Origin of the sequence: Pseudomonas sp. ICBG1301, from assembly GCF_016918385.1 — a bacterium.
In the GTDB taxonomy this organism is placed as follows: Bacteria; Pseudomonadota; Gammaproteobacteria; order Pseudomonadales; family Pseudomonadaceae; genus Aquipseudomonas; species Aquipseudomonas palleroniana.
In genome coordinates this window covers 57,672-173,014 of record NZ_JAEKGB010000003.1, presented here as the reverse complement: position 1 = coordinate 173,014, position 115,343 = coordinate 57,672, and the positions used below count along the sequence as shown (strand labels likewise).

General features: G+C 59.7%; 104 protein-coding genes, 1 tRNA gene and 1 pseudogene (2 of these 106 cut by a window edge). 48 read left to right on the top strand and 58 right to left on the bottom strand.

The features are described 5' to 3' along the window. The 7 genes from JBE38_RS08010 to tauD all read left to right on the top strand — a co-directional run. On the top strand, positions 1–1,511 hold the 3' portion of the coding sequence (locus tag JBE38_RS08010) for a Tex family protein (RefSeq protein WP_060754667.1). 814 nt of this gene lie to the left of the window's left edge; 1,511 of the gene's 2,325 nt are visible here — the last part of the coding sequence; its start codon lies beyond the left edge, outside the window; it ends in the stop codon at positions 1,509–1,511. Continuing rightward, positions 1,511–1,894 carry a PaaI family thioesterase gene (locus JBE38_RS08005; RefSeq protein WP_060754668.1) on the top strand — a complete coding sequence of 128 codons (384 nt, stop codon included), beginning with the start codon at positions 1,511–1,513 and terminating at the stop codon, positions 1,892–1,894. Before JBE38_RS08010 ends, JBE38_RS08005 begins: the two co-directional genes overlap by 1 nt. A 214-nt stretch (positions 1,895–2,108) precedes the next feature. After that, positions 2,109–3,692, top strand: a complete 1,584-nt coding sequence (gene gshA, locus JBE38_RS08000; protein WP_205344092.1) for a glutamate--cysteine ligase — start codon at positions 2,109–2,111, stop codon at positions 3,690–3,692. Between the two features lie 257 nt (positions 3,693–3,949). Continuing rightward, entirely contained in the window at positions 3,950–4,927 is a 978-nt protein-coding gene (tauA, locus tag JBE38_RS07995; RefSeq protein ID WP_090367505.1) for a taurine ABC transporter substrate-binding protein, read from the top strand. Positions 4,928–4,943: 16 nt separating this feature from the next. Continuing rightward, a complete protein-coding gene (gene tauB, locus JBE38_RS07990; protein ID WP_060754671.1) occupies positions 4,944–5,723 on the top strand; it encodes a taurine ABC transporter ATP-binding subunit in 780 nt (259 codons plus the stop codon). Continuing rightward, positions 5,720–6,559, top strand: coding sequence for a taurine ABC transporter permease TauC (gene tauC, locus JBE38_RS07985; RefSeq protein ID WP_205344091.1), 840 nt, complete (start codon positions 5,720–5,722; stop codon positions 6,557–6,559). The genes tauB and tauC overlap by 4 nt, the downstream gene beginning before the upstream one ends. Positions 6,560–6,562: 3 nt before the next feature. After that, complete coding sequence (tauD, locus tag JBE38_RS07980; RefSeq protein ID WP_090367509.1) at positions 6,563–7,411, top strand: taurine dioxygenase; 849 nt, start codon at positions 6,563–6,565, stop codon at positions 7,409–7,411. Positions 7,412–7,533: 122 nt separating this feature from the next. Here tauD and mgrA read toward each other — a convergent pair whose 3' ends face one another. From mgrA to JBE38_RS07965, 3 genes are all read right to left on the bottom strand, one after another. Beyond that, positions 7,534–8,571 carry an L-glyceraldehyde 3-phosphate reductase gene (mgrA, locus tag JBE38_RS07975; RefSeq protein ID WP_090367510.1) on the bottom strand — a complete coding sequence of 346 codons (1,038 nt, stop codon included), beginning with the start codon at positions 8,569–8,571 and terminating at the stop codon, positions 7,534–7,536. Positions 8,572–8,679: 108 nt separating this feature from the next. Further along, a complete protein-coding gene (locus tag JBE38_RS07970) occupies positions 8,680–10,008 on the bottom strand; it encodes an OprD family outer membrane porin (RefSeq protein WP_090367511.1) in 1,329 nt (442 codons plus the stop codon). Between the two features lie 161 nt (positions 10,009–10,169). Further along, positions 10,170–11,060: a LysR substrate-binding domain-containing protein gene (locus tag JBE38_RS07965; protein WP_205344090.1), complete on the bottom strand. Its 891-nt coding sequence runs from the start codon at positions 11,058–11,060 to the stop codon at positions 10,170–10,172. 122 nt (positions 11,061–11,182) lie between these two features. On the opposite strand from JBE38_RS07965, the gene JBE38_RS07960 reads away from it, so the two are divergent. Both JBE38_RS07960 and JBE38_RS07955 read left to right on the top strand, forming a co-directional pair. Further along, on the top strand, positions 11,183–11,914 hold the full coding sequence (locus tag JBE38_RS07960; protein WP_198760769.1) for an SDR family oxidoreductase: 732 nt from the start codon (positions 11,183–11,185) through the stop codon (positions 11,912–11,914). Between the two features lie 33 nt (positions 11,915–11,947). Continuing rightward, positions 11,948–12,403 (top strand): DoxX family protein, encoded by a 456-nt coding sequence (locus JBE38_RS07955; RefSeq protein WP_205344089.1) that lies wholly within the window; start codon positions 11,948–11,950, stop codon positions 12,401–12,403. Between the two features lie 96 nt (positions 12,404–12,499). Here the strand turns inward: JBE38_RS07955 and betT are convergent, their stop codons facing one another. Next, positions 12,500–14,461, bottom strand: coding sequence for a choline transporter BetT (betT, locus tag JBE38_RS07950; protein ID WP_205344232.1), 1,962 nt, complete (start codon positions 14,459–14,461; stop codon positions 12,500–12,502). A gap of 415 nt (positions 14,462–14,876) precedes the next feature. Continuing rightward, the gene (epsC, locus tag JBE38_RS07945; protein WP_060754677.1) at positions 14,877–15,803 is read right to left on the bottom strand and encodes a serine O-acetyltransferase EpsC; all 927 of its coding nucleotides are present in this window, start codon (positions 15,801–15,803) and stop codon (positions 14,877–14,879) included. A 166-nt stretch (positions 15,804–15,969) separates the two neighbouring features. Between epsC and JBE38_RS07940 the strand changes: the two genes are divergently transcribed. The 12 genes from JBE38_RS07940 to JBE38_RS07885 all read left to right on the top strand — a co-directional run bounded on the left by JBE38_RS07940 (position 15,970) and on the right by JBE38_RS07885 (position 28,041). Continuing rightward, positions 15,970–16,965: a D-cysteine desulfhydrase gene (locus JBE38_RS07940; protein ID WP_205344088.1), complete on the top strand. Its 996-nt coding sequence runs from the start codon at positions 15,970–15,972 to the stop codon at positions 16,963–16,965. Between the two features lie 291 nt (positions 16,966–17,256). Continuing rightward, entirely contained in the window at positions 17,257–18,051 is a 795-nt protein-coding gene (tcyJ, locus tag JBE38_RS07935) for a cystine ABC transporter substrate-binding protein (protein WP_205344087.1), read from the top strand. After that, complete coding sequence (gene tcyL, locus JBE38_RS07930) at positions 18,051–18,716, top strand: cystine ABC transporter permease (protein WP_060754680.1); 666 nt, start codon at positions 18,051–18,053, stop codon at positions 18,714–18,716. Before tcyJ ends, tcyL begins: the two co-directional genes overlap by 1 nt. A gap of 3 nt (positions 18,717–18,719) precedes the next feature. Continuing rightward, positions 18,720–19,466: an L-cystine ABC transporter ATP-binding protein TcyN gene (tcyN, locus tag JBE38_RS07925; protein WP_205344086.1), complete on the top strand. Its 747-nt coding sequence runs from the start codon at positions 18,720–18,722 to the stop codon at positions 19,464–19,466. A gap of 387 nt (positions 19,467–19,853) precedes the next feature. Beyond that, a complete protein-coding gene (locus JBE38_RS07920; protein WP_205344085.1) occupies positions 19,854–20,639 on the top strand; it encodes a hypothetical protein in 786 nt (261 codons plus the stop codon). Between the two features lie 187 nt (positions 20,640–20,826). Further along, on the top strand, positions 20,827–22,068 hold the full coding sequence (locus JBE38_RS07915) for an SfnB family sulfur acquisition oxidoreductase (RefSeq protein WP_090367525.1): 1,242 nt from the start codon (positions 20,827–20,829) through the stop codon (positions 22,066–22,068). 41 nt (positions 22,069–22,109) lie between these two features. Further along, entirely contained in the window at positions 22,110–23,303 is a 1,194-nt protein-coding gene (locus tag JBE38_RS07910) for an SfnB family sulfur acquisition oxidoreductase (RefSeq protein WP_205344084.1), read from the top strand. Further along, the gene (locus JBE38_RS07905) at positions 23,303–24,670 is read left to right on the top strand and encodes an LLM class flavin-dependent oxidoreductase (protein WP_205344083.1); all 1,368 of its coding nucleotides are present in this window, start codon (positions 23,303–23,305) and stop codon (positions 24,668–24,670) included. The genes JBE38_RS07910 and JBE38_RS07905 overlap by 1 nt, the downstream gene beginning before the upstream one ends. Before the next feature lie 144 nt (positions 24,671–24,814). Next, a complete protein-coding gene (locus JBE38_RS07900) occupies positions 24,815–25,624 on the top strand; it encodes a MetQ/NlpA family ABC transporter substrate-binding protein (RefSeq protein ID WP_090367531.1) in 810 nt (269 codons plus the stop codon). Between the two features lie 2 nt (positions 25,625–25,626). Then, positions 25,627–26,742, top strand: a complete 1,116-nt coding sequence (locus tag JBE38_RS07895; RefSeq protein ID WP_205344082.1) for a methionine ABC transporter ATP-binding protein — start codon at positions 25,627–25,629, stop codon at positions 26,740–26,742. Next, on the top strand, positions 26,732–27,376 hold the full coding sequence (locus JBE38_RS07890; RefSeq protein ID WP_056858169.1) for a methionine ABC transporter permease: 645 nt from the start codon (positions 26,732–26,734) through the stop codon (positions 27,374–27,376). The genes JBE38_RS07895 and JBE38_RS07890 overlap by 11 nt, the downstream gene beginning before the upstream one ends. A 38-nt stretch (positions 27,377–27,414) precedes the next feature. Further along, positions 27,415–28,041 carry a class I SAM-dependent methyltransferase gene (locus JBE38_RS07885; RefSeq protein WP_205344231.1) on the top strand — a complete coding sequence of 209 codons (627 nt, stop codon included), beginning with the start codon at positions 27,415–27,417 and terminating at the stop codon, positions 28,039–28,041. 100 nt (positions 28,042–28,141) lie between these two features. Here the strand turns inward: JBE38_RS07885 and JBE38_RS07880 are convergent, their stop codons facing one another. Genes JBE38_RS07880 through JBE38_RS07865 form a run of 4 tightly spaced genes read right to left on the bottom strand, consistent with a single transcriptional unit; the run spans position 28,142 to position 35,539 of the window. Further along, on the bottom strand, positions 28,142–30,337 hold the full coding sequence (locus JBE38_RS07880; protein ID WP_205344081.1) for a glycoside hydrolase: 2,196 nt from the start codon (positions 30,335–30,337) through the stop codon (positions 28,142–28,144). Positions 30,338–30,339: 2 nt separating this feature from the next. Continuing rightward, positions 30,340–33,393 (bottom strand): efflux RND transporter permease subunit, encoded by a 3,054-nt coding sequence (locus JBE38_RS07875; RefSeq protein ID WP_205344080.1) that lies wholly within the window; start codon positions 33,391–33,393, stop codon positions 30,340–30,342. Beyond that, positions 33,390–34,460: an efflux RND transporter periplasmic adaptor subunit gene (locus tag JBE38_RS07870; protein ID WP_205344079.1), complete on the bottom strand. Its 1,071-nt coding sequence runs from the start codon at positions 34,458–34,460 to the stop codon at positions 33,390–33,392. Before JBE38_RS07870 ends, JBE38_RS07875 begins: the two co-directional genes overlap by 4 nt. Then, entirely contained in the window at positions 34,457–35,539 is a 1,083-nt protein-coding gene (locus JBE38_RS07865) for an efflux RND transporter periplasmic adaptor subunit (protein ID WP_205344078.1), read from the bottom strand. The genes JBE38_RS07870 and JBE38_RS07865 overlap by 4 nt, the downstream gene beginning before the upstream one ends. Positions 35,540–35,660: 121 nt before the next feature. Between JBE38_RS07865 and JBE38_RS07860 the strand changes: the two genes are divergently transcribed. Continuing rightward, positions 35,661–36,821 carry an AAA family ATPase gene (locus JBE38_RS07860; RefSeq protein ID WP_090367546.1) on the top strand — a complete coding sequence of 387 codons (1,161 nt, stop codon included), beginning with the start codon at positions 35,661–35,663 and terminating at the stop codon, positions 36,819–36,821. A 59-nt stretch (positions 36,822–36,880) separates the two neighbouring features. Here the strand turns inward: JBE38_RS07860 and JBE38_RS07855 are convergent, their stop codons facing one another. The 11 genes from JBE38_RS07855 to JBE38_RS07805 form a co-directional block, all read right to left on the bottom strand. Continuing rightward, a complete protein-coding gene (locus JBE38_RS07855; protein WP_060755565.1) occupies positions 36,881–37,735 on the bottom strand; it encodes a transporter substrate-binding domain-containing protein in 855 nt (284 codons plus the stop codon). Next, the gene (locus JBE38_RS07850) at positions 37,732–38,508 is read right to left on the bottom strand and encodes an amino acid ABC transporter ATP-binding protein (protein ID WP_060755564.1); all 777 of its coding nucleotides are present in this window, start codon (positions 38,506–38,508) and stop codon (positions 37,732–37,734) included. Before JBE38_RS07850 ends, JBE38_RS07855 begins: the two co-directional genes overlap by 4 nt. Continuing rightward, entirely contained in the window at positions 38,505–39,164 is a 660-nt protein-coding gene (locus JBE38_RS07845; protein ID WP_205344077.1) for an amino acid ABC transporter permease, read from the bottom strand. The genes JBE38_RS07850 and JBE38_RS07845 overlap by 4 nt, the downstream gene beginning before the upstream one ends. Beyond that, the gene (locus JBE38_RS07840) at positions 39,145–39,810 is read right to left on the bottom strand and encodes an amino acid ABC transporter permease (protein WP_060755562.1); all 666 of its coding nucleotides are present in this window, start codon (positions 39,808–39,810) and stop codon (positions 39,145–39,147) included. The genes JBE38_RS07845 and JBE38_RS07840 overlap by 20 nt, the downstream gene beginning before the upstream one ends. 506 nt (positions 39,811–40,316) lie before the next feature. Continuing rightward, a complete protein-coding gene (locus JBE38_RS07835; RefSeq protein ID WP_060755561.1) occupies positions 40,317–41,099 on the bottom strand; it encodes a MetQ/NlpA family ABC transporter substrate-binding protein in 783 nt (260 codons plus the stop codon). Positions 41,100–41,225: 126 nt separating this feature from the next. Further along, positions 41,226–42,149 (bottom strand): sigma 54-interacting transcriptional regulator, encoded by a 924-nt coding sequence (locus tag JBE38_RS07830; protein ID WP_205344076.1) that lies wholly within the window; start codon positions 42,147–42,149, stop codon positions 41,226–41,228. A gap of 50 nt (positions 42,150–42,199) precedes the next feature. Continuing rightward, positions 42,200–42,781 carry an alpha/beta hydrolase gene (locus JBE38_RS07825; RefSeq protein WP_060755559.1) on the bottom strand — a complete coding sequence of 194 codons (582 nt, stop codon included), beginning with the start codon at positions 42,779–42,781 and terminating at the stop codon, positions 42,200–42,202. A gap of 314 nt (positions 42,782–43,095) precedes the next feature. After that, complete coding sequence (locus JBE38_RS07820) at positions 43,096–43,497, bottom strand: ExbD/TolR family protein (RefSeq protein ID WP_060755558.1); 402 nt, start codon at positions 43,495–43,497, stop codon at positions 43,096–43,098. A gap of 1 nt (position 43,498) precedes the next feature. Further along, complete coding sequence (locus tag JBE38_RS07815; RefSeq protein WP_205344230.1) at positions 43,499–44,221, bottom strand: MotA/TolQ/ExbB proton channel family protein; 723 nt, start codon at positions 44,219–44,221, stop codon at positions 43,499–43,501. Between the two features lie 51 nt (positions 44,222–44,272). After that, the gene (locus tag JBE38_RS07810; protein ID WP_205344075.1) at positions 44,273–45,094 is read right to left on the bottom strand and encodes an energy transducer TonB; all 822 of its coding nucleotides are present in this window, start codon (positions 45,092–45,094) and stop codon (positions 44,273–44,275) included. 240 nt (positions 45,095–45,334) lie between these two features. Beyond that, on the bottom strand, positions 45,335–46,186 hold the full coding sequence (locus JBE38_RS07805) for a LysR family transcriptional regulator (protein WP_205344074.1): 852 nt from the start codon (positions 46,184–46,186) through the stop codon (positions 45,335–45,337). Between the two features lie 108 nt (positions 46,187–46,294). On the opposite strand from JBE38_RS07805, the gene JBE38_RS07800 reads away from it, so the two are divergent. Further along, positions 46,295–47,482: a CynX/NimT family MFS transporter gene (locus JBE38_RS07800; RefSeq protein ID WP_205344073.1), complete on the top strand. Its 1,188-nt coding sequence runs from the start codon at positions 46,295–46,297 to the stop codon at positions 47,480–47,482. Here the strand turns inward: JBE38_RS07800 and JBE38_RS07795 are convergent. Further along, positions 47,453–49,768, bottom strand: coding sequence for a TonB-dependent receptor (locus JBE38_RS07795; RefSeq protein WP_205344072.1), 2,316 nt, complete (start codon positions 49,766–49,768; stop codon positions 47,453–47,455). The two genes, JBE38_RS07800 and JBE38_RS07795, sit on opposite strands and share 30 nt — an antisense overlap. 154 nt (positions 49,769–49,922) lie before the next feature. Between JBE38_RS07795 and JBE38_RS07790 the strand changes: the two genes are divergently transcribed. Further along, positions 49,923–50,867, top strand: coding sequence for a LysR family transcriptional regulator (locus tag JBE38_RS07790; RefSeq protein WP_205344071.1), 945 nt, complete (start codon positions 49,923–49,925; stop codon positions 50,865–50,867). 190 nt (positions 50,868–51,057) lie between these two features. Beyond that, positions 51,058–52,665 (top strand): alkaline phosphatase family protein, encoded by a 1,608-nt coding sequence (locus JBE38_RS07785; protein ID WP_205344070.1) that lies wholly within the window; start codon positions 51,058–51,060, stop codon positions 52,663–52,665. A gap of 70 nt (positions 52,666–52,735) precedes the next feature. Here the strand turns inward: JBE38_RS07785 and JBE38_RS07780 are convergent, their stop codons facing one another. Further along, positions 52,736–53,641 (bottom strand): TauD/TfdA dioxygenase family protein, encoded by a 906-nt coding sequence (locus tag JBE38_RS07780; protein WP_205344069.1) that lies wholly within the window; start codon positions 53,639–53,641, stop codon positions 52,736–52,738. A gap of 152 nt (positions 53,642–53,793) precedes the next feature. Between JBE38_RS07780 and JBE38_RS07775 the strand changes: the two genes are divergently transcribed. Continuing rightward, the gene (locus tag JBE38_RS07775) at positions 53,794–54,714 is read left to right on the top strand and encodes a LysR family transcriptional regulator (RefSeq protein ID WP_205344068.1); all 921 of its coding nucleotides are present in this window, start codon (positions 53,794–53,796) and stop codon (positions 54,712–54,714) included. A gap of 103 nt (positions 54,715–54,817) precedes the next feature. Here the strand turns inward: JBE38_RS07775 and JBE38_RS07770 are convergent, their stop codons facing one another. Beyond that, positions 54,818–55,819 (bottom strand): ABC transporter substrate-binding protein, encoded by a 1,002-nt coding sequence (locus JBE38_RS07770; protein WP_060755547.1) that lies wholly within the window; start codon positions 55,817–55,819, stop codon positions 54,818–54,820. Between the two features lie 287 nt (positions 55,820–56,106). Here JBE38_RS07770 and JBE38_RS07765 point away from each other — a divergent pair, with 287 nt between their 5' ends. Next, entirely contained in the window at positions 56,107–57,702 is a 1,596-nt protein-coding gene (locus tag JBE38_RS07765; RefSeq protein WP_205344067.1) for an ABC transporter permease, read from the top strand. After that, entirely contained in the window at positions 57,699–58,514 is an 816-nt protein-coding gene (locus JBE38_RS07760; protein ID WP_205344066.1) for an ABC transporter ATP-binding protein, read from the top strand. Before JBE38_RS07765 ends, JBE38_RS07760 begins: the two co-directional genes overlap by 4 nt. Here JBE38_RS07760 and JBE38_RS07755 read toward each other — a convergent pair. Next, positions 58,501–59,571, bottom strand: coding sequence for a fatty acid desaturase (locus tag JBE38_RS07755; protein ID WP_205344065.1), 1,071 nt, complete (start codon positions 59,569–59,571; stop codon positions 58,501–58,503). The two genes, JBE38_RS07760 and JBE38_RS07755, sit on opposite strands and share 14 nt — an antisense overlap. Before the next feature lie 101 nt (positions 59,572–59,672). Between JBE38_RS07755 and JBE38_RS07750 the strand changes: the two genes are divergently transcribed. From JBE38_RS07750 to uraH, 3 genes are all read left to right on the top strand, one after another. Then, complete coding sequence (locus JBE38_RS07750) at positions 59,673–60,677, top strand: AraC family transcriptional regulator (RefSeq protein ID WP_090367573.1); 1,005 nt, start codon at positions 59,673–59,675, stop codon at positions 60,675–60,677. A 112-nt stretch (positions 60,678–60,789) separates the two neighbouring features. Then, positions 60,790–61,263, top strand: a complete 474-nt coding sequence (locus tag JBE38_RS07745) for a GlcG/HbpS family heme-binding protein (RefSeq protein WP_090367575.1) — start codon at positions 60,790–60,792, stop codon at positions 61,261–61,263. Between the two features lie 25 nt (positions 61,264–61,288). Continuing rightward, entirely contained in the window at positions 61,289–61,699 is a 411-nt protein-coding gene (gene uraH / locus JBE38_RS07740; RefSeq protein ID WP_090367577.1) for a hydroxyisourate hydrolase, read from the top strand. A gap of 8 nt (positions 61,700–61,707) precedes the next feature. Here uraH and JBE38_RS07735 read toward each other — a convergent pair whose 3' ends face one another. Continuing rightward, positions 61,708–62,394, bottom strand: coding sequence for a Crp/Fnr family transcriptional regulator (locus JBE38_RS07735; protein WP_090367579.1), 687 nt, complete (start codon positions 62,392–62,394; stop codon positions 61,708–61,710). Between the two features lie 83 nt (positions 62,395–62,477). Between JBE38_RS07735 and JBE38_RS07730 the strand changes: the two genes are divergently transcribed. Beyond that, positions 62,478–63,005 (top strand): Mpo1 family 2-hydroxy fatty acid dioxygenase, encoded by a 528-nt coding sequence (locus tag JBE38_RS07730; RefSeq protein WP_205344064.1) that lies wholly within the window; start codon positions 62,478–62,480, stop codon positions 63,003–63,005. Between the two features lie 154 nt (positions 63,006–63,159). Here JBE38_RS07730 and JBE38_RS07725 read toward each other — a convergent pair whose 3' ends face one another. The 6 genes from JBE38_RS07725 to dibA all read right to left on the bottom strand — a co-directional run bounded on the left by JBE38_RS07725 (position 63,160) and on the right by dibA (position 69,509). After that, the gene (locus JBE38_RS07725; protein ID WP_090367583.1) at positions 63,160–64,140 is read right to left on the bottom strand and encodes a sulfate/molybdate ABC transporter ATP-binding protein; all 981 of its coding nucleotides are present in this window, start codon (positions 64,138–64,140) and stop codon (positions 63,160–63,162) included. 3 nt (positions 64,141–64,143) lie between these two features. After that, complete coding sequence (cysW, locus tag JBE38_RS07720) at positions 64,144–65,016, bottom strand: sulfate ABC transporter permease subunit CysW (protein ID WP_090367585.1); 873 nt, start codon at positions 65,014–65,016, stop codon at positions 64,144–64,146. A gap of 13 nt (positions 65,017–65,029) precedes the next feature. Further along, entirely contained in the window at positions 65,030–65,848 is an 819-nt protein-coding gene (cysT, locus tag JBE38_RS07715) for a sulfate ABC transporter permease subunit CysT (RefSeq protein ID WP_090367587.1), read from the bottom strand. A 188-nt stretch (positions 65,849–66,036) separates the two neighbouring features. Then, entirely contained in the window at positions 66,037–67,047 is a 1,011-nt protein-coding gene (locus JBE38_RS07710; protein ID WP_060755535.1) for a sulfate ABC transporter substrate-binding protein, read from the bottom strand. A 66-nt stretch (positions 67,048–67,113) separates the two neighbouring features. Continuing rightward, positions 67,114–67,296, bottom strand: coding sequence for a sulfur starvation response protein OscA (gene oscA / locus JBE38_RS07705; protein WP_060755534.1), 183 nt, complete (start codon positions 67,294–67,296; stop codon positions 67,114–67,116). Between the two features lie 299 nt (positions 67,297–67,595). Next, entirely contained in the window at positions 67,596–69,509 is a 1,914-nt protein-coding gene (gene dibA / locus JBE38_RS07700; protein WP_205344063.1) for a phosphodiesterase DibA, read from the bottom strand. A 166-nt stretch (positions 69,510–69,675) separates the two neighbouring features. Between dibA and desA the strand changes: the two genes are divergently transcribed. Beyond that, complete coding sequence (desA, locus tag JBE38_RS07695) at positions 69,676–70,860, top strand: delta-9 fatty acid desaturase DesA (protein WP_060755532.1); 1,185 nt, start codon at positions 69,676–69,678, stop codon at positions 70,858–70,860. A gap of 313 nt (positions 70,861–71,173) precedes the next feature. Continuing rightward, complete coding sequence (locus JBE38_RS07690; RefSeq protein ID WP_090367590.1) at positions 71,174–72,175, top strand: sensor domain-containing diguanylate cyclase; 1,002 nt, start codon at positions 71,174–71,176, stop codon at positions 72,173–72,175. A 317-nt stretch (positions 72,176–72,492) separates the two neighbouring features. Here JBE38_RS07690 and gabT read toward each other — a convergent pair whose 3' ends face one another. From gabT to JBE38_RS07640, 10 genes are all read right to left on the bottom strand, one after another. After that, entirely contained in the window at positions 72,493–73,770 is a 1,278-nt protein-coding gene (gabT, locus tag JBE38_RS07685; protein WP_090367592.1) for a 4-aminobutyrate--2-oxoglutarate transaminase, read from the bottom strand. 179 nt (positions 73,771–73,949) lie between these two features. After that, positions 73,950–75,392: an NADP-dependent succinate-semialdehyde dehydrogenase gene (gene gabD / locus JBE38_RS07680; protein ID WP_060755529.1), complete on the bottom strand. Its 1,443-nt coding sequence runs from the start codon at positions 75,390–75,392 to the stop codon at positions 73,950–73,952. Positions 75,393–75,688: 296 nt separating this feature from the next. Then, positions 75,689–76,003 carry a RebB family R body protein gene (locus JBE38_RS07675; protein WP_090367596.1) on the bottom strand — a complete coding sequence of 105 codons (315 nt, stop codon included), beginning with the start codon at positions 76,001–76,003 and terminating at the stop codon, positions 75,689–75,691. A gap of 50 nt (positions 76,004–76,053) precedes the next feature. Beyond that, positions 76,054–76,368: a RebB family R body protein gene (locus JBE38_RS07670; RefSeq protein WP_060755527.1), complete on the bottom strand. Its 315-nt coding sequence runs from the start codon at positions 76,366–76,368 to the stop codon at positions 76,054–76,056. Between the two features lie 82 nt (positions 76,369–76,450). Continuing rightward, the gene (locus tag JBE38_RS07665; protein ID WP_090367598.1) at positions 76,451–76,783 is read right to left on the bottom strand and encodes a hypothetical protein; all 333 of its coding nucleotides are present in this window, start codon (positions 76,781–76,783) and stop codon (positions 76,451–76,453) included. 40 nt (positions 76,784–76,823) lie between these two features. Next, positions 76,824–77,450, bottom strand: coding sequence for a hypothetical protein (locus tag JBE38_RS07660; RefSeq protein ID WP_205344062.1), 627 nt, complete (start codon positions 77,448–77,450; stop codon positions 76,824–76,826). 82 nt (positions 77,451–77,532) lie between these two features. Then, complete coding sequence (locus JBE38_RS07655) at positions 77,533–78,105, bottom strand: hypothetical protein (protein WP_205344061.1); 573 nt, start codon at positions 78,103–78,105, stop codon at positions 77,533–77,535. 18 nt (positions 78,106–78,123) lie between these two features. Beyond that, positions 78,124–78,351: a RebB family R body protein gene (locus tag JBE38_RS07650; protein WP_003187543.1), complete on the bottom strand. Its 228-nt coding sequence runs from the start codon at positions 78,349–78,351 to the stop codon at positions 78,124–78,126. A 95-nt stretch (positions 78,352–78,446) separates the two neighbouring features. Next, a complete protein-coding gene (locus tag JBE38_RS07645) occupies positions 78,447–78,989 on the bottom strand; it encodes an RNA polymerase sigma factor (protein ID WP_060755523.1) in 543 nt (180 codons plus the stop codon). An 87-nt stretch (positions 78,990–79,076) separates the two neighbouring features. Continuing rightward, entirely contained in the window at positions 79,077–79,793 is a 717-nt protein-coding gene (locus JBE38_RS07640) for a Crp/Fnr family transcriptional regulator (RefSeq protein WP_205344060.1), read from the bottom strand. Between the two features lie 207 nt (positions 79,794–80,000). Between JBE38_RS07640 and JBE38_RS07635 the strand changes: the two genes are divergently transcribed. From JBE38_RS07635 to JBE38_RS07585, 11 genes are all read left to right on the top strand, one after another. After that, positions 80,001–80,077: transfer RNA gene (locus tag JBE38_RS07635), tRNA-Arg, on the top strand. A 167-nt stretch (positions 80,078–80,244) separates the two neighbouring features. Next, positions 80,245–81,480: a tyrosine-type recombinase/integrase gene (locus JBE38_RS07630; RefSeq protein WP_205344059.1), complete on the top strand. Its 1,236-nt coding sequence runs from the start codon at positions 80,245–80,247 to the stop codon at positions 81,478–81,480. 282 nt (positions 81,481–81,762) lie between these two features. Beyond that, positions 81,763–82,620 (top strand): hypothetical protein, encoded by an 858-nt coding sequence (locus JBE38_RS27640; RefSeq protein WP_240202461.1) that lies wholly within the window; start codon positions 81,763–81,765, stop codon positions 82,618–82,620. 100 nt (positions 82,621–82,720) lie between these two features. After that, entirely contained in the window at positions 82,721–83,002 is a 282-nt protein-coding gene (locus tag JBE38_RS07620) for a helix-turn-helix transcriptional regulator (RefSeq protein WP_205344058.1), read from the top strand. After that, positions 82,999–83,304 (top strand): hypothetical protein, encoded by a 306-nt coding sequence (locus JBE38_RS07615; protein ID WP_205344057.1) that lies wholly within the window; start codon positions 82,999–83,001, stop codon positions 83,302–83,304. Before JBE38_RS07620 ends, JBE38_RS07615 begins: the two co-directional genes overlap by 4 nt. Positions 83,305–83,679: 375 nt before the next feature. Then, the gene (locus JBE38_RS07610; RefSeq protein WP_205344056.1) at positions 83,680–83,838 is read left to right on the top strand and encodes a hypothetical protein; all 159 of its coding nucleotides are present in this window, start codon (positions 83,680–83,682) and stop codon (positions 83,836–83,838) included. Then, positions 83,835–84,119: a hypothetical protein gene (locus tag JBE38_RS07605; RefSeq protein WP_205344055.1), complete on the top strand. Its 285-nt coding sequence runs from the start codon at positions 83,835–83,837 to the stop codon at positions 84,117–84,119. The genes JBE38_RS07610 and JBE38_RS07605 overlap by 4 nt, the downstream gene beginning before the upstream one ends. Continuing rightward, complete coding sequence (locus JBE38_RS07600) at positions 84,116–84,388, top strand: DUF3077 domain-containing protein (RefSeq protein ID WP_205344054.1); 273 nt, start codon at positions 84,116–84,118, stop codon at positions 84,386–84,388. Before JBE38_RS07605 ends, JBE38_RS07600 begins: the two co-directional genes overlap by 4 nt. Then, positions 84,385–87,273, top strand: a complete 2,889-nt coding sequence (locus tag JBE38_RS07595; protein WP_205344053.1) for a DUF927 domain-containing protein — start codon at positions 84,385–84,387, stop codon at positions 87,271–87,273. Before JBE38_RS07600 ends, JBE38_RS07595 begins: the two co-directional genes overlap by 4 nt. A gap of 228 nt (positions 87,274–87,501) precedes the next feature. Next, on the top strand, positions 87,502–88,347 hold the full coding sequence (locus JBE38_RS07590) for a chromosome segregation protein SMC (protein ID WP_446731245.1): 846 nt from the start codon (positions 87,502–87,504) through the stop codon (positions 88,345–88,347). 63 nt (positions 88,348–88,410) lie between these two features. Further along, positions 88,411–88,599 (top strand): hypothetical protein, encoded by a 189-nt coding sequence (locus tag JBE38_RS07585; protein WP_205344052.1) that lies wholly within the window; start codon positions 88,411–88,413, stop codon positions 88,597–88,599. 210 nt (positions 88,600–88,809) lie between these two features. On the opposite strand, the gene JBE38_RS07580 is transcribed toward JBE38_RS07585, so the two are convergent. The 12 genes from JBE38_RS07580 to JBE38_RS07525 all read right to left on the bottom strand — a co-directional run bounded on the left by JBE38_RS07580 (position 88,810) and on the right by JBE38_RS07525 (position 103,663). Further along, entirely contained in the window at positions 88,810–90,483 is a 1,674-nt protein-coding gene (locus tag JBE38_RS07580; protein WP_205344051.1) for a response regulator receiver domain, read from the bottom strand. Between the two features lies 1 nt (position 90,484). Further along, positions 90,485–93,463 (bottom strand): ATP-binding protein, encoded by a 2,979-nt coding sequence (locus tag JBE38_RS07575; RefSeq protein WP_205344050.1) that lies wholly within the window; start codon positions 93,461–93,463, stop codon positions 90,485–90,487. Next, positions 93,464–94,516 carry a DNA cytosine methyltransferase gene (locus JBE38_RS07570; RefSeq protein ID WP_205344227.1) on the bottom strand — a complete coding sequence of 351 codons (1,053 nt, stop codon included), beginning with the start codon at positions 94,514–94,516 and terminating at the stop codon, positions 93,464–93,466. A 968-nt stretch (positions 94,517–95,484) separates the two neighbouring features. Continuing rightward, positions 95,485–96,093: a hypothetical protein gene (locus JBE38_RS07565; protein ID WP_205344049.1), complete on the bottom strand. Its 609-nt coding sequence runs from the start codon at positions 96,091–96,093 to the stop codon at positions 95,485–95,487. A 218-nt stretch (positions 96,094–96,311) separates the two neighbouring features. Further along, positions 96,312–96,605 carry a hypothetical protein gene (locus JBE38_RS07560; RefSeq protein WP_205344048.1) on the bottom strand — a complete coding sequence of 98 codons (294 nt, stop codon included), beginning with the start codon at positions 96,603–96,605 and terminating at the stop codon, positions 96,312–96,314. Between the two features lie 9 nt (positions 96,606–96,614). Next, entirely contained in the window at positions 96,615–97,238 is a 624-nt protein-coding gene (locus JBE38_RS07555; RefSeq protein ID WP_060755521.1) for a LysE family translocator, read from the bottom strand. A gap of 51 nt (positions 97,239–97,289) precedes the next feature. After that, entirely contained in the window at positions 97,290–98,594 is a 1,305-nt protein-coding gene (locus JBE38_RS07550) for a SidA/IucD/PvdA family monooxygenase (RefSeq protein ID WP_205344047.1), read from the bottom strand. 9 nt (positions 98,595–98,603) lie between these two features. Beyond that, positions 98,604–99,071 carry a GNAT family N-acetyltransferase gene (locus JBE38_RS07545; protein ID WP_161547626.1) on the bottom strand — a complete coding sequence of 156 codons (468 nt, stop codon included), beginning with the start codon at positions 99,069–99,071 and terminating at the stop codon, positions 98,604–98,606. Next, a complete protein-coding gene (gene ectB, locus JBE38_RS07540) occupies positions 99,068–100,321 on the bottom strand; it encodes a diaminobutyrate--2-oxoglutarate transaminase (protein ID WP_205344226.1) in 1,254 nt (417 codons plus the stop codon). Before ectB ends, JBE38_RS07545 begins: the two co-directional genes overlap by 4 nt. A 344-nt stretch (positions 100,322–100,665) precedes the next feature. Then, positions 100,666–101,232 (bottom strand): hypothetical protein, encoded by a 567-nt coding sequence (locus JBE38_RS07535; protein ID WP_205344046.1) that lies wholly within the window; start codon positions 101,230–101,232, stop codon positions 100,666–100,668. Further along, on the bottom strand, positions 101,229–101,801 hold the full coding sequence (locus JBE38_RS07530) for an RNA polymerase sigma factor (protein ID WP_090367611.1): 573 nt from the start codon (positions 101,799–101,801) through the stop codon (positions 101,229–101,231). Before JBE38_RS07530 ends, JBE38_RS07535 begins: the two co-directional genes overlap by 4 nt. Positions 101,802–102,022: 221 nt before the next feature. Continuing rightward, complete coding sequence (locus JBE38_RS07525; RefSeq protein WP_205344045.1) at positions 102,023–103,663, bottom strand: vWA domain-containing protein; 1,641 nt, start codon at positions 103,661–103,663, stop codon at positions 102,023–102,025. A 296-nt stretch (positions 103,664–103,959) separates the two neighbouring features. On the opposite strand from JBE38_RS07525, the gene JBE38_RS07520 reads away from it, so the two are divergent. Together JBE38_RS07520 and JBE38_RS07515 are read left to right on the top strand one after the other, a co-directional pair. Further along, entirely contained in the window at positions 103,960–104,571 is a 612-nt protein-coding gene (locus JBE38_RS07520; protein ID WP_060755517.1) for a hypothetical protein, read from the top strand. Positions 104,572–104,586: 15 nt separating this feature from the next. Continuing rightward, positions 104,587–105,174 carry a hypothetical protein gene (locus JBE38_RS07515; RefSeq protein WP_205344044.1) on the top strand — a complete coding sequence of 196 codons (588 nt, stop codon included), beginning with the start codon at positions 104,587–104,589 and terminating at the stop codon, positions 105,172–105,174. 136 nt (positions 105,175–105,310) lie between these two features. On the opposite strand, the gene JBE38_RS07510 is transcribed toward JBE38_RS07515, so the two are convergent. Further along, on the bottom strand, positions 105,311–107,899 hold the full coding sequence (locus JBE38_RS07510; RefSeq protein WP_205344043.1) for an autotransporter family protein: 2,589 nt from the start codon (positions 107,897–107,899) through the stop codon (positions 105,311–105,313). Between the two features lie 315 nt (positions 107,900–108,214). Continuing rightward, positions 108,215–108,472: pseudogene (locus JBE38_RS07505) on the bottom strand (hypothetical protein); the annotation flags it as partial. A 151-nt stretch (positions 108,473–108,623) separates the two neighbouring features. Here JBE38_RS07505 and JBE38_RS07500 point away from each other — a divergent pair. Beyond that, positions 108,624–108,881, top strand: a complete 258-nt coding sequence (locus JBE38_RS07500; RefSeq protein ID WP_205344225.1) for a hypothetical protein — start codon at positions 108,624–108,626, stop codon at positions 108,879–108,881. Positions 108,882–109,007: 126 nt separating this feature from the next. Here the strand turns inward: JBE38_RS07500 and JBE38_RS07495 are convergent, their stop codons facing one another. The 3 genes from JBE38_RS07495 to JBE38_RS07485 form a co-directional block, all read right to left on the bottom strand. Then, positions 109,008–109,451, bottom strand: coding sequence for a hypothetical protein (locus JBE38_RS07495; RefSeq protein ID WP_205344042.1), 444 nt, complete (start codon positions 109,449–109,451; stop codon positions 109,008–109,010). Positions 109,452–109,966: 515 nt separating this feature from the next. Then, a complete protein-coding gene (locus JBE38_RS07490) occupies positions 109,967–110,365 on the bottom strand; it encodes a hypothetical protein (protein WP_240202458.1) in 399 nt (132 codons plus the stop codon). A gap of 21 nt (positions 110,366–110,386) precedes the next feature. Then, positions 110,387–115,343: the 3' portion of a two-partner secretion domain-containing protein gene (locus JBE38_RS07485; protein WP_240202457.1), read on the bottom strand. Its footprint extends 3,257 nt past the window's final position; 4,957 of the gene's 8,214 nt are visible here — the last part of the coding sequence; the start codon falls outside the window, past its right edge — the gene reads right to left on this strand; the stop codon is at positions 110,387–110,389.

Here is a 115,343-nt window from a genome sequence, read left to right as displayed (position 1 = left end):
GTGAAGTCGTGCGCTGGACCTGGAAGGTCAAGCTCTACACCCACCTGGAAACCGATCTGCTGGGCGAGCTGCGCGACGGCGCTGAAACCGAGGCGATCAACGTGTTCGCCCACAACCTGCACGACCTGTTGCTGGCCGCCCCGGCAGGCCCGCGCGCGACCCTGGGCCTGGACCCGGGCCTGCGCACCGGTTGCAAGGTCGCCGTGGTCGACGCCACCGGCAAGCTGCTCGACCACGCCACCGTGTACCCCCACGTACCGCACAACAAGTGGGACCAGACCCTGGCGATCCTGGCCGCCCTGTGCGCCAAGCACTCCGTGGACCTGATCGCCATCGGCAACGGCACCGCCAGCCGCGAAACCGACAAGCTGGCTGCCGAACTGATCAAAAAATACCCAGCCATGAAGATGACCAAAGTCATGGTCTCCGAGGCCGGTGCTTCGGTGTACTCGGCGTCGGAATTGGCCTCCAAGGAATTCCCGGACCTCGACGTGTCGATCCGTGGCGCGGTGTCCATCGCCCGTCGCTTGCAGGACCCGCTGGCCGAACTGGTGAAGATCGACCCTAAATCCATTGGCGTCGGCCAGTACCAGCACGACGTGTCGCAGCTGAAACTGGCACGTGGCCTGGACGCGGTGGTAGAAGACTGTGTGAACGCCGTGGGCGTGGACGTAAACACCGCATCCGTAGCGTTGCTGGCGCGTATTTCCGGCCTCAACGCCACCCTGGCGCAGAACATCGTCACCCACCGCGATGAAAACGGTGCCTTCAAAACCCGCGCCGCGTTGAAAAAAGTCGCACGCCTGGGTGAAAAAACCTTCGAACAGGCCGCCGGCTTCCTGCGCGTGATGAACGGTGATAACCCGTTGGACGCCTCCGCAGTCCACCCGGAAGCCTACCCGCTGGTACAGCGCATCGCCGCCGAGACCGACCGCGACATCCGTTCGCTGATCGGCGACGCCGCCTTCCTCAAGCGCCTGGACCCGAAGAAGTACACCGATGAAACCTTCGGCGTGCCCACCATCACCGATATCCTGCAAGAACTGGAAAAACCTGGCCGCGACCCGCGCCCCGAGTTCAAGACTGCCGAGTTCCAGGAGGGCGTCGAAGACCTCAAGGACCTGCAGCCGGGCATGATCCTCGAAGGCGTAGTCACCAACGTGACCAATTTCGGTGCCTTTGTGGATATCGGCGTGCATCAGGACGGTTTGGTGCATATTTCCGCGCTTTCGGAGAAGTTCATCAAAGACCCACGCGAAGCGGTGAAAGCCGGTGACGTGGTCAAGGTCAAGGTCATGGAGGTCGACATCCCACGCAAGCGCGTCGGCCTGTCGATGCGCATGAGCGACACCCCAGGCGAGAAAATCGACGGCGCCCGTGGTGCCCGCCCGGGCTCGGCACCGCGCCAGTCGCAAAACAACGCGCCACGCAAGGAAACCGCGACTGCCGCACCGAGCAACAACGCCATGGCCTCACTGTTCGCCAATGCCAAACAGTTGAAGAAACGCTGATGGAAATCCCGGCCGGCTTAACCCAAAGCGCGTTCAGCGAGCTGATCGGCTGCCGCCTGCAACGCCTGGACGAGGGCGTTGCGGAGGTGGCCCTGACCCTGGAGCCGCAACTGCGCAACCGCGCGGGCAAGCTCCATGGCGGGGCGATTTTCAGCCTGGTGGACATTACGATGGGGCTGGCCTGCTCCAGCTCCCATGGGTTTGACCAGCAGAGCGCAACCATCGAGTGCAAGATCAACTACATCCGTGCCGTGTCTGACGGTGACGTGCTGTGTACCGCCCGGGTGCTCCACGCGGGTCGACGCACATTGGTGGTCGAAGCCGATGTGTATCAGGACGAACGATTAGTCGCAAAAGCACAAGGCACGTTCGCTGCCCTATAGCTCCCCACCCTCGATTTGAGTTAATTTCGGCGCTGCGATAACAGCGTCGGAATTTTCTTGCTGCGCTATAGCCCAATTCATGGAGTGAAGTCGGCTTTTACTGATCGGGTCATATCGACTCTAAACCAGGCGATCACGCCAGTTTTAACTTCACCCTTGTAGACCGTCCTGCCCACCCCCATATTGGGGCGACTGACGCGTGAAGGAATCCAACTTGAGCGAACTTCTCAACCGCCGCCTGGCCTTGCTCGGCAAGCGCGAACACCTCTCCCTGCTAGAGCAGTGCTTGCACGGCATCGAGCGCGAATGCCTACGTGTCACAGCTGAAGGTCGTCTGGCGCAAACACCGCATCCTGAAGCCCTGGGCGCCGCGTTGACCCACGAACAGATCACCACCGACTACTCGGAGTCGCTGCTGGAGTTCATTACTCCCGCCCTGCCCGACCCGGCCGACACCCTGAGCAGCCTGGACAAGATCCACAGGTTTGCCTACACCAAGCTCGGCAGCGAATACCTGTGGAGCCCCTCGATGCCGTGCCCGTTGCCGGCCGAGGAAGACATTCCGATTGCCTACTACGGCACCTCCAATATCGGACAGCTCAAGTACGTTTACCGCAAGGGCCTGGCCCTGCGTTACGGCAAAACCATGCAGTGCATTGCCGGCATCCACTACAATTTTTCCCTGCCGGAAGCGTTGTGGCCGTTGCTCAAGGAGACCGAAGGTTTCGTCGGCACCGACCGTGACTACCAGTCCGATGCCTACATCGCGCTGATCCGCAACTTCCGCCGCTACAGCTGGCTGCTGATGTACCTGTTCGGTGCCTCGCCGGCCCTGGACGCCGGTTTCCTGCGCGGTCGCTCGCACCAGTTGGAAGTGCTGGACGCCGACACCCTGTACCTGCCTTACGCCACCAGCCTGCGCATGAGCGACCTGGGTTACCAGAGCAACGCCCAGGCCGGCCTCACGCCTTGCTACAACGACCTGGCCAGCTACACCGATAGCCTGCGCACGGCGGTGGCAACGCCCTACCCGCCGTATGTCGAAGTCGGCACGCATAAGGACGGTGAGTGGGTTCAGCTCAACACCAACATCCTGCAGATCGAAAACGAGTACTACTCCAACATTCGCCCCAAGCGGGTGACCTACACCGGCGAGCGGCCGATCCAGGCGCTGATGGCCCGTGGTATCCAGTACATCGAAGTGCGCTGCCTGGACATCAACCCGTTCCTGCCGATGGGTATCGACCTGCCGGAGTCGCGTTTCCTCGACGCCTTCCTGCTGTACTGCGCCCTGAACGACAGCCCGCTGTTCGCCAACAACGCGTGCGGCAACGCCACGTCCAACTTCCTCAGTGTGGTCAAGGAAGGTCGCCGTCCTGGCTTGCAATTGCAACGTGACGGGGTGGCGGTGGACATGAAGCAATGGGCCACCGAATTGCTGGAAAAGATCGCACCCTTGGCCGCGCTGCTGGATGAGAGCCACGGCATCACCGAGCACAGCCAGGCGCTGGACGCCCAGTTGGCGAAGGTCAAGGATTCGTCCCTGACGCCGTCGGCCCAAGTGTTGGCGGCAATGGCCGAACGTAAAGAGAGTTTTGCGCAGTTCTCCCTGCACCAGAGCCAACTGCACGCTGAACACTTCCGCAAAGAACCGCTGCCGGCGCAAGAACAGGCGCGCTTTGAGGAGCTGGCACGCACATCGCTGGCACAGCAGGCGGAGCTGGAACAGAACGAAGTGGGCGACTTCGATGTGTTTGTTGGCTCGTACCAGGCCAGCATCCTCGCCATCAGCAACTAAAGAGACTTCAGTAGTGAGCGGGCTTGCCCCGCGCTGGGGGGCGAAGCCGCCCCAAACCCAGGCACCTCGGTCCCGCTGACACACCGCGGCGTCCGTATTTGGGGCGGCTGCGCCACCCAGCGCGGGGCAAGCCCGCTCACTACAGGTCAGCGTTCTTCTCATAAGCTAATTCTAATAAGTTATTTATTTTAGAGTTCTTAGATCATTTAGTCTCCTCACACGCCGACCCTCGGCCGCCTGATTGAGGAGCATCCCCTTTGAAACGTTTAATCCCACTGCGCCTTCTGGCGGCGTTGTCCCTGGCCGGTGCCAGCCTGTTTGCCCAGGCGGCGGATGTGACGATCGCTTACCAGACCACCGTAGACCCGGCCAAAGTCGCCCAGGCCGACGGTGCTTATGAGAAAGCCACCCAGGCCAAGATCAACTGGCGCAAATTCGACAACGGCGCCGACATCATCGCCGCCATTGCCTCCGGTGACGTGCAGATCGGCTACCTCGGTTCGAGCCCGCTGACCGCAGCCATTACCCGCAAAGTGCCGGTGCAAACCTTCCTCGTCGCCACCCAGATCGGCGGCGCCGAAGCCCTGGTGGCGCGCGATGGTTCAGGGATCAACAGCCCGCAGGACCTGATCGGTAAAAAGGTCGCCGTGCCGTTTGTCTCCACCGGGCACTACAGCCTGCTGGCGGCGCTGAAACACTGGAATATCGACCCGTCCAAAGTGACCATCCTCAACCTCGCGCCACCGGCAATCATCGCCGCCTGGAAGCGCGGCGACATTGACGCGACCTATGTCTGGGACCCGGCCCTGGGCGTAGCCAAGGAAAACGGCAAGGTGCTGATCACATCCGGTGAACTGGCCAAGCTCGGCGCACCGACCTTCGATGCGTGGATCGTGCGCAAAGACTTCGCCGAAAAGCACCCGGAAATCGTCAGTGCGTTCGCCAAAGTCACCCTGGATGCCTACGCCGCCTACCGCAAAGACCCACAAGCCTGGCTGGCCGATAAAGGTAACGTCGACAAGCTGGTGAAGCTCTCCGGCGCCAAGGCCAGTGATATCCCCCTGCTGCTGCAAGGCAATGTCTACCCGCTGGCCGCTGACCAGGTGACCCTGCTGGGCGCACCGACCACCCAGGCCGTGACCGACACGGCAGCGTTCCTCAAGGAACAAGGCAAGGTCGACGCCGTATTGCCGGACTACGCACCTTACGTCAGCGCCAAATTCATCACCCACTGATCGGGAGTCCATCGCGATGGCCTTGCTACAACTGGAGCGCATCAGCGCACAGTACCCAGGCGCCACATCACCGGTACTGGCTGACATTTCACTGGACCTGGGGCCCCAGCAGTTGCTGGTCGCTCTCGGCCCGTCCGGCAGTGGCAAGACCTCGCTGTTGAACCTGATAGCCGGTTTCGTCGAACCCAGCGCCGGGCGCATCACCCTGGACGGCGTGCCGGTCAAAGGCCCCAGCGCCGAACGTGGCGTGGTATTCCAGGATGACGCCCTGCTGCCCTGGCAGGACGTGCTGGCCAATGTCGGCTTCGGTCTCGAACTGGCCGGTGTGCCCAAGGCGCAACGTGAAGTGCGCGCCCGGGAAATGCTGGCCCTGGTGGACCTGGCGGGTTTCGACAAGCGTCGTATCTGGCAACTCTCCGGCGGCCAGAAACAACGCGTGGGCCTGGCCCGTGCCCTGGCGGCCGACCCTCGTGTGTTGCTGATGGACGAACCCTTCGGCGCCCTCGATGCCTTCACCCGCGAACAGATGCAGGAACTGCTGCTGCAGGTCTGGCGGCGCACGGCCAAGCCGGTGTTCCTGATTACCCACGACATCGAAGAGGCGGTGTTCCTCGCCACTGATTTGATCCTGCTGGCCCCCAACCCTGGCCAGATCGTCGAACGCCTGCACCTGGACTTTGGCCAGCGTTACGCCGCCGGCGAATCGGCGCGAGCCATCAAGTCCGACCCACGCTTTATCGAAACCCGTGAGCACGTGCTGGGCAAAGTGTTCTCGCAACGGCAGGTGCGCGCATGAGCAGTTACGAACTTTCCTCCACCACCACCGCCAAGCGTCCGGCGCATGCGGTTATCGCGGTGCGTCGCAGCCTGAGCACGCGCTGGATCAGTGTGCTGACCGTGGTAGCGCTGCTGACGCTCTGGTGGGCCGTCACCGCCACTGGCCTGATTGAACCGCTGTTCCTGCCGCCACCGTCTGCGGTGCTGCAAAAAGGCTGGCTGCTGGCGACCACGGGCTACATGGACTCCACCTTGTGGCAGCACTTGGCCTCGAGCTTGAGCCGTATCGGCCTGGGCCTGGGCTTTGCGGTGCTGACCGCCGTGCCGGTGGGCATCGCCATCGGTGCCAACCGTATCGCTCGCGGCATTCTCGACCCGCTGATCGAGTTCTACCGGCCTATCCCGCCATTGGCCTACCTGCCGTTGATCGTGATCTGGTGCGGCATCGGCGAGTTGTCCAAGGTACTGCTGATTTACCTGGCGATCTTTGCGCCGATCGCCATCGCCACGGCGACCGGCGTACGCACCGTCGACCCCGCCAAACTACGCGCCGCGCAATCGCTGGGCGCTACCCGTGCCCAGTTGATTCGCCACGTGATCCTGCCGAGCGCACTACCCGACATCCTCACCGGTGTGCGCATCGGCCTGGGCGTGGGCTGGTCGACCCTGGTCGCCGCCGAACTGATCGCCGCCACCAGCGGCCTGGGTTTCATGGTGCAGTCGGCGGCGCAGTTCCTGGTCACCGATGTGGTGGTGCTGGGGATTCTGGTGATTGCCCTGATCGCCTTCGCCATGGAAATGGGCCTGCGTGCCCTGCAGCGTAAATTAGTGCCTTGGCATGGCCAGGCACACTGAGTGATGAGAACTGAATTGAGCAGCCTGACCGTTACCCCACTAAGCACTGCCCTGGGCGCACAGATCAGCGGCGTGGATATTACCCAGCCGCTGAGCACCGAACACCGCGATGCCATCGAGCAGGCGTTACTCAGCCACTCGGTGCTGTTCTTCCGTGGCCAGCCGATCACCCCACAGCAACAAGCACGCTTCGCGGCGAACTTTGGCGACCTGCACATTCACCCGATCTACCCCAATGTGCCGGAACAGCCCGAAGTGCTGATCCTCGATACCGCCGTCACCGATGTGCGCGACAACGCCGTCTGGCATACCGACGTGACATTCCTGCCCACCCCGGCACTCGGTGCGGTACTCAGCGCCAAGCAGTTGCCGGCGTTTGGCGGCGATACGTTGTGGGCCAGTGGCATTGCCGCCTATGAGGCGCTCTCCGAACCGCTGAAGCGATTACTCAACGGCCTGACCGCCACCCACGACTTCACCAAGTCTTTCCCGCTGGAGCGCTTTGGCAACAGCGCCGAAGACCTGCTGCGCTGGGAAGAAACCCGCAAGAAAAACCCGCCACTGTCGCACCCGGTCGTGCGTACGCACCCGGTGAGCGGGCGCAAATCACTGTTTGTCAGCGAAGGGTTCACCACCCGAATCAATGAACTGGAACCGGCGGAAAGCGAGGCGATTCTCAAGCTGCTGTTTGCCCACGCCACACGCCCGGAATTCACCATCCGCTGGCGCTGGCAGGAGAATGACGTGGCGTTCTGGGACAACCGTGTGACGCAGCATTACGCGGTGGACGATTACCGGCCGCAGCGGCGGGTGATGCACCGGGCGACAATCCTGGGCGACGTTCCTTTCTAAAGCCCGACAAAGAACATATGTGGGAGGGGGCTTGCTCCCGATAGCGGTGAATCAGTCAACTTATGCATTGGCTGACTCACCGCCATCGGGAGCAAGCCCCACATTGACCCTGTGCTGCCAGGTTATTCAGCAGTGGATGGTTTTTCCCACAGGTTGATCCCGCCTTCCTGCGCAAACCGATCGATCTCCGCCAGCTCCTGCGCGCTGAAGCTCAAGTTCTTCAACGCCCCGACGTTTTCGATGATCTGCTCCGGCCGGCTGGCGCCGATCAGCGCACTGGTCACTCGAGGGTCGCGCAAGGTCCAGGCCAGCGCCAATTGCGCCAGGCTCTGGCCGCGGCGCTGAGCGATTTCGTTCAGTGCACGCACATGGGCGATGTTGGTTTCCGACAAGTGTTTGGCTTGCAACGAACCACCACCCGGACGGTTGACCCGCGCGTCCGCCGGCACGCCGTTGAGGTACTTGTCGGTGAGCAGCCCTTGGGCCAGCGGCGTGAAGGCAATCACACCGGCGCCAAGCTCTTCGGTGGTCTCCAACAGGTCTTTTTCCACCCAGCGGTTGAGCAGGTTGTACGCCGGCTGGTGAATCAGCAACGGCACTTTCCACTCTTTGAGCAGGGCAGCCATTTCGCGGGTTTTCACGCCGGAATACGACGAGATGCCGATGTACAACGCCTTGCCCTGTTGCACGGCAGTAGCGAGGGCGCCGGCGGTTTCTTCAAGTGGGGTGTCGGCATCAAAACGGTGGGAATAGAAGATATCCACGTAGTCGACGCCCAGGCGTTGCAGGCTCTGGTCCAGGCTCGCCAGGACGTATTTGCGCGAACCGCCACCCTGGCCGTAAGGGCCGGGCCACATGTCCCAGCCGGCCTTGCTGGAGATGATCAGCTCGTCGCGGTAGTGCTTGAAATCTTCACGCAGCAGACGGCCGAAATTGATCTCGGCGCTGCCATAGGGCGGGCCATAGTTGTTGGCCAGGTCGAAGTGGTTGATGCCCAGGTCGAACGCGGTGCGCAGCAGGGCGCGCTGGGTGTCGATCGGGGTGCTGTCGCCAAAGTTGTGCCACAGGCCCAGGGACAGTGCCGGTAGCACCAGTCCACTGCGGCCTACGCGGCGGTACGGGATAGATTCATAGCGGTTTTCGGCAGCAATGTAAGTCATCGAATCCTCTCTTGGACGTAGGCAAATAAGGCCCGGAAATAAGCTTATTCCCAGGCCTTTTAACCAGCTGAATCGCTTAAGTCTGCCTGTCCGTTTTACAGCAATTTCCTACCAGAGGGGAACGACATAGCTGACATAGAAACGGTTTTCATCTTGCACGGTCGCACCGCTGATGTCCGGGCTGGCGTGGGCGTTTTTCCAGGTCACGCCGAGGCCCTTCAGGGTACCGGTGGGGACTTGATAAGCCACGGCGACGTTACGTTCCCATTCGCTGGTCGTGCCTTGCGCCGTGCGGATGTCATCACCGTGGGCGTAGGCGGCGGAGAACGTCAGGCCGGTGAGACCGAGTTTGCCGAAGTCATATTTGTACTGCGCAAGCCAAGTGCGCTCGCCGGCGTGCTGGAATTTGTTCAACTGCATGTTGGTGAGTGCCGGGGTGTCGGCGCCTGAGCCTGGGCCCTGGCGGTTGTCACCGCTGTTCAGGCCGGAATCCAGGTAGGGAAAGTCGCTGTCACCACTGTTCTTCTGAATACCCAAGCCGACGGTATGCCCGTCAAGGCTGTAGCTCTCAAGCAAGCTGGCGGTGGTCTGGTTGATGCGCCCCTTGTTCACGCCATCGCCATAGAGACCGCTCGCGGCGTAGTCCTTGTCGCCATCGGCATTGCCGCCCACACCCAAGCTGCGGAACACGCGCACATCGGTATCGATGGCGCCCACCGACAACGCGTCATGGCGCTTGGCACCGAGGAAGAACTGCTGATAGTAGTCCTCAAGGTTGGAGTACCACAGGCTGACCGTGGTGTTCTGGATACCGGTGTAGTCCGCACCGCCAAACAGGAAGCGATCGCTCTCTTTGGTACCGCCGGCGGTGATCATGCCCTGGTCGCCGGTTTCATTGCGGATCTTGGTCTTGAAGATATCGCCGCCGGTGAAGGTAAAGTCGCTGAGGTCCTTGGACACCAGTTGCACGCCGGTATTGGTCTGCTGGTACAGGCGCCCGTCGGTGTTGGCCAGTATCGGGTTGTTGCCGTAGAGCGTGCCGACGCGCAGTTCATCCTTGGCGAAACGCATCTTGAACGTCGGGCTCAACACGCCGAACTGGTCGGCGGACTTGCCGTTGTCCAGCGGGAACATACTGCCGGGGTATCGGCCCTGGTGATCCTTGTCGTTGAGGTCACCACCGGAGTCCAGCTTCAAACCGTAGAACGCCTGCAGGTCCAGGCCAAAACCCACCGGGCCTTCGGTGTAGCCGGACTTGAAGTTGAACTCGAACCCCTGGCCCCAATCGCGAATGCTGTGAGCCTTGGCATTGCTGTTCACCACATCACGCCCCTGCTGGTTGAGATAGCGGTTGAGCAGGGTCACATCGGCGTGGCTGTCATCGACAAAATCGGCATGGGCGGACAGCATAAAGCTCGCCACGGCGACACCCACCATGGGGCTTAATAACGTCTTCATCGGTACCTGTCTCCGTCACTGTTCTGAAATGAAAGCGTCAAACGCTTCACACAATTACGCAGTGGCGAGATGACAGTTCGGAGTCAAAATGCAGCTTTGACGGATGAAATTAAGTTTAAGAAAGCCCTCTATTACGCGGCTTAGCAGGCGATTTCGAAGATTTCCGCGAGCCAGTCGACAAACACCCGCACTCTCGGCGACATGTGTCGATTCTGCGGATAAAGCACAGACACCGGCATCAAGGGAGGCGGTGTTTCGCGAAGGATTTCACGCATCACGCCCTGCTCGATCAGGTCGGCCATGCGGTAGTGCGGACACTGGATAATCCCCAATCCGGCCACCGCGCTGGCGGAGTAAATCTCCGCGCCGAACACCGACAGCGCGCCCTCGATACTCACTTCCCGCAGCTCGCCATTGACCATGAACTCGAACGGAAAAAGCTTGGCCGTGGTACGCGAAACGTAGTTCACCGCGCGGTGCCCACTCAACTCGGCCAGGCTCTTGGGTTCGCCGTATTTGCGCAGGTATGCAGGGCTCGCGCAGGTCACTTGGCGCAGGTTGGCCACACGCCGACCAATCAATGCGGAATCGCCCAGGTTGCCCGCACGCAGCACGCAATCCACGCCTTCGGCGATCAGGTCGACAAACCGGTCCGCCTCACTGATGGACAGCTCGATATCCGGGTAACGCGCCATGAATTGCGGCAACGCCGGCACCACAAAATACTTGGCCAACGTGCCGTGCAAGTCCACGCGCAAACGGCCCTTGGGTGCCACGCTGCGAAACGCCAGCTCGGCTTCTTCCAGTTCCGCCAGCAACTGCACACAGCGCTGGTAATACGCCTCGCCATCCAGGGTCGGACGCACGCGGCGAGTGCTGCGCTCCAGCAGCCGCGTACCGAGCCAGGCTTCGAATTGGTTGAGCGTGTGGGTCAGGGTCGCACGGGGCAGGTTCAGATCATCGGCCGCCAGCGTGAAGCTGGATCGCTCGTAGATACGCACGAAGACCTTCATGGCTTTCACTTGATCCACATTGACTCCTGCTACGCACTGATTGTTGGTGTTTATTGAACAGTCAAGGCAACTCTGGCGCATTTATCGGCCTGGGTAAACATGTGAACCTGCGTCCATACCCCGTTCAAGGAACCCAGACCATGACGACTCAAGTTGCAATCATCACCGGCGCTTCCCGTGGCATCGGCGCTACCATCGCCCAACAACTCGCAGCCGACGGTTACGCCGTGGCGATCAACTACGCCAGCAGCGCCACCGAGGCGTCGAAACTGGTGGTGCAACTGCGTCAGGCCGGCCACCAAGCCATAGCGATTCGAGGCGACGTCGCCAAACCCGCCGACATCAAGCGGCTGTTCGATGAAACCGAAGCGCAATTGGGCAAGGTCGATGTGCTGATCAACAACGCCGGCATCCTCAAGACGCTGCCCCTGGCCCAGCACAGCGATGAACTCTACGACCGGAACTTCGATATCCACACCCGTGGCACTTTCAACGCCCTGCGTGAAGCCGCCACGCGCTTGAACGACGGCGGGCGCATCGTCAACTTTTCCAGCAGCACCGTCGGCCTTAATTTGCCCGGCTACGCGGTGTACATCGCCAGCAAGGCAGCGGTGGAGTCCCTGACCCAGGTGTTTGCCAAGGAGATGCGCGGGCGCCGGATTACCGTCAACGCCGTGGCTCCCGGCCCGGTCGCCACCGAGTTGTTCCTGCACGGCAAGAGCGAAGAGCAGATCCAGGGCATGGCCAAGATGCCGCCGCTGGAGCGCCTTGGCCAACCGGAAGATATCGCCCGTGTGGTGGCGTTTCTGGTGAGCCCTGCTGGCGGCTGGATCAATGGGCAAATCCTGCGTGCCAACGGTGGGCTCGTATAAACCACTCAATCATTGAAAACACGGAGGTGCGCCATGCTCCTGTTGATCCCCGCGCTCGCCCCGCTTTACCGCTTCGCCGAGCCCCTGGCCTACGCACTCCTGCGCGCAGGCTTCGGGGTGATCATGGTCACCCACGGCCTGCCCAAATTACTGGGGAATGCCCATGGTTCGATGGCCGACCCGATGGCAGCGTCCATCAACCTGATCCAGAACCGCCTGCACCTGCCGCAGCCAGAGCTGATCGGCCTGTTGGTCGCCGTGCTGGAAGCTGTCGGTGGATTGCTGTTGATCCTCGGCCTGGGCACACGGCTGATCGCAGCCATGCTGACCGTGCAGATGCTGACTATTGCTTACTTGCTGGGGCCGACGTGGCCATGGATCGACCGGGGCATCGAGTACCCGGTGCTGATGGCGCTACTAGCGTTGTACCTGATGTTTCGCGGTGCAGGTCGCTATTCCGTGGACAATGCGCTGGGCAAGGCATTTTGAATGCTGCACTTCCCGGGAGTACCCGCTGCCGACCACCAGCCCCTCGGAGCAGGTGATCGGCAGCAGGTATCGTGGTAGCAGCCCAAGGCCTGAACCTCAGCGCACCAGATGCAGGAACTGCAGGTGTCGCTCGTACTGGTCGAGGATGTCGTTGATGATCTGCTCCTTGGTATAGCCCACCAGGTCGTAGTCCTGGCTGCCTTCGCTCAAGTGCACTTCGGCGCGGTAATAGCGGCGGTTGTTGATCTCTTTCTTGCCCATGCCACCGCGGGCAAACGACGGCGTGAAGTAGCCGCGCATCTGCACCTGGTAAACAAACGGGCGCTCCTCGCCATGACCGATCTCCAGGCTGACACTGTCATTGGCCGGGTCCGGCTGCGTGACCACGTTCAAGCCCTTCTCGACAAATACCGCCGTCACTTCTTCAATGGCCGGGCGCACGGTGGTGTCGAGGAAGCGGTATACCTCATCTCGTGATGGGAAGTGCACCGCCTGGCTCAAGCGCTGGCGCCAACCCCCCCGGCCTTTACGCGCCGCCGACACCGGCGCCAGCGAATGCAACTGGGCGATCTGCTTCTGCGACTCCAGGTAAAAGGCCTTGTGCAGCCCCCACATCATCAGCAGCAGGATCAACGAGAACGGCAACGAGGTCAGCACAACCGCCGATTTGAGCGAGTCGATACTGCCGGCAAACAGCAAGGCACTGGTGACCAGCGCGGTCATCGCGCCCCAGAACACCCGCAGCCATTTCGGCCCGTCTTCATCGGCGCTGCCGCCCTTGGACGACAAGGTCGACAGCACCACGGTGCCGGAGTCGGCCGAGGTCACGAAGAACACGAAGCTGATAAACACCGTGACGGCGATGACGGTTTTGCTCCACGGGTAGGTTTCCAGCAGCAGGTAGAGGCTCATCGAGGGCTCATCAATGGCCGACTGACCGAGCGCCGCCATACCGTGGTTGAGCACTTGATCGATGGCGCTGTTGCCGAAAATCGACATCCACGCCAGGGTGAATCCCAACGGGATCAGCAGCACACCGAACACAAATTCACGAATGGTCCGGCCACGGGAAATCCGTGCGATAAACAGGCCCACGAAGGGCGACCATGCAATCCACCAGGCCCAGTAGAACACCGTCCAACCGCCCAGCCAGTCGCTGGGCTTGTCGTAGGCATACACGTCGAAACTCTTGGTCGGCAACGCGCCGAGGTAGTCACCGACGTTCTGGATCAGCGTATTGAGCAGGTGCTGGGTAGGCCCGGCGAACAGTACAAACAGCAGCAGCGCACAGGCCAGCAGCATGTTGATGTCGGACATCACGCGCACGCCCTTGTCCACACCGGCCACGGCCACGATGATCGCCGCGCCCATCATCAGCGTGATCAGGCCGACCTGAATCCACTGGGTGTGAGCGATGCCGAACAGGTAGTCCAGGCCCGAGTTGAGGTGCAGCACTCCGAAGCCCATGTCGGCCCCCAGGCCGAACACCGTTGCGATGATGCCGAAGCCATCCACCGAGTAGCCGATGGGGCCGTTGATGCGCTTGCCGATCAGCGGATACAGCGCCGAACGCAACGCCAGCGGCAGGTTATGCCGGTAGGCGAAATACGCCAGGGCCATGCCGACAAAGGCGAACACGCCCCAGCCATGCAGGCCCCAGTGCAGAAACAGGATCTGCATGGCCTGGCGCGCGGCATCGGCGTTCATCGGCGCGCCTTGCGGCGGTTGCACCAGGTGCGTCAAGGGTTCCGACACGCAGAAGAAGAACAACGTGATGCTGATCCCGGCGGCGAACAGCATGCCGGCCCAGGACAGGTAGCTGAACTCGGGCTCGTCGTGGTCGGCACCGAGTTTTATCTTGCCGTAGCCCGATAGCGCGGTGACCACCACGAAGACCAGATAAAGCGTCATCGCCAGCATGTAGTACCAGCCGACCGTGTTGGCCGCCCAGTTTTGCGCCGCCAGCAGCCAGGCACCGGCCTGTTGCGGGATAGCGATGACAGTGACACCAAACAGCAGAATGGCGGTTGCGGCAAAGTAGAAAACGGGCGCATTCATGCGCACCAGGCCACTGGATGGGGTGGACGATGCACTCATGAACGATGCACCCCGACGACACGGGTTGTGGCTGGAAATAACGGACTCAGCAAAGGTAAGCCTCCTGTTGTGAGCGGGCAGCGAACCACCGGTTTTAACTTGAACGAGCGTTCAAGTTAAACATGAATCGGCGGTCCGGGACTAATCGCAGGGCTGAGTGGTAGGTAATTCCTACACTATCTCAGGGATCGGTATGACGCTCAGGCGAGACAATTCGTTCAGCGACTGCAGAGTGAATTGGAATGTTATTCCCCATGTGGGAGGGGGCTTGCTCCCGATAGCGCTGGGTCAGCCAACACATGCACTGACTACAGACCGCTATCGGGAGCAAGTCGAATCGTCGCACCGCCCCTCCCACATTCAGTCCAAGTGCGGCTTATTTCTGCGAGCCGTCATCATGTTGCAGATTGGCCTGGGTGATGTTCGCCCCGGCCGGTACGTTGCGGGTCAGCCACACATTGCCGCCAATGGTCGAGCCCTTGCCGATGGTGATACGCCCCAGGATCGTCGCCCCGGCATAGATCACCACATCGTCCTCGACGATCGGATGACGCGGATGGCCCTTCTGCAATTGCCCATCCTCATCCGCCGGGAAGCGCTTGGCCCCCAGCGTCACCGCCTGGTAGATGCGCACACGCTCGCCAATGATCGCGGTCTCGCCGATCACCACCCCGGTCCCATGGTCGATAAAGAAACTCGGGCCGATCTGCGCGCCAGGGTGGATATCGATGCCGGTGGCCGAGTGGGCAATCTCGGCGCTGATGCGCGCCAGCAAAGGCAGGCCGGCGCGGTACAGATGGTGCGCCAGGCGGTGGTGAATCACCGCCAGGATGCCGGGGTAGCACAGCAGCACTTCGTCCACACTGCGTGCGGCCGGATCGCCGTGGTAAGCGGCCAGCACATCGGTGTCCAACAGGCTGCGCAGGGACGGCAAGGCCAGCGCGAAATCCTGGATCAACCGGATGGCCAGGGCGTCGACCTGGCTGTCATCCTGGCCGCCTTGGCGCGCGGCATAGCGCAGCTCCAGGCGGGCCTGGGCAAGCAAGGCATTGAGCGCGACGTCCAGGGTATGCCCGACGTAAAAGTCTTCACTTTCCTCACGCAAATCCACCGGCCCCAGGCGCATGGGAAACAGCGCACCGCACAACGCTTCGAGGATCTGCGCCACGGCGTCGCGGGAAGGTAATTCGCGGCCGCCATGCTCGCCGCTCAGCCGGCCATTGCGGGTGCGCCACTGGTCCCGGGCGCTGCGCAGCTGGCTGACGATGGTCTGCAATTGCCAATGACTGGAACGCTCACTCACGGTATTCACTCCTGACGTAATGGCGCTCACTTTACGGTATGCACCCTGGCCGCCCTTAAGAACCAATGGTGCGATGCTAAGAACCATCCGGCATAAGCGATTGACGGTTGCCCGTTGAAAAGTGCCTGCCTATAGTCGCCTCATTACTTAGCCACCGTGCGTAGCCATGATCAAACAACAGCTCGACCGCTTTAACCGTCTGGAACTGCTGGGCGGCGCCACTGCCCTGGAAAAACTCGAGCGGCTGTCGGCCTGGCTGGGCAGGGATATCTACGTCAAACGCGACGACACGACGCCCCTGGCCATGGGCGGCAACAAGCTGCGCAAGCTTGAATACCTCGCCGCCGATGCCATCGACCAAGGCGCCGACACCCTGGTGACCGCCGGCGCCATCCAGTCCAACCACGTACGCCAGACCGCCGCTCTCGCCGCCAAACTGGGCCTGGGTTGCGTGGCCTTGCTGGAAAACCCGACCGGCACCGAAGACCCCAACTACCTGGGCAACGGCAACCGGCTATTGCTGGACCTGTTCGACGCCAAAGTCGAATTGGTGGAGAACCTCGACCACGCCGACGAACAGCTCGACGCCCTCGCCGAGCGCCTGCGCAGCAACGGCAAGAAGCCGTACCTGGTGCCCATTGGCGGCTCCAATGCCCTCGGCGCCCTGGGCTATGTACGCGCCGGGCTGGAACTGGCCGCGCAGATTGAAGACAGCGGCCTCCAGTTCGCCGCCGTGGTGCTGGCCTCCGGCAGCGCAGGCACCCACAGCGGCCTGGCCTTGGCGCTGAGTGAAGCCCTGCCGGAGTTGCCGGTAGTTGGCGTCACCGTGTCGCGCACCGACGAAGCCCAGCGCCCCAAAGTCCAGGGCTTGGCCGAACGCACTGCCGAGTTGCTCGGTGTGAGCCTTCCCGAAGCGTTCAAGGTCATTTTGTGGGACGAATACTTCGGCCCCCGTTATGGCGAACCGAACGCCGGCACCCTTTCAGCGGTCAAGCTATTGGCGAGCCAGGAAGGCTTGCTGCTGGACCCGGTCTACACTGGCAAGGCCATGGCAGGTTTGCTGGACGGCATCGGGCGTCAGCGCTTCGAGGACGGGCCGATCATTTTCCTGCATACCGGTGGGGCGCCGGCGTTGTTCGCCTATGACGCGGTGTTCAACTGAATAAACGCGGACCGAATGTGGGCTAAATGTGGGAGGGGGCTTGCTCCCGATAGCAATCTGTCAGACCGATATGTGCTGACTGACACACTGGTATCGGAAGCAAGCCCCCTCCCACATTTTAAAACAGCCTCATATTCAAAAAAAGAATATCAAATTAAATTTATATTATTTTCAAGTCTTAAAAACAGACTTTATAGTCGCGCCGCAGGCGAAGACGCGCACTGCGCTTTAAGGCACGATACGCCTACTGCGTCACCTGCTTCGCTCAACATAAAAACACAGGGGCTCTTCATGACTATTTCCGTATTGCGTCGCACGTTGCTGGTTGGCACTTTGGGTCTGGCGCTGGGCGCCGCTTGGATGGGCCAGGCGGTTGCCGGCGAGCAGTTGAACACCATCAAGAAAGCGGGCGAGATCAAGATCGGCCTGGAAGGCACCTACCCGCCGTTCAGCTTTGTCGATGAAAGCGGCAAGCTCAGCGGCTTCGAAGTCGAGCTGTCCGAAGCGCTGGCCAAGGAGCTGGGCGTCAAGGTCAAGCTGCAAGCCACCCCATGGGACGGCATCCTCGCCGCCCTGGAATCCAAGCGCCTTGACGCTGTGGTCAACCAAGTGACCATCTCCGAAGAGCGCAAGAAGAAGTACGACTTCTCCAAGCCCTACACCGTCTCCGGTATCCAGGCGCTGACCCTGAAGAAAAATGTCGACACCATCAAGAGCGCCGACGACCTGGCCGGCAAGAAAGTCGGTGTGGGCCTGGGCACCAACTACGAGCAATGGCTCAAGGACAACCAACCCAAAGCCATCATCAAGACCTACAACGATGACCCGACCAAGTTCCAGGACCTGCGCATCGGCCGTACCGATGCCATCCTGATCGACCGTCTGGCCGCTTTGGAATACGCCAAGAAAGCCACGGACACCGCCGCTGCCGGCCCTGCTTTCTCCCGTCAGGAAGCCGGTATCGCACTGCGCAAAGGTGAGCCTGAATTGCTCGACGCCGTGAACAAGGCCCTCGACAAGCTGCGCGCTGACGGCACCTTGAAGAAGCTGTCCGAGAAGTACTTCAACGCTGACGTCACCGAATAATGGAAGCAGGTTTCCAACTCGCGCTGGACTCCGCGCCCTTTCTGCTCAAGGGCGCGTACTACACGGTGATTCTCAGCCTCGGCGGGATGTTTTTCGGCTTGCTGCTGGGCTTCGGCCTGGCCTTGATGCGCCTGTCGCGCTTCAAGCTGTTGAGCTGGACCGCCCGGGTGTATGTCTCGTTCTTTCGCGGCACGCCCTTGCTGGTGCAACTGTTCCTGATCTACTACGGCTTGCCGCAAGTGGGCATCGAGCTGGACCCGATCCCGGCGGCGCTGATCGGCTTTTCGCTGAACATGGCCGCGTATGCCTGTGAAATCCTGCGTGCCGCCATCGCCTCCATCGAGCGCGGCCAATGGGAAGCGGCCGCCAGTATCGGCATGACCCGTGCACAGACCCTGCGCCGGGCCATCCTGCCGCAGGCCATGCGCACGGCGCTACCGCCGTTGGGCAACAGCTTTATTTCGCTGGTCAAGGACACGGCGCTGGCCGCCACCATCCAGGTGCCCGAGCTGTTTCGCCAGGCACAACTGGTGTCGGCGCGCACCTTCGAAATTTTCACCATGTACCTGTCCGCTGCCCTGATCTACTGGATACTGGCAAGCATCCTGGCGCATTTTCAAAATCGCCTGGAAGACCGGGTCAACCGGCATGACCTGGAGTCTTGAAGCATGATCGTGGTTGAAAAACTGACCAAACAATTCAACGCTCAGGTGGTGCTCAACGGCATCGACCTTGAGGTCAAGGAAGGCGAAGTCGTCGCCATCATCGGCCCTAGCGGTTCCGGCAAGACCACCTTCCTGCGCTGCCTGAACTTCCTCGAAGAACCCACCAGCGGCCGCATCAAGGTGGGTGATATCGAGATCGACGGCAGCAAGCCGCCCAACCAGCAACAGGGCCTGGTGCGACGTTTGCGCCAGCACGTGGGTTTTGTGTTCCAGAACTTCAACCTGTTCCCCCACCGCACGGCACTGGAAAACGTCATCGAAGGACCGATTGTGGTCAAGAAGATGCCACGCGAAGCGGCGATCAAGTTGGGTCGCAAGCTATTGGCCAGGGTTGGCCTGGCGGGCAAGGAAGCGTCGTACCCCAGGCGTTTGTCCGGTGGCCAGCAGCAGCGCGTGGCGATTGCCCGTGCGCTGGCCATGGAGCCGGAGGTGATCCTGTTCGATGAACCCACCTCGGCCCTCGACCCGGAACTGGTGGGCGAAGTACTGGCGACTATCCGCAGCCTCGCCGAAGAAAACCGCACCATGGTGATCGTCACCCACGAAATGAGTTTTGCCCGGGACGTGGCCAATCGAGTGATCTTCTTCGACAAGGGCGTGATCGTGGAACAAGGTGAAGCCAAAGCGCTGTTTGCCAACCCCAAGGAAGAACGGACCAAACAGTTCCTGAGCAAGTTTCTCGCCCACTGACCCTGCAACACCTGTAGTGAGGGGGCTTGCCCCCCGCTGGAGTGCGCAGCGCTCCCAAAAATTTGGGGCCGCTACGCAGCCCAGCGCGGGGCAAGCCCGCTCACTACAGGTCAGCGGAGCCTACAAAGGCGGCTCGCATACAACGGCAAAACACCCCGCCGTCCGCCTCTTAAAATCCCTCCCCCGGTCAGCCCTTTCTGAATCTGCTCCAACCCGCCGTTTAGCCCTGTGCCGCCATTGACGCCTCCTGGCCAACCCTCTTATCTAGCGCCCAGAGGATTGGATCCTATCCCGGCTATTCACTGAATCGTTCCTTTCGGCACCCTGCGCGCAACCGCGTCATCGGTGCTGGAACGATTGCTGCTGGCTGCATCAAGGAGATTACTTATGACGCGCACTGCAACCCCGGCCATGCTCACCGCTCCGACCCTGCCCCAGGCGCAACGGCATGGCATCAATGCCCTCGCCGCCGCCCAATTGCAGGTGGACATCGCGCCCTACCCCGGGATGGAGGAAGGCGACCTGATCGAATTGTTCTGGAACAACTGCTTTACCGCCTCACGGCGCATCACCGCCTGCAAGGTGGGTACGCCGACACACCTGCGTGTTCCGGAAAGCTTTGTGCTGGATGGCCAGGCCCAGGTTCATTACCAAGTCATGCAAGTCGGCTACGGCCCGGCACGCTCTGCGATCACCCATGTACGGGTCAAGACCAACTACCCGGGCGGCCTGCCTTCGGCGCTGTTCAGCGACGAGAACCAAAACCTCGCCCCCGTCGGGCTGCCCGATACCATCCGCCGCTACGGCGTCAACCCAAACCAGGTCCGGCGTGGCATCCCGCTGACCATCGAGCCTTACCTGAACATGGCCTGCGGCGACGCCATTACCCTGCGCTGGGGCGACGTACGGATGGACCTGCCGAAAATCCAGGCCAAAGGCATCGGCCTGGCGGTGCAAGTCTGGGTGCCTTCAACCGTGATTGTCGAAGCGGGCGATGACAGCCGACTGGAGGTGACCTACTGCATTCTCGACCGCGTCGGCAATAATTCACGCTGGGCCCCGAGCCGCACCTTGAACATTGCCGCCTGTGCCGCACCGGCGCCGGCCCGCCCGGCCAGGGCTGCGACGATCTATCAACCGCGTCACCCCGGCTCACCCTGCGAGCCTGGGTGACAGCCCTTCTATGCATATTCCTAAAAGTTAGTTTATTTAAAAAATAAAGGCGCTTAGGGTATATGCACCGGACCACCGGACATCTCTGATTTTTCTGTTTTTATTTCATTGAATGCGAGGTCGGTATGGTCAGAATTACCCCGGTGCATAACGCCAGGGCATTACGTGCAGCCAAGGAGCGGCGCTGATGTCTAATTTGGCTCTAACACCCCTCCAGAGTGATCTGGACGTAGCCCCACTGTTGTTGCCGGCCACCGTGCTGCGCAGCGACGCCCAGGCGCTGGAGGCAGCCCACGAGTTGGCCGAGGCCGCACGCCTGCAGGCCGCCAAGCGCGACCGGCAGCGCCAGTTGCCATGGGCGCAGATCGAACAGTTCACCCGCAGTGGGCTGGGCAGTATTTCCATTCCCCGTGAATACGGCGGCCCGCAGGTGTCATTCGTGACCCTGGCCGAGGTGTTCGCGATCATCAGCGCGGCGGACCCGGCCCTCGGGCAGATCCCGCAAAACCACTTCGGCATCCTGTATCTGTTGCAGGGCACCGCCACCGAGCGCCAGAAGAAGCAGCTGTTCCAAAGCGTGCTCGACGGCTGGCGCATCGGTAATGGCGGCCCGGAACGTGGCACCCGAAACACCCTGGAACTCAAGGCGCGCATCACCGCCGAGGGCGAGGGTTACGTCATCAGCGGCCAAAAGTTCTATTCCACCGGCGCATTGTTTGCCCATTGGGTCGCGATCAAAGCCCTGAACGAAGACGGCAAACAGGTCATGGCATTCGTGCGCCGTGGCACCGAAGGGCTGCGTATCGTTGATGATTGGTCGGGCTTCGGCCAACGCACCACCGCCAGCGGCACGGTGCTGCTGGACCGAGTGCCGGTGGACGCAGAGCTGGTGGTCGACAACTGGCGCATCGGCGAGAAGCCGAATATCCAGGGCGCTGTTTCACAGTTGATCCAGGCCGCCATCGACGCCGGCATTGCCCGGGGTGCACTCGACGACACCCTGGCTTTCGTGCGCGAACGCTCACGCCCGTGGATCGATGCCAAGGTCGAGCGCGCCAGCGATGACCTGTACGTGATCGCCGATATCGGCAAGCTGAAAATCGAACTGCACGCCGCCGAAGCGCTGCTGCGCAAGGCCGGCAAGGTGCTGGATGAAGTGAGTGCCGCGCCGATCACCGCGCAATCGGCTGCCCGGGCTTCGATTGCCGTGGCCGAGGCGAAAGTGCTGACCACCGAAGTGTCGCTGCTGGTCAGCGAAAAACTCTTCGAACTGGCCGGCAGCCGCGCCACCCTCGCCGAATTCAACCTCGATCGCCACTGGCGCAATGCCCGGGTGCACACCCTGCATGACCCGGTGCGCTGGAAATATCACGCGATCGGCGCCTATCGATTGAACGGCACCTTGCCTGCTCGTCACTCCTGGATTTGACCGACCAGAACACTTTTTCCACGAGCTTCTGGAGAACACACATGACTGTCTCTACAAACGTCGCGGTTATCACCAGCGATGAACAAGCCCTTATTGTCGCCAGCGACCTGGCCGAAGACTTTCGCCGCGACAGCGCCCAGCGCGACCGTGAACGCCGCCTGCCCTTGCCCGAACTGGACGTGTTTTCCCGCTCCGGCCTGTGGGGCATCAGCGTACCCAAGGCCTATGGCGGCGCGGGTGTGTCCAACGTCACCCTGGCCAAGGTCATCGCGCTGATAGCCCAGGCGGACGCGTCATTGGGCCAGATTCCGCAGAACCATTTCTATGCGCTGGAAGTGCTGCGTGTGAACGGCAGCCCGACCCAGCAAAAACGCCTGTACGCCGAGGTGCTGGCCGGCCGGCGGTTTGGCAACGCCTTGGCGGAATTGGGCACCAAGACCGCGCATGACCGCGTGACGAGCCTCACCCGCGATGGTGAAGGTTTTCGCATCAACGGACGCAAGTTCTACTCGACCGGCGCGATCTACGCCCAGCGCATTCCCACCTCGGTCGTGGATGAACACGGCGTACAGCAACTGGCGTTTGTCCCACGCGACAGCGAAGGCCTGAGCGTGATTGATGACTGGAGCGGCTTCGGCCAGCGCACCACCGGCAGCGGTTCGGTGGTATTCGATAACGTGTGGGTCGCGGCGCAAGATGTGGTCGCGTTCCAGAGCGCCTTCGAACGCCCGACCACCGTCGGCCCGCTCGCGCAGATCCTGCATGCGGCCATCGACACCGGCATCGCCCGCGCCGCCTTCGAAGATGCGTTGCACTTCGTGCGCACCAAGACCCGGCCGTGGATCGATTCCGGCAACGACAAGGCCAGCGAAGACCCGCTGACCCTGAAAAGCTTCGGCCACCTGAGCACCCGCCTGCACGCCGCCGAGGCCCTGCTGGAGCGCTCGGGCGAATTTCTCGACCGCGCCCAGGCCGACAGCAATGCCCAGAGCGTTGCCGCCGCCTCCATCGCCGTCGCCGAAGTGCGGGCCTTGAGCACCGAGATTTCCCTGGCCGCCGGCAGCACCCTGTTCGAACTGGCCGGCAGCCAGGCCACACTGGCCGAGCATGGCCTCGACCGGCACTGGCGCAACGCCCGGGTGCACACCCTGCACGACCCGGTGCGCTGGAAGTATCACGCGGTGGGCAATTACTACCTCAATGATCAAAACCCGCCATTGCGGGGGACGATCTGATGCCCGCGCCTGAAACAGTGAAAAAGAAAATCCTGCTCAATGCCTTCAACATGAACTGCATCGGGCATATCAACCACGGCCTGTGGACGCATCCACGGGACACCTCGACGCAGTACAAAACCCTCGAGTACTGGACCGAACTGGCCAAGACCCTGGAGCGCGGTCTGTTCGACGGTTTGTTCATCGCCGACATCGTCGGCGTGTACGACGTCTACCAGAACTCCATCGATGTGCCGCTCAAAGAGTCGATTCAGCTACCGGTCAACGACCCTCTGTTGCTGGTGTCGGCCATGGCCGCCGTGACGCACCATCTCGGCTTCGGCCTGACGGCCAACCTGACCTACGAGCCGCCGTACCTGTTCGCCCGACGCATGTCCACCCTCGACCACCTGAGCCGCGGCCGGGTGGGCTGGAACATCGTCACCGGCTACCTCGACAGCGCCGCCAAGGCCATGGGCCTCACCGAGCAGGCCGAGCATGACCGGCGCTACGACCAGGCCGACGAATACCTGGAGGTGCTCTACAAGCTCTGGGAAGGCAGTTGGGAGGATGACGCCGTGCTTAACAATCCGCAGGCGCGGGTGTATGCGCAGCCGGGCAAGGTGCACAAGGTCGAGCACCACGGCGAGTTTTATCAGGTAGAGGGTTATCACTTGTGCGAACCCTCGCCGCAGCGCACGCCGGTGCTGTTTCAGGCCGGCAGCTCCGAGCGTGGTTTGCTGTTCGCCGGGCGGCACGCCGAGTGTGTGTTCATCAGCGGGCAGAACAAGCCGGCGACCAAGGCCCAGGTGGACAAGGTGCGCGCCAGCGCGGTCGAGGCCGGGCGCAACCCGGATGACATCAAGGTTTTCATGGGCCTGAACGTGATCGTTGGCGCCACCGAAGCGCAGGCCTGGGCCAAGCACGCCGAATACCTGAGCTACGCCAGCGCGGAAGCCGGCGTGGCGCATTTCTCGGCGTCCACCGCGATTGATTTTGCCCAATACGAACTGGACGAACCGATCCAGTACGTGAAGAGCAATGCCATCCAGTCGGCGACCAAGAACCTGCAGAACAACGATTGGACCCGGCGCAGATTGCTCGAGCAACACGCCCTGGGTGGCCGCTACATCACCCTGGTCGGCTCGCCGGAACAGGTCGCCGATGAACTGGAGTCCTGGATCAGCGAGACCGGGCTGGATGGCTTCAACCTGACGCGCATTGTGACGCCGGAAAGCTATGTGGATTTCATTGATCTGGTGGTGCCGGAGTTACAAAGGCGTGGGTCGTACAAAACCGCGTACGAGGCTGGAACGCTAAGAGAAAAGGTCTTCCACGCCACGCCACGCTTACCCGAACAACACACAGGATCCACCTACCGACGTTGATCAGAAATGTGGGTGGGGGCTTGCCCCCGATAGCGGTGTGTCAGCCACCAGATTTATCAACCGAGCGACCGCAATCGGGAGCAAGCCCCCTCCCACACTGAGTCTCCATGGTTTGCACCCATACCTTATGACTGGAAACATCTTATGAAAAAAACACTGCTCACCCACCCAGTCAAAGCACTGGCCCTGGCCTTCGGCCTGTTCAGCGCGACGGTGTTCGCCGCCGATGCACCGCTGAAAATCGGCACCACCGCCGCCTTCGCGATTCCCCTCGAGGCCGCCGTGGCCGAAGCCGGCAAGCAGGGGCTGAAAGTCGAACTGGTCGAGTTCACCGATTGGATCGCGCCCAACGTCAGCCTGGCTGCCGGTGATATCGACGTGAATTACTTCCAGCACATCCCGTTCCTGGAAAATGCCAAGGCCGCCGCCGGTTTTGACCTGGTGCCCTATGCGCCGGGCATCATCAACAACGTCGGCCTGTACTCGAAAAAGTACAAACGCTTCGATGACCTGCCCCAGGGCGCCAGCGTGGCCATCGCCAACGACCCGATCAACAGCGGACGGGGCCTGCAGTTGCTGGCCAAGGCCGGGTTGATCACCCTCAAGCCGGGCGTGGGCTACAAGGCCACCGAAGAAGACATCATCGCCAACCCGAAAAAGATCAAGATCCTGCAAGTGGAAGCCGTGCAACTGGTGCGCGCCTATGACGACGCCGATCTGGTGCAGGGCTACCCGGCGTATATCCGCCTGTCCAAGACCTTCGATGCCGAATCGGCCTTGCTGTTCGACGGCCTCGACCACCCGGAATACGTGATCCAGTTTGTGATCCAGCCGAAAAGCAAAACCGATCCACGGGTGATCAAATTCGTCGATATCTACCAACATTCGCCGGTCGTGCGCGCCGCCCTGGATAAATCCCTCGGCAAGCTCTACCAAGTCGGCTGGGAAGGCTGAAGATGACCGCCGCCAACCGCCAGCTGCGCGACCTGGGCACACCGCCCAGGGATGCCAGCCAGACCGTACTGCACCCCGACCTGAACCGCGCCCATGTGCGTTTTATCAACCTGGGCAAAACCTATGACGGCAGCGTGCATGCCCTGCAAGGTATCGACCTGGCCATCCAGCGCGGCGAAGTGTTCGGCATCATCGGCCGCAGCGGCGCCGGTAAATCTTCGTTGATCCGCACCATCAACCGCCTGGAGCAACCCAGCAGCGGGCGCGTGCTGATCGATCAGGTGGACATCGGCGGGTACGACGAGGACCAACTGGTGGCGCTGCGGCGGCGCATCGGCATGATCTTCCAGCACTTCAATTTGATGTCGGCCAAGACCGTCTGGCAGAACGTCGAGTTGCCGCTCAAGGTGGCCGGCATTCCCAAGCCGCAGCGTGAGCAAAAGGTCCGCGAGCTGCTGGAACTGGTGGGCCTCAAGGACAAACACCACAGCTACCCGGCGCAACTGTCCGGTGGGCAAAAACAGCGCGTGGGCATCGCCCGCTCCTTGGTGCACGACCCCGAGATTCTGCTGTGCGACGAAGCCACCTCGGCCCTCGACCCGGAGACCACCCAATCGATTCTCGGTCTGCTGCGCGAGATCAACCAGCGCCTGGGCCTGACCATTGTGTTGATCACCCATGAGATGGCGGTGATCCGCGAGATCTGCGACCGCGTGGTCGTGCTGGAACACGGGCGCATCGTCGAACAAGGCCCGGTGTGGCAAGTGTTCGGCAACCCGCAGCACGAGGTCAGCAAAACCCTGTTGGCGCCGCTGCAACACGGGCTGCCGCAAGAACTGCAGGATCGTTTGCAAGCCACCCAGGCCTCGGCTGACGCTGCACTGGTGTTGCGCTTGCAGTTCACCGGCAGCGCCCACGATGAACCCGACCTGGCCGCGCTGTTTGGCGCTCTCGGCGGGCGTGTGCGCTTGCTGCAAGGCGGCGTGGAACGTATTCAAGGACATGCCCTGGGGCAACTGCTGCTGGCGGTGAGTGGCTCGCCCCACAACGCTGCGGAGCTGCGCCAGCGTGCCGGGAATTGGGCGCAACAGGTGGAGGTGCTGGGTTATGTGGTTTGATCGTTTGTTGCAGGGCGCCATCGACACCTTGTTGATGGTGGGAGTGTCATCGTTGATCGCATTGCTGGTGGGGATTCCGCTGGCGGTATTCCTGGTCACCAGCGACAAGGGCGGAATCTACCAGGCACCGGCGTTGAACCGCGTGCTGGGCGCGTTCGTCAATCTGTTCCGCTCTATTCCATTTCTGATTCTGATGGTGGCGTTGATCCCGTTCACCCGGCTGATTGTCGGCACCACCTATGGCGTGTGGGCGGCCGTGGTGCCACTGACCATCGCCGCCACGCCGTTCTTTGCGCGCATCGCCGAGGTGAGCCTGCGCGAGGTCGACCACGGCTTGATCGAAGCCGCCCAGGCCATGGGCTGCCGGCGCTGGCACATCATCTGGCACGTGCTGTTGCCCGAGGCACTGCCGGGGATTGTCGGCGGGTTCACCATCACCCTGGTGACCATGATCAACTCGTCCGCCATGGCCGGGGCAATTGGCGCAGGCGGCTTGGGGGATATTGCGTACCGCTATGGCTATCAGCGCTTTGACACGCAGATCATGCTGACGGTGATCGTGTTGCTGGTAGTGCTGGTGGCAGTGATTCAATTGGGTGGAGATCGACTGGCGCGGGTACTCAACAAACGGTGAGGTATAGTCGGCATATCCCAGCATTCGGTATGCCTGTCATGATCCTCAAGCCCGACGACCTCGACCAGATCACCTCCACCACACTCGGCCACTACAACAAGGTGGCCGAAGACTTCCGTGAAGGCACCCGCGATCACGATGTCAGCCAGAACATCGATGCCTTGCTACGGCATATCCAGGGCACGGCGCCGTTTACCGTACTGGATTTCGGCTGCGGGCCGGGGCGGGATCTGCAGACCTTCACGCGCTTGGGCCATATCGCCGTAGGGCTCGATGGCTCCGAGCGGTTTGCGCAGATGGCGCGGCAAGACAGCGGCTGTGAGGTATTGCAGCAGGACTTCCTCAAGCTGGATCTGCCCGCCGAACGCTTCGATGGGATCTTTGCCAATGCCGTGCTGTTCCATATTCCCAAGCAGGAACTGCCCCGTGTGCTCAAGCAGCTGCATGCCGCGCTGAAGCCGGCGGGCGTGCTGTTCAGCTCCAACCCTCGGGGTGAAAACCAGGAGGGCTGGAATGGGCCACGGTATGGGTCTTATCACGACCTGGAGGCATGGCAGGCATTGCTGGCGGCGGCGGGTTTTGTGGAGCTGGAGCATTACTACCGGCCGACGGGGTTGCCTCGGGAGCAGCAGCCTTGGTTGGCGAGTGTGTGGCGCAAGCGATAGATTTTTGTTGCCGGATCTGACGCTATCGGGAGCAAGCCCCCTCCCACATTTAGATTTGTGAACACAGCCAAGTGTGGGAGGGGGCTTGCTCCCGATGGCCTCACAGGCGGCCCTGATCCACCTGATACACCACCGGTTTTTCGCCCGCCACCAGCGCCGTCACACTGCGCCCCGCATACCCGTCCTTTTCCTCGGCGGCAAAGTTGGCCACCAACCGTGTCCCATCCGCAAAGGTGGTCTGCTGCACCTGCCGGTCCGCCGTCAGCCAGCGGAAATCCGTCAGGGCCTGAGTCGCCAGGCGCTGATGCAATGGCCGAAAAAACCGATCCTGACGCACCATCACCGGCAACCGCTGTTTAACCGTCGAGGCGCTCAGGTGATACAGCGGCGGCACGTTGTAGAGCAGTTGGGTGAGCGCGTTCTCAGCCCTGACATTGCTCAGCTTCAGGCTGTCGAACAGCCAGTGATGGGTGGTGATCACCGAGCCGTGGAATACCGCCTGATACAACGGCAGGCGCATGCTCGGCGCGAAATATACGGTGCGCAACGGCTCGTTGAGCGGCACTGGTTTAAAGAACACCGTCGGTTCTTCCGGTGGATACCAGTTGCCCACGTAATAGGGCGACTGTTTGTCCTGGGTCATCTGGCGGTCCCCCCAACCGATCACCGGCGTCTGCATGCCATGGGCGAACAGGATGCCCTGTGCGGTAATGGCATTGCCGTCTTCGGAGCCGGCAGGCAGTTTGAGCACCGTGTTGAGCCAGCGTGAGGCGTCGATATTGCCTTCGGCATTTTGCGCCTGGGTCATCGTGGCGCCATCGCGGTAGCTGTCGAAGACCATGCTGGTGGCATAGGCGTCGAGGAACCAGGCATTGAACCCGGCCTTGGCCTGGATGGCCTTCATGCGGGCTTCCAGCAAAGGCCGTACGCAGCGCGGGTCGGTGTAATGGCCGGATTGCTGAAAGCCGGTTTTCAGTTTGCCGCTTTTCAACACAATCGCGCAGTCGCGGTAGGCCTTGCTGCCCAAATGGGCGGTGGTCCAGTCCGGGTTTTCCGTGGCTGACAAGGCGGTTTCATAGGAGTCGTACGGCGCCATCAGGTAACCGGCGTCGACGCCGGCACGCATCGTTTCAGGATGCCAGAGCCCGCCTTCCCAGCCTTCGCCGAGGGTCAGCAACACGCGTTGCAGCCCGGCGTCGCGCAGCGCACGGACGGTCTGGTTGCCCCAGGTTTCAGGGTGGTCGCGCAAGGCGCCGGCAAACGCCACGGCCAGCTCGTTGCGCAGCTCGCCATAGCGGGCGGCGAGTCGGGTCATATCGGGTGCATCCACCTGCCAGCTCTGCCGGGCTTTTCTGTTGATTGCCGCATTGAGGCCGCGCAACAGCACGGTTTGCTCATAGCGATTCAATGCCGTGGTTCGCGCCAGCACCTGGGTGGATTCCTTGTCCAACAGACCCTTGAGCTCATGAGCGCGCAGGCGCTTGAGCAACAGCAGCCAGTCGCGCACATCCTGCGCGGCCAACAGGTCGTTGCCCCACAGGTAGACATGGCTGGCGCCCAGCAGCTTTTGCGCCTCGGGCGTGTGCCGCAGTTTGTCCGCAAACGGCTCATAGCGCCCCTGCTCCACCAGCCATTGGCGGTAGCGCTTGGCACCGGCCAGGGGGTCGGCGTCGCCCAGGTGCAATAACAGGGTCATCGGTGCCGAGGGCTCGAGCGCAGTGAATTCATGGGCCAGGGACAATGCCATGCCCTGCTGCCATTGCAGGCGGTTGTTATAGGGGTTGGTCAGCAGCCAGTTCAAGGTGAAGCCGCCGTGATCCGTGCCCCACAGCGGCAAGCTCAAGTCCTGGGTGGTATTGATCTCACCCTGTTGCAGCAGGAAAGCACTCCATACGGGATCGGCGGCGGGTACGTAGTGCCCTTCAGCCAATGGCCATATCAAGCCCTTGCCGAGGGCACTGGACGGTTGTTGAAGGATCGGCAAGAGACCGGCGTCCCGTGCCCGGATGGACAACGCCAGGTCGCGTTGTTCGAGCGTGGCGCTCACCTGAAAGGCGCCCGCATCCCACTGCCAACTGGCTTGCTGGCCATTGTGTGAAAGTTGACTGACGGCGTGGGCGGCCACGCCGCTGGAGGCCTGCACCGGCGGCTGGCCGCTGGGTGTGACGCGGATGGCCAGGGTGGCCGGGTCGAGTTCGACCCGCCACAGGGAATTTTCCAATACCGTGCCGGCAAAGGCGACGGGGGCCAGCAACAGGGTGCACATCAACAGCACGTGGCGCAGGGCATGACTCATGTTCAGGTCTGTTCTGGTTTGGGCTCCCGGATCTTGTACCAAGCCACATACAGCGCAGGCAAAAACAAAAGTGTTAATAATGTTGCGATGATGATCCCGCCGATCATCGCGTAGGCCATCGGCCCCCAGAACACTTCACGCGCAATCGGGATCATGCCCAGGCTCGCCGCCGCCGCCGTGAGCAAGATCGGCCGGCGTCGATGTTCGGTGGCTTCCACCACGGCATCCCAGGGCGTATAGCCCGCCAGTTCATACTCGTCGATCTGGGTCACCAGAATCACCGAGTTGCGGATGATGATGCCGATCAGCGCCAGGATCCCCAGGATCGCCACGAACCCCATGGGCGTACCCGTAGGAATCAACGCCAGCACCACGCCGATCAACCCCAGCGGCGCGACACTGGCCACCAGGAACATCTTCTGCACGCTGTGCAGCTGGATCATCAGGAAAGTCGCCATCAGGAACAGCATCAGCGGCACCACCTTGGCGATCGGGCCTTGGGCCTTGCCGCTTTCTTCGACGGTGCCGCCGGTGGCGACCTTGTAGCCCACCGGCAACCCGGCGCTGAATTTCTCGATGGTCGGCGCCAACTGTTTGACCAGGTCGGTGGGTTGTATCTCATCGCGCACCGAAGCCTTGACGGTAATGGTCGGTTTGCGGTCGCGGCGCCACACCAGCGGCTGCTCCAGCTCATAGCGCACGGTGGCGAACGCCAGCAGCGGAATCGAGGTGCCGTTGGGTGTGACGATCTGCAGGTTCTGCAGGGTTTCCGGCGTGCCACGCTCGGCATCTTCGGCGCGGCCGACCACGTTGATCAGGTAGATATCATCGTGCACCTGAGTCACCGAGGCGCCGCTGACCACGCTGTTCATCAACTGCGCCACGTCTTCCGACGACAGCCCGAGTTGCCGCGCCTTGTCCTGGGCGATGTCCACGCGCAACACTTTGCCCGGCTCGTTCCAGTCGTAGATGATCTCGCCCAGGTGGCTGTTCTGGTCGAGCAAAGTGGCCAGTTCGATAGCGTGCTTGCGCACCTGGTCGGTGTCTTTGCCGGACACGCGATACTGAATCGGCCGCCCTACCGGCGGGCCCATTTCCAGCGGCTGCACATAGCTGCCGATGCCGACGAAGTCATCGCGCAGACGCTTTTGCAGGCGCGCAATCAAGGCGCCACGCTCTTCCAGGCCTTTGCTCACGATCACCAACTGCGCGTAGTAGGGGTTTTCCAGTTGCTGGTCGAGGGGCAGGTAGAAACGAATCGCGCCCTGGCCGATATAGGTGCTCCAGCGTTGGATGTCCGGGTCATCCTTGATGACCGCTTCAAGGCGGTCGACGGCCTTGCGGGTCTCATTGATCGAGGCGTTCTGCGGCAGGTTGAGGTCGACGAGAATTTCCGGGCGGTCCGACGACGGAAAAAACTGGTTCTGCACAAACTGCATCGAGAACACCGCCGCCACAAACAGCGCCACCGTGATACCGATCGCCCACCAGCGGTTGCGCATGGCCCACAACATGCCGCCATTGAAGGCGCGGCCGATCCGTCCTGGCTCGGCGTTGTGCGGCTTCACATTGGCACTGAGGATATGCACGCCGATCACCGGCGCAAACAGCACCGCCACCACCCATGACACCAGCATGGCCACGGCGATTACCGCGAACAGGGTAAAGGTGTACTCGCCCGCCGAACTGGCGTTAAGGCCAATCGGCACGAAGCCTGCGACGGTCACCAGCGTGCCCGTGAGCATCGGGAACGCGGTGGAGGTGTAGGCGTAGGTGGCCGCCTGCTCCTTGGTTTCACCTTTTTCCAGGCGCGTGATCATCATTTCCACGGTGATCATCGCATCGTCCACCAACAGCCCGAGCGCGATGATCAAGGCACCCAACGACACCCGTTGCATGGTGATACCGCTGTATTCCATAAACACGAACACCAGCGCCAGCACTAACGGGATCGAGCACGCCACCACCAGCCCGGCGCGCATGCCGAGGCTGATAAAGCTCACCACCAGGACGATGACCACCGCCTCGAACAGCGCACTGGTGAAACCGCCCACGGCCTCCTCCACCACTTCGGCCTGATCGGAGACCTTATGCACGCCGACGCCCACCGGCAGGTCGGCAGTCAGCTCATCCATGCGCTCATGCAGCGCCTTGCCAAAGGACTGGATATTGCCGCCCTTCTGCATGGCAATCGCCAAGCCGATGGCCGGCTTGCCATTGAACCGGAACATCGGCCGCGCCGGGTCGACGTAGCCACGGCTGATGTCGGCGATATCCGCCAGGCGATAGAAGCGGTCATTGAGCCGCAGGTTGACGTTGGCCAGATCTTTTTCCGAGGCGAACTGCCCCGAGGTGCGCACGGAAATCCGCTCCGGCCCGGCCTCGATCACCCCGGCGGGCGTCACCGCGTTCTGTGATTGCAGGCTTTGCACCACTTGGCGTTGGTCGATACCCAGCGCTGCGAGTTTGCGCGTGGAGAAGTTCAGGTAAATCACTTCGTCCTGCTGGCCGATCATCTCGACCTTGCCCAGGCCCGGCACCGAACGAATCTCGGCACGCACCTGTTCGACGTAGTCGCGCAACTGGCGCATCGACAGGCCGTCGCCGGTAAAGGCATACACCGAACCGAACACATCGCCGAACTCATCGTTGAACGATGGGCCTTGCAACCCCTGGGGGAAGGTGCCGCGAATGTCGTCGATCTTCTTGCGCACCTGATACCAGATATCGGGGATGGCGTTGGCGCTGGTAGTGTCCTTGAGGAACACGAACACCGTGGATTCACCCGGGCGCGTGTAGCTTTTCACGTAGTCGAGGGAATCGAGTTCTTCGAGCTTCTTCTCAATGCGGTCGGTGACCTGCTTGAGCGTTTCTTCCTGGGTCGCCCCCGGCCAACGGGTCTGGATCACCATGGTCTTGATGGTGAACGAGGGGTCTTCCTCGCGGCCCAGATTCATGTACGAGAACACGCCCATCAGCAGTGCGACGAACATCAGGTACCAGACGAAGGACTGATGCTTGAGGGCCCAGTCGGATAAGTTGAAGCTCCCTTTCATCGCGGGCTGTCCTCATCGATTTTGACTTTCTGCCCGGGTTTCAGGCTGTTCACGCCAGCGGTGACAATGCGTTCACCGGGTTTGACCCCGCCATTGAGCAAGGCGCTGTCGGCGTCACGGCTGAGCACCGTGACGTCACGCGGCTGCACCGTCTGGCTCTGGGTATCGAGCAGCCAGAGGCGGGTCTTGCCGTCGACCTCCTGCAAGGCACTCAGCGGTACTTCGATACGCGGCGCAATGGCGGTGCTCAGGGTCACGCTGATTGCCGTACCGAGGCGAAACGCGGGCGGGGTCTCGGCCAATGTCAGGCGCGCACGCCGGGTGCGCGTGGCGCTTTGGGCCTGAGGTTCGATCTCACGCACAGTGGCGGTGGTCTGTACGCTAGGGTCAAGCTGCCCGGCAACCACGAACACGCCATCGGCGGGCAGCCGCTCGGCAAGGCCGGCAGGCAGATCGATCACGGCTTCCTTGATATCCGGGCGGGCCAGGGTCACCACCTGCTGGCCGGCACTCACCACCTGGCCGGCTTCGGCATTCCAGGCGGTGACAATACCGGCATGATCGGTGCGCAGCTCAGCATAGTTGAGCTGATCCTTGGCCTGGTTGACCGACGCCCGCGCCTGGTCGAGGGACGCCTGGGTGGTTTTCAGGTCGGTCTGGGCCGCGTCGAGCTGGGCCTGGGCACCCACCCCACGGTTGAACAACTCTTGCTGGCGACGCGCATTGGCCTGCGCGTTGATGAACTGCGCCTGCACCCGAGCCAGGTCACCCTGGGCCGCACGCAGTTGGTTTTGTTGATCGGTGGGGTCGAGCAAGGCAAGCAGAGCGCCCTGCTCCACCTCGGCGCCCACATCCACCGCACGCCGTGCGATACGCCCGGGCACACGGAACCCCAGGTTGCTCTCATAGCGAGCCTGGATGGTGCCGGCAAAGCGGCCGAGGTTTTCCTGGTCTTCGGCCTTCACTTGCATGGACAGCACCGGGCGTACAGGCTCGGGCGGCGCCTCTTCCTTGGAGCAGGCCGCCAGCAACAGGCCGGCGGCGAGTAATGCCGTCAGGCGCTTCATGGCTGGGCTCCTTGCTGGGCGATCTCGACCAGCATGCCGGGGTGCAGCAATTGCCCACCGGCTACCACGACTTTTTCGCCGCCTTTGAGGCCGTCGCCGATGATCACTTTGCCGGTGAGGTAACGCGCCACGCTGACTTTATGCAGTTGCGCCTTGCCGTCAGCGTCGATCAGCCAAACAGCAGGTTCGTTGAGGTCTTTGGTCAACGCAGACCACGGCAATTCGATGCTGGCCTTGGCCGGGCCATTGGCGGTGGCGCTCACCACCGAGCCCAACTCCATGCCCTTGGGCAGGTTCTGCAGGGCAATCTTGACCTGCACGGTGCCGGTATTCGCGGCCACGGCCGGGGTCACTTCACGCACCTTGCCTACGGCCTTGATGCTGGGGTTATCCAACAGGCTGACGGTGATCGGAGCCTCCGGCGGCGGTTCCACCAGCAGAGATTCGTAAACGTTGAACACGGCGTCGCGCTCGCCGTCCCGGGCCAGGCTGAAGATCGGTACGGTGGCCTGTACCACTTGGCCGACTTCGGCCTGGCGCGCGGTGATCACGCCAGGGGCGTCGGCGACCAACGCGGTGTAGCCGAGTTGTTCGCGGGCATTGGCCAATTGAGCCTGGGCCGCGGTCAGCGCGCTTTGGCTGCTGCGCAGCGCGGCCTGGGCGGCGTCGTATTCACTGCGGCTGGTGTAGCCCTTGGGCAGCAGCTTTTCCTGACGCACAAAGGCGGCGGCCGTCTGCTTGACCCGGGCCTGCTCCGCCACGACCTGGGCCTGGGCGGAGTCGACGTTGGTCTGCAAGTCTTTGGGGTCGAGCTTGGCCAACACTTGCCTGGCGCTCACGCGGTCACCCACATCCACCATCCGCTGGATGATCTTGCCCCCCACGCGAAAGGACAGGTCGGTTTGCACCCGGGCCTGGATATCGCCGGTGAGCGTGACGGCTGCGGCAAAATCCGCCGGCTGCACGGTCTGCACGAAGACCCTGGAATGTTGCTTGGGTTCGGCCTTTTCCTCGCCGCAGCCGCTTAATAGCGTCAGTAGGCTCAAGCCGATGATACAGGTGGAAATACGACCGCCCATGCAGGCTCCTTTTGCGTGATGCCGACTTGCCAGAGTGTATGCGACTGTGAGCTTAGTTGAGGGTTCCTTATCTGCATGGAGGCTCCCATACTCCAATGGTTCCCCTACCGGTTACTGACCCATGCTGAAAACCCTCGCCGTCGCCAATTACCGTTCGATCAATAAATTGGTGGTGCCCCTGGACCGGCTCAACCTGATCACCGGCCCCAATGGCAGCGGCAAGTCCAACCTGTACCGCGCCCTGCGCCTGCTGGCGGAAACCGCTCAGGGCGGGGTGATCAACGCACTGGCTCGCGAGGGCGGGTTGGACTCGACGTTCTGGGCCGGGCCGGAAAACATCAGCCGGCGCATGCGCAACGGCGAGGTGCCGATTGAATCCACCGTGCGCCAAGGCGTGAAACGCTTGCGCCTGGGCTTTGCCGGGGAGGACTTCAGTTACGCCATCTCGCTGGGGCTGCCTGAGCCGACAACGTCGTTATTTTCCCTCGACCCGCAGGTCAAGAAGGAATGCATCTGGGCCGGCCCTCTCTATCGCCCGGCCAGCCTGCTGGTACAGCGTTCCGGCCCCATGGTGCGCGCGCGGGACGGCCGCTCCTGGGACGTACTGGCCCAACATACGCCCAACTACCACAGCCTGTTCGATCAGGTCGGCAGCCTGCGTGGCTCGCCGGAGGTGCTGTTGCTGCGCGAGAGCATTCGTGGCTGGCGCTTCTATGATCACTTTCGCAGCGACGTGGACGCCCCCGTGCGCCAACCGCAATTAGGCACCCGCACGCCCGTGCTGCACCACGATGGTCGGGACTTGGCGGCGGCCTTGCAGACCATCCGCGAAATTGGCGACCCCGAGGCGTTGCAGCGTGCTGTCAGCGATGCCTTCCCCGGTGCACGCTTGAATATCCAGCCGTTGCAGGGCGGGCGCTTTGCCATCGAGTTTTATCAGGAAGGGTTGCTGCGGCCGTTGTCGGCGGCGGAGCTGTCGGACGGGACCTTGCGTTACCTGCTGCTGATCGCGGCGCTGCTGACGCCACGGCCGCCGATCATGATGGTGCTCAACGAACCGGAAACCAGCCTGCACCCGGATTTGTTGCCGGCGTTGGCCCGCTTGATCATCCAGGCGTCCCGGCAGTGTCAGGTGTGGGTGGTGTCCCATGCCAGCCGCTTGATTGCAGCGTTGCAGCAGGATGAGGGGTGCAACTCGATTGTGCTGGAGAAGGTGTTGGGGGAAACCCAGATCGTCGGGCAGGGGATGCTGGATGCGCCGGCCTGGCATTGGCCGGAGTAGGTATATCCCCTGTAGGAGCTCCCTCGCCACACAAGCTCGCTCCTACAGGGGTAAGGCTATCAGCCCTGCCACTTCCCGCCTTCGACAATCACGCTCTCAGGCGAGGTGTCATCGCTCAGTTCCTTACGCACATACTGGTCATACAGCTTGAGCAAAAACTTCTCTTCGCCCAGCTTCGCCAACTCGGCATTCACCCAATCGCGCAGTTCGGTATTGCCCTTCTTCACCGCCGGTGCAATCGGCGCTTCGTCACCGAGTTTTTCTTGCAGCACACGATAGCCAGGGTTCTGCTTGGCCCAGCTGAACAACACCAGATTGTCCTGGGCATACGCATCGCCCCGGCCGGCCGACAGCGCTTGCAGCGACTCGGAGTTTTTCTCGAACTTGAGCAGTTTCCAATCCGGATGGTTCTTGGTCAGCCAGATATCGGCGGTCGTGCCGGTGGTCACGATGGTGGTGCGGGTCGCCAGGTCATCCAGGCTCTTCACCGCGCTGTCGTTGGGCACCAGGGCCTGTACCGCGACTTTGAGGTTGGGGTTGGTGAAATCCACGGCTTCCTTGCGTTCCGGGGTGACGGTCATGTTGGCGAGGATCAGGTCGACCTTGTCGCTTTGCAGGAACGGAATACGGCTGGCCGGCTCGACGGCAACGAACTCGACCTTGTTCTCGTCGCCCAGCAGGTCCTTGGCAAATTGACGGCCGATGTCGGTATCGAAGCCGACGTAGCGACCCGCCTCATTCACAAAGCCGAACGGCGGCTTGTCGGTAAATACGCCAACAATCAGCTTGTCGCGCGCTTTGATTTTGTCGATGTAGCTCGCGGCGGCGGCCGCAGGTTTGGCAGGCTCTTCGGCCTTTTTATCGCAGCCGGCCAGCAACGCGACGGCAAACAGTGGCAGCAGTAACTTTTTCATATCAGCTCCAGTTCCTTGGTCTTTTTGGGCAGTGTTGAAACAAAGGAGAACTTCTCCAGGAACTGCTGCGCGCGTGCGGTTTGCGGGTTCGTAAAGAATTCTTCGGGGGTGTTGTGTTCGAGGATGCGACCGGCCTCCATGAACACCACGCGGTCGGCGACGGCGCGGGCGAAGGCCATTTCGTGGGTGACGATCAGCAAGGTCATGCCATCGCGGGCCAGGTCCTGGATCACCTCCAGCACTTCCTTGACCATTTCCGGGTCGAGGGCTGCGGTGACCTCATCAAAGAGCATGACCTGTGGGTTCATGCACAACGAACGCACGATGGCGATGCGTTGCTGCTGGCCGCCGGAGAGCTGGCGCGGGAAGGCATCCCGCTTGTCGGCAAGGCCCACGCGTTGCAGTAGTTTTTCCGCCTGCTCGCGAGCTTCACGGGGGTCGCGTTTTTGTACTTTCAATGGGCCGAGCAGGATGTTGTCGAGCACGCTCATATGCGGGAACAGGTGGTAGCTCTGGAACACCATGCCGATGTCCTGGCGTACCTGGCGCCAGTCCGTGGATTTATCCAACAGCTCCCTGCCGGCAAAACGCAGGCTGCCGCTATGCGCAACTTCCAGCCCGTTGAGGCAGCGCAGCAAGGTGCTCTTGCCGCAGCCGCTGGGGCCGAGGATCACCACCACTTCGCTGCTTTGCACACAGAGGTCGATGCCCTTGAGCACCTGCGCCTCGCCAAAGTATTTGTTGAAACCCTGGAACTCGATCAATGCACTCATGCTTGGGCCCAGCGCCGTTCCAGCACCTTGGAGGCGGCCGACAACGGGTAGCAGATAAAGAAGAAAAACAGGAACAGCACGCCGTAGATCAATACCGACTCATAGGTGCGTTCAATGATTTGCTGGCCGACCTTGATCACATCCACGACACCGATCAGCACGGCCAGGGAACTGGTCTTGATGATCCGCGTGTAGACGTTGATGGTCGGCGGCGTCATGCGCTTGAGGGCCTGGGGCAGCAGCACGTAGCCATACAGTTGAGGCGTGGACAGGCCAATCGACAAGCCCGCTTCGCGCTGGCCCCGGGGCAACGAATGCAACGCGCCGCGCACCACTTCGCCCACTTCACTGGCGCCCCACAGCGACAGCACCAACACCGCACACCAGAAGCTGGGAATGCTCAGGCCAAAGAAAATCGGCAGGCCGAAAAACAGCAGGTACAGCCACACCAGCACCGGAATCGCCCGGAACAGCTCCAGGTAGACCCGCAGCACCCGGTTGACCGCCCGGTTGTTCAGCATGCGCAACACGCCATACACCACGCCGCCGACGGTGCTGAAGGCGATGCTCAACAAAGATATCGACAGGGTTTGCGCAGCGCCCTTGCCCAGTTGCGGCAACGACACCCACAACAACTCAAGACCCGAACTGGCCATGCTGGAGCCTCCTTTCCAGGCGGCTGAGCAGCAACGACAGCGGCAAGAACAGCAACACACAAATCAGCGTCAGCACGGCAAGCATTTCGTAGGTCTTGTAGTAGAGCGCGATGTAGCTCTTGGTCGTGTAGAGAATCTCCGGCACCGCCACGGCGGACACCACCGTGGTCTCCTTGAGCAGGAAAATGAAATTGGCGAACAGCGCCGGCAGGCTGAGAATGCCGGCCTGAGGCAGGATCACATGGCGCAACAGTTGCCAGTCGGACAGGCCGATGGACTTGCCCGACTCGATCTGCGCCAGTGGCACCGCTTCTACACCGGCGCGCAGCACTTCAGTGAGGTAGGCTCCGCCGAGGAACGTCATGGTGATGATCGCTGCCCAGAACCCGGAGATATTGAAACCCAGGGCCGGCAAGGCGAAGTACACGAAGAACAGCTGGATCAGCAGCGGCGTGTTACGCGCCAACTCCACATAGAGCGCCACCAGGCGCGACAAATACGGCGTGCGAAACACCAGCAGCGCTGCGTTGACCAGCGCCACCAGCAGTGAGGTGGCGATGGCGATCAGGCCCACTTGCAGCGTCACCCCCACAGCGCGGAGAAACGCCGGCAAGGTGCTGAGGATAAATGCGAAATCGAAGGTCATCGTGAGTCCGTGACGCCGCAGGGTAAGGCGGCGAGTGCAATCCATATCGACGTGGGTAACGCCGGGTAGCACGAACTTTAAAGGTATAAAAAATAAAATTTAAATACCAAAATAGCATATTGATATCACCCAAAAAGATAACCCTCGAACTCGCGGGTTTGGCCAGTGGCAACTATGGTTTTGGGGTCGAAAGATTCGAGGGATCGAACAATGAATGAAGCGAAACCGATGGATCCGCAGGAGCTGGTGAAGTGGTTGGTGGCGTTGCGCCGGGCGATCAACAGCCGCGCTCTCTAAAACACTGAAGAGTCACAGTGAGAGGCAGAAACAAGTTGTGGGAGGGGGCTTGCTCCCGATAGCGGTGAATCAGCCAATAAATCTGGTGACTGACACACTGCTATCGGGAGCAAGCCCCCTCCCACAGTGACAGCGTTAAGCCTTAACTGACTGGCATTAAGGCTTGCCCCCCTCCCACAATTCAAACCTTGAAGGGGGTCTGGCTTAGATCAGAACGCAGGCACGACCGCGCCGTTGTACTTCTTCTCGATGAAGGCTTTGACTTCAGGGCTGGTCAGGGCCTTGGACAGTTTCTGGATAGCATCGCTGTCCTTGTTGTCCGGGCGAGCCACCAGGAAGTTCACATATGGCGACTTGGCGTCTTCGATGATCAGCGCGTCCTTGGCTGGGTTCAGGCCAGCTTCCAGGGCGTAGTTGGTGTTGATCAGGTCCAGATCAACCTGGTCCAGCACGCGTGGCAACAGCGCCGACTCCAGCTCTTTGAATTTCAGGTGCTTGGGGTTGCTGGCGATGTCTTTCGGCGTGGCCAGGGCGTTGCTTGGGTCTTTCAGGGTGATCACACCGGCCTTCTGCAGCAGCAACAGGGCACGGCCGCTGTTGGAGCCTTCGTTTGGAATGGCAACGGTGGCGCCATCTTTGAGCTCGGAAATGTTCTTGATCTTCTTCGAGTAGCCGCCGAAAGGTTCAACGTGCACACCGACCACGGTGACCAGGTTGGTGCCCTTGCCCTTGTTGAAGTTTTCCAGGTACGGCAGGGTCTGGAAGTAGTTGGCGTCCAGACGCTTCTCGGCCACCTGCACGTTTGGCTGCACGTAGTCGGTGAAGACTTTGATATCCAGGTCCACACCTTCCTTGGCCAGGGTCGGCTTGACCAGCTCAAGGATCTCGGCGTGCGGGATCGGGGTCGCGGCGACCACCAGCTTCTCGTTGGCCTGGGCCAGGCTTGCAGTCAGGGCAGCCGCCAGTGCGGTAAACAACAGAACCTTTTTCATGCAGTGTCCTTATCGAAATTCCGGGGCGTCTCTGACGACCGTTTTTATGTGATGTGCCAGCGAAGTGCTATCGCGGCGTGGAAGGGACAATACCTAGATTTTTTATTCCCGAACAATATCTTTTATTCACGTTGATATTCCATTTTGTTCATGTAGCCATTTGCGCAAGGTTTCCTGCTCCGCCGGCGTGGCAGTGCTGAACAGGCGCTGCACCTGTTCCAGCGGTGAGCCGGCCACCGGCAGGTTCAAATGCTCGGGCAAAATCTCATCGCCACTGCTGACCAGCAGCGCAAAATGGATCACGTTCTCCAGCTCACGGGTATTGCCCGGCCAACTGTGGCGCTCCAGCACACGCTGGGCGGCTTCGCTGATCAGCGGTACCGGCAGGTCCAGGCGCTGACTGTAGATGCCGAGGAAATATTCGGCCAGGGACAGGATATCGCCGACGCGTTCGCGCAAGGCCGGCAGCTCGAGTTGGCCCTCGCTCAGGTAATGGAACAGGCGCTCATGGAACTTGCCGGCCGCCACGGCCTGGGCCAGGTCGATGCTCGTCGCGGCCACCAGGCGCACATCCACCGGGCTTGGCTGATGGGCGCCGACGCGGGTGACCTCATGGTTTTCCAGGGCGGCGAGCAGTTTCACCTGGATCGGCAGGGGCAAGTCACCGATCTCGTCCAGGTACAACGTGCCGCCATTGGCCGAGCCAAACCACCCGGCGCGGCTACTGGCCGCACCACTGTGGCTGCCGGCGGCGTATCCGAACAACTCGGCATCGGCATAGGTGGGGCTGATCGCACCGCAATTGACTGACACGAACAGCCCGGTGCGATCACTGCCACGGTGGATCTGCCGCGCCAGCAGCTCTTTACCCGTACCGGTCTCGCCGCGAATCAACACGGGCAGGGCCAGCGGGGCGAGGTTTTCCAGGTCTTCGCGCAGTTGCCGCGAACGCGGGTCGACAAACACCAACGCCTTGGCACGGATGCTCAGCGGGCTTTTTTCCGAATCGGGGAAGGTCAGCAGTGGCTGGCCGTAGGTTTCATGACTCATGGCAGGCTCCCGCCCCCAATCCGCTCAAGGGACGGGGCGTTGAAAAAATATCAGGCAGTGCGCCGGGCGTGATGTTCGAGACGGCTTTGCAAGCGATAAAGGTAGGCGAAGCCCTGCTCCCATCGCTGGTGGCCGGACTTCACATTGATATGACCGGCCCCTGACAAAATGCCGGCTTCGGCGCCCCAATGGCGCGCAAGCTCCAAGGCTCTCGCAGCGCTGACGGCGCTGTCGTTGTCGGAGCTGACCACTTGGCTGGGAAACGGCAGCAAGTCGGTGGGGATGGGTGCAAAGTTGCGCAGGGCGGGGGCACAGGCCGGGCGCTCGACATCGGCCGGAGCCACCAGCAAAGCGCCGCGCACCTGACGCAAAAACGCCAACGGTGCCGTGGCCGCCCAATGCGCGACCGTGATGCAGCCCAGGCTGTGGGCGATGAGGATCACCGGCGTACTGTCGGCGGCAATCGCCTCGGCCAGCGCAGCCACCCAGTCTTCGCGACGGGGAGTCAGCCAATCGGCCTGCTCCACGCGCGTACTGTTGGGCAGGCTGTTCTGCCAATGGCTCTGCCAATGATCTTCTGGCGATCCTTGCCAGCCCGGCACGATCAGGTAACGAATCAACTCGCTGTGCATGGGTGTGCCCTCCTGCAGCGTCTAACGTTGCTGAGCAGTATAAGGACAGGGTTTATATTCGTTAAGGAATAAGAAGCTATTTATTAATAACCAAAATCATATAGTCACCAAATATCAAAAATGGGAGGGGGCTTGCTCCCGATAGCGATCTGTCAGCCACCGATTTATTGGCTGAACCACTGCCATCGGGAGCAAGCCCCCTCCCACCCTGATCGTTTTCCAAACTGAGATTTTTGGTGATGTGTGAATTTCAGGCAAAAAAAAAGGCCGCACCCTGCCAAGGAAACGGCCAAAAAATCGTCGAGGCTTTGCAACTAACGAGCGGTTATCACCGACAGTTTGGTAATCCCCGCGCGCTCGATAGACGCCATGGCTCGCGCCACTTCGCCGTAGTTCACACCATCATCAGCCTGCAGTTGCACCCGCACATCGGGGTCCTTGGCCTTGGCCGCCTGCAGGTTGAACTCCAGCAGGTCCGGCTGGATTTCGTCCTTGTTGATAAACAGTTTGCCGGCACCGTCGATGCTCACCACCAGCGGATCTTTTTGCTCCACCGGCGCCACGGCCTGGGTCTTGGGCAGGTTGATCGGAATCGCGTTGGTCAACAGCGGCGCAGTGACGATAAACACCACCAGCAGCACCAGCATCACGTCCACCAACGGTGTGACGTTGATCTCGCTCAGCACCTCATCGCTGTCTTGCGTGGAGAAGGCCATCTCAGGACGCCTCCTTCACTTTCTGCGGGTTGCCGGCCGCGCTCTTGGTCAGCGAGGGGTGGAGCAGCACGCGGAAGGAATGCTTCTGCGCCAGGCTGTAGAAGTCGTGGGCAAAATCATCCAGATCGGCCGCCGTCAGCTTCAGGCGGCGCAGGAAATAGTTGTAGACCAACACCGCCGGCACGGCCACGGCAATCCCCACGCCCGTGGCGACCAGCGCCGCACCAATCGGGCCGGCCACGGTTTCCAGGCTGGCGGAGCCGGCAGCGCTGATGCCCTTGAGCGCTTCCATGATCCCCCACACGGTGCCGAACAGGCCGATGAACGGCGAGGTGCTGCCGATGCTGGCGACCACGGCCAGGCCGGTTTCCAGGGAGCGACGCTCACGCACGATCTGCTGGCGCAGGGCACGTTCGAGGCGGTCCTGATGGTTGATGGCCTGGCTCAAATCGGCCGCATGGGCAGAATCACCCACCTGGATCGCCGCATAACCGGCCTGGGCCACTCGGGCTGCGGCACCCGGCTGGGTTTCGGCCAGCTCGGCGGCAGAGTCGAGACTCGACGCCGCCCAGAACTGCTGGTGGAACTTGCGGTCCTGGGCCTTGAGACGACCGAATTGCACGCCCTTCAACAACGCCAGACCCCAGGTGGCGACCGAAAAGGCCACCAACAGCCAGATCACCGCGCTTTCGATGGATTCAAGTGGAGATGCCAATGCCATGATGTTTTTCCTCTTTACAGGTCGCGGCGCGCACGACACACCGCAGCGCAATAGTTAGTGAATCTTGAAATCGATCGGTACGCTGACCCAACCGTCCTGGGCGACATCGCCCTGTTTGGCCGGTACAAAACTCCAGCGCTTTACAGCAGCCAGTGCGGCATCATCGAGTTGCTGGCGGCCGCTGCTTTTCTGCACCTGGATCTCGCCCGGCTTGCCGCTGGCCAAGACATGTACCCGCAGCAGTACCGTGCCTTCCCAACCACGACGCTGGGCCAATGACGGGTATTCGGGCGCCGGGTTCTTCAAGTAAGCGGCGTTGGCCGAAGCCGGTGTAACCGGTGCAGGCGCTGCGACGGGCGCTGCCGGAACGGGCGGCGCAGGCACAGGTGGCGCGGGCGGCTGCTCGACCGCCTTCGGGGCCGGCTCAGGTTTCGGCTTGGGCTTGGGCTGCGGCTTGGGCACAGGTTTCGGGATTGGCTTTGGCGGCGCAGGCTTGGCTGCCAACTCATCCACCACCGGTGGCGGCGGCTCAACCACGGGCGGCGGTGGAGGCGGCGGCACAGGCGGTGGCGGCTCGACCACCGGCGGTGCCGGCTGGGAAAACTCGATGGTCATCGGTGGTATTTCCGGCGGCACAATCGGCAGCACCGGCGTGGGTTTCTGGCTCACCCAATAAACCACCGCACCGTGCAAGGCCAACACCAGCAGCCCCAGCAGAACCCCTTCGCGGCGACTCGAAAAACGCTTGGGAGCCTTCTGCAGCCGCAGTTGCCCCAATGGCGCACGGTGCGGCCGGCCAAGGTCGACCAACTCACCACCCGGTGCCTGGCGCCATTGCGCCTCGTGTGCACTGGCGGCGGTCTGGACATTGCCCATGGATTCACTCCCTACGGTTTTCACACAAAAAAACCGACAGGCCTGCCGAAGCGGCCGTCGAGGGCTGAATCATCGGGGCTGGACGCTTATCTCTTAAAGTAATCTTTAAAGTTATAGATAGATTAAAAACGCATAACAGGTACCTTCTCTTCCGCCCAGGCCACGCCCGCCGTGGCCTGGACCGAAGGCTTTGTTTTTCAATGCTTTTCAGGCATACAAAATATTCAGAAAAGGTATGGCTCAGCCTGGGCTGTTTGCACACAAATCGAGCAATTGACGCTGCAGCGTCTGCCCTGGCGCCCCCAAGCCACTACGGCCGTATACAGCCAGCCGCACGCCCTGCACCGTCGGCAAACCACTCTCCTCGCCGAGTACCACATGCCCAGGCTGCAGCACCCGTCGCGGCAACAGGCTGATCCCCAACCCCGCCGACACTGCCGAACACACGCTGGCCAAACTCGCGCTGGAATAACCGATACGCCAGCGCCAGCCGCCCACTTCCAAGTGATGCAACATTTCATTGCGATACAACCCACCCACCGGAAAAGCCACCAGCGGCAGCGGGTCGCGCCCCAGGCACGGGGTGCTGCGGCTGTCGACCCAGCACAACGGTTCCGGCCAGGAAGCCAGGCAGTCATCGCTGTGGCACATCTGCTTGACCAGCAGCACGTCAAATTCACCGCTGCGGTACTGGCGCTGCAATTCGGGACCGAGGCCGCTGGTGACCTCCAGCCTCACTCGGGGATGGCTCACCACAAAGGCCGACAGCAATGGCATCAGGCGCTCGGCGGCAAAATCCTCCGGCACCCCAAGGCGCAGCACACCGTCGTTTTGCTGGTTGACCAACACATCGGCGGCTTCTTCATGCAGCGCGAGGATGCGCCGTGCATAGGCCAGCAACCGTTCACCTTCGGCGGTAGCGACCACCCGGCGCTGGTCGCGGTCGAGCAACTGGCACGCTACCGCGTCTTCCAGGCGCCGGATCTGCTGGCTCACGGTGGATTGGGTCAGGTGCAGGCGCTCGGCGGCGCGGGTGAAATTGGCGCAATCCACCACGGTCACAAAACTGCGCAATAACACGGGATCGAACATGGGCGTCACCATTGCATTTGCCACTGGTTGGCATGGTTATATTTAATTTCAGAATACCTGCGACGCTCGCCATACTCACGCCTCGTCGATTGAGCGTAAGGGCACTGCATGACCCGCCAAACATCCCTCGCCGGCTGGGGCCTGCTGGTCGCGCTGGGCCTGAACCTGCGACCGATCCTCAGCTCCATCAGCCCGTTGCTCGCGGACATTCGCCAGGCTACCGGCTTGAGCTTCCAGAGCAGCGCCCTGCTCACCAGCCTGCCGGTGATTTGCATGGGCCTGGTGGCACTGGTGGGTGTGCGTCTGGAGGCCCGCCTGGGTGAACGACGCGGCATCGCCCTGGGCTTGATAATGATCCTGTTGGCCTGCCTGGCACGCTGGTTGATGGGCCAGGCTTCGGCACTGTTGGCCACGGCGTTGCTGGGCGGTGCCGGCGTGGCGCTGATCCAGGCGTTGGTGCCGGCGATGATCAAGCGCGAATTCCACCGCCGCGTGCCGGTGGCGATGGGCGTGTATTCGGCGTCATTGATGGCCGGTGGCGGGCTGGCGGCCCTGCTGAGCCCGGTAGTCGCCACGCATTTTCAGCAATGGCAGGCGGGCCTTGGGGTCTGGCTGCTGCCCGCAATCGCTGCACTGTTGTTGTGGGGGTTTGTACCGCTGGGTGCGGCGAGAAGCGCAACCGTGATCCCCATCTTCAAGGGCCTGCGCAATCGTCGGGCGTGGCTGCTGGCCGTGTATTTCGGCCTGGTCAATTGCGGCTACATGAGCATGGTGGCGTGGCTGCCTGCGTACTATCAGCAACTGGGCTGGGGCGTACTGCCCAGCGGTTCGCTGCTGGCCTTCATGACCCTCTTCCAAGTGAGCGCCGCGCTGCTGATGCCGGTGCTGGCCCAGCGCGGCATCGACCGACGCCCCCTGCTCGGCATCAGTCTGCTGGCGCAGACCGTGGGCTACCTCGGCCTGTTGATGGCACCGCAGCAGTTCCCCCATGTGTGGGTGGCGCTGATCGGCTTCGGCCTGGGCGCCTGCTTCGCCTTGAGTTTGCTGTTGACCCTCGACCACCACCGCGACCCGCGCCAGGCCGGGCAACTGGCGGCCTTCGTGCAAGGCGTGGGCTTTTTGATCAACGCCATTTCGCCATGGCTGACGGGCTGGCTACGTGAACTCACCGGCACTTTTGTCAGCGCCTGGTGGGTACTGGCCGTTACCGTGGTGGCGATGCTGGTGGTGACGCGGGTGTTCAGCCCGGCCACCTATCGCAGCGGCTCAGAAGTCGTAGCGGCCAGTCACGCCTAGGGTACGAGGCGTCCCCAGCAAGCCTTCATAGCCGCCGTTACCGCCTGTCCACAACGTGGTGTAGTAGGTTTTATCGAAGGCATTTTTCAGCCACAACGACACGTCCCACTGCCCCTGCTGGTAGTTGCCGCGCAGGCCGGTAGACAGGTTGACCACGGCATAGGCGGGAATCTGTCCGTAATCGGAGTCTTCCACGGTGCCCACCGCTTTCGAGCGGAACGCATAGCTGGCGGTCACGTAGGGCTCGAAGCCGTTATCCAGGTTCCACTTGTATTCGCCATTGGCGTTGGCGATCCACTTCGACGCGCCGACCACTTGATGCCCCGTGAGGTCGCACGACGCCGGCGCACCGGGGCGCAAGCTGACTTCCGGTGGGCATGGCGCATCCTTGTAAGACAGGTAGCTCACATCATTGAACGAGCCGTTGAGGTTCAGCGTCAGGCCCCTGACCGGCACCAGGGTGCTTTCCACTTCCACACCACGCGAGCGTACGGACCCGGCATTGGTCAGGTACTGCACGCGGTTGTCTTGATCGTAGGCGTTGGTCTGGTAGCCGTTGACCTGGGTCCAGAACAGGTTGGCGTTAAGCTGCAGGCGGCGATCCCACAGCGTGCTCTTGAAGCCCAACTCGGCGTTGTTGGCACGCTCGGTGCCGATCAGCAAGGAGTCGGCCCCGGCGGTCGGCGCGGAACCCACGGCCAAATTGACCCCACCGGATTTTTCGCCATGGGACAGCGTCGCGTACCCCAACAGGTTTTCATTGAAGTGATAGGTGAGGTTGAGCAGCCCAGAGGGCGTGGCGCTGTACTGATTAAGGTCGCCCGAGTCATACGCTCCCGTGCGCCCGCGTCGCGCCGTGGCAGCGGCGCCGGCCACCGCAGCACCACCCAGCGGCGCATTACGCGTGACCCAGGCGCTTTTCTCTTCATAGGTGCCGCGCAGACCGGCGGTGAAATCCAGACGCTCCGTCAAGTGCCAGGTGCCTTGGGCGAATAACGCAAAACTGTCGGTGCGGATATGCCCGTTGCCGACACTGCTGACATTGTTCAACGCACCAGCAGGTGTGCCGTTCCAGATATCTGCCTTGGGCCCGTAGTAGGCGAAGGACTTGTTATCCAGGTCGGAGCCGAAGTAATACGCGCCCAGCACGTAGTCGAAGAAGCCACCGGTGGGTGAGGCCAGCCGGAACTCCTGGGACCACTGTTTATCTTCCACCGATACGCCGGCGTTGTACGACGCGGGCACGTTGAGTCCGTCATCGTTGCGCGGGGTGAAATTCCACCAGCGATAGGCACTGACCGACGTCAGCGTGAAGTCACTCGGCAACGTCCAGTTGGCCTCCAGCGATGTGCCGCCCTGGAACACCGTGACATGCTGGTCGCTGTCCAGGTTGACCTTGCGATGCGTGCCGTCCACCAGCGTTGCCCCCGCGGCAGCGGCCCGCGACTCATACAGGTTGGTGCCATTGATGGTCGGCCCGGTGCTGTACAGCACACGGGTGCCGGCGCTGGAATCTTCCTCGTTGTAATCGCCGATCCAACGCAGGTTAAACGTCTCGCTGGGCTTGTACAGCAGTTGCCCGCGAAAGCCCTGGCGTGAACCGCCATTGAGGTCGTGGCCGTCGTATTGGTTCTTGATGTCACCGTCGCTGCGCGTGCGGTAAGCCGAGAAACGCCCCGCCAAGTCATCGCTGAGCGGGCCGGAAATCGTGCCCTTGGTCTGGAAGTAACCGTCCTCGCCCAACGACGTCTCGATACTGCGCTCGGGGGTGAAACTCGGTGCGCGGGTGCTGATGTTGATCACCCCCGCCGTGGTGTTCTTGCCGAACAGTGTGCCTTGCGGGCCGCGCAAGACTTCAAGCTGCTCGATGTCCATCAAGTCGAACACCGCCATGCCCGGCCGCCCAAGGTACACGTTGTCGATATACAGCCCCACGCTGCCTTCCAGGCCGTCACTGGCCGGGTTGTTGCCCAGCCCGCGGATCGACACGCTGGACTGGCGTGCATGCATATAGGCGACATTGACGCTGGGCACCAGTTGCTGCAGATCCTGGATCCGATACACCCGCTGACTTTCCAGGGCCTGGCCACCAATCACGCTCATCGGCGTCGGCACGTCCTGGGCGCTTTCGGTACGCCGCCTGGAGGTGACCGTGACGGTCTCCAGTTGGCCGCTGGCGTTCTCGCCCTTGCTTGCCGGCGCGGGTACTTCGGCGGCCTGGCTTGGCGACCAACTGCTGCTACCGGCCACTAATACGGCCATGGGCAAGGACTTCAACAGACTCATAAGCGGCTCCCCAAGCGGAAATATCCAACAACACATATTCCCTAAAGTTATTTATTTATGGTTTAACGAACATTTACTGCATAAGAGATTGCCTTTATAAGGAGTCGACCTGATGCATAGCCAATGCATTTCCCGGATATTTTTGATGTGAAAAATGCATATCGACCTGCGCCAGCTTCGCCACTTCATCGCCCTTGCCGAACACCGCAGTTTTGTCGCCGCGGCGTTGGCCGTGAGCCTGTCGCAGTCAGCGTTCAGCCGTAGCATCCAGGCGCTGGAACACAGCGCCGGGTGCCAACTGGTCGATCGTGGGCGCAAGGACCTGGCGCCCACCAAACAGGGCCAGGTCCTGCTGGAACATGCACGCCGCCTGGTCAGCGGCGCACAGCAATTGGCCAACGAGATCAGCCAATTCAATGGCCTGGAGGCCGGTGAACTGCGCTTCGGTTGCGGGCCGGCACCGGCCGGCGGGTTGGTCCCCCGCGCCATCGGCAGTTTTATCGGGCGCTACCCCAAGGCCCGCGTGCAATTCCAGGTGGATGACTGGCAAAGCCTGAGCAAACGCCTGCTCAGCGAAGAATTCGAGTTCTTCGTCGCCGACACCCGCCACTTCGAAGCCAACCCGGACTACCACACCCACCGCTTGCGCCCACGCCGCTGGTACTTCTGCTGCCGCGCCGGGCACCCGCTGGCCCAGCGCGAGAGCGTGAGCGCCGCCGAGCTGATGAGTTACCCCCTGGCCGTGACCATCCGCCCGCCGAACCTGCGCAAAGTCATCGTCGACCTCAGCGGCCGCCCGGATTACCTGCCCAATGTGGAATGTGAAAACGGCTACAGCCTGATGGGTGTGGTACTGCGCTCGGACGCCATCGGTATCGTCAGTGCCAACAGCGACGTGCTGCACATGGCCCGGGGCGAATTGGTGTGCCTGACCATCGATGGGCTGGCGGAGGACCTGGAGGAGCGTTACACCCGCTACGGAATTGTCAGCCGGGCGGGCTATCGGCTGTCGCCGCTGGCGGAGGCGATGATCGAGCAGATCAAGCAGATTGACGAACTGGATGAGGATGTGTGTGCCTTGGAAAACCTCGCAGTCTGAACCGACGCTTTCGCGAGCAAGCCCGCTCCCACAGGGGACTGCATTCCAAATGTGAGAGCGGGTTTGCTCGCGAAAACGCCAGGAGCAGCACCCATGCATTCACTGCATCAAACCCAGTCCCCAAATGCACTTGCCAGTCCCCCACCCGAACGGCGAAAAAACCCGCCTGTCCTCTGTTCGGTGAACCTCAATGTCTCAAGCCAAACCCCTGCGCAACGTGCTGTACATCATGTGCGACCAACTGCGTCGCGATTACCTGTCGTGCTACGGCCATGCTCACTTGCACACGCCGAATATCGACCGTCTCGCCGCAGCCGGCGTGCGTTTCAGCCGGGCCTATACCCAGGGCACCATCTGTGGGCCGTCGCGGATGTCGGCGTATACCGGGCGCTATGTCAGCAGCCATCAAGTGGCGTGGAACGCCGTGCCGCTGCCCCTGGAAGAACTGACCATCGGCGATTACCTGCGCCCCCACGGCATCCGCACCGCGCTGGTGGGCAAGACCCACGCCACGCCAAACCTGGAAGCCTTGCAGCGCTTGCATATCGACCCCGACAGCGCACAGGCCGAGCCGCTGAATGAGGTCGGCTTCGACGCTTACCTCCGGCACGACGGTATCTACCCCGATAGCCCATTGTTCGAAGACAAGCGGGAGTCCGCGCCTTACACCCACTACCTGCGCGAAAAAGGCTACGACGGCACCAACCCTTGGCATGAATGGGCCAATGCCGCCGCCGGTGAAAACGGTGAGGTGCTCAGCGGCTGGAAGATGCGCAACGCCGGGCTGCCTGCGCGCGTCGCCGAAGCGCATTCGGAAACGGTCTACACCACCGGCCGCGCCATCGACTTCATTCGCGAGCAAGCCGAGCAACCGTGGTGCCTGCACCTGTCCTACATCAAGCCGCACTGGCCCTATATCGCCCCGGCGCCGTATCACGCGTTGTACGGCGCCGAGCATATCCAGGCACCGATCCAGCCGGAGCACACCAGCGATCACCCGGTATACCAGGCGTTCCGTCAGCACCAGGAGAGCGTGAATTTTTCCCGTGACGAAGTGCGGCTCACAGTCATTCCAACGTACATGGGCCTGATCAAACAGATCGACGATCAACTCGGCCGGCTGTTCGATTATTTGCAAAGCAACGGCCGCTGGGACGACACCTTGATCGTCTTCACCAGTGACCATGGCGATTTTCTGGGCGATCACTTCCTCGGGGAAAAAGAGTTCCTGCTGGAGCCGGCGGTGGGCGTGCCCTTGATCGTGCGCGACCCACGCGCAAGCGCCGATATCACCCGTGGTTCAGTGGACGAACGCCTGGTGGAGACCATCGACGCACTCCCCACTTTCCTCGACGCCCTGGGCTTGCCTGCGGCCGACCATCGCCTCGAAGGCCGCTCGCTGATCCCGCTGTTGCACGGCGCCCCCGTGAGCTGGCGCAACTACGCCATCGCCGAATACGACTACGCGTTCCAGGCCCCCGCCCGCGAACGCCTGGCGCAGCCTATCGACCGCTGCCGCATGACCATGGTGCGCAGCGAACGCTGGAAATACCTGGCGTATGACGGCTTTCGCGCACAACTGTTCGACCTGGAAAACGACCCGCAGGAAGTGCACGACCTGGGTGCCGACCCCGCCTATGCGGCGGTGCGCGAAACGCACCTGGCTTATCTGTTCGAGTGGCTGCGCGGCTTGAAGCGGCGCACCACCATCAGCCACACGGAGATCGACGTGCGTGGCCGGCAGTTCAGATACGGTGAGCCGGAGGCGGAAAAAGTGGTTCAAATCGGGGTTTGGTAGGCCTTCGGGAGCAGCTACAAGTAAGAGCCAGGTGGCTTTTACTTGTAGCTTGTCGCTGAAGACTTGCCGCTCAAAGTCCCTTTGTCGTCTGACTGCGCTGCCCCTGCACACTCACCGGTACGTCGCCCTTGAGTGTCACCCGGCGCACGATGCGCTCCTGGGTACCGTAGTCATCCACCGCGTAATGCTGGGTGGCGCGGTTGTCCCAGATCGCCACGTCGCCGGTGTTCCAACGCCAGCGCACGGTGTTCTCCAGGCGGGTGACATGGCTTTGCAGCAGGTTGAACAGCTGTGTCGAGTCGGCCTGGGAATACCCCTTCAGGCGTTTGACGAAGTGCCCCAACAGCAGGGTTTTCTCACCACTGACCGGATGCACACGTACCACCGGGTGTTCGGTTTCGTACACCGTGGAGGTGAACACCTTGCGGTATTCCTCAAGCTTTTCCACCGACACATCCGGCTTGCGCCCGGCGTAGTCGTATTCGTTGCTGTGCACCGCCCACAGGTTGTCGGCCAGGGCCCGCAGTTCGACGCTGAGGTCGTTGTAGGCGCTGGCCGTATTGGCCCAGACCGTATCGCCACCCGCCTTGGGTGCCAGCACCGAACGCAGGATCGAGGCTTTGGGGTAGGCGTCGACGAAGGTCACATCGGTGTGCCAGGAGTTGGCGCGCTGGCCGCGCGTGCCGTCCAGCTCCAACAGAAAGCGCGTGCCGTCACGGACCGGCACCGTCGGGTGCGCGATCGGTTCGCCGAGCAAGTGGGCGAAGGCTTCCTGGCTCTGGTCATCCAGGTGGGTCTGCTCGCGGAAGAAGATCACCTTGTACTGCACCAGGGCCTGCTGGATGGCCTCGACCGTCGCGGCGTCCAGCTCCCCAGACAGTTTGATGCCACGGATCTCGGCCCCTATACGCCCGGCGACCGGGTGGATGTCCAGTGCCTGGGGCACGTGTTGAACAGCTAATGCGGCGTTGCTCATGGTGACGACCCTCTTGTGCGCTCTATTGATATGCAATTTAGATCTAGCAAATCAACATGTGCTTCGTTGACGGAATAAGAGCTTGCATTTAAAACCTCAGCTCCCAGGGTCGCAAATGCCTTCGACCTATTTTTCAGATGCCGGGAAAGCATATGGATCTTCGCCAACTTCGGTACTTCATCGCCCTCAACGAACACCGCAGTTTCGTGCGCGCAGCAGACGCCATGGGCATCACCCAACCGGCGTTCAGCCGCAGCATCCAGGGGCTGGAGCAAGAGTTCGGCTGTGTGCTGGTAGACCGTGGCCACAAAGACTTGCGCCCCACGCCGGAAGGCCAGGTGGTGCTGCAACATGCCCTGAGCCTGGTGCATGGCGCTGCCTTGTTGAGCAGTGAAGTGACGCGCATGACCAAGCTTGACGCCGGCGACCTGCGCTTCGGTTGCGGCCCGGCCCCGGCCGTGAAACTGGTACCCGATGCGGTGGCGCGCTTTATCACCGACCACCCGAAAATCCGCACGCATTTCCAGGTGGATAACTGGGAAAAACTCAGCCGCGCCCTGAGCCGTGAAGAGATCGAATTTTTCATTGCCGACATTCGTCAGTTCGAAGCCGACCCGAACTTCCAGACCCGCGCACTGACGCCCAAGCGCGGCGTATTTTTCTGCCGTCCGGGCCACCCGCTGCTGGCCAAGGACAGCCTGTCGACCAACGACATGTTCGACTACCCGCTCGCCTCCCCACTGATCTCCCAAGGCATCCGCAAGCTGCTGGCGAACCTCAGTGGGCGCATGGACTTTTCACCGAGTATCCAGACCGAGCATTTCCCGGCGCTGGTGAAGATCGTGCTGCAGTCCAATGCCATAGGGGTGGGCACCGAGGAAGCGTTTGCCGAAGACATCGCCCGGGGCACCCTGGTGCTGCTGCACTGGCGCAATCTGCCGCAGAACATGGAAACCATGAGTGCGCGATGCGGCGTGGTCAGCCGCACCGGCTCGCGGTTATCACCGGCGGCGAAGGCGATGATCGAGACATTGGTGGAAGTGGACAGCCAGGCCGTTCGTGTCGCGGTTTGAGGGCCTCATCGGGAGCAAGCCCCCTCCCACAGTTGATCTGTGAATACCTTCAACTGTGGGAGGGGGCTTGCTCCCGATGGCGATAGCCCAGACCCCCAAAACCTCAAAGCCCCGCCGCCGCCAGATTCGGCACCACCCAATCACTAACCTGGAATGGCTTGCGAATCAGCCGCTCCTTCGACGCCAAGTCCACCGCATTCTGTAATTTGCCAAGGAACACCGGGTCCAGGGTCGAAGGGAAAATCTCGCTGAGTTTCTGGTCCTTCAAATCGTTGGTCAGGATCACGGCGGGGTAACTGGCGCGTTCCGACACCAGCTCGATGTAAGCCTGCTTGTGGTTGTCATCGGTCAACCACTGCACGGCCTGCTGCTGGGCCTTGAGCAACTTCGCCACGACCTGCGGGTGCTCGTCGACAAATTTGCCGCTGCCCACCAGCACCGCCTGGACACTGCCCGCGCCGCCCAGGTCCTTGGTGGTCAAGGGGATCTCAGCCAGGCCCTTGGCCTGCAGCGCGCTCAGGCCCGAGCTGCCCCAGGTGGCGTCGATCTGCTTGGCCGCCAGCGCCGCCACGGCGGCATTGAAGTCCAGGTTGATGACCTTCAGGTCTTTCTCGCTCAAGCCTTGGCTGGCCAAGGCAGCGTCGAACGACAACTGGCTGGCCGTGCCCCGGAACACTGCAACGCGCTTGCCCTTGAGGTCTTGCAGGGTCTTGATGCCCGAACCCGGCACCACGCCGAGGTAGTGCTTCACACCTCGCGCCGAGGCACTGAGCAGGCGGGTATCCAGGCCATTGGAACGTCCGATGATCGCTGCAAGGTCGCCCAGGTAAGCCAGATCCACCTGGCCATTGGCAAACGCTTCATTGATCACGGGGCCGGCGCCCTTGAAGTAATTCCACTGGATCGTGATGCCTTGGTCGGCAAAAGCCTTTTCAAAAATCTGCTGGCTGTGCAGCACGTCGGTAATGCCACCGCCACTGTGCTGGCTGCCGGCACTCAGGTCAGGCACGGCGATGCGGATTTCCTTGAGGTCGGCGGCGTGCACCAGGCCGGCCAACGCGGTGCCCGCGAACAGCGTGATCAGTCGTTTGAAAGGCAGTTTCATAAGCTCAGCTCCTGGTGGGCGTAGGTCGCCTGGGGAGCAGAAAGTAGGCATAGGCCGATCAAAACTTTAAATACTATAAATTCACAATTTAATAGCTTTTAGCACTATGCAAGCTAAACCGCCGGCTCCAGAGGGCTATGCATCAACAGCATCGAAAATATTCTTCGAATGCATTGGATGCGTGTCGGGCGGAAGCTTTAAATGATTTTCTTATCCCCCAATCATCTTGATTGAGTTTTTGTAAGATCAAAATCACATAAAGCCCTCGGCAACAACGGAGGTCCTCCATGGCCCGGATTTCACTTTTGAGCCTACCGCTCGCGGCCCCCTCCACCGCGGCGCGGCGCTGGCCGAACCTTGGCGAACGTCTGTTGCCTTGGCTGCTGCCCCTGACGTTATTCACACTGTGGTGGTTGGCCAGCCGCAATCACTGGATGAGCGAGCAGATCCTGCCGCCGCCTGCGCTGGTGTGGAGCAGCGCAGTGGAACTGGCTGGAGGCGAGCTGTGGAGCCACCTGGCGATCAGTTTGCAACGCCTGTTCTGGGGGTTGCTGGCCGGTATTGGCATCGGGGCTTTACTGGGCGCGTTGCTGGGGTTCAGTGCCCGCGCCGAGCGCCTGGTATTCCCCACCTTCAGTGCGCTGTCACAAGTGCCGACCCTGGCCTGGATTCCGTTGTTCATGGTGTTTTTCGGCATCGGCGAAACCCTGAAACTGGTGGTGCTGGTAAAGGCGATCGTGGTGCCCGTCACCCTGCACACCCTGGTCGGCGTACGCGACGCCCAGCCCACGTTGCGCGAAGCGGCCCGCGTGCTGCGCCTGCCCGCTCACCTGCTGATCCGCCGACTGATCCTGCCCGCCGCGCTGCCGGCGTTCATGGCTGGGGTGCGCCTGGCGCTGGCAGCCGGCTGGACATCGTTGCTGGCGGTGGAACTGCTGGCCTCCAGCGAAGGCATCGGCTACCTGATGGTCTGGGCGCGCCAGTTGTTCATGCTCGATATTGTCTTCGTATGCATCGTGGTCATCGGCGTGCTGGGTGTGGTGATGGATCGTGGCGTCGGCTGGCTGGATCGCCTCTGGGTGCACTGGCCCCACCCGGCCACCGCGCAGATCCGGCGCGGGCCACGCTATACCGGCTGGCAGCGCCTGCAACCGTGGCTGTTGCCGCTCCTGTTATTGGCGTTGTGGCAAGTCGCGACGCAACAGGCGTGGGTAGACCCGAACATTCTGGTCAGCCCGTGGACCGTGCTGCACAGCGCGATCGCCGGCGTGCTGGATGGCAGCTTGAGCAGTGCGTTGGGCAAAAGCCTGGGGCGCACGCTCGCCGGCCTGCTGCTGGGCGGCGGCCTGGGTTTTGCCGTGGGCCTGTGGCTGGGCTTGTCGCGACGTAGTGAGCGAGTGCTCGGCCCGACATTGGCCGCGTTGCGCCAGATCGCGATTTTCGCCTGGGTGCCGCTGTTGACCGCCTGGTTCGGCCTGGGTGAAGGGGCCAAGTCGGTGTTTATCGCGCTGGCGGCATTTTTCCCGCTGTTTATTGCCACCCAACGCAGCGTCTTGAACCTGTCACCGCAGCTGCGCGAAGCCACGCAGGTGCTGCGCCTGAACCTGTTCCAGCGCCTGCGCCACCTGGTACTGCCGGGGGCGGCGGCGGGCATTTTCGCCGGCCTGCGCCTGAGCCTGATTTACGCCTGGCTGGGCACCATCGGCGCGGAATACTTCATGCCTTCCAACGGCGGTATCGGCAGCCTGATGATCGGCGCCCAGCAGCTGTTGCGCATGGACCTGATCATGAGCGGCATGCTGTTGGTCGGCCTCACGGGCGCCACTCTCAACCTGATCGGCCAACGCATCGAAACCCGCGCCACCCGCTGGAGACACGTATGAACACAGCTATCGTCAGCTTCAACCATGTGGGCAAAACCTTTGATGTGGACGGCTTCCCGCTGGAAGCCATCCGCGAATTCAACCTGGACATCGCCGAAGGCGAGTTTGTGGCGATTGTGGGTTCCAGCGGCTGTGGCAAATCCACCCTGCTGCGCCTGCTGGTGGGGCTCGACACGCAGTTTCGCGGCGAGATCCAGGTCGACGGCAAAGCCGTGCGCGGCATCGGCGGGGAGCGCGGCATCGTGTTCCAGGAGCACCGCTTGTTCCCCTGGCTGACGGTGGCGCAAAACATCGGCCTGGGCCTGGTCAACGAAGCGCTGAGCGACGCTGAGCGCGACCGGCGCATCAGCGACTTTATCGCGCTGGTCGGCCTGACCGACTTTACCCGCGCCTATCCTCACCAATTGTCCGGCGGCATGGCGCAACGGGTCGCCATCGCCCGTGGCCTGGTGGCCAGCCCGCGCATCCTGTTGCTGGACGAACCGTTCGGTGCCTTGGATGCGCTGACCCGCCAACAGATGCAGGACGAGTTATTGGCCATCCGCACCCGCGCCAGGATCACCACGGTGCTGGTGACCCACGATGTGGAAGAAGCGATTTTCCTCGCCGACCGCGTAGTGGTGATGGAGCCCCGGCCAGGGCGGATCAAGCAGGTGGTGGACATCGCCTTGCCGCATCCGCGCCAGCGCAGCAGCTTCGAGTTCCACCAGTTGCGCGAAGAGCTGTTGCACGAACTGACCAGTGATGGCCATTACCAGCCGCCCGTGCGCGAGCAGATCCGCGATCTGCCCCTGGCCTTTATTGCTTGCTGAAAGACAGCGCGGCGTCGGGGCGCTCCTGGCGCTCAAAGCGATTGGCACGGGCAAACGTGCCGAAGTCATTGAAGCGCACGCCCATCTCGGCCATGACCTTGTGGGCCACCTTGGCCGTCATCTGGCGAATGTAAAACGGCTCCTTCACCACAAAATGGTGGATGCCATGGGTGCTGCCGAAGTTGAAGCAGAACGCCTGCAACGGCCACAACCACCAGGGGTTCAACACCTGGGTCTGCTGGATCACATTGCCCAGCTCCACATCACCGTAGTAATGCATGTTGGAGCTGACGAAGTGCAGGCAGAAGGTGCGCAGCACGTTGGGGCCGATGATCACCACGGCGGCGATGTCGATCACCTGCATCATCTGCAAAGTACCGTCGGACCAGCCAATCGGTGTGCCCATCAGGCCGGCAATGCCGTTGGCGGCATGGAAGCCCAGAAACACATACCACGCCCCCCAATGCAGTAGCGCCAGCGGTGCGTAGACCAGCAGCGAACGTTTCAGAATCTTCAATTTGTGGTTCCAGGTCTTGGCGCGCAGCATGCGGATAGACGCCGACATCACGTTGTCGCCCACCATCAGCAATCGCGCAAACCCCCAGGGTTCACCATTGGTGATGGCGCGCTCTTCCATATCGCTTTCGGTACCGGAGACCTTGTGGTGATTGAGGTGCAGGTGCCGGCGTATCCAGGGGTTGATCGTGCTCGGCCGCGCCAGCCACACCAGGCCCATCATCAGGTTGTGGGGCAGGCGCTGCTTGCGAAAGTACATGCTGTGGATCAGGTCGTGCTCCAACTCATGGGTCAATGAGGCCAGAAAAGCATTGAGCAGCAGGCACACCCACCAGGCTATGTGCCCGCTGATGTAGAGCGCCGCCGAACCCAGCATGCCGACCAGTGCAAACGCCAGGATGCCCGCGCCCAGTGCATCCTGATGCAGCAACCAGGGGTGGCGCCGGCGCAGCCGCAGCCCTTCGGCCAGCACCACGTCACGGATGTGCGCCGAGCGTTGTTGTGCGTTCATCTGTTGGGGACTTGCAGAAGTACCGTCCATGCTTCCATCCTCTTGTCTATGGATAGGTGCATCCTGGCCCAAGCGGTGCGCCAGGGCATCAGCCCCACACGCCAACCTGTTGACCGCAAGCGCCAATCGCCATGACTGAACCCACCTCCCTCGCCAGCTGGACCCGCGCCTTGCGCAAACAGCTCGACGCCCTGGACCTCGACAGTGCCGCGTTGTGCGCGGAGGCCGGCCTCGACCCACAGCAGATGGACGACCCGAATGCGCGCTATCCACTGTCGGCGACCACGCGCCTGTGGCAACTGGCGGTACAGGCCAGCGGCGATCCGGCGATTGGCCTGCGGGTGTCGCGGTTCGTCAGTCCCACCACCTTTCATGCACTGGGTTATGCCTTGGTGGCCAGCGGCAGCTTGCGCGAGGTGTTCGAGCGCATCGTGCGTTATCACCAGGTGGTCAGCGATGCCTTGACCCTGGAGTTGAGCGGCGATGGCGAGCGCTACCGCTTCCGTCTGTTACAACCGCCAGGCAGCCCGGCACCGGCGCTCGAAGCCATTGACGCGTTTGCGGCGATTTATGTGCGCACCTGCCGCAATCGCCTGGGCCGTGACTACGCTCCCTTGGCGGTGTACTTGCGGCGGCCCGAACCGGCCGACCCCAAGCCGTGGCACACGGTGTTTCGCGCGCCGCTGTTTTTCGGCGCCGCAGAAGACCGCCTGGAATTCGCCGCCCACGATTTCGATAGCCACTTGGACGATGCCAACCCCGAATTGGCCGAACACAACGAAACCGTGCTCAAACGCACCCTCGCCCAATTGCAACCGCTGACCTGGGAGCGCAAGGTGCGGGCCTCTATCGAGGCACAGTTGCCCGACGGTGAGCCGAGTGCCGAACGGATCGCCCAGGCACTGCACTTGAGCCTGCGCAGCTTGCAACGCCATCTAGCGGATGAAGGCTGCCGCTTCGATACCTTGCTCAACGACTGCCGGGAAAACCTGGCGTTGTTGCACCTGCGCGACCCGCACTCTTCACTGGCTGAAATCAGCCACCTGCTGGGGTTTGCCGATACCAGCAGTTTCAACCGGGCGTTCAAACGCTGGACGGGGATGACACCGGGGCAGTTTCGCGAGGGGTTGCGCTAGAGGATGCCGTGCTGGTTGCGGCCGGGTTTGATTACAAACCTGTCATTAAATTGTGCGGTTTCTGACCCTGTTCACCGCCTAGAGTGGCGACCTGTTTTCCGGAGTCGTCCTTATGCCTCGCCATGCCTTGTTCTTGAGCCTTGCCGTCTGCACCGGGGTGTTGGCCGCCCCGCCGTTGCCCCGCCATGCCGATCTTGATCTGCATACTGCACGCCAACTGGCCGACGCCGGCCTTGAGCACTGCAACGCCGCGCTGACCATAGTGGACCGCGGCGGCAACCTGCTGCTGAGCCTGCGCGCCGACGGCGTCGGCCCGCATAATAGCCTCGCCAGCCAGCGCAAAGCGTACACGGCGCTCTCGACCAAAACCCCGACCCGGTTGTTCGCCGAACGGGCGCGCAACAACCCCGAGGCCGCCAACCTCAATAGCTTGCCCGAGCTGCTGTTGCTCGGTGGTGGCGTGCCGCTGTTTGCCGATGCACAACTGGTCGGTGCGCTGGGCGTTGCCGGGGCCGGTGGCGCAGCGCAAGACGAAACCTGCGCCGTGCAGGCCGCCCAACAACTGGGCTTGAGCATTTCCCTCTGATTTTTCCCCTGACAAGGAGTTCTCGATGAAAACCCTCAGCATCACCCTCGCCGCCCTCAGCCTCAGTGGCTTGTGCAACCTGGCCCTGGCCGATGGCAACCCGTTGAGCGTGCATGTACTCAACCTGGAAAATGGGCTGCCATCCGCCGGCGTCAGCGTGACCCTGGAGCAGCAGGTCGGCAATCAGTGGCAGCCACTGTCCGAAGGTGTCACCAACCAGCAGGGCCGTATCGCCGAACTATTCCCCGCCAACCGCAGCATGACGCCGGGTGAGTATCGCGTGGTGTTCAAGACCGGCGACTATTACAAGAAGGCCAACCGCGAGACATTCTTCCCCGAGGTACCGGTGATTTTCCAGGTCAAGCAGGCCGACCAGCATTACCACATCCCGCTGCTGCTCAGCCCTTACGGGTTCTCCACCTATCGCGGCTCGTAGTTCCTCACTCAGGTGCCTGCGGCGCGCCGCAGGCCCTGCAAATCCAGGACTTCAATCGCGCCGTAACTCAGGCCGATGGTCCCCTGCTGTTCCAGGGCCTTGAGCAGACTGTTGGTGGTCTGGCGTGACAGGCCCAGCATCGCCGCAAGATCCTCCTGGGGCAGTTGCAGGGTGCGCCGCACCTGGTCGGTTTCACCGTAGCCCTCGGCGATCATCAGCAGCCGGTGGGCCAGGCGTGCGGACGCGGGCATCAGGCTCATCTGTTCGATATTGATCAACGACAGGCGCAGCTTGTGGCTCATCAACAAGGCCAGGTCGCGCCAATACGCCGGATGGTGTTCGAGGACGCCAAGCAGCGCCACCTGTGGCACCTGCAACAGCGTGCAGGCGCCCATGGCCAGGGCATCGTGGGTGCGCGGCAGGTTATCGAACAGGCAGATTTCGCCGAACCAGTAAGGCGTTTCAACCAGGCTCAATACCGCTTCCTTGCCTTGGGCATTCACCGCGCTGATGCGTACCGCGCCGTCCAGCACCGCATACAGGCCGCAAGGCGGGTCGCCACGCTTGAACAGGTATTGCCCGGCCTCCAGCTGCCGCAACCGGGCATGGGCCAGCAGGCTATGCTGAAAAGGCTCAGGCAAATGGCTGAACCAATGCCCGGCGGCCAGCCGTGAGTGCCATTGCTCTGTGTCCATGAGAACTCCGAAGATTGTCGGCCAGTTGACAGTCAGTCGCTGGCTGACAGGGCATGATCAAACATCCTACAGGAGGAACAACAATGAAAAGCCTCGTCGACCACCTCAGTCAATATGCCGCCTACCATCGCGACCCGCGCAATATCGCCAGCCACTTTATCGGCATCCCACTCATCGTAGTGGCAGTTGCCGTGCTGCTGTCACGCCCCGAGTGGGCGGTAGGCGGGCTGTGGTTATCACCCGCGGTGTTGCTGGCGTTGTTTTCGGCGTGGTTTTACCTGCGCCTGGAGCTGGCGCTGGGCGTGTTGATGACGGTATTGATGGGCTTGTCGGTGTGGGCCGGGCACGCACTCGCAGCGCAGAGCACGACGGTGTGGCTGAGCAGTGGCATCGGTCTGTTTGTGGTGGGCTGGGTGATTCAGTTTGTCGGGCATTACTACGAAGGCCGCAAGCCTGCGTTTGTGGATGATGTGTCGGGGCTGATCGTCGGGCCGTTGTTTGTGGTGGCGGAGTTGGCGTTTTTGCTGGGGTTGCGCCATGGCCTGAAAGAGCAGATCGAACAGCGCTCAGGCCCTGTGGCACGCCGCGATCTGAAACCGAGAGAAGTCTAAAAGTGGGAGGGGGCTTGCTCCCGATGGCGGTGGATCAGCCAGCTTATCTGCCGCTGCCCCACCGCTATCGGGAGCAAGCCCCCTCCCACATTGGCCCCATTTCAGATTGGTCCTATCTCAGATTGGCCCCATTCAGATTGGGTTTGCGAGGTTGTCAGGCTTTTTGCCAGACCTTGGGTTTGAAGAACAGCGTTTCGCCCCGCGCCAGGCCGATCAGGCTGTCGTGATCCTTCACCACTTCGGCCTCGATCAGCTCGCTCTGGCCTTCGACCTTCAGGGTTACCCGTGTGGTGGCCCCCAATGGACGGATATCGCGCACCTCAGCCGCGTGGTGGTCTTCCAGCTCATGCCGTGACAGCGACACTTCGTGCGGCCGGAACAGCACGTGCTGGTCCTCGCCCAGATGCAGACGGTTGGAGTCACCGAGGAAGTGGTACACAAAGTCGCTGGCCGGGTTTTCATAGACGTCGCCCGGTGAGCCGATCTGCTCGATCACGCCTTTGTTCATCACCACGATACGGTCGGCGACTTCCATGGCCTCTTCCTGGTCATGGGTCACGAATACCGAGGTCAGGTTGATGTCTTCGTGCAGGCGCGCCAGCCAGCGGCGCAGCTCCTTGCGCACCTTGGCGTCAAGGGCACCGAACGGCTCATCCAGCAGCAGCACCTTGGGCTCCACCGCCAAGGCACGGGCCAGGGCGATACGCTGGCGCTGGCCACCGGAGAGTTGTTCCGGGTAGCGATCGGACAGCCAATCGAGCTGCACCATGTTCAGCAGTTCGTGCACCTTGCCGGCGATCTGGCTTTCGCTCGGGCGTTGGTTTTTCGGCTTCATGCGCAGGCCGAAGGCAACGTTATCGAACACGGTCATGTGGCGAAACAACGCGTAGTGCTGGAACACGAAGCCGACGTTGCGATCACGCACGTCGTGGCCGGACACGTCTTCACCGTGGAACACGATATTGCCGGCGTCCGGGGTCTCAAGGCCCGCGATGATGCGCAACAAGGTGGTCTTGCCGCAGCCGGACGGGCCGAGCAACGCCACCAGCTCGCCACTCTGGATGTCCAGATTGATGCTGTTCAGGGCCTTGAAGGCGTTGAAGTTCTTGCTGACATTACGGACTTCGATCGACATGACTTATTCCTCACCGGCGCTTTTGCGCAGGCGGTTGATACGGTTCTCGCTCCACTGCTTGAGCAGCAGGATGAAGAGCGCCAAGATCAGCAACAGGCTGGCCACCGCAAACGCGGCAACGTGGTTGTATTCGTTGTAGAGAATCTCGACATGCAGCGGCAGGGTGTTGGTCACGCCACGAATGTGGCCAGACACGACCGACACCGCGCCGAACTCGCCCATGGCCCGGGCGGTGCACAGCACCACGCCGTAGATCAGGCCCCATTTGATGTTCGGCACGGTCACATGCCAGAACATCTGCCAGCCATTGGCGCCGAGCAGGCGCGCTGCCTCTTCTTCCTGGGTGCCCTGTTCCTGCATCAGCGGGATCAACTCACGCGCCACGAAAGGCACGGTGACGAAGATGGTGGCAAGCACAATGCCGGGCAAGGCGAATACGATCTGGATGTCATGCGCTTGCAGCCATGGGCCAAAAAAACCCTGGGCACCAAACATCAGTACATAGACCAGGCCCGCGATCACCGGTGAAACCGAAAACGGCAGGTCGATCAGCGTCACCAGGATGCTTTTGCCACGAAACGAATATTTGCTTACGCACCATGCCGCGCTGACGCCGAACACCAGGTTGAGCGGCACCGAAATCACTACCGCGATCACCGTGAGCTTCAGCGCCGACAGCGCGTCGGGTTCGAGGATCGCGGTGAAGAACGCACCGAGACCGTTCTTCAAGCCCTGGGACACCACGATAAACAGCGGCAGCAGCAGGAACAGTGCAAACACCAGCCAGCCGAGGCCGATCAGGATACGTCGCGATACGGCACTGCCACGCCGGGCAGCGTTGGCCGAGGACGCAGCGGAAATAGACGATTGGGACATGTTCCGCGCCTCCTTATGGACGTTCGATGCGCCGCTGCAACAAGTTGATCAGCAGCAGCAAGACAAAGGAAACCACCAGCATCAACACGCCGATGGAAGTGGCGCCGCGGTAGTCGTACTGATCGAGCTTGACCATGATCAGCAACGGCAGGATCTCGGTTTTCATCGGCATGTTGCCGGCGATGAAAATCACCGAACCGTATTCACCCACGCCTCGGGCAAATGCCAGAGCGAAGCCGGTCAGCCAGGCAGGCAACAACGCAGGCACCAGGATGTAGCGGAAAACCTGCAGCGGCTTGGCGCCCAGGCAGGCGGCAGCCTCTTCAACTTCCCGGGGGATATCGGCGAGCACCGGTTGCACCGTACGCACCACGAATGGCAACGTGACGAAGGTCAGCGCCAGGGTGATACCCAACGGGGTGTAGGCGATCTTGAAGCCCAGGTCCGCAGCGAACTGGCCAACCAGGCCATTAGGCGTGTACAGCGCAGTCAGCGCGATACCGGCCACGGCGGTGGGCAGGGCAAACGGCAGGTCGATCATCGCATCGATGATCTTGCGTCCGGGGAAGGTGTAGCGCACCAGCACCCAGGCCAGCAGCGTGCCGATCACGCCGTTGATCAGGGCGGCATACAGCGCGGTGCTGAAGCTGAGTTTCAACGCCGCCACCACCCGTGGTGCGCTGATGATGTTCCAGAACTGATCCCAGGTGAGTTGAGCGGCGTGTACAAACATCGCCGCCAGGGGGATGAGTACGATCAGGCTGAGGTACACCACGGTGTAGCCCAGCGTCAGCCCGAAGCCGGGTATGACGGGGGAAATACGACGCGACATAAGAGTCCTTGGTTAGCGGTGACATACCACTGCGGTAGCGAACCTATCGTGGCGAGGGAGCTTGCTCCCGCTGGGATGCGCAGCGGCCCCAAAACCAGGCGACTGAGTTGCCGGTTTGGGAGCGCTTCGCGCTCCAGCGGGAGCAAGCTCCCTCGCCACGGAAAGCGGGCTCCAACAGATAATTTGGCTTATTGCGCCGTGTAGATCTGGTCGAACACACCACCGTCATTGAAGAATTTCGGTTGGGCAGTTTTCCAGCCGCCGAAGTCTTTGTCGATAGTCACCAGATCCAGTTTCGGGAACTGCTGGGCGTATTTTGCAGCGACTTTCTCATCGCGTGGGCGGTAGAAGTTCTTCGCCGCAATCTCCTGGCCAGCCGGGCTGTACAGGTGTTTGAGGTATTCGGTGGCGATCTCGGTGTTGCCCTTTTTCTCGGCGTTCTTGTCGACTACGGCCACCGGCGGCTCCGCGAGGATCGACAGGGACGGTACGACGATATCGAACTTATCGGCGCCGCCGTCTTCTTTCAACGCCAGGAACGCCTCGTTTTCCCAGGCCAGCAACACGTCACCCTGACCGTTGTTGACGAAGGTGATGGTCGAGCCGCGGGCGCCGGTGTCCAGCACAGGGACGTGCTTGAATAGCTCTTTCACGTATTCCTGGGCCTTGGCTTCGCTACCACCAGCCTTCAGGCCGTAGGCCCAGGCGGCGAGGAAGTTCCAGCGAGCACCGCCGGAGGTTTTCGGGTTCGGGGTAATCACCGAAACGTCTTTCTTGATCAGGTCGCCCCAGTCCTTGATGCCCTTGGGGTTGCCCTTGCGCACCAGGAACACGATGGTCGAGGTGTACGGGGTGCTGGCGTCCGGCAGGCGGGTTTGCCAGTTTTCCGGCAGGGTCTTGCCCAGCTTGGCGATTTCGTCGATGTCGCCGGCCAGCGCCAGCGTCACAACGTCAGCGCGCAGGCCGTCGATCACCGCCCGGCCCTGCTTGCCCGAACCGCCATGGGATTGCTGGATCTTGACGTTGTCATCCGGGTGGGACTGTTTCCAGAATTGGGTGAACTCAGCGTTGTAGTCCTGGTACAGCTCACGAGTCGGGTCGTACGAGACGTTGAGCAACTCGTAGTCCTTGGCAACGGCGGAACCGGCAAACACGGCACTGGCCAGGGCGGCCAGGGCATAACGGCGAATCGACGACATAGAAGGCTCCTGAAATTCGGGGTGTTGGCTTTTTCTTATAGTTGCGGGGTCTATCGCCGTAGTTGCTTAGTTCGGTTTGTTACCCGGGTTCTGCAAACGGAATTTTTCCTTGCGTTCGATCTGTACCACTTGAGCGTTGTGCACAGTGATTTCCACCGCGCCAAACCGCAGATCGCGCAAGGCGCTCTGGATCTCACGCAAAATGGCTGCTTCGTCCTGGCCGTCGACGCTACGTAGAGATGCGCTCATGGTCTCGCTCCTGAAATGAATAGTGCCTCGCAGTGGCGGCACTGCTTGCGGCGTGAGAGCGATAGTAGATAAGCGCGGATATTCTTAAAAATACTATTTAAGAATGTTTATATAACCAGAAAGAATTTTCTGGCAAGACTTGGAGTTGCAAAGGTTTTTTATCTTCATTCGCTGAAATCAAGCCCAGTGACGTTCCACATGTGGGAGGGGGCTTGCTCCCGATAGCGGTGCGTCAGGTTGGAAACTCTTGGCTGACCCACCGCTATCGGGAGCAAGCCCCCTCCCACACTTGGCCATCTTCAAGGGCGGATCGCAGGCGCCCGGGACCAGTCGATTTCCGCCGCCGGCATGGGCCGCCCAAACCAATACCCCTGGCCCATATCGCATTCCTGCTCCAACAGAAACCTTGCCTGCTCCACCTGCTCAATCCCTTCGGCATGCACTTGCATGCCCATGCTTTTCGCCAGGGCGATCACCACGCGCACAATGGCCGCATCGTCTTCATCCCACGGCAACCCGGCGACAAAGCCCTGGTCGATCTTGAGCTTCTGCACCGGCAGGCGCTTGAGGCGCAGAAGCGAAGAATAGCCGGTGCCAAAATCATCGATGGCCAGGCGCAAGCCCAGTTCACGCAGGCGGTGCAGTTGCTCCAGGGCGACTTCAGGGTCATCCATCACCGCACTTTCCGTGACTTCCAGCTCCAGGAACGCCGGCGCCAGGCCAGTACTGTGCAGGACCTGGGCAACTTGTTCGTACAGTTCGCGTCGGGCAAACAAACGGCTGGACACGTTGACCGCAATAAAATTCAGCGGCGCGCCTTCAGCCAGCCATTGGCACATCTGGCGACAGGCTTCGTGCATCACCCAGGCATCAATGTCGGCAATCAGCCCGGTGCGCTCGGCGATCGGGATAAATTCGCCCGGCGGCACCAGGCCACGCTCCGGATGCTGCCAGCGCACCAAGGCTTCGACGCCGATCAGGCGGCTGTCTTGCAGGTCATGCACGGGTTGGTAGTAGACACGCAGCTCTTGCTGCTCAAGGGCGCGGCGCAATTCACCGGCGATTTCCACCCGATGCTGGGCATGGGCGGTGAGTTCTTCGGTATACAGCGCGTAACCTTCGCGCCCGGCGCTCTTGGCCTTGAACAAGGCCGAGTCGGCATTGCGCAGCAGCTGTTCGGCGCTGAGGGCGTCGCTGGGAAACAGGCTGATGCCGATGCTGGCACTGATAAACAGCTGGTTGCCGTCAAACACGAACGGCTCTTGCATCGCATCGAGCATTCTCTGGGCCAATGCGGCCGCCTGAACCACCTGTGGACAACTTTCCACCAGCACGGCGAACTCATCCCCACCCAGGCGCGCCAGCGTGACGCCGGGGCCGAACAGACCTTTCAGGCGCTCCCCCACCGCCTTGAGCAACTGGTCGCCGGTGGTGTGGCCGAGGCTGTCGTTGATGATCTTGAAGTGGTCCAGGTCCATCAACAGCAGCGCACAGCCACGTTTGTGCACTTGCGCCGAGGCCAATGCCTGGTGGGCACGGTCGCTGAAGAGCAGGCGGTTGGGCAGGTCGGTCAGCGGGTCATGATGGGCCAGGCGGGCCAGTTCGTGCTCGGAATCCTTGATGGCGCTGATATCGGAAAAGACCGCGACGTAGTGAGTGGCCTTGCCTTGGTCATCGCGGATCACGCGGATGGTTTGCCACTGTGGATAAATCTCGCCGCTTTTACGCCGGTTCCAGATTTCACCGCTCCATTCGTCGGTGCGCTCCAGGGTCTGGAACATCTGCTGGTAGAAATTCGACGAGTGGCGCCCCGATTTGAACAGGCTCGGCCGCTTGCCCATGACGTCTTCGCCGCTGTAGCCGGTGATCGCCATGAAGGCGCGGTTGACGTGCACGATCAACCCCCGAGCGTCGGTAACCAGCACCCCTTCGCGGGTGCAATCGAACACTGCGGCAGCCTGTTGCAGGCGCTCGCGATTCTCCTTCAAGGGCTGCTGCACCTGGTGTGTACGCGCAAAGCGCGCACAGATCAGGTAGATCACCAGCGCACTGAGGCCCACCCACACGTAGCCGCGCGCCTGCAGCCAGCGTCCCAACTCCCATGGGTTATCGAGAAAGTTGATCAATAGGTGGTTGCTGAGCTGGAGCCACACAACGGAAACCAGCAGGTACACCAGCCCTACGCGTAGGGCTCCTCGGTATGAATACAGCATATCTTCAGTAATCCTTACCAAAAAAACAGAATCGCCCTACAAAGGCTGAGGATTATAGAATAAGAAACATCCAGTCACTCCTATCTGAAACGGTGGCTGGTTTTCTCTGTTGGCTTAGTGATAATGCGTGAGCTGTCTTTTTCTTTATCTGAGGGCCATACAGCCTATGTGGTACAACGGTTTTCTTGACCTGTCAGCCTGGCAACTGGTGGCAGTCACGCTGTTGATGACCCACGTGACCATTGTCGGGGTCACCGTCTATCTGCACCGTTATTCGGCCCATCGCTCCCTGGAGCTCAATGCCGGCCTGAAACACTTCTTCCGCTTCTGGCTGTGGCTGACCACGGCGCAGAACACCCGCGAGTGGACGGCCATCCACCGTAAACACCACGCCAAATGCGAAACCGTCGACGACCCGCACAGCCCGGTCATCAAAGGTTTGTCCACAGTGCTGCGCAAAGGTGCCGAGCTGTATCGGGCCGAGGCGGAAAACCCCGAGACCCTGCGCATCTACGGCAAGAACTGCCCGGACGACTGGATCGAACGCAAGATCTACACGCCCTACCCGTTGCTGGGCGTGGCGATCATGGGCGTGATCGACCTGCTGCTGTTCGGTACTATCGGCATCACCATCTGGGCGATCCAGATGATGTGGATTCCGTTCTGGGCCGCCGGTGTGATCAACGGCCTGGGGCATGCCGTGGGCTACCGCAATTTCGAATGCCGTGACGCGGCCACCAACCTGGTGCCCTGGGGCATCATCGTCGGCGGCGAAGAGCTGCACAACAACCACCATACCTACCCCAACTCGGCCAAGCTGTCGGTCAAGAAGTGGGAGTTCGACCTGGGCTGGGCGTGGATCAAGGTATTCAGCTTCCTGCGCTTGGCCAAGGTGCAGCGCGTTGCGCCTATCGCGCACCGCGTCGAGGGCAAGGGCCACCTGGACATGGACACCGCCATGGCGATCCTCAACAACCGCTTCCAGATCATGGCGCAGTACCGCAAGCTGGTGATCGGGCCGCTGGTCAAGCAGGAGCTGGAGAAAGTCGATCACTCGGTGCGTCACCAGTTCCACCGTGCCAAGCGCCTGCTCTCGCGGGAAACCAGCCTGCTGGATGACCGTCACCACCTGCGTATCCAGAACATGCTGGAGCACAGCCACGCGCTGACCGTGATCTACGAGAAGCGCCTGGCGTTGCAGCAGATCTGGGTGAAGACCAGTTCCAATGGCCACGACATGCTGGCGGCGATCAAGGAATGGGTGCACGAGGCCGAGGCCAGCGGCATTCAATCCCTGCGCGATTTTGCTCACCAGCTCAAGACCTATTCGCTGCGCCCTGCAGCGGCCTGACCAGCTCTCAAAGCCCTCCTATGGTGAGGGCGCTTGCTCCCGCTGGGCCGCAAAGCGGCCCCAGCCTTTGGTTTGGCTGGGACTGCTGCGCAGTCCAACCCGAGCAAGCTCGATCGCCCAAGGTAGAGCGCTCGCCTTGACTTGACAGCACGCTGAGTTTGGCTTGCCACCGGTTTCTGACGTCATTTCTTAGTCAACCGGATCATGGAACTTCACCGCAAATCCCCTCTCTCAATCAACACTTCGCCATCATGGTGGCCCTTGTAGTGACCGCTGCCCGATGCCGGCAGCGTGCCCAGAGAGAGTTGTGCCGATGGTTCACGAAAAGCCCTTTGCACCCAATACCCCGACGGCCGAACACCCCCGCCCGGCTGCGGCATCAACCCTGTTGGCGTTGATGCATGCCCAAGGAGAGGTCGAGCGGCTGAGTGAGCGCGAACAGCTGCTCAGCTCGCTGCTGGTCAGCGTGAATGCCGTGCTGTGGTCCATCGATTGGGAAACCCGCCGCGTGCTGTACGTGAGCCCGGCCTATGAACGGATATTTGGTCGCTCCGCCAGCCTGCTGCTGGCCGACCACCGTGAATGGCGCAACAGCGTCCACCCCGAAGACCTCGACTACGCCGAACAAAGCCTGGCCCGCGTGCTCGAACAAGGCGCCGTGGAAGACCGCGAGTACCGCATCATCACCGCCGACGGTCACATCCGCTGGCTGAGCGACAAGTGCTATATCAACCAACAGGTCGAGCCGGGCAAGCCGGTGATCGTGGTCGGCATAGCCGAGGACATCACCGAAAAAAAGCAGTTGGAGCTTGAGCTGCATCGCTTGGCCACCACCGACGTGCTGACCCAGAGCAGCAATCGCCGGCACTTCTTCGAGTGCGCCAACCAGGCGTTCGACAGCGCCTGTGCCCAAGGCACCCCGCTGGCTTTCCTGTTGCTGGACATTGATGATTTCAAGGACATCAACGACTCCTACGGCCATCTGGAGGGCGATCAGGTACTGCGGCGCATCGCCGAAAGCGGTCGAGGGGTATTGCGCCGTGGCGATCTGTTCGGACGCATTGGCGGCGAAGAGTTCGCCGCGGTGTTGCCCGGTTGTGCGCCCGAGATGGCTTTGCAGGTCGCCGAGCGGCTGGGCAAGGAAATCCAAGCGTTGGGTTTCAGCTATGAGGGCCGTGAGTTCACCGTGACCATCAGCCAGGGCCTGGCCGGCCTGCGCGAAGACGACTCGACCCTGGACAGCCTGTTTGCCCGGGCCGACGCCGCGATGTACGAAGCCAAGCGCCAGGGCAAGAACCGCGTGGTAGCGGGCTGAATGCCAGGCACCAGATGATTGGCTAACACGACGCTATCGGGGCAAGCCCTAATGCCAGTCAGTTAAGCGATAAAGCGGACGATGAATAAATTGTGGGAGGGGGCTTGCTCCCGATGGCGGTGTGTCAGGTTCAGAAACCGTGACTGACACACCGCCATCGGGAGCAAGCCCCCTCCCACAGTGACCGCGTTAATCCTTAACTGACTGATATTAGGGCAAGCCCCCCCTCCCACATTTCAACTCGGGCGTCTGTTAGGTAACCGGCGTAAAAAAACCCGCCGAAGCGGGTTTTTTCCGTCAAACAGTTCAGCGTCCGCTTACAGCTCGGAGAAGCACTCTTCGATGATTGCCAAGCCTTTGTCCAACTGCTCGTCTGGCGAGGTCAGCGGCACCAGTACGCGCAACACGTTGCCGTAGGTACCGCAGGACAGCAGGATCAAGCCCTTGTCACGCGCCTTGGCCACTACGGAAGCCACAGCGGCGGCGTTCGGCTTGTGGCTGTCGCCATCTTCGAACAGCTCGACCGCAATCATCGCGCCCAGGGCACGCACGTCGCCAATCACCGGGTACTTGGCTTGAATCGCCTTCAGGCCAGTCACCAGGCGTTCGCCCACGGCCTTGCAGCGGTCCAGCAGGTGCTCTTCTTCGAACACATCCATCACGGCCAGGGCCGCGGCGCAAGCGATCGGGCTACCGGCATAGGTGCCGCCCAGGCCACCCGGAGCGATGGCGTCCATGTATTCGGCCTTGCCGCACACACCGGCCAGCGGGAAGCCGCCGGCGATGGATTTGGCGAAGGTGGTCAGGTCGGCAGCGACGCCCATCTGTTCCATGGCGAAGAAAGTACCCGTACGCCCGGCACCGGTTTGCACTTCATCGGCGATCAGCAGGATGCCGTGCTTGTCGCACAGTTCGCGCAGGCGTTTCATGAACGCTTTAGGCGCGACATAGAAGCCGCCTTCGCCCTGCACCGGCTCAATGATGATGGCTGCGATATCACGAGGCTCGGCGTCGTTCTTGAAGATGCGTTCAATGCTGGCGATCGAATCGTCGATGCTCACACCGTGCAGCTCATTGGGGTACAGCGCACGGAAGATGCCGCCTGGCATCAGGCCCATGCCGGCCGAGTAAGGCACCACTTTGCCGGTCAGGCCCAGGGTCATCATGGTGCGGCCGTGGTAAGCGCCGGTGAACGCGATCACGCCGGCACGGCCGGTGGCGGCACGGGCGATTTTCACGGCGTTCTCGACGGCTTCGGAACCGGTGGTGACCAGCAGGGTTTTCTTGGCGAAATCACCTGGCACCTTGGCGTTCACTTTCTCGCACAGTTCCACGTAAGGCTCGTAGGCCAGAACCTGGAAGCAGGTGTGGGTCAGCTTGTTCAGTTGCTCGGTCACGGCCGCGATGATTTTCGGGTGCACGTGGCCGGTGTTCAGCACGGCGATGCCGCCGGCGAAGTCGATGAACTCGCGACCTTCAACGTCGGTGACGCTGGCGTTTTTCGCGGATTCGGCGAAGATCGGGTGAATCTGGCCGACACCGCGGGGTACAGCGGCTTCGCGGCGTTTCATCAGGGATGCGTTGGTCTTGCTCATAAAGTCCTCATTCGCCACTCATCGGGTGGCGTGGTCCAAGGCATACGTGGCGGGAGGCAACTACGGCAGCATGCGATGATCGACTGCCACAGCTTTCCCGGCCACTACGAATAACGGGGTGAAACACGCAAAGGGTCAGCGCTCTCGTGCCCTCTGCGTTTACCGCATGCTCCTGCCGGTCAGATGCCCAAGCAGAGGTATTTGATTTCCAGGTAATCCTCGATCCCGTACTTGGACCCTTCACGGCCCAGGCCCGAAGCCTTGATGCCGCCGAACGGTGCCACTTCGTTGGAGATCAACCCGGTGTTGACGCCCACCATGCCGTATTCCAGGGCCTCGGCCACACGGAACACACGGCCCAGGTCGCGAGCATAGAAGTAGGAGGCCAGGCCGAACTCGGTGTCGTTGGACATGGCGATCACTTCAGCTTCGTCTTTGAAGCGGAACAGCGGCGCCAGCGGGCCGAAGGTCTCTTCCTTGGCGACGGCGGCGTCTTTCGGCACATCGACCAGGATGGTCGGCTCGAAGAAGTTGCCTTCCATCACCTTGCCACCCGCCAGCAGCTTGGCGCCTTTGCCGAGGGCATCGGCAATGTGCTCCTGGACCTTGGCCACGGCTTTTTCGTCAATCAGCGGACCGGTGGTGGTGCCTTCTTCGAGACCGTTGCCGATCTTGAGCTTGGTCACCGCCACCTTGAGTTTTTCCGCAAACGCGTCGTACACCGAATCCTGGATGTACAAGCGGTTGGCGCAGACGCAGGTCTGGCCGTTGTTGCGGTACTTGGAGATGATCGCGCCTTCGACGGCCTTATCCAGGTCGGCGTCGTCAAACACGATGAACGGCGCGTTGCCGCCCAGCTCCAGGGAGACTTTCTTGATGTCCTTGGCGCATTCGGCCATCAACTGGCGACCGATTTCGGTGGAGCCGGTGAAGGACAATTTACGCACGATCGGGTTGCTGGTCAGCTCGCCGCCGATATCGCCGGCGCTGCCGGTCACCACGCTCAGCACGCCTTTGGGGATACCGGCACGGTGCGCCAGCTCAACCAGGGCCAGGGCCGAGAACGGGGTTTGCGAAGCGGGCTTGATCACCATGGTGCAGCCGGCGGCCAGGGCCGGGCCGGCTTTACGGGTGATCATGGCGGCCGGGAAGTTCCACGGGGTGATGGCAGCGGTCACGCCGATCGGCTGCTTGATCACGATCAGGCGCTTGTCGGGCTGGTGGCCGGGAATCACGTCACCGTAGATGCGCTTGGCTTCTTCGGCGAACCACTCGATAAAGGACGCGGCGTAGGCGATTTCGCCCTTGGCTTCGGCCAGCGGCTTGCCTTGTTCGAGGGTCATCAGGCGGCCGAGGTCGTCCTGGTTTTCGATCAGCAGCTCGAACCAACGGCGCAGCTTGTTGGCGCGCTCCTTGGCCGTCAGCGCACGCCAGGCCGGCAGGGCCTTGTCGGCGGCTTCGATGGCGCGGCGGGTTTCCGCAGCGCCCATCTTCGGCACGGTGCCGAGGATTTCGCCCGTGGCCGGGTTGTTGACCTTGATGGTTTGACCGTTGTCCGCATCGACCCAAGCGCCATCGATAAAGGCTTGCTGGCGGAACAACTGGGTATCTTTGAGCTGCATGTCGGCTTTCCTTAACAGCACCGCGCGCACGCGGAGCGAATTAGAGTTGTTGAAAGGCGCCTTGTGGGCTGCCGTCAGGGAAATCAGCCCCAGCGCGCACGATGATCAGAAAGCGCACGGGAGACAGAGCGTTTGAAATCTCAAACGAATCCTAGGATCAATGGGGGGGCAGGGCAATAGTCTGTTCGAAAAAAAGAACGAAAACCGCGCATTTGGCGCACCTTTCGGATCAAGCGTGCAAACGACAACACCCCCGCCGCCTGTTGGGCGACGGGGGTGCCTGGGGCGGCTGTGATTTAAGGCTGGAACGATTTGAGGATGGTCAACAGGCTGGTCAGGTTGTCGGCCACGCCGCCCTGGGCGACTTTCTCGGTGGCGGCAGCGCCTGCGGTGGTGTCGACGCTGTAGATCTGCATCACGCCCTGGTTGGTGGCGGCCTGGGCCAGGGTGTTTTGCTGCTGCTGGGCCGAGACCGAGTTCTGGAACAGGATCGCCGTGGCCTGACCCATCGATTGGTAGATCGTGCTCATGGCCATCGCCGGTGCCTCGGCAACGACCTTGACGTTGGTCTGGGTAACGGCATCGGTGATTTGCGGGCTGACAGTACTCATGGGTGAAACTCCTTTGTTAAGAAAGAACAACATCCGTTATCGCTCAGTGCTTAAGACTGGAAAGACTTGAGCACGGTCAACAGGCTGGTGAGGTTATCCGACACGCCGCCCTGGGCGACTTTCTCGGTAGCCGCCGCACCCGCCGTGGTGTCGACGCTGTAGATCTGCATCACGCCCTGGTTGGTGGCGGCCTGGGCCAGGGTGTTTTGCTGCTGCTGCGCGGACACGGCGTTCTGGAACAGAATCGCCGTGGCCTGCGCCATCGATTGATAAATGGTGCTCATCGCCATCGCCGGCGACTCGGCCACTACCTTGACGTTGGTCTGGGTGACCGCGTCGGTAATTTGTTCGTTAACAAATGCCATGATTAACTTCCTTATTGAGTACACGGTGCATTCCGTGTTCATGAATGAACGTTGCGAAACAGGCGCTGTGAAGTGTGCGGTTTCAGGAGCCGGCAGCCTTGGCCAGGGCGGCCTCGATCTGCGCAATCAACTTCTGGATCTCAGCGTTCACTTCACGCTTGAGCTGCGCCCGACCGGCGCTGTCCTCAGGCGTGCTGTTCAACGCTTGGCGTACCGCCTCTTCACTCTGCTCGGCGGCCTTGCGGATCGCCTGTTCGTTGACTCTCGATTGCTCAAGCACCTGGGTGGCGCGCTTGAGGGTTTCATCGACGATGGCTTGGGGCGTTCCGGCGAACATCTGCGGGTTGCGCAGCATCGCTTCCAGCCGTTGACGGTCATCGCTCGATAGCACTGAGGGGATGGATGGGTGGGCCATGTCGATCTCCTTGGGCAATGTAGGGCTGGCGACAGGCCCGCTAAAGCCGCACCTCCTGACCGTCTTCCCAGAAGCCCGCAAAGTAGAACAGCGGCGAGGCATCACAAAACGTCGCCAGTTCCGCGGGCGTAATCGCCGAAGGCCGCCGATTGAAAATGGCAGGCGGTGGTGGCACCAGGTTAGCCACGTTGTAGAGGTTGCCCATCTCATAAGCGTTGGCCGCGAATTGTGAGCAAAAGGAACTGCTGCCAATGGCTACCGACTCATTGATTCGGTCCTGCAGGGAAGTGTCGGACTCCCAAGCCTTGAACGCCGAAAGCATCGCGTTCCACATGCTGTAGCGACCGTCAATTTCGCCACCGAGCTTGTCGAAATAGAACTGTTTGGCCGCTACCGCCGCCGCAAACCCCAGTTCAGTGTCACGGCAGGAAAACACCATGGCGGTGCGAGGTGGTTTTTCCAGGCTCACGTCAGTCAAGGCCAAGCCACTGCCAACGCTTTCGATCACCATCGTCTTGCTCACCGCAATCGCCGGGTGAACCACATTCAGATACGTTGTGTCCTGGGAGAACACTTTGGCTTTGACCAACTGACCGGCCTTGATAAATGCCCGCGTCGTACTGTCGTCTTCTTGCTTCACCGAAAAAATAAGATCTCCAACGTCCATGATGTCGCTCCTCACTCAAGAAAAGTTACTTTCAAGTTGCTGTTGCACCGTTCCAGCAGAACTCCGGAACGCTGTGCTCGGTTCAGGCCGCTGGCGCTGCCCGGTTGGCCAAGGTGTCGGCGTACTTGGCGATGCTCTGGTCGATCTTGTCGATGGCCACGCTGGCAGCCTCGGCCTCCATCGCACCGGCTGCGGCAGCCACGGCGGCGGCCGCGCCCACCAGCAGGTCGGTGGCCAATGCGCCCAAGGCATCCTCGGCGGCGGCCGGCAGGTTGTCCTTGACGATGTTCTCGGTCATTTGCTGCAACAGCACAGCCTGAGCCGCCAAGGCGATCTTGCTGACCCCATCGAAATAGCCCGCCGCCGATTGCGCGACCAACCCCGCCGCCTGGCTGATCATCATGTCGGCCGGCACGGCGATCTGCGCCGGGGCGTAGGCGAAATTCTGCGCATTGGTGAACTGCACCGCCTGGACGATCTGGCTGTTGAGCGCGGCGGTGCTGTCAGATGAGGGCGTGCTCGCCTGGTTGAGCAAATGCTCGTTCATGCGCGCCATGATCGAGCGCGTGGGTGATGCTGCCGGGGCGGCCGCCGGGGGTTGCGTGGCGGGTGTTTCAGGCGCGGGGCTGGGCTTTTTTCTGCTGAACCATGACATGGCAAGTCTCCCCAGGGTTTAACCCTTCTCGCCAATCTGCATGATCAACGCAACGGCTTTGGAAATCACCGCGTTGGAAATCTGGTTCATCGCCTGCTGGCTGTTGACGGCGTTCTGCAACGACAAGCCCGCCGCACTGCTAGCCACCTGATACAACGACGCAATGGCCTGCGCCGGCGCCTCCGCGACCACCTTGACGTTGGTTTGGGTCACCGCGTCGGTGATCTGGCTGTTGACCTCTGTCATACATCTCTCCTTGATGGAATTCACCCGATCGGGGTGGGGGTGGCGTGACGCGCTCCTTAACTAGAACGCCTCACGCCGATGTCTGTGAAAGGCATTCAGCGCAAAGCGCTGCGCAGCAATTGCACCCGCTTGCGCACCAATGGCAGCTTGACCTGCAGTTCAGCGGCGATCTGGGGGTAAGGCAGGTCATCGACAAAGCGCATCTCGAACAACCGCTGCTGTGCGACAGGCAAGCGCGCCACATGCGCCGTCACTTGCTCCAGGCGCTCATAACGCTCCACCCACTCCAGCACCGAGGCGCAGGGGGCGGCGAGCGCGGCCAGGTGATCGTGCTCAAGATCGACCGAGTCATCGAACAGTTGCCCCTCACGCTTGCCACGCCGCAGGCTGTCGAGAAACACATGGTCGAGCACGAGAAACAGAAACCCCTGAGGGTCGCGAATACGCTCGGGCGAACGCCGAAAAAACAGCAGGGCCTTGATCGCCGTTGCCGACAACCACTCCTGGCCCTGATCCCGGTTACCCTTGGCACGCCGCAGCGCACGCCGCTTCAACTCGCCCTGGACGGCGCGCCAACTCGCTTCAAACAAGCGGTCATCCGCCACCCATTGATCCTTGAACGGAACAGTCATCCCCATCGCAAGCACTCCTGTGCATCCTTGATGAAGGGCCAGTGTGCGAGGCACAACCAAGCGTGCGCTGTTACCTGGGGAACACCGCGAGGGCTAATTCAAGGCAAACGCCTTGCGCCGCAAATGCTCCAGGTCGTTGATCACCATCCGCTCCAGGCTGCCGCTGATCAGGCCACTGCGGCGCCACAACTGCAGTTGCACATTGAGCTTGGGGCGACTGGTATTGAGCATGGCCGCCAACACCCCTTGGTTGGCGGGCAATGACACGCTGGGCATGGCAAGGGCCAGGTCGATCTCGTCCATATTGGCCAAAAGAAACCGCGCCAGCCGCGACTCCAGCCGATGCAGGCACACCAATTCGAGCAGTTCGATGGCATGCAGCAGGCGCACCATCATCAGCATCAACAGGCGCCGCAGAAACACCGGTTCCTCAAACAGCGGAGCAAAATGTCGACGCCCCAGTTGCAGCAAGCGCGTCGGGCCGCCGGCAAAGGTCGAAGACTCACGACCATGGTCATTGATCAACGCCGTCTCGCCCACGACCTGCCCGGCGCCCATGCTGCCGATGATCTGCTCGCGCCCATCCGGCCCGTGAACCACCGAATAGATCCGGCCCTCCACCACCAACGCAATAAATTCGAGAGCGTCATCCTTGAAATAAAGCAGCTCACGATCAACCAGCGTGCGCTCCACCATATGGGTGGCGACGTAGCACAAGAGCGGCTCCGGCAGCCCTCGGAATAAATCGGAGCGGGCGAGCAAGGTCAGTCTCAGCGGGAGATCGAGCATCACGGTTCCTTTGGAATGCATGCGTTCACCTGGCCAGGGGGAGGGAATTGCGGCGCCACAGCGGTGCTGGAGCCACAAGAGCAAAGCAAACAAAGGGACGTACGGTAGGAGGAGTTGTGAAAGATAATGGCAAATAGCCGCTTTTGGCCCTGACACTGCCTACGATCGCCAGTGAAAACACCGGCATGGACGCATCTGGCCGACATGGGTATGATGTCGCCCGCACAAGCATCCGTAGCTCAGCTGGATAGAGTACTGCCCTCCGAAGGCAGGGGTCGTGGGTTCGAATCCCGCCGGGTGCACCATATAGCAGTCTCGGGCTGTCTCAGACAGTCTACGAAACACCCCAAGAAGCCCGCCCTGTGCGGGCTTTCTTGTTTCTGGCTATCCGTCCCTGTCTACCCCTATAACTTCCCGCCGTGTATGCCCACGTGTATGCTTCGCAATTCCTATAACTGGAGGCATACAGGAAGTGAAGCGCTCTGAAATTAAACGCCGCCCTTTAGCAGACACCACGCTTGCAGGGCTAGAGCCTGACCACGCTACTTATCGGGAGCAGGACGGGAATGGTCTGTACTTTCGGGTAAAACCTAACGGGCAAAAATCGTGGGAGCTGCGCTACAAAAAGCCAGACGGCAAATGGTCTTGGCTGGGCCTAGGCGGCTACCCGGAAATCAGTGGCTCATTGGCGAGGCAGAAAGCAGCTCAACTGCGGGAAGACGCATCGACCGGCAAAAATCCATTAGTGAGCAAGCAAGCTCGCAAAGTTGCAGACCAGGTTGCTGCCAACAACACTTTTGAAGCGTTAGGCCGCGAGTGGTTTGAGGCCAGACGCACAAGCTGGGAGTCAGGTACGTCTCGACGAGTGCTTGGCGCACTGGAGCTTCACGTATTCCCCGTCTTCGGCAAGCGCGTATATACAGAAATACTGCCCCTGGAATGGATGGAGTTTCTACGAGGCATGGAACAAAAGGGGATCATTGAACAAATGGGCCGGGTTCGTGCCTTTTGTAAAGAGATCTATGACCTTGCCCGCGTAACAGGACGAGCCGTCCATAACCCCCTTGAGGGTCTCAGCAAATTCCTACAATCGCGTAGCGCTGAAAACTATGCGCACGTTTCGATTGAAGAACTGCCTGCGCTACTTCGAGCGATCAACTCCTACCCTCACGCAAAGGACGTCCGTATCGGGCTTCGCTTGCTCTCCTTATTAGCATCGCGCCCGAGCGAGATCCGAGAAGCACGCTGGTCAGAAATCGATCTCACCAAAAAGCTATGGACGATCCCTGCCGAGCGAATGAAACGTCGCCGCGAACATGTGGTGCCTCTCTCTCGACAGGCAATCGAAGCGCTCACTGAGTTACGAACACTTACAGGTGCGTACCCTCTCCTATTTCCAGGCAGGAAAGACAGAACAATCCCCCGTAGCAACACCGTCTTTTTGATGGCGCTACGCAGACTGGGATATGCCGGTCGGCAAACAGGCCACGGCTTTCGTCACATCGCGAGCACCATACTCAATGAGCAGGGTTTCGATGAGAATCATATTGAGGCCCAGCTCTCTCATGCAAAGGAGGGGATTGCCGGGGTCTATAACAAAGCGGTGTACCTGCCTCAGCGCAGAGTGATGATGCAGTGGTACGCCGATCACCTTGATGCCCTAGTGAATGGAAATGTGGTGCAGGGCCAATTTGGAAAGGCAGTATGAGAGCACATACCCAGCCCCCCTCCAAAATCGGTGTAACGGGTGTTACTCGAGTAACGCCTATCACCAAAGGCCCAGTTTCATTGGCTTTCACGCCTGTTACACACTTGAGAGACACAGCGTACATCCGATGTAACGCTGCTCAGGCGTGTAACGCAAAAGTCAGCCCTCAGGCGCTGCGGGCAGACGCTTTTTGCCCGAGCCTACCAAGCGACCTTCGCTGGCTCCGCCTTTCAAGCGCAGGGCGTGGGACTCTCGGTTACACGGGGCCTGAGACACGTGGCAATGACTGATCGCCAGACCATATTGCATTCGGCGTTAAGCAGCGGCCTGCTCAAATCTCTCTCAGCGCAACCTCTCTATGACCTCTGCCGTGAACAGGTCGCTGACGCCTGCCACCTGATCGACCAGTGCTGGCTGCGCATTCATCGCGAAGACATCAATAAAGATCTCGCCGACATGAAAGATCTCGGCAGCATGTGCATTCAGACAATGATTAATGAGGAGAGCATTTTTCAATATGCCTCCACCGACACCAGGGCACGCCTGGCGCATTGGGTACGAATGTACAGTGGTTACTACTCGGTGTCGGAGCGTGATGCTCATGCGGGCTACATCATGGCTTGTGCCGTAAAAGCGCTGGAGACATTAGTCAACTGGATGCAAACAGCCGATCAAGACGCTTGGTCGCATGTGCCTGAACCTCCTACCGATTTGCCGCGGGGCCTCTACTGCGAGCTCGTAGAGATGCAGGTCGATCCGGATGAGCACATCCAGACACTTGATGATTACGCCCTCTATCTAAAACCGATCACATCCCTACCCTGCCTGGTCGACGATGAACTAAGACCCATCGCCGAACGAGCGATCAAAAATGCCACCCGCAAAAAAGGCGGTCTCATCAGCGGCATGGAGCGTAACGAGGAAATTAGCGTTCGAGACGCCGCGATAGTTAAAAAGGGGCTCCACTACCGTGCAGCGGGGATGTCCAAACGCAACATTGCAACGAAGGTGCATGCCTGGCTACAAGGCGAGGTAGCAAAACCTCCAAAACAACGGCCTGAGTGGATTGCGCTTGAGACTGAAAAAGCCCTCACCCGCAAAAGTGTTGAAGCCATTCTCAAACGCTACTTCGTGCTGTAAGCCAGAAATTTCAATCGGATTTCAATTGGAAGTGAACTGCTCATCTCCGACCCGCACCTAGATCATTGCTCTCAGTCCTAACCAGTCGAGAGCAAGACCTATGAAAGCGTCTATCACCAAACCTCCCCACTTTAACCCAACCACTCCAAACCCCATCTTTGACGCATCGTCGACATTGATCCGTATGCCCGAAGTCGAGCGGATCGTGGGCATGAAGCGTTCCACCATCTACAAACTCATGCAGCACACGGATAGCGGCTTTCCCCTGCCCGTCAAATTGAGCAACAGCAACGCCCGCGGTGCGCCCGTAGCTTGGGTTTTATCTGAAATCCAAACATGGGCACGAAGCCGCATAGAGGCTCGCAACCAGGTGGCAGCATGAAAAATCGAGTCGCCAACAGGGCCATCTTGCAGCCCTTTTCTGTACTCAGAACGGTCGGATTCTCATCACGCGGTATGCAGCGTTTTGAACGTTACCGCACAGAGCAAAAACGCATGAACCGGGACGTGATGGTGATGCGATGGACAGATGGAACCTGGTGCGCATTATCAGTTCCCTGCCAAGCACCCCAAGCAATCATCGTCGACGAAGGCCAACAAATCGACGCCTACGAGGATGCACGCGCCTGCCTCGATGGCGACTTCTTGCCCTTTGTTTCCCTGCGATGGGAAGTCCATGCCTGAAACGAAAACGCCCCCGGCGGCAACCGGAGGCGTTGAGGTAAATCTACATGCCTGATCAATTTATGCCGCCCCGAAAAAATCCGCAAGTGATCTGCACAGTTGCACTTTCAAAAAACGGACGTTACTCTCTGGCCGTCGCTGCAAAATCAGCGACCGGGTTTGACGGCCCGTTCAGACATTGGCGCACAGGCGCCCCCATCACGATTGCAGGCGCTTTTTTTGTGCCCGCACATCCTGTTTATGGCGGCTGTGCGCGGGATACCTTCGGGTATGCCGGGTTCCTTTGTCCCCGGTCCGTCAACCTGCGTACAGCTGCCACCCTAATTCGTTTGACGGCGAACCGTGGCAGCTCCCCAGACAAAGGAGTTTCGCCCAATGCACGCCACCAATCCGTTCAAAATTCGCGCCGCTGCTCATCGAGCAATGGCTCTCGCCGCTTTACACGCCAACTCCAGCCTCGCCACACGCCTCTCTCGTTACAACATCCACATGTCCAAAGCGCGAGCTCTGGAAGCCGAAGGGGGTGCCCAATGAGCACGCTCCCAGGCTTTGCACTGCCCGAGGATCTGCTCTGCGTCAGCCAGGACGCTGAAGCCGGTCTACCTATTGACGCCATCACCTGTGCTCTCGACCGTGCCGACTCGGTTCTCATGCTGTTGGAAGATCACTTAGACGGGAATAAACCCCTGCTTTCCAACCACGTGTTGTCGTCCGTTATTTGGGACGTGCGCGGCACTTTGGGCTTGATCAAAACACTCACCATGTACGGTGATGCCTCCTCTGTGCCAATGGGCCAGAAGGGCGGTGCCCTGTGAATACTGCCAACACTCTCGGGCGCGCCGAATTCTCATGCGTTGCCAGCGGTACTCAAAAGCTGTTTAGGGTCAATGCAGGCGTGCCGATCGAGGACGCACTTGAGGCCATATCGCTGTTTCAGCACTACGCCAATCAACTGACCCTCGACGCCGCCATGAGTAATGAGGGCGAGCGGTTCAGTTGGCCTGCTTTGTACCTGGGCGAAATGGCAAAAGCACTGATTGATGACGTGAACGATGCGCTGTATGCAACGAGGACCGCACCATGACTCAGCGCACCGGCAAGACCTCAAAACGCCCCAGCTTTGCCGACGTAAAAAGCGCCGCCCTGAAGAACATCGACCGCGTCCTAACTCACTGGCTGCCGAACGGCAAACGCGTCGATGGTGGCAAGGAATACACCGCACCTAATCCCACGCGTACAGACAAGCGCGCAGGCTCGCTCAAGGTCAATTTGAGCAAAGGCACCTGGGCGGATTTTGCCACCGGCGACAAGGGCGGCGACCTGATTGACCTGGTGCGCTACATCGACGGCGGCACGGACGTCGATGCCTGCAAAAAGCTGGCGGATCTGCTCAGTGTTTCCGCTGGTTCTGCGACTGCCAAAAGCGCACCGCCCAAGAGTGCTAAGCCGGAGTGGATTGCGATTCAACCGATCCCGGCCGAGGCCATGAACAAGTGTCCAACCAAACACCGGCAACACGGTGTTCCGTCCAAAGTGTGGATCTATCGCGATGCTCAGGGCCAGCCGGTCATGGCGCTGTATCGCTTCGACCTGGGTCCCGATGAAGACGGTAAGCCGCGAAAGGTCTTTGCGCCTTTGACCTGGTGCAAACGCTCCGATGGACAAACCACACAATGGCGCTGGCAAGGATTGCCGGAGCCTCGGCCATTGCTGCGCCTGGATGAGCTGGTACAGCGTGCAGATGCGCCTGTGGTGCTGTGTGAAGGCGAGAAAGCTGCTGACGCCGCCGCTGAACTGATGCCCGACCACATCGCCACCTGTTGGCCGAACGGCTCCAACTCTTGGCACAAGGCCGATCTGACGCCACTCAAAGGGCGAAGCGTTGTGCTGTGGCCGGATAACGATGCCAGCGGCAAGGTCTGCATGGACGCCCTCGAGCTCAAGTTGATTGAGCTGGGCGCCGCTTCAGTGCAACGAGTTGCGCTCGACATGTTCAATCTCAGGCCCAGCAGCAAAGGCGGCAAGCCGACACTCGTCAAAGGTGGAAAATGGGCTGACGGAGACGATGCAGCAGACGCATTAGCCAAAGGCTGGACCGCTGGTCACGTAGCCGAGCTGGTGCGCAACGGCGAGCTTTTCGTCGGCGCAACTGAGCACATCGAGCCTCAACAAGCCCAAGCTAAGGCGCCCGCCAAACGCCCTGCAAAATCGAAAAATGACCTGTTGCCAGGCGGCTTTCGCCTGACGCCTGAAGGGGTGTTCTATTCCGGCGATGATGGTGAGGCGCGCCCCGTGTGTTCGCCTTTGGAAATCATCGCCCGCACTCGCGACGACAAGGGCCACAACTGGGGCTTGTTGGTCGAGTTCGATGACCCGGACGGCGCCAAAAAACGCTGGAACATTCCAGCCCGAACCATGACCGGCGACTTCGGCAAGGACGTACTTGGGCCACTGGTAGACATGGGCCTACGCCTCGCTGGAAGTCGGTCGGGGCGCAATGCCCGTAATGACCTGCAGAGCTATCTCGGCGGCTTCGATAGCGCCCAGCGCGCACGATTGGTGACGCGCCTGGGCTGGCACGACAACGCCTTCCTTTTGCCCGAACAGCAAATCGGCTCGCACGCCGAACACCTGCATTTTTATGAAGCCGGTGCGCAGCTTCCGCCAATCAGCGAAGCGGGCTCTCTGGAGCAATGGCAGCAGCAAGTCGGCGCGCTATGCGTTGGAAACCATCGCTTGGCGTTTGTCGTCTCTGTGGCGTTTGCAGGGCCTCTGCTGAACATGCTGGGGCATGAGTCGGGCGGCTTCCACCTGTATGGCGACAGCTCCGGGGGCAAGACCACTCACCTGCAAGTCGCTGCATCGGTTTATGGCGGGCCTCGTCTGGTGCGTTCATGGCGCTCGACAGACAACGCGCTGGAGTCCATCGCCGCCGCACACTCAGACGGCCTCCTGGTGCTGGATGAAATCGGCATGTGTGACGCACGCATCATTGGGGAAACGGTGTACATGCTCGGCAACGGCACCGGCAAGGCCCGGGCGAATGATCGAGGACAAGCAGGCCGACAGGTGCAGGAGTGGCGCTTGCTGTTTCTCTCGACCGGCGAGAAGACATTGGCGCAGCACATGGCGGATGCAAACAAGGAGCTGAAAGCGGGCATGGAGGTGCGCATGCTTGCGGTGCCTGCGGATGCGAGCAAAGGCCTCGGCATGTTCGATGTGCTGAATGGTTTTGAGGATGCTGCTGCCCTCTCCGATGCGCTCAAGGCGCGTGTCGCCAAATACTACGGCACGCCTTTCACCGCCTTCCTGCACGCGCTGTGCGCGCCTGGAGAAATGCTCAGGTGGTCGGTGATCGTTCGCCGCACGGTGGAGCAGTTCATCACCCAAAACCTACCTGCATCGGCCAGTGGGCAAGCCCAACGTGCAGCCCTTCGCTTTGGCCTCGCAGCAGCGGCCGGAGAGTTGGCCACCGCCTTTGGCGTCACCGGTTGGCCTGATGGTACGGCCACGACTGCTGCGCGGGTTTGCCTGCATGCATGGCTGGCTGAGCGTGGCGGCGCCGGAAACTTCGAGAGCGATGCGATTTTGGCGCGGCTGAGACAGGTCATCGAGCGCTTTGGAGAAAGTCGCTTTACCCGCTGGGAATCTGCCGCCGCCAAGATCGATGAGCACGGCCCACGCACGATTGATCGGTTGGGCTTTCGCAAGACGATGGAGCACGGCATGGGTGACGCACTGCACACCACCAACACCTATTACGTGCTCCCCGAGGCATGGCGCTCCGAGATCTTCCGAGGCATGAACATCAACGCCGTGAATAAGGAACTACTGCAGCGTGGCGTGCTGGAGCCGGCCAGCGATGGCAAGGCATCGAGTCTGGTCCGTTTGCCCGGCCTCGGTCCGCAACGCTGCTACGTCGTAAAGACGATTCCGGGAACGGATGACCGCGAGGCTCGGGCTGCCTGATGGCCTCTCTGCTGATCGAGGTAGCGCCGGCTTATTCTCCCGGCCTCGCCAGCCGCTCATTCAACCCAAAGCCAATTTGAAGGAACAAGAAAGATGAACGAATTCCAAGCTTCTACCGAAAAACACGAACTGCTGGCCAGCGAACTGGACAGCAGCGAGACCACCTTACTTGCACTGCAGAACTCGGATAGTACTCATGCGACCGCTAACTGCGAGAAGAAGCAACGAATGATCGATGAGATCGACCAACTGACCACCCGCCGTGATAACTACCTGAGGACGGCTGAAGAGCACTACGCCGAGATGGCACCGTTGGAAGCCTTACTGGAGGGTGACGAAGAATTAGACGCGAATCGTCTGCGTGAAGTCCGCAGTGAGTACAACACGCTGAAACTTCCGTACGACTCCAATAAACACCATGCCTGGATCTTAGATGCTCAGATCACTCGACGCGAGCAACTGCTCAATCACGAAACCTTGATGACCGGTTACACCGAATCGATGGTGAACTGGAAAGCCGACGAGCAAGAGCTCAACGAAAAACGCGAGAGTCTTAGCACCCGCTTGGAGCAGATCCAGCAACAAGCGGTAGAAGACTTGGCAAAGGCCCGGCAAGCCGAAACCGATGCAGCCACCGCCTACGCACAGGCAGTAGCTTGGGGCGACACCGATGGCGAAAAGAACGCCAATACAGACGCGCAAAAAGCTGCGAAAAACCTTACGACGGCCATCGAACACAATCGTCGCCAGCACCTCATCATTGCCGCGCTGGAGCAGGAGCTGGTCATCGTCAACGAACACATCGCCGAGGCGCAAAGGGAACACCTTGCCATCCAGAGAACGGCCTTGTTGCTAGCCAAAAAAGTATTGGAAGAGCAGTGGAACGAAGAAGCCCAGGCACTGATGGATATGGGCGCCAAGCTGTGGGCTGCCCAACGTTTGCTGGGTGAAGATCAAATCAGCCTGAGAAGGTTGGTGCTGCCTAAAGAAGGCGAAGGCTTCGACACATGGGGTAGTCGTGAGCTCTCTGACCGCTCGTACAAGTTCACCGTAGAAGACATCCTCTCGCTGTAACACAGCGCCATCTTAAACAGCCTGCGGACGCGGGCTGTTTATAACTCTATCAGGACAAAGACCATGATCACTCAATTCCGAAACAGCGCGAGTTGGAGCGAGACACTGAAGGCGCGGAAAGAGCATTTAGCCGCCTTGCTCAAAATTGTCGACATCAAAACCGGGAAGACCACAACGGTCCAGTCAATCACCATCAATCTGATCAAGAATGAAATGACCCACGTGGAAAGTAAGCTGAAAGGATTACCATAATAATGAACTTTTCAGCTTTGATGCTATTAAGCTAGACCTCTAAAAATGCATACAGAAAAAGGGCCTCATTTTAAGGCCATAGTTTCTGTACTCAGCTGGTGTACATTGCTCTTCCGAACCAAACATACTTCCACCTTCTCGCTTAGCTTCTATGCAAAAAAATCCGCAAAAGCTGAGCCACCTCAATATTTAATCCGTAATTCAACCAGCTCAGTTAGATGTCCTGAATGGTTCAAACTCATCAAATCCAATCCGTGCCAACTCAGCGCCAACTTTTTGCGACACTCGCAGCGCTCTGCGCTGTTTGAGATCAGCCACCCAAAGAAAAATATTTCCTTTAGCATCAGTAAAGGAAAAAGCGCCACTCCCGCGCTTGGCAGCAGAGACTCGTAAAGACGTATCACAAAGAACAGGTTCAAAAACAAACGAGACCGACTTGGTATAAGCTTTCGAAACCAGCTTTAAACCTACATAGGTTACTTTCCCTTTCGCATCCACTATGGGAACCACATGTTCCGGTTGAACCTCAACAACTTCCATTGGAACAAAAAAGAAAGCAGTATTAGTTTTAATTCGCACGCTATCGCATGCTGCCTGCAAGCACAACCAATACTCAGAACGCGAGTTTTTAATAACTGTTCCCAAGCGTAGGACCGGAAGCGCTCCACTACCATCATTAAAGACCCTGCTCCCTGGAAAGCTTCGAATCCCAGTCAAGCAAGCAAACTCGTACATACTTTCCTGCGATTCTTTTAAACTGGTAGAGAACACAGTCGGAAAACTCTGGTCATAGTCCTTCTTCGAAGGCTTAGGCTCATCTTTGAAAGTAAAAGACCGGGCATTCCTCCCTGAGATAACGAAATCTTTAACCTCTGCTATGGGGGCTTTAGCTATGAGTGCTTTACCCTCACGTTCAAAGTGAAAATCCAGCGACTCACCATTATCAGCCATAGCATCTATTCGATTGGTAATCGCCTCACCACCTGCCCAGCGCCGAGCTACTCCATCTCTATCTACCACGCTCTTCAGTTCACTTAAAACAATATCTAAAGCGTATTGCTCAGCATCTTCCGCCGTACCAATAGAGGCTCGATGTAAAAAATATGGCCCGTCCATCCTCCCATTAAATCTAGATATCAGATGATGTGCAACACTTCTAATTGATGCCACAGTCGCTAGTGCGACGTTTGATAATAATCCTTCAGCAATTGAAGCAAATTCATTTAACAAACGACTAGGAAGCTCACTCTCAGAAACCTGGAACTCTCCAAACTGGGGCGGGACCTGGGTGCCATGCTTTTTGAACAAGCAAATTATTTTTAGACCGTCCTTGCCAGACAAGTAAGTTCCATTCATAGCCAGCTTCAAGTTAGACTTTTCCAGATCATCAAAAGAGCTGAAAATACTGGCAAGAATATCACTTAGACGCTTATCTCCAGTGTATATAGAAATAAGCCTTAATCGACCCATTTTTTTCAGATCAGACAAAACGATTCCGCGTATCAAGCTTATCGCTGTCTTTCCTGAATCGCCGAACATTTCCCAATCAAGGCTAACGATATCGACACGTTCAGCAGCCTTTACTACACGACTGACGATATCCTCATCCTTTGTCGCAGGACAAAGAATAGAACAAATCAGCCCCAACTCCATTGCGGTGTCAATCAGAAGCTTGGAATCCAGCTGATGGACGATTGTAGATCCTTTGCTGACCTCATCCCGACCCTCACCGGCGGCTCTTGCTGCTGCCCTTCTTGGGGCAGTAAGGGTGGTTACCTGTTCGACTGTTGGTGTACCTTTGGCTTCATCATCTACAACAATCATTGTCTGTGCGAACTCTTTCGCAGCGGCTAATCTATCGGCACTAAAATTGGTAGCTTCCATATTAATCGATTTCCTTACCGACAAATTCTTCTTTTGGTTTCAACTTAAAGGCCGCACCGACAGTAGAGTCAATCAACATCAAATCGTAGCCGACTTTCTGAAGCGATTGTCGAGAGATGTAAAGTCCCATGCCACGCCCACCCGGACGCCGCGAGAAATTCAAAGCGAATATATTCTTTCTATCCCCAGAGTTGATACCGGGGCCTGTGTCACTTACAACCCATCCATCATTCTCTGAAGAGAGTAAAATCTCTCTTTTACGACCGTGAACCCGCTCGAGCCAAAAAATTGAGTTATCGATTAGATTTACAAAAACCGGATAGAAGGACGATGTATACCCTTCGACAAAGCTTTCCATAAACGCAGGAGTCGCAGACAGGGCAATATCATTTGCTTTGAGCCTGTCGGAAAATAAGTTAACCAAAAAATCATATATATGTTTTCCGGTTATCTCTGTTGGCTTCCTATATAAACGACGATCCAGAGGAGTAAACAACGTAAGATAGCCATCAAGATGATCAAAGCTACTTCTCATATCTACATAGAGCTGATTTAACGCGGGATTTTCGGCAGCCCATGCCTTCAGTCTCCTAAAACCATCCCTTAGAGACCCAACAGTTTTTTCGAATTCATGAGTAACAGTGCTCAACGCCATACCGATTTGTGCTAATTCCAAATCCGCGTCACGTCTTTCCTGAAGAGCATCGAGTTCTTCTTCTAAAGCTTCAGCAAGCTCCGCAGTATCGTAAGCATCAACATTTTGAAGTGCTTGGACAGTGCTCAACTGATCCTTCAAACGAGACAGTTTTTTTGTTTCATGAGAAAAAACGGCTTCTATTTTCTCTTCAAGTGACTGTCGAATAGTCGAATGATCAGGAGCATCAGAAGCGGAACGCTGACAATTAGTTAATTCTGCGAGCGCATCATCTACAGCATGATTTACAGCTCGAAAACAGTCCCTAGCAGCAGTCCTAACTTGATTAGCCACATTAGCCACTAACTCTTCGGCTTCAGACCTTAACTTTCGAGTGTCTTTCAGAATAGAGTCGGACTTACCTCTTATTGACTCCTCCAGCCTTGCAGCGTTATCAATAGGAATGCCATCATTATTTGAGACACTTGAAATAAGTTGCTCTATCTCAACTTCAGCCTGTTGAAAAACTTCACTTTCGAGCCTTGCAGATTGCTCTACATAACCTGCCCACTGATTACTTAATATCTTAGACAACCCAACACCTCGGGGTTTTGCGATTGTCATTGATCTCCTCTCGCTCCTTATAGAGTTGAGAGTTTCCTTCTCTACCTGCATTATTGAAGCAGCTTTGAAACTACTGGAATGATCACCTTGTAGAATTTGTTCTACCTTAGTCTTAGCGCTTCGCACTAACGACTGCAGACTCACCTCTGGCTCGCGCTCATCAACCTTATGAAAAAACGCTTCCAACTCGGATTTTAAATCATTTCTCTTTAAGTTAACTTGCGCAGCCTTCTTTTTCCGAATATCCGCACTATTATTAAGCTCTAACTTGGTTTCTTGCCATTGCTCAGAGTAGCGACCATCCTCTCGAAAAAAATCCGCAGCGGACTGAATAAAAAAATTCATCAGGATAGAACGAAAATCACGGTACGCCTTATTCTCCCTAAACCCCTCCCGACCTGCCTTTTCTGTCAAACGGCTATTTTCTATACCATTTAACTCGACAACACCGAATAAGCGACGATAAGAATAGAAGTAATAACCAGCACCTAAAGTTCGCCTCCTTTCAATATCCAGAAAGTCGTAATCCGAGTCACCATAAGGCTGAACTCGAACTCCGTCACGGTAGATATAGATGCCACCATGCCGATCTAATTTTGTCTTTAATTTCGCATACTCTTCGCTTGATAGAAGGGAGTCTTTCTCTGCACCCTGCAAATATGCAAATGACAAAGAGAACTTCCCACAAGCTGTTGGAGTACCATCAGACTTATCCCAGTTTAATACGTACGGCTCTGGTTCTTTTTGATAAATACCAATCTTCCCCTGAAACTGCCCATACTCATCAAAGGTTCCAATAACATGGTGATCAACCTCCTCAAATTCTTGAGGAGAAAAAAAAGCTTTGTCACCAATACGCTCGATTGGAGCCCCTTCGTCGACGTAATCTCTAAACTTCGTAACAATTGGGGGCGTCTTAGAGCCAGGGGTCATCGTATTGGTAAAACCGATCAGATTTTTCTCAAATCGAGTAGCCTTTCGTTCATCTGCCCTGTTGTCTATATCGTCCTTAATCAAATCATCAGTTGGAGTAATATAGAAATGAGTACCAAACCCTTCTCCTTTGAGAGAGGGTTGCCCCAATTCTGATGAGAGGAGCTCAGGATCCACTTTAAAGGCTCTCACCTGCCGAATTAGAATTTCAAGAGCGACTGGGTCAATCCGTTGCTTAATTTCGGTGAGGGAATCAACTACTTCCACCAACATAGATTCAACCAATTTTGCATCTGGCATTGAACCTGAATCTATTTCTCTTATCGGAACAACTACCTCCTCTAGATCCAAGCCTGGCAGCTCAAACATGCCCCAATTCAGATAAGCAACCACCGTACTTACTGGAAGTAGATCATCTCTTTTTGCCCTAGATACGATCAAAACTTGCGGACCAAGCACCGCAATCGCAAGACGGCCAATTCCTTTCTCACCCAATATTGGTCGTTCTTCTTGACTAGGATCCTTCGGTGGACGAGCGAGACCTTTGGCTCCGACCTTACTATCGGTCCCTAGAGTCAACCATCTTTTCTCAAAGTCTTCCCTCGTCATCCCTAGGCCATCATCCCGAAGGACTAAAAGACTTTCACTTCTGAAAAAGTCAACCTCAGCATTTCTCGCATATGCATCATGCGCGTTCTTAAAAAGTTCGCTAATAGCAGTTGGAATGCCGGCAATTTGCTGCCGACCTAACATATCTACAGTTCTCGCCCTTACTTTAAATCTAGCCATTTAGGCCACCTGCTCTTGCAGGTAATTCGCATAATGCCTTTGAAATTCCATTCCAAACACCTCTGCCATCCTAACAGGGACTGCATTCCCGACTTGTCGGGCCATTGAATTTAAGTTCCCATGAAAAACGAAGTCTCGCGGGAAAGTTTGTATACACGCCGCCTCACGAACACTTATAGCCCTATTTTGCTCGGGATGACCGAATCTACCGTTTGATAAACTGATGCATCTTGTAGTGAGCGCAGAGGATGGCTTATCCCATGACATGCGGCCGTAAACGTCTGAATGTCCACCATGATCCCGGTGACAGTCTAACCATAGATGATCAGGCCAATCCTCTCGCCCTCCACCAACAGGAGTTTTTGATATTCGTTCCAAGTTCAGCTCAGACAAAAGTGCAGAGCGATGCATAGGATCCTCCTCGCAAGTTTCTCCCGCACTCAACACCGGCAGTCCAGATATCCACTCTCCGACTGTTGGAAGATTAAGCTGCTCTGTACCTGGGCCATGAGTAGGTTGAGGGATTTTTATTGGACCGAGCAAACTTGCTATTAGTACTAGGCGCCGCCGTCGCTGAGGCACACCATAGTGATAAGCCATTACAACTTTGTAGTCATACCAATAATTTAGTTTCTTAAGAAACTTTATAAACTCAGTGAACGGCCCTTCTACCTTGTCCATAGACTGCATCCCAGGTACATTTTCAATAAATATATACTCTGGTCTAAACTCTCTGACGAAGCGATGAAACTCAGGCAGCAAAGTTTTCCTAACGTCATCCCCTTTCTTCTGGCGATTCTGTCTAGAGAAAGGCTGGCATGGCGCACAGGCGCCGAATACTGTCGGCTGATTGTCTCTAATCACTAGGTGAGACACATCCGAAGTTTTTAACGATCGAATGTCCTGGCAAATGAACTCAGAGCCTGGGAAATTGGCGCGGAATGTACTGGCAGCATCAGGATCAATATCGAGACCTAAGCGCACCGCCATACCCGCAGCACTCATGCCGCGACTGGTGCCACCACATCCACTAAAAAAATCGTAAAAATTCAGGCCTTTTACTCCCCATGTTCTGGTCTAACGCCTAGCCACACGGTCCGTGAGCTCTGCCCGCGTGTTGGTTTCTAGCTCGGCATCATACCGCATTCAACTCTGAGCCAAACACGAGCGTTTATATGAGCCACCCGCTGATGAGCCATCAGATTGTCTAGTACCGGCCGCCACTCAATTACGTAACACGGGTCTCCCACGTAACATCCTTCAAATCAGAAGCATCAAGATCCTGTTACACGAAAAAAACACAATAAATACAGTGCATTAGGACAAACTGTTACACCTGCAACACTAGTAACACGAGTTTGAGACAGGGCATGCTCCCCGCTTCCCCGGAAAGGGTAGCTCCTCCAGCGAGGATAGGTGGGACCTCCTCATAAAGCGGTGGCCCCCCAGGGCTTTTCCTCCGGACACGGGGAAGGCCCCAGTGATCGTGTCAGCGGAATTGCACCTACCTTAGTGAACTGCTGCCCCATGAATCGAAACCCCGCTGGGGACCCTAGGCATTTCGGATAGACACGGGGCAAAGAACCCGCGTGATCGTGTCAGCGGAAAGGTGCCCAGCTTAGTGAACAGGTGAACCGGGTGAACTGCTGTTCACCAGTGCATATGCCCTATGAATCGAAAAGCCACTGGGGACCCTGGGCATTTCGGATAGACACGGGGCAAAGAACCCGCGCGTTCGTGTTAGCGGCTGGATTTTTTTAGTTGGTTGACAGGTTGACGTGGTTGACACCCGTGACCATGGTTGACGCAATGGAGGTGTTCACTATCCGCAACGAATACAGCCACCTTTACCGCAGCTGTAACGATGGCCCTTTTTCATCAAGATCCTTTCAATTTCAACGATTGAAATTTCAGTAACTTCCGGCATCTCCCACTAACTCGATACCGCGGGTTTCATGCCCCGTGTGTTTAAGAAACTCCCAGGGGCCCCGCCAATTTTCCCCGCGTAGATCAGACAGTGGCTATTCTCCGGGCGGGTAACCAACCCAGAATGCATGAGTTTCGGACAATGACTCGTACGGCAAACCACGAAGCTCATGAGCGTCACGAACTCTCGAGTCGTTCATCACAAAAATCAGCGCGGCCATTCGGTGACTACCATCAACCAGGTGAATTTGAGCACCTGCATTCACGATCACGGGTGGCTCGGTGAATCCTCCTAATTTCAGAAGGTCACCGACTTGTCGAAAGAAACGCCCTTTGCTGCTCTCCCCGAGGAATATGGTCAACAGCGTTTGCTGACCATAGGCATGACCCAAGATCATGTCATGCAGATCTCGAAGCTCCTTCTCAGTAAAGGTCAGTTGGTCTGGTCTCAAATACTCCAATTTCCAGACCACAGTGCACCAGTAGTGAAGTGGCTTTTTTAGGATTGATTGCCAACGTGCAATCTTCATCGTCGGATCGGCGTTGAATACCGGCGGCCACCCTATGTCCTCCGCGAAGGGAAGTAGCCAGTGATAGATCAGGCTTTCCGGAAAATTTGGCAGCTCCCTACGGATGTCGTTGAACATCTGCTCTTGAGCTTCGGTTGCAAATACCAAGGGTTCGAAATCATTTTCAAGAGGCACGGTAATAACCTTCCTGCATAGCGCTGAGCTTCAATCTACACAGCTTTGCAACCCTCAGCAGCCAGCACCGTGTATGCCAGCTTGTATGCCTAACCGATCAACGCCCGATAAAGCCCATATAAACCGGGCATAAAACCCTCCAGTTCAAACGACGCCGGGGCACCAGATATGCATGAAAAAGCCCCAAGTCGAAAGACCTGGGGCTTTTTTGTGGGTGCTCAGCACGCCCATCGAAAATCCTGGAAGTGCGCCCTCCTCGCAGGCACCGCCACCACCGGTTGCTTGCTGGCCTGCAGCGAGGCGGCATAGCTGATGCCCGGCCCCAGGCCATCGACTATCTGGAACATGCTCTCCAGGCTGCAATCCAGGATCAGGGCCATGCCCGAGTAGTTCTGGCCCGGTGTGGCCAGCGGTTCGCGCAAGGCCAGTTCATCCGGCGACAGGTCGATCAGCAACCAGCTGCGGTATTTGAAGCGCACACCTACATCCCTGAGTACTTCGTTCCATTCCATGACAAAGCCTCATCGACTGGCAATCAGTACAGGGATGGCGTTGTTCAGTGAAAACGCGACGAGGAAGACCGCCAGCCCGACGTCGATCTGCCGCGTGTACTTGAGGAACAGTGCCTTGATCGGGCCTTGGCCAAACAGCAGCGCCACCAGTGAGTACCAGATGATTTCCAGGCTCGAACACAACATGACGACCAGGACTTTATCCAGGTCCGAACGCGGTGAAGAGAGAAAGCCTGCATAGATACTGATCATGAAGGCGATGGTTTTCATATTGCTGATGTTGGTGATGACCCCCACCCGATAAGCCTTGGCAAAACTGGTCACCCCCGGCGCCGGGCTTTCGGCGGTGCCGGTGTTTTTCGCCAGCACACTTTTGATGATGCTGTAGGCGATGTACAGCAGGTACGCCGAACCGCACAGCGTGGCCACTTTGGAAAACGCCGGATACTGATGCAGCAACGCCGCCAGGCCGAGCAGGGAAATGGTCGAGAAGAACACGCCGACGGTACAGATGCCCAAGGTTGCGCCGATGCCGGTGGAGACAGACCCCAGCGAGGAAAACCGGCTGACAATGATGAAGTTGGGCCCGGGGCTGATCACCGCCAGGATATAGATCAATGCCGCTGTAAACATGAGAACTCCTTGTAAGAAGCAGCAGCCGGCAACGGCTGCTGCCGGGTTGGATCAAGCCAGCGCTTGTGCCGGTGCCTCGGTCAACGCCAGCGTCTCCTCCAGGGCCGCCAGGATGTGCTCGACCCGCAGGGAGATCAGGCTGAACGAGCCGGCATCCCCCAGGCCGTGGGAGCTTTCGCACAGCCCGTTGAGATACACGGCGGGCAAGTCGTCCAGTGCGGTCAGGCTGTAATCGCGGTTGACCACCAGCGCACCCTGGGTGTCGGTGCGAAACCGTCGGTGATAAGGCGCCAACAGCGGTGGGTAGAGCTCGCCGTTTTCCTTGGCGGCGATGTCCTTGAAGCCGGTGGCGAGCACCACGGCGTCCAGTGCCAGGGTCGAGTGCGTGAGCTGGTTGACCTCCTTGAGCGCCAGTTCCACCTGCCCGGAGGCGCTTATGGACGCCTGCTCGATGGCAACATTGTTGAGAATGTGGATGCGCTGTCTGCCCTGCAGTTTTTCTTCGTGGATGCGCACATACAGCGCATTGATCACGTCCTCATCGGCCGAGCTGTAGTTCGTCCCGCGCAGCTGCTTGTCCACCCGTGCCTTGGCCTCGGGCGGCAGGTTGAAGTAGTAGTCGATGAACTCCGGAAAATACACCTTGTCGCTGAACGGGCTGGTGTCCTTGAGGCGGAAGCTGAAGCTGCGGTGCAACGAATAGATGTCCTTGTCCGGAAACCTGGCGGTCAGGTCGAGCACAATTTCCACCGCGCTCTGGCTGGAGCCCACCACGCCGATGCGTTGCGCAGTCGGCGGCAAGGCATGAATACGTTCCAGGTAATGGTTGAGGTGGAACACCTGCGGGCCAGGCAGGCCATCGAACACCGCCGGAATGTTCGCCGTGCGCCCAGTGCCCAGCACCAGGCTGCGCCCGTAGATGACCCGCTGATCATTGTAGGTGACCTTCCACACGGGCTCGCCTTTGACGTTCAGCGGCTCGACGCGCCGGGCGAACGCCGATGATTCGACACTGCCCAGAAAATGCCCGGCCACCCACTTGATGTATTCGGCGTACTCGCGCCGCAGCGGATAGGTCAGCGGCAAGTTGAGGTAGTCGAACAGGCGGCCGGTTTCTTTCAGGTAATTGACGAAGCCATAGCGGCTGCGTGGGTTGCGGGGTGTCACCAGATCCCGCAGGGGGTTGTTCTGGATATCCGAGCCGCTGAGCAACATCTCATCCTGCCAGTCCGGAGCCTGCTTGGCGTCCAGGAAGCGGTAGGTCAAGGGTGAGGTGGCTTCTTCGAGCGCGATGGCCAGCGCCAGGTTTGAGGGGCCGAAGCCGATCCCGACGATATCGTAAATAGTCTCTGACATGGAAAGCTCCTATCCTTGGGCGCGGGCGAGTGGAAGATGGTAATAGTGGTAGGCCGTGTTCTCGATAAAGCCAAAGCGCGTATATAAGTTTCTGGCCCGTGGATTATCTTCGGCGCCTTCAATAAACAACTGTTTGGCATGAGTGCTCAGCGCAAAGTTGCGCGCCGCCGTCAACAAGGCCAACCCAACTCCCGCACTGCGCTTGGAAGCTTCTACATATAAGTCATTCAATATCCAGAGACGCTCCAGCGTGACACTGGAAAAACTCGGGAAGAGTTGGGTAAAACCGATCACTTCGTTATCTATCTCGGCCACGATAATGATCGACTCGCCCAAAAAGAACCGTTGCTGGATAAAGGCCAGTGACCGCGACAAGTCGGGGGCCTCACCATAGAACTCACGGTATTTGTCCAGCAGCGGCGCGATGGCCTGCGCGTCATCCAGGGACGCATGTCGGGTAACAATCGCTTGGCTCATGGCGCGGTTACCTCGGCGAAAGCTTGCTCCAGTATCTGCAGGCCCTGGGTAATCTGCGCCGGGGTGATAGTCAGCGCCGGGAGGAATTTGAGCACCTGATCGTCAATGCCCGACGTCTCAATGATCAACCCACGCAGGTAGGCCTTGGCCGCGATTCGTTGCGCCAGGCTCTTGTCTTCAAACTCGAGCCCCCTGAAGAAACCACGCCCCTTGAGACGGTTGGGCGCCTTGGCGGCGAAGTGTTGGGAAAGCGCCGCCAGCGACGCTTGCAGGAAGTCGGCCTTGGCTTTCAACGCTTGGGTAAAACCGGTGTCGCGCCAGTAGTGCTCGATCACCGCTTTGCCCGTGACGAAGGCCAGGTTGTTGCCCCGGAACGTACCGTTGTGCTCGCCCGGCTCCCACACGTCCAGATGCGGCGCGAGCAACACCAGGGCCATGGGCAAGCCGTAGCCACTGATGGATTTCGACAAGGTCACGATATCCGGCGTGACCCCCAGGGCTTCAAAGCTGAAAAAGTCACCGGTACGGCCGCAACCGGCCTGGATGTCATCGATGATCAGCAGGATGTCGTGGGCCTGCGCGATGCGCTGTACAGCCTGCACCCATGCGGCCGAGGCACTGTTCACTCCGCCCTCGCCCTGCACGGTTTCCAGCACGATCGCCGCCGGCTTGTCGATACCACTGCCGCTGCGCAACATGTTGGCCAGGTAGTGCGAAGTGTCCACGTTGTCGCCGAAATACTGGTCGTACGGCATGAACGTCACGTTGTTCAGGGTGACCCCGGCCCCGGCGCGCTTGCGTGGGTTGCTGGTCAAGGCGAGGCTGCCCAGGGACATGCCATGGAACGCGTTGGTGAACGCCACGACGTTCTGGCGCCCGGTGTACTTGCGCGCCAGCTTGATGGCCGCCTCCACCGCGTTGGTGCCGGTTGGCCCAGGAAACTGCACCTTGTAACGCAGGTTGCGCGGCGCCAGGATGTGCTCCTCGAACGCGGTCAGGAAGGCCTTTTTGGCCGTGGTCTTGAAGTCCAGGCCATGGGTGATGCCATTGTCGGCGATGTACTCCAGCAGCGCAGCCTTTAACACCTTGTTGTTATGCCCGTAGTTCAGGGCACCGGCTCCACTGAAAAAATCGATGAATACCTGACCCTGTTCACTGGTCAGGGTCGAGCCTTCAGCGGTATGGAAAGTGTCGGTAAAGTCCCGGCAATAAGAGCGTACGTTGGATTCTTTACGCTCGAAAATATCCAGGGGTTGTTGAATCTCAGAGACCACCGTGTTTGCCAGCGAGTCATTTAGCGTAGCCGTCATGTAAGGCACCGTTTATCAATCCAATTGAATGGACTTTCAACAGGTAGAGCGATTTCCCAGTGGCCATGTAGCGAATGCTGAGAAGACTTTAATCCCTTGAAGTCCGCATGCAACTTTTCATCCTATGAAACATGACCCGCTCTGTTGGCCAGCAGGAACAATGACGTCTTTCGCTGATTAAACTAGCAGCAATTGTAAGCGCCGCGACTAATTATAAATTCATATGCTTATGACCCGTTGCCCAGAGGCTGGCGATGGCAGCGGAAGATGCCATCGCCACAGGCTCATCGAGACTGCAATGCCTTTAGCTGCTCCTCGATATCTTGCGAGGGAAAGCGTTGCTTCAACTCGGCCAGTTTTGCCGTCGCGGCCGCTTCGTCCCCTGCCGCACGCAAGCGCAATACTTCCAGCAGCCCCTGCTCCAGCGACTGCGGCGCGGTTCGCTTGGCCAGTTTGCCTTGGGGCAACGCCTCACTGCGCTGCGGGGCGCTGTAAGACTCGGCCTGGGGCGGTGCACTCATGGGCGCAGGCGCAGACAGCGCCGCCGGAGCCGCCAGGCGTCCCTGTGGACCCTGTGGCGCCTGTGTATCGAGGTCGAGTTCGGTGGTACGCATCACCACGCCGAGCATCAATGCCACGCCGGCAACCGTGGCGAACGCCATCTGCCAACGCGGCTGACGGCAGGCACGGCTCCAGCGCTGCCACAGGCTGAGCTTGGGCGCCGGCACCTCGCGGCGCGCGGTGGCCAGGATGAAGGCATCCAGCGACGCAGGCGGCTCGCCAATGCTGTGTTGACGCACATGCTGGATCAGCAGGTCGTCGGAATCCGGGGTCTGTCGGGAGTCGGTCATACAGGTATCTCCTCGGCCAGCAGGCGGCGCAGTTTCTGCTGGGCGTAACGCAGGCGGCTTTTTACGGTTTCCAGCGGGGCACCGGTGAGGGCGGCAATTTGCGGCACTTCAAGGTCGCCGTGCAGGCGCAGCAGGAAGACTTCGCGCTGGTCTTCGGGCAGGTCTTGCAACGCGGCGTCGAGCCGCGCCTGGTCGCGGCTCAGGCTCAGTTGCTGCTCGGGGCCGGCGCTGTCGTCGGCCTGGGCGTGCAGCTGTTCATCGTAACTGTCGTGCAACGGGTTGTGGATGCCGTGCTTGCGCCAATGGTCGATCAGGCGGTTACGGGCGATCTGAAACAACCACGTACGAAAACTTGCCCGGCCCTGGGGTTGGGTGGTGCTGCGGATCAGGCTGAGCCAGGTGTCCTGGTAAATTTCTTCGGCCAGTTCAGCCTTGTTGCTCAGGGACACGAGGAACCGGTACAGGCCCTGGCGGTGCCGCGCATAGAGCCCTTCAAAGGCGGCGGCATCACCGGCGCGGTAACGGGCCAGCAGCGATTCGTCGCTGGGTGAGTCGTGTGGAACGGCCATGGGGTGGGCGAACTCCTTTCTGTCAATCGAAGCTGATCTAACGGTGGGAGGGGTAGTGAGCGGGCTTGCCCCGCGCTGGGTGGCGCAGCCGCCCCAAACCCAGGCACCTCGGTCCTTCTGAAATACCGCGGCGTCCCTGTTGGGGCGGCTGCGCCACCCAGCGCGGCAAGCCCGCTCACTACAGGTTAGGGCATGCCGCCCAGATTTGGACGGGGTCGGGATCAGGGTTTGAGGTTCTGGGCCAACTCCACCAGTTGCACGAACTCATTGCGCAGGCCGAACGGGTCATCGCCGCGAGCCGAGCGGGCCAGTTTGGCGGTGTCCTGCAAACTCATGCTGCCAGTGTAGCGGCCATCGCCCTTGAGCTGTTGGGCGAAAGCGGCCACCGCAGCCGAGAAGCGCAGGTCGTCGCTGGCCGGGGTGGGCTGGTTGGCGATAGGACGTTCGATCAACTGGCTGTTGCCGCCCGCAGTGGGCTTGTAGCGCACCCGTAACATCGCCAGCTCGGTGGACTGACCGTCGGCCGCAGGCATAGCGGCGTATCGCAACGGCTCAAGCCAGCCCTTCTCGCCCTTGGGGACGATTTCGTACAGCGCGGTCACCGTGTGCCCTGCACCAATTTCACCGGCATCGATCTTGTCGTTGTTGAAATCCTCGCGCTTGAGGGTGCGGTTTTCATAGCCCAGCAGGCGGTATTCGCTGACCTGGGCGGGGTTGAATTCCACCTGCAATTTCACATCCCGTGCTACCACGGCCAGGGTCGAGCTGAGTTGCTCGACCAACACTTTGCGCGCCTCGCGCAGGTTGTCGATGTACGCATAGTTACCGTCGCCCGCGTCGGCCAATTGCTCCATCAGGTGTTCGTTGTAGTTATCTACACCGAAGCCGAGCGTGGTGAGGGATACGCCGCTTTTGCGCTGCTCGACCGCCATTTGCTTGAGGCTGTCGAAGTCGCTGACGCCCACGTTGAAGTCGCCGTCGGTGGCCAGCAGGATGCGGTTGATGCCCTTGTCGATAAAACCTTCGCGGGCCATCTGGTAGGCCATTTCAATACCGGAGGCACCGGCCGTGGAGCCGCCGGCGGTGAGCTGGTCGATGGCGTTACGGATCTTCACCTTGTCACGGCCCGACGTCGGTTGGAGCACCACGCGGGATTCACCGGCATAGACCACCAGCGACACGCGGTCCTGCTCGCGCAACTGATCCACCAGCAATTTCAGCGTGCTTTTCACCAACGGTAACCCTTCGCGGCGGTCCATGGAGCCGGACACATCTACCAGGAACACCAGGTTGGCGGGCGCCAGTTCCGCCACGGCTTTATCGGACGCCTTGATGCCAATGCGCAGCAGTTGGGTATGCGGGTTCCACGGCGTGGCGGCGACTTCGGTGGTCACACCAAAAGGCGAGCCATCGGTAGGCAGTGCGTAGCTATAGGGGAAGTAATTGAGCATTTCCTCCAATCGCACGGCGCCTTCGGGCGGCAGGCGGCCTTGGTTGAGGAAGCGTCGTACGTTGGCGTAGCTGCCGGTATCGACATCCACGCTGAAGGTGGAGACCGGAGTTTCGGCGACGCGATGCACCGGGTTCTGCGGCAGGTTTTCATATTGCTCGCGGGGTTCGCTGCGATAATCCACCGCCGCTGATTCCGGCATCTGCAAGCGCGCAGTCATCGGTGCGGGCGTTATCGCGGCTTTCGCCAAAGCCCCTTGGGGCGCCACGCTTTGCAACTCGGAAATGGGCGCCGACTCATCCGGCGTGGCTACTTGCGTGGACGACGGGCCCCCACAGCCGGCCAGCGCCACCAGCACGGTAACGGCAAAACCTTGGGCGGCAGGACGCAACAAGAGCAGAGGATGGGACATGGGCTGAACCTCGTGAGTGAATGATCCGTTCACAAGGTCAGACGCAAGTTAATAAGGGTTCGGGTTAATCCGCATGCACCCGTCATAAATGTGCAGTGTTTGAAACGGCAGGGCTTAAAGACACGCCATGCGCATGATATCATCAAGCCATCATCCTGCCAGCAATCGCTGCAGACGCATGAATCTGACGTACGCGAAACGGTACGGCACCTGACGCCTCAATCATCCAAGCCCCTCAAGTTCACGCCCAATCGGTCGAGACACTGGCCTGGTTTATTCATTTATAGGGATATTGCGTGTTGAAAATCCTCATGCGGGCTGCGGCCCTTATCGCCGTTCTGTCGATGACTGGCTGTGTGTCCTACACCGTCACCGGCCCGATTGGCGCCCCGCTGCACCCCGCTTCCGTCAGCAGCCCGCGCAGTGCGCAAATCGCTGATGTGACGGTCAACGCCGTCGGTGTCAACGATGCCAACAAAACCGCTATCAGCCACTCCTTGACGCTACAGCTCAACGAGTATGTGCGCACGGCCGGTTATTTCAAGCAGGTCACCGAATACCCGGTGCGCCTGGGTGAGCAGGATGTATCGCTCAAATTCAACATGACCTCCCTCAAAGGCCATCGCGGCGTGCACCCAGGGTATGTGCCCGGCGCATTGCTGACGCTGACCATCTGGATCTGGGTCAACGGCCCGATCTACGTCGACACCTTCGACCTGGCCGGCGACCTGACGATCGTCGACCGTGACGGCAAGGAGCTGGCCAGCAGCAAACAAGAGGTCAAGTTCGAGCGCAACGTGGGCCTTTACGGTCGCGAATACTGGGCCCCGACCATGGGCGCCAAGCAACTGAACGAACTGGTCGCGCAACTGCTCGACACCGCCACCGCAAAACTGGCCAAACCATAACTGCAGGAAGCCCCCATGAAAGGATTGATCAAGCTCGGCCTGGTACTCGCGGCAGTCTTGCTGACGGGCTGCGTGTCTTACTCGCAACATGAACTGCCGCCGGTACAAACCTGGCCGCCGACCGCCAACGCGCCTGCGCAGAAACCCAGCGCCTACCTGCGCACCACGGCACTCTTCCAGACTAACGGCGGCCCCGCCAACGCGGCTGCCGGCGCTCCCGCAGCCCTGTGGGAAAAGGCAGTGGCCGATGGCTTTCGCCAGTCCAACCGCTTTGCACGGGTGAGCACCGATAAGGTCGATTCAGACATCTACGCCGACGCCACTTTGTACAACAACGAACAGTTCAGCATGGCCTCGGCGATCATTACCGGTGCGACCTTCTTCATCATTCCGTCCACAGCGAAGAACACCTTCACCCTGGAAACGGTGTTCGAGGACAAAGACGGCAAGGAATTGGGCCGGGTCAAGAAGAGCGAGTCGGTACGCACCTGGATGCACTTGGTGCTGATCGTGGGTATTCCGTTCCAGGCGAACACCCGCGATGTGGTGGACGCGTTGACGCGCAGCACGCTGGATGAGGCCGTGCAGCGCAAGTTGTTCTGACCCAAACGTTCCGGCTTCGCACAAACCAAATGTGGGAGGGGGCTTGCCCCCGATAGCGGTGAGTCAGTCCACACATCATTGACTCGTTCACTGCTATCGGGAGCAAGCCCCCTCCCACACTTTTTTGCCGTATGCCTTAGAACGCGTAGCGCGCCTTGAGCATCACGCCGTTGGCATCGAAACCACTGCGCGCCTGGCGGGTGTAGCTGGCGCCGAGCGTGAAGTCCGACACCTGGTAGTTCACACCCACACTGGCTTCATAGCTGTCACGCGCCACCGACGCGCCGGTCACGGTAAACGCCGAACCGCCGGTCACGAAGCTGGAGGTCTGCGCCACGCGGTCGCCCATCAGGTCGTGGTAGGCCATCAAGGTTGCTTCCGGCTGCAGGTTGCCCGCGCCCATCGGCAAGTTGCCGGCCAGGCGCACGCCTGCACCCAACTCGCCCACTTCATAACGCTGCGACGAAGTGCTCAGGGCCGCCGAGGAACCTTTCTCGGTATAGCCATCCATGCGCACGTTGGAGTAACGCGCGGCCACCCGTGGCTCGATCACCACGGCCTGGGACGGTTTGAAGCTGTAGCCGCTGATCACGCTGGCCGACAACACATTGCTGTCGTAGCTGCCCTTGGCCGTGGTGCCGGCGATATGGCGTTTACTGTCGTTGTCGTTATGGCCGTAGCTGAGGCTGCCGTCGACGAACCAGTTCTGCAGCGCCCAGTTGCCATACAGCGACAGCGCATGGCCTTCGACGTCGGTCTTGTTGCCAAGGTCCGAATGGATGTTGGAATTGAGGTAGCTGTAGGCCACGCCCAAGGTGGTCGTTTCATTCACACGACCGTCCACGCCCACGGCCATGCCGCTGCTGTTGGCCGAATAGCCGTTGTTGCCGCCGCGCCCATCCTGATCCATGTTGCTGCTCAGGCCCTGCACCCACACGCCGCCGGTTTGATGGCTGTCGCGCTGGCCAGTGAGGCGGTTGAAGATCGCGCTGTTGACGACAGTCTGGCCCGACAACGCCACATCCAGGGCACCACGGTTGACGTCTGGCTTGAGCTGTTCACTCACCTGAGCAAGCTGCTGCGCCGTGCCGGCGTTAGCCAGGGCCTGGAACACCGCGTCGTTCTGATTGAGACCGCTCAGCACGTCGTTCTTGAAGGTGTTCACCGCCGTCGCTGACGCGGCGCTGGCGCCCACCGCCGCGAGTTCCTGCTGCACTTGCTGGTTGCCTTTGACCGCCACCACGGCCTTGACGGTTTGCGCGTCGGCCGAGTAGCTCAGGACGTTCAGCAGCGATGACGAACTGGCCACAGACAGGCCGTTGTTTTGCAGGCTGGTGGCTTGCAACAGGGTGTACTGCGTGCCGCTGTTGGTGCTGGCGAAGTCGCCCGGTTTGGCGCTCACGGTCAGCTTCGAAGCCTGGGCAAAATTCGCTGCACCGTTGACGGTCAGGTGCGGCGTGGTCGGCACTACGCTGTCGGCCAGGCGCATGTCGATACCCGCACCACTGGCGACGTTGAGGTTACCGGTGAGCGTGGTACCGGGCGCCGAAAGGTTCAGCGAACCGGAGTTGATCGAGACCGGCGCGATGATGCGCTTGCCGGTGAAATCAGCTTGGCCTGCGATATTCACAGCGTTCAGGTTAAGCAGGTCGCCGGTGATTTGGCCACCGGTCCAGTTCAGCGTGGCGAGGTTGTTGGCGTCGACGGCGATGCCGCTGTTGCTGCGGATTTCGCCGGCTTGCTGGTTGATTTCAAACGCCGCGACCTGCCTGGCCGCATCGACCTGAATCGCCGTGCCGTCCGCCGCGATGAGCCCGCGGTTGACGATACCGCGTGTGCCCGTGGCACTGTTCTGCGCGAAGCTGGCGCCGGAAAGATCGAAGGCATTGGCCGACGCGCCCTTGGCTTCAATGGTGCCGGTGTTGAGAATGTAATCGACAGTGCCGGAGAAAAAACTCAGCCCCTTTGCCTCGTTGCCATTGGCGGAAATCAGGCCGCTGTTTTCAATGCGCAAGGGGTTGGTGTCGGTTTCCACTTCCATGCCCCAGGCGCCTTCGCCGGTGGCGATAATCGAGCCCGAGTTCAGCAGCTTGCCGCCGATGGTGGTCGGCGTGTCGCCGCTGACGTCAAGGATCAAGCCAATCGCATCCGGACCGTTCATGTCGATCACACCGGTGTTGGATACGTCGCCCGCAATGGTGGTGCCGTGCAAGTAAATGCCTTCGCCGCCGCCCAGGTAGCCGGGAAAAGGCTCGGCGCTCACCGGCGGCGTGGAACGGATGGTGCCTGAGTTGATAACGCTACCGCCAATAGTCGTGGTACCGATTTCAAGCCCTTCATAGGCGCCATGGTTCATCAGAATATTGCCAGCCTGAACCACATCCCCGGTGATGGTACCGGGTGTCATATTGGAAGGGCCAGACCAGAACATCGGGTCGATGGCGATTGCACGAATGGTTTTGCCCTGTGAGTCCAGCGTGATGTCTGCTCGGTTGATCAGCGAGCCCTGAATGCTGGTGTTCACAAATCCGAGACCGGCGGGATCAATCGTGCTGGAATCGACCACCCGGGAAAACTTGCCGTTAATGGTTACCGGCTCGTTAAACGTCTCATTAGTCCAAATATTCTTGCCCTGACCCAGGTCGAACTCGACTGCCAGCACCTGGGTGCTGATTGCGCCGACCATGATTGCCAACAGACTTTTCTGGAACTGCTTGCGTTTCATTTCAAACTCCATGAACTACAGTCAAAGCCGCCAATACGCCCGGCGGCAGTAGGTGTGCTGTGCGAAAGGATCAATCGATCCGAATGATGCTCCTCGGCGTCCTTGGGAATCGCAGGCGCGAGCCGGTGCACCGCAGGCGGTGGCAGAAAGGGGCCGTAAGGGGGAGAAGGTCCACATCAATCCTTAATGTCATTTGAAAACGCTGCAGTCCATGCAGCCCGACCGGTTGCGGGTGGGCGGGGTAAAGACACGGAAATAAACAAAATGTTCAAACCCGGGAGCGATTCGCCCTCTCGCTTGCCAACAGCGTTACGTTTACTTGAGCTCCTTCACCAGATACTGCGCGGAAATCTGCGTAATCCCGGTCAGCGCCCGGCGCAAGGCTTCGGGATCGGTGCGGTAAGTGAGCGGCGTGTAGCCATAGACGTTCTGGCCGTTGAATGGCGTAATCGTTTCAAAGGTGCTCCAGATCATTTCATCGCCGCGATTCATCTGTGCCACCACGCTAAGGGTGGGGTAAATCACGCTGCTGAAACCCTGGGTCAGGCGAAAGCCCCACTCGGATACGGTCAATAGGCACTCTTCGACGGGGCGGCATTTTGATGCCTTGTATGGGTTTGGGGGTGCGGCTTATAGTCCGGCGGTCGCCCAAAAAGGCGACCGGGTTTGGCGACCCGAAGAACGAGCCCTCAATAATCAAGAGAGCTTAATGATGACTCGATATATTCCCCTAACCGGCCACGACTGCACCGTCCCAGCGCTGATCATCGACACCCAGGCACCTCTCGACGTCCTTCACGACGCCGCCGTGCACCGCATTCGGGCCGTCACTCAACTGCTGGAAAACCTGGCCTTCCGCGAACAACTCAGCAGCGATGCCGTAATACTTTCAGACTTCGCCCACTTGCTGGCCATTCCGCTGCGGGATGGGTGTGATTTGCTGGATGTCATCAGTCGCAGGCTTAATGCTGATCCGTCCTGAGTGAAAATCGGGCGGCCTTAGTGTCGCCCGCTTTGTGCGTGAGCAATTTCCCAGTGCAAATTTAAATAAATCTGCCCCCTTTCTACATTCGACAAAGCAGGATCCCCTTACTCCTAGACTTTCCCGTCATTTCACGCAGCACACCTGATCGTCAGACAGATAATAAAGTCCCTCCAGTTTTCCGCCAATGGAAGGAAGACCAAAAACTGGTTCTGAGGCATAAGAAATAGGCAAATCGGATCTAATCGAACCGGCGAACTCCGAACTTTCCCACGAAGGAGTTACTATACCGCTCCAAAAACTTACGGACTCTCCCTTATCAGACAATACAACAGGTTTTAAGTATTCAATTGCGACATTGGCGTCCCAATACAAATAACCGCGATACACAGAACCACTTTCACCAAAAAAATCAGCTCGAACGATAATCTGAAAGTCTGAGCACGCTTCCTGTTCGGAGAGGGGGCGTACAGTTAATTCATCCTCCACGGTGTCGTCCATAGGGAAAAACCAAACGCTATAACTATCAAGATCATCAATCGTTAGCTTATATACTTGTTTATCCGACATAACTCGCCCCCTTATTTAATTAAATGCTGTACCGATTTAAATGAAAAATAGGAGTCCGACCACTATTAACACTTGAATTAACCGTGGTCTGATCCCTATTCCCCCTTGAACGTAGCGCTGCCCCAGCCCCTTCATAAGTAAGCCAGCTCCTGCGCAGCAGGTGGGAGTCAACAACAAATGAACGTGATTTGTCATCAAGCACAATGCGAGAATTTTACGACTATACAGTTCAGCAATCACGGCTAATGTATCAATCTAAAAAGGACAGTCTTCATCTGAATTAAAACACTCAGACCGATTGTTTCCCCGCTGAATAATATGCGACGGGATATCCGGCAGTGAACCCTAGAACGGCGAGCCATATAAACCCTTAACTGATAAGAGCTTACAGCTTAGCCGCCCATCACCAGACAAAAAAATCGAATAATTACAAAAAATAAATGAAATTTTAAAAGAGCAACTCTGCTGACCTAAAAAAAGACGTAAAGCCGTGGTCCGACTCTTATTTTTACTTATCAATTATCTTTTGACGAAATTATCGAAGAAGCCGAAAGAAAACCCTCAATAATTTTTCGATCTGCATCATTCTTCGCAAAACGCTTAAGCACAGGGATGAGATGATAAAACAATAACTCTGTCCTGCCAGGATCTTTGGGCAATGCATCGTTAATGCACGCAACCATTAACTTAATTGACATGATTGACGCGAACGCTTCATACCCTCTAGCGCTAGAGAACGGAATTTTCTTGAAATAATAGTCCGCTAAACGTTTCTGCTCCGGTCTTTTCCAAGATCTGTGAGGAAGAAGCAATAAAGCCTCACCCCAATTATCTGAAGAAAGAGGGTACCGGCTCAATATCCAAGCTGCCGCCTGATCAGAAGTCATTTTCGCCAATTCTTTACGGAGTGACATTAATCTAGAATCCATACCAAACTATTTCCTTGGACTAAATGAATTTTCCGGCAACCCAGAGTTAGCCTTTAGGGTAGCAGGTGGCTGATAATGACCAGAGCTATTATCCCATTTTGTTATCTTTCCTCGCTCTGGGCCGTCATTATTCCCAAAGCGTATAGAGCCAGCATATTTAACTTCTCCACCCCCGCTAAGCCCCAGATGGGTTGAAAATTGCTCGTTCACATTTGGGCGGCTTACCTTGATAGTCCCATCCGGCAATGTGACAAAATCGTAAGAACCTGAGGGGGTGATTTTCCCCCCACCTTGCCCTTGCAGCCAATATCGACCTGATTCGTCCTGAACAAGAGTTCTCACGGGCCGTTGCGCAATCGCCGGATCAGAAGGATAAACATTGGTGAGCGTGCCACGCTCAGTAAGATTGGAAATTGCTTGCACTGGTGGTTCGCTGGTAACGGTCCTTCCGCCCGCTTGACCGAATTCACCATCTACGCGTGATTGAGGCGTATCCCACTTAGGAGGCGCCATCTCAACGATGGGATCTTTTGGCAAACTACCCGGCTTTGTTCCTACCGTGCCGGCGCTTCCAGCACCGGCTCCTGGAAGCATGCCAGGAACTACGTTAATTCCGAAGGGATTGAATCCTGTTTGATCGAGGTAAACAGAACCCTCCTTCATCCATGTTGGATCACCATTTACCCATAAATTGGCGATTTGATTAAGGTGCAGCTGGCCTGCCTTAGTCCATTCCTGTTCATTGACAGTACGATAGCTAGCGACCAAATCATTACTTGATCCCCCAGGATTAAGTGTCTCAGTTCGTTCTACTGATGCAACGATCGCTTTAGAGCCCTCATCAAGCTCGGCCCGAATTTGCGCGCAATTGTGCGTAGCTTCGCAATTATCCAACCGAGCCAGATTCGCAGCACTACGAGCATCAAACTCTTTTTTGACTTGATCGCAGGTTCCATTTGGGTGGCAATCTTTTTCTGCCGCCTCTAACTCAATTACATCCGAATGGTTCAGGAAGTTGTACTGTGTCGCGTTGCTCGCAACCCAAGCCCCGGTCTGCAAGCTATCGCCGTCAGCATCACTATCCACCGACGCCGCAAGCACGCCAATCAACTGTGAGCTCATCACCAGCAGACTCTTTCTCTTATCCTCCGGCATGCTGGCGTATTGTTTGGCGAGGCTGTCTACCAGAGCTTCGTTCACACCCGCTGCTAACGCCCCGGTGCGGAAATCGCCGCCAGCAGCTTCAGCTGCCAGCCCGCCCATCAATGCATGCAGCCCAATCTTGGTGATACCGCCGTCGGCGAACCGATTCTTAGAGACGTCACCAATCATGTTGAAGCCATAAGCAGCAAATGCGTTGGCAAGGCTGCTTTGCAATGCATTCCCGAGACTGCCCTCTCCTCCCAGCGCTTTAGTCAGAATGGCCGACGTGCCGTTTTGCAGAACCTGATTCGCAGTGAACTGGCCAACACCTTGCCAGGTACTCAATGGGCTGGCAGATGTCACCGCGCCCGAGTTAGGCAGCGCGGTAGTGGTGCCTGTCTGCGTGCTGGTCCAATCGTCATAAAACCCTGCGGTTAGCCCCGCAGTAACACCCGATACAACATAACCCCGCATCGCATCGCTGGAGGTTACGTCCTTGAACACAGCGCCTAAATTGCCACGGTTGTTGATCGTACTGATTGCACCATTGCTGGCCATGCCGCCAAGCACGACGCTGCCCGCAGCATTGGCCCAGCCTGCGGCAGACGTGGCGGTGGCAGCTGCCGTCGCCCCAGCCATCGATGTGCCCGTACCAGCGGCGGCAATTGCGCCGCTGGCGGCTCCCATCGTGAAGTAGGTAACAATGATCGCTATGACAATTTGCGCGCCAGCACCCAGGCCGGAGTTGCTGTATTTGAAGCTGTCGTGCAGCTCTTTGACCTTGCGCCAGTCAACATCGCCACGCTGCTCCATTTGCTTGATCCATGCGAGCCTTGGATCCGCCTGGACCATCGCGTCAATGGTCTGGCTTACGGTTTTCTGGTCGACCTGCCTTACATCAATCTTCAAGCCATTCACGGCCTTGATCGCCAACTCCCCCTGCGCCATCAACTCACTCTGGCGCAGCGTCTCGTCGGTATTCCCTTTACCCTTGGCGCTGGTCCACGCCAAGTCGCCCTTGCTCTTCTCGTGGCTCTCCTGATGCAGGTCCTTGACCGCTTCGAACGTCACCGCACCGCCACTAGTGATCGCCAGGTCTTTACCACTGTCGAGCTTGGCCCGCTGATACAACTGGTCGCCACCGCTGACCAGCGACAGATCACCACCAGTCTTGATTTCAGTCCCCACATTCGTAACGCGTGTCACCTCATCGCGCTGGGTCTTCTTCGCGCCCCAGCCGCCCTTCTCCTTCATGTCATAAAGGCTGTAGGTGCTGTCCTGCGCCGCCAACAAACTCAACTTATCCCCGCTATACAGATAAGCCTCATTCCCCGCGCTGATCCTGCTCGCCACGATCGTGGTGTCACGCCCAGCCTGGCTGACAAAATCGCCACCCGCCGTCAGTACGCTCGCTACTTGAGTGGTCTGGTCGTCCGAGGTCTTGATGCGTTTTTTGCCGTCCTTTTCCTTGCCTTCGACGTTATGCATGTCGCTGACCGACGCGACGTTGAAGTCGCGGCCGGCGACGATGTTGAGGTCTTTGCCGGCGGTGGCGGTACTGCCGATGATGTTGACGTCTTGCCCGGCCTGCATATTCAGGTTGCCGCCCGCCGTGACGCTGGCGGCGAGATTTTTGACGTCGGTGGCGATGCTGGATTTATGCCCGCCGTCGCTGAATGCGTGCTTCACGCGGGTGTCGCTGGCGGCGACCAGGTTGAGGTCACGGCCCGCGGTGAGGTTGGCGTCGTTGCCTACAGCCAGTGCGCCTCGGTTGGTGAGGTCGCGGCCGGCATCGATGGCGAGGTTTTCGCGGGCGACGATGGTGCCGGCGCTGGTGTCGGTGAGGGTGCGCATACCGGCGCCGTCACGCACCTGGATGGCGGTGTTGTCGTTGGTGACGTCGCCTTTGAGCGCCGTGAGGCTGACTTGTTTGCCGCGTATTTCGCCGGCCATGGCGTTGCGGATGCTGTCCTGGGCCAGCAGGCTCAGGTTGTTGCCGGCCTCGACCAGGCCGCCGGTGTAAATGCTGCCGCTGCTGACGGCGGAGAGGTTGTTGCTGGCGCGCAGGGTGCCGACGTTGATCAGGTCGCCGCCGGTGACCAGGTTGAGGTCGCGGCCCTGGATCAGGCTGTTGCCGCGCACGTTGCGTGAGTCGGCCTGGGCCAGGTACAGCACGGGCACGAGGACGGTCTGGCCGTCGATCACGCGGTTTTCCATCCACACGATGTCGTGGGTCAGGGCACCGACTTGCTGGCTGGTCAGAGACACGCCGAGGCTCAGGCGCAGGGCGTCTTTGCTGGCGAGGCCATTGTCCATCAGGTAGCGGAACTGGTCGGCGTCGCTGGCCAGGCCGCCGGCGAGGAAGCGTTGGCCGGTTTGTGCGAGGACGGCGTCGCGGATCAGGCGGGTTTCGTATTGGCCGTCACCCAGTCGGCGCCAGGCGTTGTCAGCGTTGTAGCCGAGCTTGCCGAGCATGTAGTCGGAGCTGAAGAAACCGGACGCCGAGGTGAACTCGGGGTTGGTCTCGATCAGGTAGTGGCTGGTAGGGTCGGCGCTCTTGACGAACAGGCCGTACTCGCCCTTGGGCAGTTGGAAGTTGGGCGAGGTGGTGGGGTCGACCGCCGCGAACGCGGTGCCGGTGTAATCCACGGGCACGAAGCCGCCGCCGGGGGCGGCACCGACAACCGGCAATACCGTGCCGGGTGCCTGGGCGCTGGCGTCGTTGGCGTGCTTACTCAGGTTGATGTTGATACCGCCGACGGGGATACCCGTCTGGTCGTCGCCGAGGGTGCCGGTCAACTGGGCCAGGGTGTTGTTATGCAGCGTGCCGTTTTGCAAGGTGCGGGCGACGTTGAGGTTGACGCTGCCGCCGGCTTGCAGGGTGGCGTCGTAGCCGGGGCCGCCGTTGTTGGTCCAGGTAGTGACGTTGCTTTGCTCGACAAAGCGGCCGTCGGAGGAACGCGCCTTGAGCGCTTCGAAACGTGCCACGTCAAAGTTGCCCGCAGCAACGGCGGCATTGAATGCCGGAATATCGTGGAACTCCATCTGGTCCCATTCGCCGGTGTTGATCCTGCTCGGCGTACCGATGGTGATGGTGTTCTGGCCGGTACGGGTGCCAGCGCCCTGGTTGAGCAGATCATTGGCAGTGATGCTCAGATTGCCGTTGGCGGCCAGCAGACTGTAGCGGTTCTGAACGTTGTCGCCCTGAATGACCAGGTCTTTGCCAGACACCAAACGGGCGGCTGCCGAGTCCTTAATCGCCGATTCAAGGTAGGTCTGGTAGATATTGATTTGACCGCGCTTGAACGAGTCGTGACCGCCGCAATGTTGGCCACAAATCCACTCCACACGGCCGCCGGTCAGGGTCTGCCCCAGTTCGAATTCAGCCTTGGCGTTTTCCATGTAGGCGGCGCTGATGCCGATATTGCCTTCACTTTCCACGGTGCCCGAAAGGTTGCTGAAACCGGCTGCGCGCCCGCCATTGACGGCGGCAAATGTCAGGTTGCCCTTGCTGTAGATGTCGCCGTAAAGGTTGCTGAAACTATTGCCGCGCAAGGTCATGTCGCCGCCGCTGAACAACAGCGTGTCGGCGACGTTGGTGATGCCGTTGACCGCTGTGAGGTTCACCGCGCCCTGGGCCCCCAAGGTGCCACGGTTGTTGATTTGCGCAGCGGCGATATCCAGTTGCTGGCGGGCGGTGAGGAAGCCGAGGTTGTCCAGGGTGCCGCCCAGGCTCAGGCGCGCATTGGTGGCCGCCAGGCGGCCGCCGTTCTGACTGAGGTTGTTGGCTGCGACGGTGAGTGTTTGCAGGGCCGATACG

Bases quoted from the DNA above. Each gene is read 5' to 3' on its own strand.
- JBE38_RS08005 (WP_060754668.1), top strand. From the start codon at position 1,511: ATGGAAATCCCGGCCGGCTTAACCCAAAGCGCGTTCAGCGAGCTGATC.
- tauB (WP_060754671.1), top strand. From the start codon at position 4,944: ATGGCCTTGCTACAACTGGAGCGCATCAGCGCACAGTACCCAGGCGCC.
- tauC (WP_205344091.1), top strand. From the start codon at position 5,720: ATGAGCAGTTACGAACTTTCCTCCACCACCACCGCCAAGCGTCCGGCG.
- tauD (WP_090367509.1), top strand. From the start codon at position 6,563: ATGAGAACTGAATTGAGCAGCCTGACCGTTACCCCACTAAGCACTGCC.
- mgrA (WP_090367510.1), bottom strand. From the start codon at position 8,571: ATGACTTACATTGCTGCCGAAAACCGCTATGAATCTATCCCGTACCGC.
- JBE38_RS07970 (WP_090367511.1), bottom strand. From the start codon at position 10,008: ATGGTGGGTGTCGCCGTGGCGAGCTTTATGCTGTCCGCCCATGCCGAT.
- JBE38_RS07960 (WP_198760769.1), top strand. From the start codon at position 11,183: ATGACGACTCAAGTTGCAATCATCACCGGCGCTTCCCGTGGCATCGGC.
- JBE38_RS07955 (WP_205344089.1), top strand. From the start codon at position 11,948: ATGCTCCTGTTGATCCCCGCGCTCGCCCCGCTTTACCGCTTCGCCGAG.
- betT (WP_205344232.1), bottom strand. From the start codon at position 14,461: ATGAATGCGCCCGTTTTCTACTTTGCCGCAACCGCCATTCTGCTGTTT.
- JBE38_RS07940 (WP_205344088.1), top strand. From the start codon at position 15,970: ATGATCAAACAACAGCTCGACCGCTTTAACCGTCTGGAACTGCTGGGC.
- tcyJ (WP_205344087.1), top strand. From the start codon at position 17,257: ATGACTATTTCCGTATTGCGTCGCACGTTGCTGGTTGGCACTTTGGGT.
- tcyL (WP_060754680.1), top strand. From the start codon at position 18,051: ATGGAAGCAGGTTTCCAACTCGCGCTGGACTCCGCGCCCTTTCTGCTC.
- tcyN (WP_205344086.1), top strand. From the start codon at position 18,720: ATGATCGTGGTTGAAAAACTGACCAAACAATTCAACGCTCAGGTGGTG.
- JBE38_RS07920 (WP_205344085.1), top strand. From the start codon at position 19,854: ATGACGCGCACTGCAACCCCGGCCATGCTCACCGCTCCGACCCTGCCC.
- JBE38_RS07915 (WP_090367525.1), top strand. From the start codon at position 20,827: ATGTCTAATTTGGCTCTAACACCCCTCCAGAGTGATCTGGACGTAGCC.
- JBE38_RS07910 (WP_205344084.1), top strand. From the start codon at position 22,110: ATGACTGTCTCTACAAACGTCGCGGTTATCACCAGCGATGAACAAGCC.
- JBE38_RS07905 (WP_205344083.1), top strand. From the start codon at position 23,303: ATGCCCGCGCCTGAAACAGTGAAAAAGAAAATCCTGCTCAATGCCTTC.
- JBE38_RS07900 (WP_090367531.1), top strand. From the start codon at position 24,815: ATGAAAAAAACACTGCTCACCCACCCAGTCAAAGCACTGGCCCTGGCC.
- JBE38_RS07895 (WP_205344082.1), top strand. From the start codon at position 25,627: ATGACCGCCGCCAACCGCCAGCTGCGCGACCTGGGCACACCGCCCAGG.
- JBE38_RS07890 (WP_056858169.1), top strand. From the start codon at position 26,732: ATGTGGTTTGATCGTTTGTTGCAGGGCGCCATCGACACCTTGTTGATG.
- JBE38_RS07885 (WP_205344231.1), top strand. From the start codon at position 27,415: ATGATCCTCAAGCCCGACGACCTCGACCAGATCACCTCCACCACACTC.
- JBE38_RS07880 (WP_205344081.1), bottom strand. From the start codon at position 30,337: ATGAGTCATGCCCTGCGCCACGTGCTGTTGATGTGCACCCTGTTGCTG.
- JBE38_RS07875 (WP_205344080.1), bottom strand. From the start codon at position 33,393: ATGAAAGGGAGCTTCAACTTATCCGACTGGGCCCTCAAGCATCAGTCC.
- JBE38_RS07870 (WP_205344079.1), bottom strand. From the start codon at position 34,460: ATGAAGCGCCTGACGGCATTACTCGCCGCCGGCCTGTTGCTGGCGGCC.
- JBE38_RS07865 (WP_205344078.1), bottom strand. From the start codon at position 35,539: ATGGGCGGTCGTATTTCCACCTGTATCATCGGCTTGAGCCTACTGACG.
- JBE38_RS07860 (WP_090367546.1), top strand. From the start codon at position 35,661: ATGCTGAAAACCCTCGCCGTCGCCAATTACCGTTCGATCAATAAATTG.
- JBE38_RS07855 (WP_060755565.1), bottom strand. From the start codon at position 37,735: ATGAAAAAGTTACTGCTGCCACTGTTTGCCGTCGCGTTGCTGGCCGGC.
- JBE38_RS07850 (WP_060755564.1), bottom strand. From the start codon at position 38,508: ATGAGTGCATTGATCGAGTTCCAGGGTTTCAACAAATACTTTGGCGAG.
- JBE38_RS07845 (WP_205344077.1), bottom strand. From the start codon at position 39,164: ATGGCCAGTTCGGGTCTTGAGTTGTTGTGGGTGTCGTTGCCGCAACTG.
- JBE38_RS07840 (WP_060755562.1), bottom strand. From the start codon at position 39,810: ATGACCTTCGATTTCGCATTTATCCTCAGCACCTTGCCGGCGTTTCTC.
- JBE38_RS07835 (WP_060755561.1), bottom strand. From the start codon at position 41,099: ATGAAAAAGGTTCTGTTGTTTACCGCACTGGCGGCTGCCCTGACTGCA.
- JBE38_RS07830 (WP_205344076.1), bottom strand. From the start codon at position 42,149: ATGAGTCATGAAACCTACGGCCAGCCACTGCTGACCTTCCCCGATTCG.
- JBE38_RS07825 (WP_060755559.1), bottom strand. From the start codon at position 42,781: ATGCACAGCGAGTTGATTCGTTACCTGATCGTGCCGGGCTGGCAAGGA.
- JBE38_RS07820 (WP_060755558.1), bottom strand. From the start codon at position 43,497: ATGGCCTTCTCCACGCAAGACAGCGATGAGGTGCTGAGCGAGATCAAC.
- JBE38_RS07810 (WP_205344075.1), bottom strand. From the start codon at position 45,094: ATGGGCAATGTCCAGACCGCCGCCAGTGCACACGAGGCGCAATGGCGC.
- JBE38_RS07805 (WP_205344074.1), bottom strand. From the start codon at position 46,186: ATGTTCGATCCCGTGTTATTGCGCAGTTTTGTGACCGTGGTGGATTGC.
- JBE38_RS07800 (WP_205344073.1), top strand. From the start codon at position 46,295: ATGACCCGCCAAACATCCCTCGCCGGCTGGGGCCTGCTGGTCGCGCTG.
- JBE38_RS07795 (WP_205344072.1), bottom strand. From the start codon at position 49,768: ATGAGTCTGTTGAAGTCCTTGCCCATGGCCGTATTAGTGGCCGGTAGC.
- JBE38_RS07790 (WP_205344071.1), top strand. From the start codon at position 49,923: ATGCATATCGACCTGCGCCAGCTTCGCCACTTCATCGCCCTTGCCGAA.
- JBE38_RS07785 (WP_205344070.1), top strand. From the start codon at position 51,058: ATGTCTCAAGCCAAACCCCTGCGCAACGTGCTGTACATCATGTGCGAC.
- JBE38_RS07780 (WP_205344069.1), bottom strand. From the start codon at position 53,641: ATGAGCAACGCCGCATTAGCTGTTCAACACGTGCCCCAGGCACTGGAC.
- JBE38_RS07775 (WP_205344068.1), top strand. From the start codon at position 53,794: ATGGATCTTCGCCAACTTCGGTACTTCATCGCCCTCAACGAACACCGC.
- JBE38_RS07770 (WP_060755547.1), bottom strand. From the start codon at position 55,819: ATGAAACTGCCTTTCAAACGACTGATCACGCTGTTCGCGGGCACCGCG.
- JBE38_RS07765 (WP_205344067.1), top strand. From the start codon at position 56,107: ATGGCCCGGATTTCACTTTTGAGCCTACCGCTCGCGGCCCCCTCCACC.
- JBE38_RS07760 (WP_205344066.1), top strand. From the start codon at position 57,699: ATGAACACAGCTATCGTCAGCTTCAACCATGTGGGCAAAACCTTTGAT.
- JBE38_RS07755 (WP_205344065.1), bottom strand. From the start codon at position 59,571: ATGGACGGTACTTCTGCAAGTCCCCAACAGATGAACGCACAACAACGC.
- JBE38_RS07750 (WP_090367573.1), top strand. From the start codon at position 59,673: ATGACTGAACCCACCTCCCTCGCCAGCTGGACCCGCGCCTTGCGCAAA.
- JBE38_RS07745 (WP_090367575.1), top strand. From the start codon at position 60,790: ATGCCTCGCCATGCCTTGTTCTTGAGCCTTGCCGTCTGCACCGGGGTG.
- uraH (WP_090367577.1), top strand. From the start codon at position 61,289: ATGAAAACCCTCAGCATCACCCTCGCCGCCCTCAGCCTCAGTGGCTTG.
- JBE38_RS07735 (WP_090367579.1), bottom strand. From the start codon at position 62,394: ATGGACACAGAGCAATGGCACTCACGGCTGGCCGCCGGGCATTGGTTC.
- JBE38_RS07730 (WP_205344064.1), top strand. From the start codon at position 62,478: ATGAAAAGCCTCGTCGACCACCTCAGTCAATATGCCGCCTACCATCGC.
- JBE38_RS07725 (WP_090367583.1), bottom strand. From the start codon at position 64,140: ATGTCGATCGAAGTCCGTAATGTCAGCAAGAACTTCAACGCCTTCAAG.
- cysW (WP_090367585.1), bottom strand. From the start codon at position 65,016: ATGTCCCAATCGTCTATTTCCGCTGCGTCCTCGGCCAACGCTGCCCGG.
- cysT (WP_090367587.1), bottom strand. From the start codon at position 65,848: ATGTCGCGTCGTATTTCCCCCGTCATACCCGGCTTCGGGCTGACGCTG.
- JBE38_RS07710 (WP_060755535.1), bottom strand. From the start codon at position 67,047: ATGTCGTCGATTCGCCGTTATGCCCTGGCCGCCCTGGCCAGTGCCGTG.
- oscA (WP_060755534.1), bottom strand. From the start codon at position 67,296: ATGAGCGCATCTCTACGTAGCGTCGACGGCCAGGACGAAGCAGCCATT.
- dibA (WP_205344063.1), bottom strand. From the start codon at position 69,509: ATGCTGTATTCATACCGAGGAGCCCTACGCGTAGGGCTGGTGTACCTG.
- desA (WP_060755532.1), top strand. From the start codon at position 69,676: ATGTGGTACAACGGTTTTCTTGACCTGTCAGCCTGGCAACTGGTGGCA.
- JBE38_RS07690 (WP_090367590.1), top strand. From the start codon at position 71,174: ATGGTTCACGAAAAGCCCTTTGCACCCAATACCCCGACGGCCGAACAC.
- gabT (WP_090367592.1), bottom strand. From the start codon at position 73,770: ATGAGCAAGACCAACGCATCCCTGATGAAACGCCGCGAAGCCGCTGTA.
- gabD (WP_060755529.1), bottom strand. From the start codon at position 75,392: ATGCAGCTCAAAGATACCCAGTTGTTCCGCCAGCAAGCCTTTATCGAT.
- JBE38_RS07675 (WP_090367596.1), bottom strand. From the start codon at position 76,003: ATGAGTACTGTCAGCCCGCAAATCACCGATGCCGTTACCCAGACCAAC.
- JBE38_RS07670 (WP_060755527.1), bottom strand. From the start codon at position 76,368: ATGGCATTTGTTAACGAACAAATTACCGACGCGGTCACCCAGACCAAC.
- JBE38_RS07665 (WP_090367598.1), bottom strand. From the start codon at position 76,783: ATGGCCCACCCATCCATCCCCTCAGTGCTATCGAGCGATGACCGTCAA.
- JBE38_RS07660 (WP_205344062.1), bottom strand. From the start codon at position 77,450: ATGGACGTTGGAGATCTTATTTTTTCGGTGAAGCAAGAAGACGACAGT.
- JBE38_RS07655 (WP_205344061.1), bottom strand. From the start codon at position 78,105: ATGTCATGGTTCAGCAGAAAAAAGCCCAGCCCCGCGCCTGAAACACCC.
- JBE38_RS07650 (WP_003187543.1), bottom strand. From the start codon at position 78,351: ATGACAGAGGTCAACAGCCAGATCACCGACGCGGTGACCCAAACCAAC.
- JBE38_RS07645 (WP_060755523.1), bottom strand. From the start codon at position 78,989: ATGGGGATGACTGTTCCGTTCAAGGATCAATGGGTGGCGGATGACCGC.
- JBE38_RS07640 (WP_205344060.1), bottom strand. From the start codon at position 79,793: ATGCATTCCAAAGGAACCGTGATGCTCGATCTCCCGCTGAGACTGACC.
- JBE38_RS27640 (WP_240202461.1), top strand. From the start codon at position 81,763: ATGACTGATCGCCAGACCATATTGCATTCGGCGTTAAGCAGCGGCCTG.
- JBE38_RS07620 (WP_205344058.1), top strand. From the start codon at position 82,721: ATGAAAGCGTCTATCACCAAACCTCCCCACTTTAACCCAACCACTCCA.
- JBE38_RS07615 (WP_205344057.1), top strand. From the start codon at position 82,999: ATGAAAAATCGAGTCGCCAACAGGGCCATCTTGCAGCCCTTTTCTGTA.
- JBE38_RS07610 (WP_205344056.1), top strand. From the start codon at position 83,680: ATGCACGCCACCAATCCGTTCAAAATTCGCGCCGCTGCTCATCGAGCA.
- JBE38_RS07605 (WP_205344055.1), top strand. From the start codon at position 83,835: ATGAGCACGCTCCCAGGCTTTGCACTGCCCGAGGATCTGCTCTGCGTC.
- JBE38_RS07595 (WP_205344053.1), top strand. From the start codon at position 84,385: ATGACTCAGCGCACCGGCAAGACCTCAAAACGCCCCAGCTTTGCCGAC.
- JBE38_RS07590 (WP_446731245.1), top strand. From the start codon at position 87,502: ATGATCGATGAGATCGACCAACTGACCACCCGCCGTGATAACTACCTG.
- JBE38_RS07585 (WP_205344052.1), top strand. From the start codon at position 88,411: ATGATCACTCAATTCCGAAACAGCGCGAGTTGGAGCGAGACACTGAAG.
- JBE38_RS07580 (WP_205344051.1), bottom strand. From the start codon at position 90,483: ATGGAAGCTACCAATTTTAGTGCCGATAGATTAGCCGCTGCGAAAGAG.
- JBE38_RS07575 (WP_205344050.1), bottom strand. From the start codon at position 93,463: ATGGCTAGATTTAAAGTAAGGGCGAGAACTGTAGATATGTTAGGTCGG.
- JBE38_RS07560 (WP_205344048.1), bottom strand. From the start codon at position 96,605: ATGGAATGGAACGAAGTACTCAGGGATGTAGGTGTGCGCTTCAAATAC.
- JBE38_RS07555 (WP_060755521.1), bottom strand. From the start codon at position 97,238: ATGTTTACAGCGGCATTGATCTATATCCTGGCGGTGATCAGCCCCGGG.
- JBE38_RS07550 (WP_205344047.1), bottom strand. From the start codon at position 98,594: ATGTCAGAGACTATTTACGATATCGTCGGGATCGGCTTCGGCCCCTCA.
- JBE38_RS07545 (WP_161547626.1), bottom strand. From the start codon at position 99,071: ATGAGCCAAGCGATTGTTACCCGACATGCGTCCCTGGATGACGCGCAG.
- JBE38_RS07535 (WP_205344046.1), bottom strand. From the start codon at position 101,232: ATGACCGACTCCCGACAGACCCCGGATTCCGACGACCTGCTGATCCAG.
- JBE38_RS07530 (WP_090367611.1), bottom strand. From the start codon at position 101,801: ATGGCCGTTCCACACGACTCACCCAGCGACGAATCGCTGCTGGCCCGT.
- JBE38_RS07525 (WP_205344045.1), bottom strand. From the start codon at position 103,663: ATGTCCCATCCTCTGCTCTTGTTGCGTCCTGCCGCCCAAGGTTTTGCC.
- JBE38_RS07515 (WP_205344044.1), top strand. From the start codon at position 104,587: ATGAAAGGATTGATCAAGCTCGGCCTGGTACTCGCGGCAGTCTTGCTG.
- JBE38_RS07510 (WP_205344043.1), bottom strand. From the start codon at position 107,899: ATGAAACGCAAGCAGTTCCAGAAAAGTCTGTTGGCAATCATGGTCGGC.
- JBE38_RS07495 (WP_205344042.1), bottom strand. From the start codon at position 109,451: ATGTCGGATAAACAAGTATATAAGCTAACGATTGATGATCTTGATAGT.
- JBE38_RS07490 (WP_240202458.1), bottom strand. From the start codon at position 110,365: ATGTCACTCCGTAAAGAATTGGCGAAAATGACTTCTGATCAGGCGGCA.